We start from the raw sequence: 115,343 nt of genomic DNA on the forward strand, positions 1-115,343 counted from the left end.
GCGGAAGGGGCAACCTTAACCCGCGAACTGGGTGGCTGGCAGGCGATCAGCTGGTCGCTGACGCTATCGCTGCCGTTCATGCTGGTTGCTACCTTTATTTACTGGCCCACCACCTTTGCAGCCTACACCCTGCCCACCTGGCTGGCGCTGGGCTACGTGTCGCTATTCAGCATGTTGATAGGTTTTATTTTATGGTACAAGGGGCTGGCGGCCGGGGGCATCGCCGCCGTGGGGCAGCTACAGCTACTGCAACCCTTTTTTGGCCTCGCGCTTTCCGCCGGGCTGATTCATGAGACGGTCAATCCGCAAATGTTTTGGGTCACCCTCGGCGTCATTTTGTGCGTTGTGTGTTCACGGCGGTTTGCCCGATAAAACCATACCGGGCAACCCTCGGCTACAGCGCGGCGCGAATCTGATCCAGCACCTGCATATTGCGCACCGTTTCCGTCAGCGGAATCAACCGCGATGGCTGATTGAGCACTGCGCTGGAGAAATGGCGAATCTCTGCCTGATAGCGATCGGACTCGCTAACCGGCAGCTCGCGTACGCCTTCGGCGGTATGCAGATGCAGCGCGCCGGCGTCATCAAGGAACGGTTTATCGATGATCAGCATCCCTTTACTGCCGATGATTTCCGCATAATTGCGACCAAAAGCGTTGAATCCGCAATGAATATTGGCAATCAGGCCGTCATCATACTGCAAAAGCGCCGAAAGATTGGTGTCCACCCCCTGCTCGGTTTCGCACAGCGCTCGCACCTGCGTCGGCAAGCGCCCGGTCACCATGCCGACAAAGTTCACCGGGTAGCAGCCCACATCGTACAGCGCGCCGCCGCCGAGCGTTGGCTGCATCTTAATGGTGTTAGGGCGATCGAGCAGGAAACGGAACGACACGTTAATATGGCGAAGCTCGCCCAGTACCCCGCTCTCCAGCACCTGTTTGATCACCCGCACGCGGTCGGTGTACTGATACATAAAGGCTTCCATCAGCAAACGATTATGCTGTATCGCCGCCTGCTGCATCTCCTGCGCTTCCGCCGCATTCAGCCCAATCGGTTTTTCGCACAGCACGTGCTTACCCGCCGCCAGCGCGCGAATAACCCACTCCTTATGCAGCGAATTGGGCAGAGGAATATAGACGGCCTGAATGGCCGGGTCCGCCAACAGCGCGGCATAGTCGCCGTAGTTCTGCGCCCACTCACCGGTCGGAAGTTCCGCCTGGTTACGCGAGGCGACGCCATACAGCCGCGCGTTCTCCGCGCGGGTAATCGCCGGAATAATCGAATTTTTGGCAATACGGGCGTAGCCCAGTACCCCCCAGTTCACCACGTCACTCATTCCACTCTCCTTTTATAAATCTGCAACACCAGCTCGGTTGCCCGACGCGCGTCGCGGCCGCTGCACAGCGGAGCCGCGCCGCTGACCACCGCGTTGGCGAAATCGCGCAGGATAGCTTGGTGACCGAAGGTATCGGTGACCACGGCGCTGTGCGCCCCTTCGCTACGGGTTTCCGGCAAGCCCTCACTCGGGTTATCAATGCCGTCAATATACCATTGGGTGATGCGGTCATCTGTAACGGTGAAGGAACCCTTTTCACAGGAAAACTCCAGGCGCGCAGAAAAGCCGGGACGTGCACAGGTGGAGGCGACGAATGTCCCGATCATGCCATCGGCGTGGCGAAATATCGCCGCGCCGTGATCCTCGGCTTCCATCTGATGCGCGAAGGTCGCCAGTTCGCTGGTGACGCTTACAGGCATGCCGAAGAGCCAGAGATAGTTATCGATATGGTGTGCGCCCTGCTGAATAAACACGCCCCCGCCATCGATCGCGTATCCCCCGCGATAGTCAGCGCTGTCGTAATAGGCCTGATCGCGCCAGAAGCGGCACGAGACATCCACCGAATAACGTTTTCCCAACGCCCCGCTTTCCAGTAGCGCCTTGAGGGCCATGTTATCGGGCCGCGTCCGCCGTTGATACGCAACGGCCAGCACCACGCCCGCTGCTTCGGCGCTGGCAATCATACGATCGGCGGCGGACAAGGTTATCTCGAGAGGCTTCTCCACCAGCACGTGTTTTCCCGCCTCAGCCGCCTGGATTGCGCTCTGATGATGCAGGCCATTAGGCGTCGCCACGATGACCGCGTCATAGTCACGATCAACGGCGGACAGATCGGGCCAACACGGTAGATCGCCCGCGGCCTGCGGCGTTCTGCCGCGGCGAGAGATACAGCCGACAATGGTGGAGCCCTCAATATGCTCCACGGCACGCAGGTAGGTATTGCTGATATTTCCGCTACCAACGATGACGTATTTCATGGCGTTCCTCATAATAAAAAAACCCGCAGTGCAGCAATGCGGGTCAGTGAAGGGCTTTGGCGAGCAACAGGCGGGCTTTTTCGTTTCATCAAAACGGGTTACAGCGTGGCGTGCGAAGCGCTGATATTCACCGGCATCCCGGAGCGTCGATCCAGAACCGCCTGTGCCCGGCTCACGTCCACGCCTGCCTGTTGGGTAAAACTACGCAATGCAGGCGTCATCGGCAACGGAACTTTGTTATCGGATTCAAATTCTGTGCGGTTGCGCGACAATGGCTCGTGCGCCTCCACCCAGCGGCTACCGTCCGGCTCGGTGGTATATTTCACCGGCTGATCGATAATTTGCACCCGCGTCCCCACCGGCACATTGTCAAACAGGTATTTAATATCGTCGTTGCGCAGGCGAATACAGCCCTGGCTGACGCGCAGTCCGATCCCGAAATTCGCGTTAGTGCCATGAATGGCATAAAGCCGCCCAATATAAATCGCGTACAGCCCCATCGGGTTATCGGGCCCGGCGGGAACGAACGCGGGCAGACTTTCACCGCGTTTAGCATATTCACGGCGGGTGTTGGCGGTCGGAGTCCAGCTTGGGGCTTCCTGCTTACGCTCAACGGCGGTTACCCAGTTACGCGGCGTCTCTCGCCCGGCCTGGCCAATCCCAATCGGTAGCACCTCCACGGTATGACTACCCGGCGGGTAGTAATAGAGACGCATTTCAGCAACGTTAACCACGATCCCCTGGCGCACGGTATCAGGCAAAATGAGCTGCTGTGGGATCGTCAGCGTCGAGCCTGATTTCGGCAGGAATACGTCCACGCCGGGATTGGCCTCCAGCATATTACTCAGACCCTGCCCATACTGCGCGGCAAAGGACTCCAGCGGCAGGCGGTTATCCGCCGGTACCGTGATGTGCAGCGTGCTGCCCACTAAGCGACTCCCTTCCGGAGGCAATGGATAAGTCACAGCCAGTACGCTTTGGCTAGCCATCAGCAGCATCAGCGCGCATAAACGTTTTCTACGAGGTCCCATGTCCCTTTCCTCATTCACGGCAGATATCGGTTAATTATAGCTTTTTTCCCCCGCCGCGCCGCAAAAGCCTTCTCACGGCAGGAATATGGTTAAAGGTTAATCAGTTGTTATAAGTGAGCGGCCTGGCGCTTTTGTTTCATCAGCCGCTGACATACTATCGGGAAAAGCCGCAGACCTGACACAAGGAGCGAACGATGAGTAACACGGGCGTAAGTCTGACCCCAGAGCAGGCGCTGGAAAAACTCCAGTCGCTGTACGATCAATCGGTAAGTGCATTACGTGACGCGATTCGTCTGTTTATTGACCATCGCTCGCTGCCCAGCGCCGAGGCGCGGGCCAACGGACTCTTTGTCTATCCTCAGCTTTCCGTCTCCTGGAGCGGCTGCGCGCACAAGGCGCAGAAAACGCGCGCCTTCGGCCGATTTACCCACTCAGGCTGCTACACCACAACCATCACTCATCCAGCGCTGTTCCGCGGCTATCTGCTGGAGCAATTATCATTACTGTATGAAGACTACGACGCGCACATCGAAGTAGGCCTGTCGCAGCATGAGATCCCCTACCCTTACGTTATTGACGGCCTGAATCTCGATCGCTCCATGAGCGCCGATCTGACCCGCGTTTTCCCGACGACTGAACTCTCGCAGATTGGCGATGAAACGGCGGACGGCTTAACCCACGCCACCGAGTTTTACCCGCTGTCGCACTTCGATGCCCGCCGCGTAGACTTCTCGCTGGCGCGTCTGCGCCACTACACCGGGACGCCGGTCGAGCACTTCCAGCCGTTTGTGCTGTTTACCAACTATACCCGCTACGTCGATGAATTTGTGCGCTGGGGCTGTAGCCAGATCCTCGACCCGGACAGCCCATATGTCTCCCTTTCCTGCGCTGGGGGGATCTGGATCACCGCCGATACCGAAGCGCCAGAAGAGGCGATCTCCGACCTGGCGTGGAAGAAACATCAGATGCCGGCCTGGCACCTGATGACCAAAGAGGGTCAGGGGATTACGCTTATCAATATTGGCGTAGGCCCTTCTAATGCCAAAAACATCTGCGATCACCTGGCAGTGCTGCGCCCGGATGTCTGGCTGATGATTGGTCACTGTGGCGGTCTGCGTGAAAGCCAGTCTATCGGCGATTATGTGCTGGCGCACGCCTATCTGCGTGATGACCATGTCCTTAATGCCGTGCTGCCGCCGGATATCCCGATCCCCAGCATTGCAGAAGTACAGCGCGCGCTGTACGACGCCACCAAGCAGGTCAGCGGGATGCCGGGAGAAGAAGTCAAACAGCGTCTGCGTACCGGTACGGTCGTGACGACCGACGACCGCAACTGGGAGCTGCGCTACTCGGCTTCCGCGCTGCGCTTCAACCTCAGCCGCGCGGTGGCTATTGATATGGAGAGTGCAACCATTGCCGCACAGGGTTATCGCTTCCGCGTACCCTACGGCACGCTGCTGTGCGTGTCAGATAAGCCGCTGCACGGCGAGATCAAGCTGCCCGGTCAGGCCAACCGTTTCTATGAGGGTGCAATTTCCGAACACCTGCAAATTGGCATTCGCGCCATTGATCTGCTGCGCGCAGAGGGCGACCGCCTGCATTCACGTAAGCTGCGGACCTTTAACGAACCGCCTTTCCGCTAAATACTGCCCCCGGCCACGCGACGCCGGGGATTTTCCTGAACGCAGAAAAGCAAAAAGCCTGCTCGAAAGCAGGCTTTTTAAATTTGGCTCCTCTGACTGGACTCGAACCAGTGACATACGGATTAACAGTCCGCCGTTCTACCGACTGAACTACAGAGGAATCGTGTGAACGAGGCGCATATTATCGGGGTGCCCCGTGGTTGTCAAAGCCTGATTTGCAGAAAATTACGCGTTTGCTGATTTAATCTGCAATCAGGTTGAAAACTGACTTTTTTTGCCGATTTTCACCGCAATCAGGCGGTTATGCGGCATCCTCTTTCTTCGCTGGCGCATATTTCCACGCCCAGCGCCCGGTAATCAGACGGCGATAGAACAGCGCGGCGCGGGTGGCCCAGTCGAGGAACATCCCCATCCAGACGCCGACGACACCCCATCCCAGCACGATACCCAACACGTAGCCCACCACCACGCGACAGCCCCACATGCTCAGCATAGACACCCACATCGCAAAGCGTACGTCCCGAGCACCTTTAAAACCGGCTGGCAGCACCCACGAAGCAGCCCAGATAGGCATAAAAGCAGCGTTCATCCACAGCAGGATTTTCACCACGTCTTTAACATCCTGCTCATGGGTATAGAACGAGGCAAACAGTCCGGCAAACGGTGCGGTTCCCCATGCAATCACCGTGAGCACAATCGTCGACATCCAGAATACATGGCGCAGCTGCCGCTCCGCTTGCGCCAGTTGGCCGGTACCAAGACGTTTACCGGTAATAATGGTCGACGCTGAGCCCAGCGCGTTACCCGGCAGGTTAATCAATGCCGCCACCGAGAAAGCGATAAAGTTACCGGCGATAACGTCAGTCCCCATCCCGGCGACGAACATTTGCGTCAGCAGCTTGCCGCTGTTAAACAGCACCGACTCTACGCTCGCCGGAATGCCAATGCCCATGACCTCCCAGATGATGGCGAAGTTCAGGGGTTTGAAGTAGCTTTTAAGCGGAATGCGCAACGCCGGATTAAAGCCGACCATCAGCACGTAGATAGTCACCACCGCGCCGATATAGCGCGAAATCGTCAGCCCCAGCCCGGCTCCGGCGAACCCCAGGCCATCCCAGCCAAAGGCCCCGTAAATCAGCACGCTGCTGATCATAATGTTCAGGATATTCATGCCGCCGTTTATCATCAGCGGGATCTTGGTGTTTCCCGCACCACGCAGCGCACCGCTGCCAATCAAGGCAATCGCCGCCGCCGGGTAGCTCAACACGGTCAGTTCAAGGTAGGTTAACGCCAGCGCTTTCACTTCCGGCGTGGCGTCTCCGGCCACAATATTGATAATTTCCGCGCCGAAATAGTGAATCACCGCCGCCAGCACGATGGCGAACAAGGTCATGATGACCAGCGACTGACGCGCCGCCGCCCGCGCCTTGCGCCGGTCGCGTCGGCCCAGGCTGAAGGCCACCACCACCGTGGTCCCAAGGTCAATCGCGGCGAAGAACGCCATGATCACCATATTGAAGCTGTCGGCCAGGCCCACGCCGGCCATCGCTTCTTTGCCTAACCAACTGACGAGGAATGTACTCAGTACACCCATCAGTAAAACGCAGGTATTTTCCAGAAAGATGGGCACAGCAAGGGGGGTGATTTCACGCCAGAAGAGAACTCGATAACTTTTGCGTTTTTTATACCAGGGCGTGCGTGAGACGGCCTGGCGAAGCACGGCGGTGACGTTCAAAATGGGCCTTAGTTCTGAAAGTTGAAACTCCATTTCAAATGATGAGGGAGAAACCGCGTTCCTGCAAAACATTTTTCCTTAATTTTTGTCTGCAATGGCGACAAATTGTTGATGGAATAGGCAACTGCACCACAAAGCGTGAATTGGGGTTTGACAAAAGTTTTTTCGCCGCTAAGATACGACTCCACAACGATTCCTCTGTAGTTCAGTCGGTAGAACGGCGGACTGTTAATCCGTATGTCACTGGTTCGAGTCCAGTCAGAGGAGCCAAATCTGAAGATCCCGCTTAAGGAAACTTAAGCGGGATTTTTGTTTTTGTGGTTCAGACGCCCGAAAATGAGCAACGGCCAGAATAGCTGCGCCGACAGGCGTCGGCGCAATGACGTTCTTAAACCGGCAGGACGATATTACTGCCCGCCAGCGTGCCCATGCGGTTATACATCGTGCAGGCTGACTCAACAATATGCATCGCCATCGCCGCGCCGCTGCCTTCCCCCAAGCGCATATCCATATGTAAATACGGCTCCAGCGCCAGATGCGTCAGCGCAATGCGCGCCCCTTTCTCGGCGGAGAAGTGCGAAGGAATCAAATACGGCTTCACGCCCGGCGCAATCCGGCAGGCTGCCAGCGCCGATGCGTAAGAAAGGAAACCGTCCAGCACGACCGGTAGGCCACAGGAGGCCGCGCCGAGCATCACGCCGGTCATACCCAGCAGATCGTAGCCGCCCACTTTCGCCAGCACGTCGAGACCGTCATCGGCATCCGGTTGGTTTACAGCGATAGCGCGGCGCACCACGTCAACTTTATTCGCCAACTGCGCCTGCGGCAGGTTCGCGCCGACGCCAACCACCGCCTCTGGTTCACTGCCGGTCAGTACGCTGACCACGGCCGCCGCTGGCGTTGTATTTGCCATCCCCAGTTCACCCACGCCGAACAAAGTAACGCCCTGCTCCGCCAGAGTGCGGGTATAGTCAATCGCAGCCATCAGGACGGTCTGTGCCTGTTCTGCGCTCATGGCTGGCCCGCGGGCAATATTGCCGCTGCTGCGCGCCACCTTCATCTCCACCAGGCCTGGGATAGGGTCAGCATCAATGCCCACGTCAATCACGTGCACCTCAGCCCCCGCCTGAGCGGCCAGCACGCAGACGCCGGTATTGTGTCGGGTCATATTAACCGCCTGAATCGCCGTAACCACCTGAGGCGAAACGGCAACCCCCTCATGCCAGACGCCGTGATCGGCACACATAACAAGCATGGCTTTCCTGGCGACATGTGGCGTGCCGCGCAGACCCGGCATCCCCGCCAGCTGTACCGCCAGCGCTTCCAGCCGCCCCAGACTGCCCGTTGGTTTTAAGAGCCCATCAATATGCTGCTGCGCATGCGCCATGGCGGCGCTGTCGACGTCAGGAATAGCCGCCAGTCGTGAAGTCAGTGTTTGCATTATCTCTTTCCGGTTAATCGCTGGCTTACAGGAGCGCCAGCAAGAAAATCACTTCGCCCAGTTCAATTGCCGCGCCCAGGGTGTCTCCGGTCTGCCCTCCCAGCGTGCGCTTGAGCAGCAGCCCCAGGATAAAGACGCCGATAAACGCCACCAGCAACGCAAGCAGACCGTGCATGCCTAACAGGGCAGCTACCAGCGCAGCGCCGATAACCAGGGTAACCCAGGTCTGACGGAAGGTGATTTTACCGATGAACAGGTTACCCAGCCCCTCTTCACGCGCGTAGCGATGACGGTACATCATCAACACCGAAGCAGAACGGCCGGCAATACAGGCACCGGCCATCGCCGCCAGCATCGGCGTGTCGCGCAGGGCCAGTTCGCTCACCGCCAGCACTTTCGCCAGCAGCACAAAAATCAGCGCCAGGCCACCGTGGGTGCCCAGGCGGCTGTCGCGCATGATTTCTAACATCTTTTCGCGGCGACGGGCGGAGAAAACACCGTCACAGGTATCGGCCAGACCATCGAGATGAAAGCCTCCGGTCAGCAGGGCCAGCGTCAACACGGCAAAGAAAGCCGCCAGCGGAATCCCGCACCAGGCCTGTACAATCACAAAGACCAGGCCGCTCAGCGCGCCGAGCAGCAACCCGATAACGGGAAAGGTCAGCACGCCACTGACATAGCGATCCAGATCCAGCCCCTGCGACCAGCGCTGTGGCACCGGCAGACGGCTCATAAAAGAGAGTGTGGCGAAAAACAGTCGGCTCATTTTATTTTGACTCCAATCCCTGATACCACCAGCCAGACGTCGTCCGCCGCCTGTGCCAGCTTTTGATTCACGCGCCCAGCAATATCGCGAAAATGCCGGGCAAGACGATTCTCGGGCACAATGCCCATCCCCACTTCATTAGTGACCAGCACCACCGGCGACGGACAGCGTTCGCAGGCAGCAATCAGCGCGTCAATTTCAGCGCTGACCTCAGCCTCAAGGGCGGCAAAATCCCAACGTTCGATAGCTTGTGCATCACCAGAGGCAAATAAAATATTGGTGATAAGCGTCGTGATGCATTCCAGCAAAATGGCTTCGTTGGGATCGTTGTGCGGGGTAATGATGTCGGCAAGGTGCTGCCAGCGTTCTTCCGTACGCCAGTGCGCGGGGCGACTGTCCCGGTGGTGCTGAATACGCTCGGCCATCTCGGCGTCAAAAATTTGCGAGGTGGCGATATAACAAACCTGAGGATACTGGCTGAGTAACGATTCAGCGTGACGGCTCTTGCCGCTGCGCGCGCCGCCGGTCACCAGCATCATGATTGCGCTTCCTGATGTTGCTGCATTGTTCGCGAGTTCCTTTGATATCAATACGTTCCCACATAACTGTGGCTTATATATCAAACAGAGAGCTTTATACTCCGCATTGCTCGCAATGTCACTGAGGTTGTATCGGCGGGAAGAGGAAGGACGGTATTCAGGGGGCCAGGTGACGGCAGCGCCGCCACCTGAGAACGACGGTTACTCGCTTTTCTGCTCGCCCATCACTTTCAGTTTTTTAGAGATGTCGCGGCGTTCTTTGGACAGCTCGGCATTTTTGATGATGTAGTCATCAACGCGATCTTCGTAGTCGCCCTTCATGCTGGCAATGATGCCCTGAATAGCTTCAACGCTCATGCCCGGTTTGATGTAGTCGCTGAGGTTGTCCAGCAGCAGGACGCGCTTCTGGTTGTCACGGATCTTTTTCTCTACGTCCTGGATTTCGCGCTGCAGCTTGTTCTTACGACGGAACAAACGCACAAACTCCAGTACGTCCTGAAACGAAGGTTTCGTGGTTTCCATTTTTATACCCCTGATAGTTGAGAGTCGGATTCGTTAAAACAACGGCTACACGATAAGGTACACATTACTGATATGCCCTTCAACCGGTAAGATTTATGCGCCGCCGTTGTCGCAAACATTCTTTTTTGCTTTGGCTTCATCATAACCCTAAAGCGTGCTGAATCGAAACAACCAGACGCAAAACCGCGCGCATCTGTCTTTTATTTACGCAAAGCGCGGCACATCAGACTCGACAGCAGCTCCAGCTGGCGGGCAAGCTCCATGCTCAGCCAGACGTAGCCGTGAATCGGCGTTTCCGCCAGATTCTCGCCCGGGTGCTCCTTCACCAGCTGGCGCAGCTCCGCCACAATGTCGTTCAGCTTTTCGCTATTGGCTTTGATTGGCCGCGGGTTACCCTCATACAGCGCATGGGCAATCGCCAGCAGCGTTTGCTGGGTCATCATCTGCGTTTCCCGCAGCGTATGAGCGTTCAGCATCAGCAAATGGCTTGGGCGGGTCGCCCAGTGGGCGTTGATTTGCAGCTCCAGCATGCAGACAAGGTTACGGCTGACGGTCTGGATGGCTTCGAAGATACCTTTATGAATATGCGTTTCTTTGCTGGCAGGCGTAATCAGCCCGCGCATTTTCACCACATCGTTAAGCACCGTTTGCAGATGTTTTTCCAGCCGCGGCCGCTCTATCAGGTTCGGCGACAAACCCGCCTGGTAGATCCGATTAAACTGCGTCACAAACGTCGCCATCTGGATGCGCCAGTGAATAAACGCCCGCTGCGGATAAATACCGGTAAACAGCATAGCCAGCAGACAGCCGAAAATGACGTCGCCGCTTCGCCAAAGCGCGGTAGTAATGTCGCCAGGCGGAGCCCCAACCACCACGCCCAGGGTGATACCAATCAGCAGAGCCTGATAGGGCTTTTTGCCTAGCGCCAGCCAGCCGCACAGGAACATCGCGGCCGCACACCAGATAATCATCAGCGGCAGCGAGATAAGCTCCAGCTTGAGCGCCACCAGCCCCAGCGCCGAGCCAAGAATGGTGCCGCCAATACGCTGAAACGCGCGCGGTACCACGTTGCCCCAGAAGGAGATAGGCCCCATCACGACGACCAGGGTAATCAGCGGCCAGGAGCCTTCGGGGATCCCCGCCAGGCGGACGATGATAAACGCCAGCGCGAATGCCAGCGCAATGCGCGCGCCGTGCACGGTACGATAGTGGCGATAGAGACGAATTTCAAAAGGGCTGAGTGACTTATCCGGGCGCACACCCATTCTCCAACAAAATGAAAGGCTGAATTGTAACGATTCTGCCCTAAGGCGACTACAGCGAGATAAAAACGCCCCACTTTGTGGGGCGAGCGTCATTACACTTTATGGTGCAGATAGTCACTCAGACGGGAGAAGATTCCGCCTTTATCGACGCTTTCCAGCGTCACCAGCGGCCACTGCGCGACCACTTTATCGCGGTCGAGCAGTTGAATTTCCCCCACCCGCTGATGCGCAGCAATAGGCGCTTCGAGCTCTTTTTTATCCAGCACGTATTTGGCTTTGATATTGGGTACTTCGGCCTTAGGCAGCGCGAGCCAGAAGTCCTGATCCGTACCCAAATCGATCTTCTCTTTGTCGCCGTACCAGATACGCTCGGTACCGACTTTTTTACCGCTGTGCAGAATCTGCACGGTGTCAAAATTCTGTTGTCCCCAGCGCAACAGCGTGCGCGCCTGGTCTTCGCGGCCTTTTGGGCTATCGGCGCCCATCACTACGGCAATCAGGCGACGTTGGCCATCGACCGCAGAAGCGATCAGATTGAACCCGGCGCCGGAGGTGTGGCCGGTTTTCAGGCCGTCGATATGCATGGTTTTTTCCCACAGCAGGCCGTTACGGTTCTGCTGGGTAATGCCGTTCCACGTCAGGCTCTTTTCGCTGTACATGTGGTAGAACTCGGGCTCGCCGTGAATGATGGCGCGTGAGAGAACGGCCAGATCGTAAGCCGAACTGTGCTGGCCCGGCGCATCCAGGCCGTGAACAGTTTCAAAATGAGTGTCGCGCAGGTTTAGCTTTTGCACATAATCATTCATCATTTTGACAAACTGCGGCTGGCCTCCGGCCACGTAGTCCGCCAGCGCCACGCAGGCGTCGTTGCCGGAATCGACGATCAGGCCGCGGCTCAGATCGCGCACCGACACGCGATCGCCGGCTTTCAGAAACATCAGCGAGGAGCCATCAAACACCGGGTTTCCGGCCGCCCACGCATCGCGACCGACGGTGACGATATCATCAGGCGTAATACGATGGCTATCGATCGCGCGATCGACCACGTAGCCGGTCATCAGCTTGGTCAGGCTGGCGGGATTGCGCTGCTGATGCTCATTACCTGCGGTTAAAATTTGCCCGGTTGTGTAATCCATAAGAACCCAAGCGCCGGCTTTAATGGCTGGTGGGGTGACGGAAGGCATTGCGACATTGTCGGCAAACGCACAAGAAACGCTCGAAGCGAGCAAAGATACGGCAACAAGAAAACGGGCTTTCAACGGTACATCCTCAACTTATACAAATTCGTCGTCCTTTTTACGGAACTTCGCGCTTCCTGGCTGGTATAAATTGCAAGAAAATATGACATAACGCTATTTACGCATTAAAAAATACGCTGCGCGGCCGGTTCCAGAATTCGCCGCCGCCCTTCTGATGCTCGGCGAAATCGTTTACCATGAGCATTCAATGCCACACACGGACACAGTAAACGCTATGCAAGAGACCTCCAGCGCGCCGGGATTCCTGTTTCACGACTACGAAACCTTTGGAACCAGCCCTTCCCTCGACAGACCCGCGCAGTTCGCCGCTATCCGTACCGATAAAGACTTTACTATCATCGGTGAGCCAGAGGTCTTTTACTGTAAACCTGCGGACGATTATCTGCCGCAGCCAGAAGCGGTGCTGATTACCGGCATTACGCCGCAGGAGGCGCGTGCGAAAGGGGAAAATGAGGCCGCATTTGCCAAACGCATCCACGACATTTTCACCGTGCCGGATACCTGCGTGGTGGGCTACAACAACGTCCGCTTCGATGATGAAGTGACGCGCAATATCTTCTATCGTAACTTTTACGACCCCTATGCCTGGAGCTGGCAGAATCGCAACTCGCGCTGGGACCTTCTTGATGTGATGCGCGCCTGCTACGCCCTCCGCCCGGACGGCATCAACTGGCCGGAAAACGAGGACGGCCTCCCGAGTTTTCGTCTGGAGCACCTGACCAAAGCCAACGGTATTGAGCACAGTAACGCCCACGATGCGATGGCGGATGTTTATGCCACTATCGCCATGGCAAAGCTGGTAAAAACGCAGCAGCCGAAGCTGTTCGACTACCTGTATGCCTACCGCGGCAAGAACAAGCTGATCACGCTGATTGACGTGCCGCAAATGAAGCCGCTGGTTCATGTTTCTGGCATGTTCGGCGCATGGCGTGGCAATACCAGTTGGGTCGCGCCGCTGGCCTGGCATCCGGATAACCGTAATGCGGTGATTATGGTCGATCTGGCAGGCGACATAAGCCCGCTGCTGACGCTGGACGCCGATGCGCTACGCGAACGGTTATATACCGCCAAAGCCGATCTCGGCGACAATGTGCCGGTGCCGATTAAACTGGTGCACCTGAACAAATGTCCGATACTGGCGCAGGCGAATACTCTGCGACCGGAAGACGCCGATCGCCTGGGCATCAACCGCCAGCACTGCCTGGATAACCTCAAGCTGCTGCGCGACAACCCGCTGGTACGTGAGAAAGTGGTCGCCATTTTTGCCGAGGCAGAGCCATTTGTTCCGTCGGACAACGTCGATGCGCAGCTCTACAACGGTTTCTTTAGCGATGCCGACCGCGCAGCGATGAAAATTGTACTGGAAACCGAGCCGCGTAACCTGCCGGCGCTGGATATCACTTTCGCCGACAAACGAATTGAAAAACTGCTCTTTAACTTCCGGGCGCGCAACTTCCCCGGCACGCTTGATGAGACCGAGCAGCAGCGTTGGTTGGAGCACCGCCGACAGATTTTTACGCCGGCATTTTTACACGCCTATGCTCAGGAGCTGGAGACGCTGTACGGTCAGTATGAAGGAAATAACGAGAAGCTGACTTTGTTGAAGGCGCTGTATCAATACGCGCAGGAGATAGTGTAAGCACTGACTGGTAGGCGTAGCGCCATCAGGCGCTACAGCGCCGCTTGCCGGATAAGAGCGTTGGCATATTCGACAAGCGGCATCACGTTATGCTGATAGCATTATTTCTGTACGGTAATCGTCCACGCCGCATCGCCGGACTGCTGATAGTCGGTCACCGTAAACCCCTCTTCTGCCGCCCACTGTGGGATGGCCTCCGTCGCCTGAGTACAGTCAAATTCAATGACCAGTTGGTCGCCGCGGGACAGCTTCGCCATCGCCGCTTTCGCTTCAATTAACGGGAACGGGCAAACCTGCGTGACAACATCCAGTTTCTTAATAACCATTTTCTACTCCTTAAGCCGCTGCGGTTTTCAGCTTAGCTTTCCGCTGCGGGCGAACATACAACATCCACGACGCAGACCACACGCCGAGGATCATAAATACCAGGCCAATCCAGCCCTGCCAGGTCATCATCGCGGTCATCACCAGACCATTACCGATGGAACAACCGCCAGCAATGCTTGCGCCAAAGCCCATCAGGACACCGCCACCGGCGCTACGCAGCGTGGTGCTGGCGTCCGCGGCGCGAACGCGAAACTCACGGCTGGCTTTTGCGGCAATAAACGAACCGATAAAGATACCCAGCACCAGGAAGACGCCCCAGTTGAGGAACTTCGCATTGCCGCCGACCAGAAACTGCAGAATATTGGCCGTCGGTGAGGTTATCCCCAGGCCAAACATACGGCCGGTAGCTTCGCTCAACGGCCAGGCCAGCAGCGCAATCAGGCCAATCAGCACGGCCGTTACGAACGGATGCCAGCGTTTTTCAAACAGAATATGCGCCAGCCCGCGGCGGCGCGGCGGCAGCGAGGCCACCTTTAGCTTCGGCTTACGCAGTTCTTTACGTACCAGCCACAGCGTCACCACCACCAGCAGCGCAATCATCGGCCACACGGAAATATTGAGGGTTTCGGCAATACCGTTGTGGGCCGTCGTGTGCTGGCCAAGAAAGGCGTTCAGCCCCGCCGCATGTGGAGAACGCATGACCGCACTCATAACCATATAGGTCACCAGAGCAATCCAACTGCCGATCAGCCCTTCCCCGGCGCGATACCAGGTGCCGGTAGCGCAGCCGCCCGCATAGACGATACCCATACCGAAAACAAAGCCGCCAACTACCGTGCCCAGCCACGGGAATGCTCCGGCATCGTACTGCACCAGCCCAAGCTGAATGAGCGAGAAAACGCCGATACTCTGGATACAGATAGCAATCAGCAGCGCATAAAACATACGGTTATTTTTGGCGATATACATGTCGCGAAAGCCGCCCGTCAGACAGAAACGACCGCGCTGCATAACGAATCCCAGTAAGGCCCCGCAAATTATTCCGCTTATTATCATGTGCAACATAAGAATCAATTAACTCAATATAATCAGGTCTGAAATTATTCCTGACCGAGCCTGACCGCACCAATAACCAAAAGCTCTATATTATTACCGGTGGTTATTAATGAAGTTTTTTTTAGTCGCTCATGACATGAAAGCAAAAAAAACCGGAGGCCCAGGCCTCCGGTTTTGCAACCATCGTTTTAATTCAGTTATGCAACATCTTCGTACTGCGGAACCGGGTTACGGAAGCTTTTGGTCACACAGGCCAGGTAAATCAGGCCGATACCGGCCCAGATCAGGCCCAGAACCATTGAGCTCTCTTCCAGGTTCACCCACAGTGCGCCAACGGTCAGCGCGCCGCAGATCGGCAGGAACAGGTACTGGAAGTGATCTTTCAGCGTCTTGTTACGCTTCTCACGGATCCAGAACTGAGAAATCACGGACAGGTTGACGAAGGTGAACGCCACCAGCGCACCGAAGTTAATCAGCGCGGTTGCCATCACCAGGTCGAAGTTAATCGCCAGCAGCGCAATCGCCCCCACCAGGATGATGTTCATCGCCGGCGTACGCCAGGTCGGATGCACGTAACCGAAGAAGCTTTTCGGGAACACGCCGTCACGGCCCATCACGTACATCAGGCGCGCCACGCCAGCGTGCGCCGCCATACCGGAAGCCAGCACGGTGATGGTCGAGAAGATCAGCGCGCCAACCTGGAAGGCTTTACCCGCCACGTACAGCATGATTTCTGGCTGTGAGGCGTCCGGATCTTTAAAACGAGAGATATCCGGGAAGTACAGCTGCAGGAAATAGGTGGAGAAGATGAAGATCATGCCACCAATCAGCGCCGTCAGGAAGATAGCACGCGGAATCACACGCTCAGCGTCTTTGGTTTCTTCAGACAGGTTGCTGATACCGTCAAAGCCGGTAAACGAGAAGCACAGAATCGTTGCCCCGGTAATCATCGGGATCACGTGTGCGTCACCCGACCAGAATGGACGGTTGCTTGCCAGCGTACCGGCACCTTCGCCGTGCGCCACGCCATAGATAACCATGCCCAGAATGACGGCAATCAGCACCACCTGGAACAACACGATAACGGTGTTGAAGTTGGCGACAGATTTAATGCTGCGCAGGTTAAACGCGGTCATAAAGGCCACCAGTGCAATGACGAATACCCATGACGGAATCGACGGCACCAGTGCTTCAAAATAGATTTTTGCCAGCAGGATGTTGATCATCGGCGCGAACAGATAGTCGAGCAGAGAAGACCAACCCACCATAAAGCCAACGGTCGGGCTAATGGATTTCTGGGCATAAGTGTAGGCAGAGCCCGCCGACGGATAGCGGCGTACCAGCTTACCATAGCTCAGGGCAGTGAACAGAATCGCCACCAGAGCGAAAGCATAAGCTGTTGGCACATGACCATCGGTCATGCCAGATACGATACCGAACGTATCAAACAGCGTCATCGGCTGCATATAGGCAAGGCCCATCATAACAACCGGAATAAGCGTAAGCGTTTTACGTAATTCCACGCGAGAGGTGTTTGGAGTAATGTTATGCGACACGGTTAGTCCCCTTGACGGCGATAGCCGGTGCAAAATTGAAAAATTGCCCCATTTTTTTTCTGTTTCCTCAGCGACAACGACTGTCGTTTTTTAAGTAAGTATCTATCCGGTACGAAGCCCGGCCTCTTTTATTTGATGGTTGTTTTGATGTAAAAAAAATAACCGACGCGGCAAGCACGTCGGTTAATCTCAATTTTTTACATTCGGCATATTTTGCCCCAATCGGTAGCAAAAATACAAGCCGCTGAAAGCAAGATCGCAGCGCTAACTCATCTAAACGTCTGATAATTCAGCAACTGCTGAATTATAAATCTCATCTATAGCACTATTTGCTAAAACAACGGCGATTATTCCATCGGCATACGCAGCGGGTCCGGATACTGATACTCAAACCCCAGCTCACGGCAGATAAGATTACCGTCGATAATTTTGCCTTTTCCTTTGCCGCTATCGCTAAAGACCGGTACCGCCAGCCCCAGTTCACGCGCCATTTGCGGATAGAAAATACCGCGCGCCGGATGTAAAGGAGCACAAATGTTATAAATGTGTCCCCCCTTCGGCGCCTGTAATAAAAGCGTAATAGCAGAGATCACATCTTCCAGATGCACCAGATTGACGCCCTGTAGGCCGTCCGGCGCCGACTTCCCGGCAAAGAACCGTCCCGGATGTCGACCCGGTCCCACCAGCCCAGCCAGACGCAGAATATCAACGGACGTCCCTGGAAGTTGAGGCAGCCAGTCTTCCAGCTCTTTCAGCACGCTGCCGCTGGCGGTGACCGGTTCACGCGGCGTGCTCTCTTTCACCATGCCTTCTTCTTTACCGTACACGGACGTCGAACTGGTAAAGATGATACGCGGAATATGATACGCCAGCGCGGAATCCACAATCTCCTGCACCGCCTGATGATAGAAATCTTCACCCGGCCCGCTACGGCGCGCCGGTAGCGTAATCACCAGCGCATCCACGTTCATTAACGCGTCGAGATCGTCCGCCTCGCACACCAGCTGCGGATCAAGCCGCAGCGGATAGCTATCAATGCCGCACATACGGGCCGCCTCAACGCCATCGGCGGTTGTTTTGCTACCGGTTACCTGCCAGCCGCGCGCCATCAACGACAGCGCCAGCGGCATACCCAGCCACCCTAAACCGACAATTGCCACCTTCTTCATTGCGCTATCTCCTGATTCCTACTGCACTCCTCTATTAAGGCTACGCCACCGGGCGAAAACTGACAATTTATAGTGGCAACATGAATTGATTTAATGAATGAAAAAAGCGCTTGCACTCAACGACAAAAGTGGTTTAGGTTAAAAGACATCAAGTGAATAGTCATTCAACGAGAAATTTATGAGCCGCGTTCAATTTAAACACCACCATCATCACCATCACCCTGACTAGTCTTTCAGGCGATGTGTGCTGGGAGACATTCAGATCTTCCAGTGGTGCATGAACGCAAGAGAGCCCCCGGAAGATCATCTTCCGGGGGCTTTTTTTTGAACCAAATTCAGCAGGGTAATGAGGAATACAGAATGTTAGATAACAGCCGTTTACGCATAGCTATTCAGAAATCAGGCCGTCTTAGCGACGATTCACGCGAATTACTGGCCCGTTGTGGCATTAAAATTAATCTCCACACCCAGCGCCTGATTGCGATGGCGGAAAATATGCCTATCGATATTCTGCGCGTCCGTGACGACGATATCCCGGGTCTGATTATGGATGGCGTGGTCGACCTCGGCATCATCGGCGAAAACGTGCTGGAAGAAGAACTGCTGAGCCGCCGCGCGCAGGGCGAAGACCCGCGCTACTTTACCCTGCGTCGTCTTGACTTCGGCGGCTGCCGTCTGTCGCTGGCTACCCCAGCAGATGAAGCATGGGACGGCCCGGCAGCGCTCGACGGCAAACGTATCGCCACCTCTTACCCACACCTGCTCAAGCGTTACCTCGATCAGAAAGGCATTAGTTTTAAATCCTGTCTGCTGAATGGTTCTGTCGAAGTGGCTCCGCGCGCGGGCCTGGCCGACGCCATTTGTGACCTGGTCTCAACCGGTGCGACGCTGGAAGCCAACGGCCTGCGTGAAGTGGAAGTGATGTTCCGCTCCAAGGCCTGCCTGATTCAGCGCGACGGCGAAATGAGCGAGGCGAAACAGCAGCTGATTGACCGCCTGCTGACCCGTATTCAGGGCGTCATTCAGGCCCGTGAATCAAAATACATCATGATGCATGCACCGACCGAACGTCTGGACGAAGTGATTGCACTGCTGCCGGGCGCTGAACGCCCAACGATTCTGCCGCTGGCGGGCGATCAGCAGCGCGTCGCCATGCACATGGTGAGCAGCGAAACCCTGTTCTGGGAAACCATGGAAAAACTCAAATCCCTGGGGGCCAGCTCAATTCTGGTGCTGCCGATTGAGAAAATGATGGAGTGATCGGCTGCCTGATGGCGCTGCGCTTATCAGGCCTACAAGTATTGTCACACGCATTAATACTACGGCCCCTGTAGGCCGGATAAGGCACCGCCGCCATCCGGCATGGCCCCATGATGGAGTAACGACTTTGAGCTTCAATACCCTGATTGACTGGAATAGCTATAGCCCCGAAGAACAGCAGACGCTGCTAATGCGCCCGGCCATCTCCGCCTCTGACAGCATCACGCGTACGGTGGCCGAGATCCTTGAGAACGTCAAAAGCAACGGCGACAAGGCCCTGCGTGAATACAGCGCAAAATTTGACAAAACGGAAGTCGCCGCACTGCGCGTCTCCGAGGATGAAATTCAGCAGGCAGGCGCGCGTCTGAGCGACGAGCTGAAGCAAGCCATGCAGGCGGCGGTGCGCAATATTGATACCTTCCACAACGCGCAGATTCTGCCGCCGGTGGATATCGAAACCCAGCCGGGCGTGCGCTGCCAGCAGGTTACCCGCCCAATCGCGTCCGTGGGTCTCTATATTCCTGGCGGTTCAGCCCCGCTGTTTTCAACGGTGTTAATGCTGGCTACCCCGGCACGTATTGCCGGCTGTAAAAAGGTGGTGCTCTGCTCACCGCCGCCAATTGCCGATGAAATTCTCTATGCGGCGCAGCTGTGCGGCGTTAAAGAGGTGTTCAACGTCGGCGGCGCACAGGCGATTGCCGCGCTGGCGCTGGGCACCGAGTCCATCGCTAAAGTGGACAAAATCTTCGGTCCAGGCAACGCCTACGTCACCGAAGCAAAACGCCAGGTGAGTCAGCGTCTCGACGGCGCGGCGATTGATATGCCCGCGGGCCCGTCGGAAGTGCTGGTTATCGCCGACAGCGGCGCGACCCCGGACTTTGTCGCCTCGGACCTGCTTTCACAGGCCGAACACGGCCCGGATTCACAGGTTATTCTGTTAACCCCGGATGCAAAACTTGCCGCCGACGTGGCCGACGCGGTAGAACGCCAGCTCGCCGAGCTGTCCCGCGCCGATACCGCGCGCCAGGCGCTCTCCGCCAGCCGTTTGATCGTCGCCCGCGATCTGGCGCAGTGTGTGGAAATTTCGAATGCCTACGGCCCGGAGCACCTGATTATTCAGACCCGCAACGCCCGCGACCTGGTTGATGAAATCACCAGCGCCGGTTCGGTGTTCCTCGGCGACTGGTCGCCAGAATCCGCCGGTGACTACGCCTCGGGGACCAACCACGTTCTGCCGACCTATGGCTACACCGCAACCTGCTCCAGCCTGGGGCTGGCCGATTTCCAGAAACGGATGACCGTGCAGGAACTGTCGCGCGAAGGTTTTAGCGCCCTCGCCTCCACCATTGAAACGTTGGCCGCCGCCGAACGGCTGACCGCCCACAAAAACGCCGTCACCCTACGCGTCAACGCCCTGAAGGAGCAAGCATGAGCATCGAACAGTTAGCCCGCGACAACGTTCGCGCCCTGACCCCCTATCAGTCGGCCCGCCGTCTGGGCGGTAAAGGCGACGTGTGGCTGAATGCCAACGAATTCCCGACAGCAGTACCGTTTGAGCTCAGCCAGCAGACGCTGAACCGCTACCCGGAATGCCAGCCCAAAGCGGTGATTGAGAACTACGCCGCCTACGCAGGCGTGAAGCCGCAGCAGGTGCTGGTTAGCCGCGGTGCCGATGAAGGCATCGAGCTGCTGGTGCGCGCTTTTTGCGAACCGGGCCGCGACGCGGTGCTGTTTTGCCCCCCCACCTACGGCATGTACAGCGTCAGCGCGGAAACCATCGGCGTTGAGTGCCGCACCGTACCGGCGAAAGCCGATTGGCAGTTGGATCTTCCGGCCATTGCCGACAGCCTGAACAACGTCAAAGTGGTCTATGTGTGCAGCCCGAACAACCCAACCGGGCAGATTATCAACCCGCAGGACTTTCGTACGCTGCTGGAGATGACCCGCGATAAAGCGCTGGTCGTTGCCGACGAGGCCTATATTGAGTTTTGCCCGCAGGCGACGCTCTCCGGCTGGCTGGCGGAGTATCCAAATCTGGTTATTCTGCGCACGCTGTCGAAAGCCTTTGCGCTGGCAGGGCTGCGCTGCGGCTTCACGTTGGCGAATGAAGACGTCATTGCGCTGCTGCTGAAAGTGATTGCCCCCTACCCGCTTTCTACCCCGGTTGCCGATATCGCGGCCCAGGCGCTTAGCTCGCAGGGCATCGCCGCGATGCGCCAGCGAGTGGCGCAGATCCTTGAGGAGCGCGAATATCTGGTCACCGCCCTGCGCACCATTGATTGCGTCGAGCAGGTATTCGATTCCGAGACCAATTACGTACTGGTACGGATGAAAGCCTCAACCAGCGTATTTAAATCTTTATGGGATCAAGGCATTATCTTACGTGACCAGAATAAACAACCTTCTTTAAGCGGCTGTTTGCGCATCACTATCGGCACTCGAGCAGAGAGCCTGCGCGTGATTGACGCTTTGAAAGCGGAGACCGTATGACCCAGAAGTTTCTCTTTATCGATCGCGATGGCACCCTGATTTCCGAGCCGCCGAGCGACTATCAGGTAGACCGTTTTGATAAACTGGCCTTCGAGCCGGACGTGATTCCCGAGCTGTTGAAGCTGCAAAAGGCGGGCTACAAGCTGGTGATGATTACCAATCAGGACGGGCTGGGCACCGCCAGTTTCCCGCAGGACGATTTTGACGGCCCGCATAACCTGATGATGCAGATATTTACGTCACAGGGCGTCGCGTTCGACGATGTCCTGATCTGCCCGCATCTGCCGGCCGATAACTGCGCGTGCCGTAAGCCGAAAACGCAGTTGGTCACCGCCTGGCTGGCCGATGGCGTGATGGACACCGCCAACAGCTATGTTATCGGCGACCGCGCCACCGACGTCGAGCTGGCCAATAACATGGGTATCACCGGCCTGCGCTACCACCGTGACACCCTGAACTGGACGGCCATTGGCGAGCAGTTGACCCGCCGCGATCGCTACGCGCGCATCGAACGTAATACCCGCGAGACCCAGATTGACGTGGAAGTCTGGCTGGACCGCGAAGGCGGCAGCAAGATCAACACCGGCGTTGGTTTCTTCGATCATATGCTCGATCAGATTGCCACCCACGGCGGCTTCCGCATGAACATTACCGTGAAAGGCGATCTGTATATCGACGATCACCACACGGTTGAAGATACCGGCCTGGCGCTGGGCGAAGCGCTGAAGGCGGCGCTGGGCGACAAGCGAGGCATCAACCGTTTCGGTTTTGTGCTGCCGATGGACGAATGCCTGGCGCGCTGCGCGCTGGATATCTCCGGTCGGCCACACCTTGAATATAAAGCCGAATTTACCTATCAGCGCGTAGGCGATCTGAGCACCGAAATGATCGAGCACTTCTTCCGCTCGCTCTCCTATGCGATGGGCATCACCCTGCACCTGAAAACCAAAGGCAAAAACGATCACCACCGCGTGGAAAGCCTGTTTAAAGTCTTTGGCCGCACGCTGCGCCAGGCCATTCGCGTGGACGGCAATACCCTTCCCTCCTCGAAAGGAGTGCTGTGATGAACGTGGTTGTGCTTGATACCGGCTGTGCCAACCTTCACTCGGTGAAGGCGGCAATTGCCCGCCACGGCTACGAGCCGGTGGTAAGCCGCGATCCGGACGTCGTCCTGCGCGCGGACAAACTGTTCCTGCCGGGCGTTGGCACCGCGCAGGCCGCCATGGATCAGATTCGTGAACGCGACCTGGCGGATTTGATCAAAGCCTGCACTCAGCCGGTGCTCGGCATTTGCCTTGGAATGCAGCTACTGGGCCGCCGCAGCGAAGAAACCCACGGCGTCGACATGCTGGGGATTATTGACCAGGACGTGCCGAAAATGACCGATTTCGGCCTGCCGCTGCCGCACATGGGCTGGAACCGCGTTTATCCGAAGGCGGGCGATCGCCTGTTCCGCGGCATTGAGGACGGCGCGTATTTCTACTTCGTGCACAGCTACGCGATGCCGGTCAATGAAAATACCATCGCCCAGTGCCATTACGGTGAACCGTTCACCGCGGCGGTACAAAAAGATAACTTTTACGGCGTCCAGTTCCACCCGGAACGTTCAGGCGCCGCAGGCGCACAGCTGCTGAAAAATTTCCTGGAGATGTGATGATCATTCCGGCTTTAGATTTGATTAACGGCACCGTAGTACGCCTGCACCAGGGCGATTACGGTCAGCAGCGCGACTACGGTACCGATCCGCTGCCGCGTCTTCAGGACTATGCGGCCCAGGGCGCAGAAGTGCTGCATCTGGTCGATTTAACCGGCGCCAAAGACCCGGCGCAGCGGCAGATTCCGCTGCTGAAAACGCTGGTTGCTGGCGTGAACGTGCCGGTGCAGGTAGGCGGCGGCGTACGTACAGAAGAAGACGTCGCCGCGCTGCTTGATGCCGGCGTCGAGCGCGTGGTGGTAGGTTCGACGGCGGTGAAATCGCCGGAGATCGTGAAGGGCTGGTTTAAGCGCTTTGGCGCGGAACATCTGGTGCTGGCGCTGGACGTGCGAATTGATGAAAACGGCGCAAAACAGGTGGCGGTAAGCGGCTGGCAGGAAAATTCCGGTGTGACGCTGGAGGAGCTGGTGGAAACCTATCTGCCGGTAGGTTTACAGCACGTGCTGTGCACCGATATTTCGCGCGACGGTACGCTGGCGGGCTCTAACGTCTCGCTGTATGAAGAAGTCTGCGCTCGCTACCCGCAGGTAGCGTTTCAGTCCTCCGGCGGCATTGGCGATCTCAACGATATCGCCGCCCTGCGCGGTACCGGCGTGCGCGGCGTGATCGTCGGTCGCGCGCTGTTGGAAGGTAAATTCAACGTAACGGAGGCCATCCAATGCTGGCAAAACGGATAATTCCTTGTCTCGACGTACGTGATGGCCAGGTGGTTAAAGGCGTGCAGTTCCGCAATCACGAAATCATTGGCGATATCGTGCCGCTGGCCAAACGCTACGCCGATGAAGGCGCGGATGAGCTGGTGTTTTACGATATTACCGCTTCCAGCGACGGCCGCGTGGTGGATAAAAGCTGGGTTTCTCGCGTCGCCGAAGTCATTGATATTCCGTTCTGCGTCGCTGGCGGCATTAAGTCCATCGACGATGCGGCGCGCATTCTCTCCTTTGGTGCGGATAAAATTTCCATCAACTCCCCGGCGCTGGCCGACCCGGAGTTGATCACGCGCCTGGCAGACCGCTTTGGCGTGCAGTGCATCGTGGTGGGTATTGATACCTGGTATGACGCCGACAGCGGAAAATATCACGTCAATCAGTACACCGGCGATGAGAGCCGCACGCGCGTCACCCAGTGGGAAACGCTGGACTGGGTACAGGAAGTGCAGAAACGCGGCGCAGGTGAAATCGTCCTCAATATGATGAACCAGGACGGCGTGCGCAACGGCTACGATCTGGAACAGTTGAAAAAAGTGCGCGAGGTTTGTCGCGTGCCGCTTATCGCCTCCGGCGGCGCGGGCACCATGGAGCACTTCCTGGAAGCCTTCCGTGATGCCGATGTTGATGGTGCGTTGGCGGCTTCGGTATTCCACAAACAGATTATTAATATTGGTGAACTAAAAGCGTACCTGGCAGCTCAGGGCGTGGAGATTCGGGTATGTTAACTGAGCAATTAGACTGGCAAAAAACCGACGGACTGATGCCCGCCATTATCCAACACGCGGTATCCGGCGAAGTGCTGATGCTGGGCTATATGAATCAAGAAGCGCTGGCTAAAACGCAGGAAACGGGCAAAGTCACCTTTTTCTCGCGCACCAAGCAGCGCCTGTGGACCAAAGGTGAAACGTCCGGCCACTTCCTGAACGTGGTCAGCATGGCGCCAGACTGTGACAACGATACCCTGTTGATTCTGGTCAACCCAATTGGCCCGACCTGCCATAAAGGCACGTCCAGCTGCTTCGGCGACACCAGCCACCAATGGCTGTTCCTGTACCAGCTGGAACAGCTGCTGGCCGAGCGGAAAACCGCTGACCCGGCAAGTTCCTATACGGCAAAACTGTATGCCAGCGGAACAAAACGTATCGCGCAGAAAGTCGGTGAAGAAGGCGTCGAGACCGCGCTCGCTGCGACGGTACACGATAAGTTTGAGCTGAAAAATGAAGCGTCGGATTTAATGTATCACCTGCTGGTGCTGCTGCAGGATCAGGAACTGGATTTGACGACGGTGATTGAGAATTTGCGCGAGCGTCATCAGTAACCCCTCCCCCGAACCCGGCTATCGCGCCGGGTTTTATCTTTAGTCTTCCTTCCGATAACCTTAATGACAGATAACGATTATATTTTTCAGCGCGCAGACGGTATGATCGCGCCAGAAAAAGACGTTCGCACTGAATGAGTTTTAAGGAATGCTATGAAATATTTGGTCACCGGTGCCGCTGGGTTCATCGGTTTTCACGTCTCCAGACGCCTGCTTGCCGCGGGCCATCAGGTTGTTGGTATTGATAACCTGAACGATTACTACGACGTTAGCCTGAAGCAGGCGCGTCTGGATCTGCTGCAATCCGCAGGTTTTCGTTTTGTGAAGCTGGATCTCGATGATAACGCCGGCATGGCCGCGCTGTTTGCCGATGCCCGATTCGATCGTGTGATTCATCTGGCCGCTCAGGCGGGCGTTCGCTATTCGCTGGAAAACCCACACGCCTATGCACAGGCTAACCTCATAGGCCACCTCAACGTACTGGAAGGTTGTCGGCACAACAAGGTGCAGCATCTGCTGTACGCCTCCTCCAGCTCGGTGTATGGGCTGAACCGCAAAATGCCGTTCTCTACCGATGACAGCGTCGATCACCCGGTTTCCCTGTATGCCGCCACCAAAAAGGCCAACGAGCTGATGGCGCACACATACTCCCATCTCTACGGTTTGCCGACCACCGGGCTGCGTTTCTTCACCGTGTATGGCCCGTGGGGGCGCCCGGATATGGCGCTATTCAAATTTACCAAAGCGATGCTCGAAGGGAAAAGCATCGACGTCTACAACTACGGCAAGATGAAGCGTGACTTTACCTACATTGACGACATCGCCGAAGCGATTATCCGTCTGCAGGATGTGATCCCAGAAGCTAACGATCAATGGAGTGTGGAAACCGGCTCTCCGGCGACCAGCTCAGCGCCGTATCGCATCTATAACATTGGCAACAGCTCGCCGGTGGAACTGATGGACTACATCACGGCACTGGAAGACGCGCTGGGAATTGAAGCACAGAAAAACATGATGCCGATGCAGGCGGGAGACGTGCTGGAAACCAGTGCAGAGACGCAGCCGCTGTACGATCTGGTGGGCTTCCGCCCGCAGACGTCGGTGAAAGACGGCGTGAAGCAATTCGTGGATTGGTATCGTCAATTTTATAACGTATAAAGAAAAGCCCTCACAATGAGGGCTTTTTCTCTTATCGCCCGGCAGGTAAAGCGCCACCGGGAACCGCACGGTAACTCACGTTTAATCGTTACCAAACAAATCGCGGGTATACACCTTCTCTTCCACGTCCGCCAGCTCTTGCGCCATACGGTTGGAAATAATCACATCGGCTTCCTGCTTAAAGGCATCAAGGTCGCGCACCACACGGGAGTTAAAGAACTCGTCTTCTTTCATCACCGGTTCATAAATGATTACCGGGATCCCTTTCGCCTTAATACGCTTCATGATCCCCTGAATCGAGGACGCGCGGAAGTTGTCTGAACCGGACTTCATGATCAGACGATACACGCCCACCACCTTCGGCTTACGCGCGAGGATGGAATCGGCGATAAAGTCTTTACGCGTGCGGTTGGCATCAACGATGGCACCAATGATGTTATTCGGCACCGATTCATAGTTAGCCAGCAGCTGCTTGGTATCCTTCGGCAAGCAATAGCCGCCGTAGCCAAATGACGGGTTGTTGTAGTGGTTGCCGATGCGTGGATCCAGGCATACCCCTTCAATTATCTGCCGTGAGTTAAGCCCCAGGCTTTCGGCATAGCTGTCGAGTTCGTTAAAGTAAGCGACGCGCAGTGCCAGGTAAGTATTGGCGAACAGCTTGATGGCTTCCGCTTCGGTAGAGTCAGTAAACAGCGTTGGGATATCTTTCTTCACCGCCCCTTCCTGCAGCAGTGCAGCAAACCGCTCCGCGCGTTCGGAACGCTCGCCAATTACGATGCGCGACGGATGCAGGTTGTCGTACAGCGCGCGGCCTTCTCGCAGGAACTCCGGCGAAAAGAAGATATTGTCGATCCCCAGCTGTTCTTTAATCGTATTTGTAAATCCCACCGGAATGGTGGATTTAATGACCATCACCGCATTCGGGTTGATTGCAACCACGTCGCGGATAACAGACTCAACGCTTGAGGTGTTGAAATAGTTGGTCTTCGGATCGTAATCGGTAGGCGTGGCGATGATAACAAAGTCGGCATCGCGGTAGGCGTCATGCTTATCAGTCGTTGCGCGGAAATTCAGCGGTCGGGTCGCCAGATATTCTTCGATCTCTTTATCGACAATCGGCGATTTCTTTTGATTCAGCATGTCGACCTTTTCCTGAACGATATCCAGGGCTACCACTTCATGGTGCTGGGCGATCAGAATGCCGTTCGACAGGCCTACGTAACCTGTTCCTGAGATAGTTATCTTCATTCTTTCTGTAACTTCTTCCGGTTAAACATTTGAAGGTGAACGCATCACCACCGTAAGACCCAACGTTTTCGTTTCGGATCGGCGTGAGCTCAGTATATCGTGAATTACTGCAACAACGCCTATCAGACCTGACTGAATGCTGTTTTCAGACAATAAAAAAGCCCGGAGGTGCGCTCCGGGCCTGAGTTTAGCGGTTGGCTATTTCAGATTAATCCAGCCATTCGGTGTGGAACACACCTTCTTTATCAGTACGTTTATAGGTATGCGCACCGAAGTAATCACGCTGAGCCTGAATCAGGTTGGCTGGCAGTACCGCAGAGCGGTAGCTGTCATAGTAGGCCACGGCCGCAGAGAACGTTGGTACCGGAATACCGTTCTGAACCGCGTAAGCCACGACATCACGCAGCGCCTGCTGGTATTCGTCGGCGATATTCTTGAAGTAAGGCGCCAGCAGCAGGTTAGCGATGCCTTTGTTTTCTGCATAGGCGTCGGTGATTTTCTGCAGGAACTGTGCACGAATAATGCAGCCCGCGCGGAAGATCTTCGCGATTTCGCCGTAGTTCAGATCCCAGTTGTATTCGTCAGACGCTGCGCGCAGCTGTGAGAAGCCCTGCGCATAGGAGACGATTTTGCCAAGGTACAGCGCGCGACGCACTTTCTCAACGAACTCAGCTTTATCGCCAGCCAGTTTTGCCTGCGGGCCGGACAGCACTTTAGATGCTGCAACGCGCTGGTCTTTCAGGGAGGAGATATAGCGCGCGAAGACGGATTCGGTGATCAGGGACAGCGGTTCGCCCAGGTCCAGAGAGCTCTGGCTGGTCCATTTACCGGTACCTTTGTTTGCGGCTTCGTCCAGGATCACATCGACAAGGTATTTACCCTCTTCATCTTTTTTGGTGAAGATGTCTTTGGTGATGTCGATCAGGTAGCTGCTCAGCTCACCTTCGTTCCATTCGGTGAAGGTGGTTGCCAGCTCTTCGTTAGACAGGTTCAGACCGCCTTTCAGCAGAGAATAGGCTTCAGCAATCAGCTGCATATCGCCATACTCAATACCGTTGTGAACCATTTTCACGTAATGACCCGCGCCGTCAGCGCCGATGTAAGTCACGCACGGTTCGCCATCTTCCGCTACCGCAGCGATTTTGGTCAGAATCGGCGCAACCAGTTCGTACGCTTCTTTCTGACCGCCAGGCATGATAGACGGGCCCTTCAGCGCGCCCTCTTCACCGCCGGACACGCCGGTACCGATGAAGTTAAAGCCTTCAGCAGACAGCTCACGGTTACGGCGAATGGTGTCCTGGAAGAAGGTGTTACCGCCATCAATAATGATGTCGCCTTTATCCAGATACGGCTTCAGGGAATCGATGGCCGCATCAGTGCCAGCGCCCGCTTTCACCATCAACAGGATACGACGCGGGGTTTCAAGAGATTCTACGAACTCTTTGACCGTGTAGTAAGGAACCAGTTTCTTGCCCGGGTTCTCGGCAACGACTTCTTCGGTTTTTTCACGGGAACGGTTGAAAATGGAGACGGTATAACCACGGCTCTCGATGTTGAGCGCCAGGTTGCGCCCCATCACTGCCATACCGACAACGCCGATCTGTTGCTTGGACATTACATACTCCTGTCAGGGGATGGTCACCGCGAACTGTACGCGGTTTAAGTGTGGTCTAGATGTTAACTCAAATTGCGACGAAGTGGATGTCGGAAGATGCGAAATATTGCGGTTTCCGAGCAAAAAAACACACGCTAAGGATTTTAGCGCTCGCGGTAATGTCACGTCAGTTATCAGATGTTTATACTTTTTTTTTAGAGATCTGCGCGTATCAATTGGGGAAGTATGTCTTCGGGTACAGGGAAGAATTATCATCATAAGATACGCTATCTTTATGATCGCAAGTCGTCAAACGCAAAAACAGCTAAATCAATGACTTATAAAGATCGAGGTATTGTGCAGACATCTTCTCAGATGTAAATACTTCATCAAATCGTTTTCTGGCATTACTCCCGTAGAGGGAAGCCAGTTGCTCATCATCCCATATCACCTGCATTGCTCGACTTAAATCAGCAACATTAGCCGGTTCAACGACTAATCCCGTATGGTTATTGATGTTGATATAGCTAGTGCCGGTTCCGATCTCACATGACAAAAGAGGTTTCCCATACATAGCCCCTTCAAGCAAGGTAATGCCGAAGGCTTCAGAGCGAACATTCGATGGGAAAACCACGGAGTAACATAGCTGCAGCAATGCACTTTTGTCTTCATCAGGAAGAGACCCGACAAAATGGACATTTGCCAGATTAAGTTCCTTAGACTTCACAAGCAACTCAGATTCGATACCTCCACCACCGACAATGACAACAGGTAATGAAGTCACGGCAGCCGCATCGAGCAGAGTGTGTAGCCCTTTGTAGTACCGAAAAGCACCAACAAACAGGAAAAATTTATCACCGACTTTATTGCGCCAATAATTCAGCTTCTCTTCACTCGCTTTGGGATAGGATTTTTCATCCAAACCATAGGGAATGACTTTTACCTTTTCTCTGTATTTTTGAAGTACTGGGCTGGTTTGTGCATAATTAGGAGATGCAGCCACAATACAATCGACAGAAGATAAAAAACGATTCATTAAAGGTGTGTAAAGTCGTAAAAAAGTTTTTTGCTTAACAATATCGGAGTGATAACTAATTACGGTTGGTTTTTTTACATTACACAGGAAATGCAAAAGATCCATGAAAGGATAGGGAAAATGATAATGGATAACATCAGCCTGCTCCACCAATTGTTTAAACTTGCTCAAACAAGAAATCGAGAACGGGGTGGATGCTATTTCAAAATTAGTTTTAGAGTAAAAGACATGTTGAGAATCGATGCGTTCATCTTCTATATTCCCACGCCGACTTAAAGTCAACACCGTCGATTCAACGCCATGGGCTGATGCAGACTCACTTAATTGATAAATAACTTGTTCAATGCCACCAAATGTATCAGGATAATATGTTTTATAAAAATGCAATACTTTGAGCATGAGCCTTATTTTACCTGTTTATATGCCGTTATTGTGTCAGCAGCGCAACGTTCCCAAGAGAATTTTTTTGCATGAACTAAACCGTTACTGGATGCCTGTTGCTGCCATATTGTATCTTCAAGGCTCTTGTGTATTAAGCGAGTTAAGGTCTCAACATCCATAGCATCACACATTAATGCATTTTCGCCAGCAACTTCAGGAAGCGAGGAACTGTTAGAACATACCACCGGGGTTCCGGATGCCATAGCTTCAAGCACAGGAAGACCAAACCCTTCATACAATGATGGGAAAAGGAAACTAATAGCGCCAGAAAAAAGCGCAGGTAATTCAGACGATGGAGTAAATCCTAAATATCGTAACCACCCTTCCCGCTCCCCCCTGTCAAATCGCTGATGCAGGTCCTCACTATTCCACCCTTTAAATCCGCTAATTACGAGAGGGACTTTCTGGCGAACAGGCAATGGCAAACGCTCATACGCATCAAGTAATGTTCTAATGTTTTTTCTCGGCTCTATAGAGCCAGTAAATAATGTATAGCCCTTATATGACAGACGATGCTTTAACAGTACGGAAGATATCTCAGCTGCAGAATAAGGTCTGAACTCATCACCACAAGCTAATTTAGCGGTAACGACGCTCTGTTCTGAAAGGTTGAAATAATCGATCAGTTCTCGCCTGGTATAATCAGAATCGGTAATAAAAACAGACGCACGCTTGACTGTTTGCAACAGCTCTTTTCGCATAAATCTGACGCGCTCAGGCGGATGACACTGAGGCAGCGTAAAGACAGAAAGGTCGTGAAATGTCACAGCACATCGTGCAACTTTCGGGGGCAGATAGAAATTCGGCCCATGATAGATAAAATCTTTATGTTTCCTTAATGCATTAGTTTTTAACCATGGAGCAGTAAGCCGATATGCCTCGGAAAAAAAATGACTTTTTTTAATATACTGTTTCAGCCCTTCTGTTGAAGGACTACTTTCCTTAGCAACCGGGATCCCTTCAGAAATAGAGCCACCACGTAAGAAAAGTAACTTTGATATCTCGCTGCTGTTAGACAAGCAATTTGCAAGTTCAAAAGCATAGCGTCCGATGCCAGTTAATGGATATTTAATAGCATCAGTTCCAAATATAACTTTCATAGCTAGTTTTCCAACATCCAGCGCAAAGTCTCTTCAAGCGGCGGCACATTCCAGTCAGGAATAAATGATTTAAGCTTTGTCGTATCGCCACTTAGTGTTTTAACTTCATTTGCACGAACAAAATTCGGATTGACTTGAACATTAATATGATGCCCAGTGATTTTCTCACACAGTTCAATTGTTTTCCGTAAAGAATAAGTCCGTCCCGAGCAAATATTTATTACTTCAGCGTGAGGTTTAATTTCCAACAATTTCACATATGCACTACTTAATGCTCGTACATCAGTGAAGTCACGCCAAACATCTATATTACCAAGTTCTATTGTTGCCGCTTTTTCTTTGAAATGCTTGACTATTTTTGGTAGCAAAAAATTCTCAGCCTGCCCAACCCCTGTATAATTAAAAGGTCGAGTAATGAAAATTGGAAGTTTATCAATCCATAACTTCGCCATATATTCCATAGCGAGTTTACTTACTGCATAATCGTTTGCTGGATTGGCAACAGTAGTTTCAGGTAATTGCCCAGTCGTGCTATTACCGTAAACATTTGCGCTACTCGCTAATAGAATAGAGTCAATAGTTGAGGTGCATTCGCTGAGGGCTTGCAGAAGATTTCGAGTGCCCAACAGATTTACATTGTAAAAAGCATCAGCGTCACCATGCCCAACATATGCAATTGCAGCCAGATGAACGACAACATTGGGTTGAATTTGATTTACAATTTTTTTTAGATTGGATGCATCCATAAGATCGACCTGATAACAGTCAGGTTGACTATCAGATGCTGTTCCAAGCCCAAAAACCCGATATCCGGCAGCGGATAATTCCGCTGCCACATAACGGCCGGTAAACCCGTTGATCCCTGTTACTAGAGCACGTTTGCCGGCATCAGACATTAGAAAGATGATCCCTGTTGGTTACGACGAAGATCGGCTTCCACCATCATTTGGCAGAGCTGTTCCAGGGAAGTTTTCGGTTCCCATCCCAGAACTTCCTTCGCACGTGCAGGATTACCAATTAATAAATCAACTTCAGCTGGGCGATAGAATTTTGGATTAACACGAACTAATGTTTTACCAGAATCAACATCAATACCGATTTCCTGCTCATCTTTCCCTTCGAAACGAAGAGTATAGCCAGCAGCTTTAAAAGCCATTGTCACGAAATCACGTACGGTTTCAGTGCGGTTTGTAGCAAGCACAAATGTATCAGGTTTATCGGCTTGCAGGATACGCCACATACCTTCTACGTACTCTTTTGCATAACCCCAGTCACGTTTTGCATCTAAATTACCGAGTTCAATAACATCTTGTTTGCCAAGTTTAATTTTCGCAACAGAATCAGTAATTTTGCGTGTAACAAACTCTTGCCCGCGCAGTGGCGATTCATGATTGAAAAGAATACCACTCGAGGCGAAGATACCATAACTTTCACGATAGTTAACGGTCATCCAGTGTGCGTAAAGCTTCGCGACACCATACGGGCTACGTGGATAAAATGGCGTATCTTCTTTCTGAGGTACTGCTTGCACCAGACCAAACATTTCAGAAGTAGATGCCTGGTAGTAACGTACTTTTGGATTTACGATACGGATAGCTTCCAGCAGATTTACAGGCCCAATACCCGTAATTTCAGCGGTCGTTACCGGCTGATCGAATGAGACCCCTACAAAACTTTGCGCAGCAAGGTTATAAACTTCTTCAGCACCCGTAGTTTGTAGTAATCGAATACTAGCAGATAAATCAGTCAGATCGTACTCGACCAGATGTAAGTTAGGATTATTTTTAATACCCAGTTCTTCAATACGCCAGAAGTTTACCGAACTAGTACGACGATATGTACCAAAAACTTTGTAACCTTTACCTAGCAACAACTCTGCTAAATAAGCACCATCTTGCCCAGTAATACCAGTAATAATTGCAGATTTCATAAGTCAATACACCTTCATTTACATAAGTGAATCATAAAGCTTGATAGATTGCTCAGCAGAATTATACGATGATAGTTCGCGAACTCGCTCAAATGCCCCAGTACTTAAAATTTTATATAATTCTTCATTATCACATAATTTTTCAATTTTCAGCGCCAAATCATCTGCGGATCCGTCTTTAAATATTAAACCGGATTTATTGTCTATAACAACCTCAGGAATCGCGCCTGCGTCACTTGCAATTACAGGTTTGCCGTGTACGAAGGCTTCTAAAGGAACGAGACCAAACGATTCGTACCGAGAAGGGAACACAACCACATCACTAACTGCATAAAGCTTCTCACGTTCAGTGTCATTTACTGCACCAATATACAAGACATTGTCTATCCCAGCGAATCGTTCAGCGAGGATTTTATTTATGTCTATGATAGCACTACCCGCGATAACAAAACAGCAGTCATTAAATGCATGAGTATTTTTGAGCTTCTCAATGGCATCTAATAAAACATCAATACCTTTACGCAGTTCAATGCGCCCCATAAAGAGGAAGATTTTTTTATCCTTAAGTATTTCGCTTGCTTTGGCTAATTTCGTGCCAAAATCTTTATAACCACTTGAAACATCGAAAGTTGGCCAATATGCCACACCTGCATTAATTTTTGAATATTTAACATTTTCAGATGGTGAATAATATTTAATGAAAGTTCTCTTTATAGAATCGCTGATAGGTACTACGGCATCAGCTCTTTCAACTACTTCACGTTCGAAAGATGAAAGATACTCAAGGTCAACAGGGTTCATTTCCCATTTATTCATATCATTAGCTACAAGGAGAGGTGTAACCAATCGAATAACAAGAGGTATATTTAGCTCTTTACTGATTAAACTGAAAGCATAAGCTTCCGAATCCCAAAGACATGAATCAACAACAGATACAGGATGTAATTCATTAAGAGCATCAATCTCAATAGCGACTCTGCTTGACCAGGTCAAAATAGCATTAGCCGCAGCGGAATCAGCAACATAATTCTCAGCGTTAACACTTTTGCATAAAGAGATTAGCTTAAATCGTCCTGCATCAAATACGGTATCTTCATCACCCTGGATTATAACGGAGACAAAATGTCCCGCCAGAATGAACTCACTGACCAAGTTATAATATAGTGTACCAATACCACCTGATTTGGTGAAAGGCGGAAACTCTTTACTCACCACCACAATATGTTTCTTTTGGTGATGTTTTTGTTCTGAATTGAATTGTTTAAATGATCCAGGCAATGCCGACTCGGTGTTAAGGAGTTGTGGATGACGCTCTATGGCTTTCACACCTGCATCAAAACCTTCCCAAATACTACCAACGAGTTGTTCATACTCTGATTGCGTTATTTCGTTTTTCGCTAAACCTTCAGCGACGTAACCTACTCGATCTTTCTCAATAATAGGTTTGAGTTTCGCTAAGATTTCCTGTTTATCACCTGTATTATAGGTAAGCGTAAAATAAACAGTATTTTTAACAATAGAGCGCCAGTTATAATTATACTTATTAACTCTATTTTCGCTTTGTGCAAATTCATGTCGTAAATAAGCATCTGGGCAGTGGTTTATTAGATAACCGTTATTAATTAATCTAAAGCAAACATCCGTTTCATCGAGGAAATAATCATACTCCTCATCAAAACCGCCACAGGAAACCAAATAGTCCCGTCTAAATACAGAGTTTGTTCCCAACAAACTCCTCTTGTACATTGCATTTTTCTTTATTTCATCGCTAGGATTAACAACGCCAGTACCATATTGATCGACAAAAATATCAATAGCTTGAAATTTCAATGTACCAGAATAATATGTCGGACCACCAACACCTGCAACAAAATTGTGCGAGCCGTTATAATACTCCAGAATACGGTCCACCCAATCAAGGAATGGGATAGCATCATCATCAATAAATGCGATTAAGTCCCCAGAAGCAGCTTCTATCCCAATATTTCTGGAGCGAGATAGATTACGTTCAGCATTTGTTCTTACTATTATTTTTTCTTTCCATTTATTTAATACAGCATCAGTATTATCTGTGGATGGTCCATTTACCACAATGACTTCAAATGCATTACTGTAGTTTTTTGTAAGATAATCGAGGCATCTCTCAAGATAATCCCCACGATTAAATGTACAAATAACAATCGAAACTGTATTAAAAGAGTTGGATTTAGGGATTAGCTTACCAAATAGGCGATCCGCGTATTTCGCCCATGAACTAAGGCTATTTTTATCAAGAACTTCTTTTTGATAATTTATTAATTCCTGAGAAAAAATGGAGTCAGTAAGGACTTTATGTAACTTATTATAAGCGTCAACTTCATTGTCGAAGACGCCGGGAGAGTCATCTAAAGTTTCGGATACTGCTGCGGCATTAAGTGCCAATACAGGAATATGATGTTGTGCAGCCTCTAATAAAGGAACGCCAAAACCTTCGTGTTCACTGAATGAAATAAAACACTTAGATTGGCTGTAGTATTGTTTCAGTTCATCATCTGATACTGAGCCTGTTAGGATAACATTGTCGGAAACATTCAGCTTCTTAATTAATTTGTTTATTTTTTTATAATAAGAAGACGACGTATCGTATTTACCAATTAAATACAGCTTGCCAATGTCATTATTTTGCGAATAATTATGATAGAATTCAATTAATTTATGCTGACATTTATTCTCACAAATACGACCAACAAAGATAATATCATTAGTTTTATTTTTTTCTGTTACATCTGTTACTTCTGAAGATAAACCATTTATTATGATGGGTAGTTTCTGAGTCTTATCTGCAGAAAAACCTAATGCTATTATTTCATCTAAATTATAATTACTATCAGCAGTTACATAATTAAATTCATGAACTATGCGGCCAAGCTGATCTCGCCCTTTTTTACATAAATCGTATAGAATAGAATCTTTATCAAAGAAAGTATGTGGCGTGATATTATGATAGTGTAATATTTTAAAGCCATTACTAACGATGATTTTTTTAGCACAATGCTCAGAGAAAGACGAGAAATGGAAAAATAAAATATCTTCGTCTTTGGCATCAAGATGCTCAATATCTTTAACCAAATGCATACGCTCAGGATGAACATGTTTAGCGTATATCTCTGTCTTGATACCATACACATTCCTGACATATTCATCGATATGTATGACGTGGTTAGAACATGCATCATACATATCTAATGCATCGATAACTTGAATAAATCGACCTTTAAAATGACTATACACCTCAGCCTCTCATTCGGTTATAAATTTTTCGAGCAAGATCGAGCAGAAACTTATTGTTCCGTAGCAATCTAAATACCATATATTTTGGAATACCTTTCACTTTAACTTTAGATGCTGGATGGAACGCTAATAGCAAGGTATAAACAGCTGGTTTTTTTATGTATTTACCTATTAATGCAATTCCCTTAATAGAGTCAGGCGCATTTTTAAAGATCAAAATAGATAAAATCTGCTTGTAGTTAGTTTCATTGTGCACACATAAACTAATCAACTGATTTATATCAAAGGAATTATACTTAAATAAAAACCGGTGTTCCTGTGGTAATTTACTTATTATATTTCTCTCGAATAATAACCTTGCTTTTCTTGCATTATAAATCGATGCAATGACCTTATTATTTATTTCACTCAGTTTATCTTCGTTCATATAATGTCCCTACTTCTTAGCGGTGACTTCCATTTCCCGACAAAGGCCATTTTTCCTATTGTCGACAATAAGAGTGACATCGTGGAAACCAGCCTTGATGAGGAGCTCAGTTAATGATGCAAAAGAATACATGTTGTAGTGGAAATCACCTTCATAATCTTGTGCACCAAAAGTAACTTTTCTCAAATCATCAAATGACATTTCACCATTATTAAAATCTTTGATCATACTTACCGCGTCAGGTAGTACGACACGAATAATGCCACCCTCCTGCAATTTAGACTTCCAGTGGGGTAAAATTTTTCGCAGTAATTCAAACTCTGTAAAATGTTCAACTAAATGAGACGAGAATATTTCCTCCAGACAATTATCATCAAAAGGCAACTCGCTCGCTTCGCATGTTACATCGACACCAGGCAAGGCCCTTGCATCCACATTGATGTAACCTTCAGGTTGAATATGACCACAGCCAATATTTATCTTACGCAACCCATGTTCTTTGTACTTTTCATCAGAAATGATCTTAGTTTCAATTTTACGCACATTTTTGTCTTTGAACGTGTCATTTTTAACTCTCATTTCGAATAAGAGCTCTTCACGCACAAATTCAATTCGATTGACAAGACCATCTGTTTTTAAGTCTTGAGCATCCAGTCCGGTCTTTAAATTAGCGACTTTCTCGTCAAGTCGAATAATCGAATCAGTGATATGATTTAATTTATTAGTGAAATCATTTAATCTATTTTTTGCTTTCTGAACAATATTAAACATTTTACTCTCACTTAGTATAAACCGAACATTCGTTATTTAGCCAAGCACTTCCAACAAACACTTTGCCAGGGGCTATTACATTAAAACTACCAATACCATCTAGCCAGTGATACGATTCTTCATAATGATCTCTCTCCTTATGAAGAGCTGCTGAAATGCTATATTCACCAATGCCAATATTCATGTTCAGCTTGAATTTAATAACTTTAGTCCCTATGCCAGCCAGATCTATACCATGTGCTAACGTATTTGTACCAAAGACTATATTGCCTAAACGGTCCCTAATGTGAAAACCTAATGTCAAACCTGAAGATACTTCATAATTTGTGACAGTAAAACATAAGGAACACAGATCCGCTACTTCGACAATATCTGTTTTAGTCCCATTCTCTTTTTCAAGATAAAAGCCGTCAATAATAGCTTTTTTATTACCTGACTCTGATTTTCCTTTCTCAAGTCTTATATTGTTATCATCAGCGGTCTTCGATAATTTTGCATTATACAAATTCATTATATCGGTTGGAGCGCCGTCAGCAACAATCGTGCCTTTATCTAACAAAATTGCTCTGGAACAAATATTAGCAATAGCAGCCTGGTCATGGGATACAATTAATAACGTAGTCCCTTTCTCTTTAAACTTACGGATTCTATTAAAACATTTCGACTGGAAATAAGCATCACCAACTGATAACGCTTCATCCACAATTAAAAGTTCAGGACGTACGGCTGTTGCAACTGCAAAAGCAAGTCTAATCTGCATACCAGATGAATAAGTTCGCACAGGTTGGTCAATATAATCACCGATCTCCGCAAACTCTTCTATCTGTGGCATTATTTCAGCAAGCTGGGAAGTATTAAGTCCCATTAGCTGGCCTGACATGAAAACATTATCCCTACCGGTAAAATCAGGATGAAATCCCATCCCAAGTTCCAGCAACGCGGCAACACGACCATTTACATTAACAACGCCAGTCGTAGCATTGGTCGTACCGGTAATGATTTTAAGTAGTGTGCTTTTCCCAGCACCATTCATGCCTAAAATACCAACTGACTCGCCAGCACAAACTTTAAACGATATGTTTGACAGGATATTAATATCTTTATGATATTTTTTTTTACCTAATGTAAGCCATTCAATTAGTCGATGCTTTTTATTGCTGTAACTTTTATATGTTTTGCTAACTTTTTCAACTGTAATAATAGTATTAGAGTTCATCGACTATTTCACCCGAATGCTTATGATAAAGATAATAGCCAATTACACTAAAGATAATAGCTAATATAGATACCAGTATTAAATTAGACCAATCTGGTGCCTTATGATAAACGAAAATATTCTGGTAACCTGTAATCAACCCTGTCATTGGATTTAAATATAACCATTTACGAGCCCACTCAGGTATAATCGTAATAAGATAAATTACAGGAGTGAACCAGAACCAGAACTGCAGCAGTATCCCCATTAATTGACCAACATCACGGAAAAATACATTCAATACGCCTAATGTCATTCCCAATCCTAGTGCAAATACAATTTGTATCACGAGAAGTGGGATGATATACAGGAATGCAATTCCAGGAAAGTTTCCGGTAACAATCAAAAAGATGATATACAGTGAAAAGATTATTAAAAAATTCAAGAACGCGACACCAATGCTTATTATTGGCAAACATATTCTTGGAAAGTTAATCTTTTTTAAATAATTCCCATTATCTACAAATACATTTATAAGACGACTTAATAGCTCTGAGAAAAATCCCCAAGTCAGAAGGCCTGCACATAGATATATGCTATATGCAAATGAGCCAGAACTATTAGGCATCCTGGCTTTCATGACTTCTGAAAAAATCACTGTATAAACAATAATCATGGAAAGTGGCTGTAAAACTAGCCACACAGCACCCAGCATACTCGTTTGATACCGGCTTTTAAAATCCCTTTTGATGCTGTTAAATATAAAATCTTTATACTTCAGTGCCGCAAGTACGGAGTTCAACATTAGTCAAACCCTCTAATAATGCTTACTACCTCAGCGGTCTTGTCTTTCATCAAGCCATGATCACCACAACTTTCAACATTAATGCGCAGAACCGGTTCAGTGTTTGATGTTCGAACGTTAAGTCTCCAACCATCAAATTCAAGCGTTAAGCCATCGATACGATTTTCGTTCTTAATAATAGAAGAATATGTATCTTTAATTTTTTTGATGATTTCATTTGAATTTTTAACTTTAAAATTCAATTCACCACTACAAGGATAGGCTGCAATTCTGTCATTAACCAATGATGCCAGGCTAGCATTTGAAATAGAGAGCATTTCAATAACTAATAACCACGGGATCATTCCGCTATCACAGTAAGCAAAATCGCGAAAATAGTGATGAGCACTCATTTCACCACCATAAACCGCATCTTCCTGGCGCATACGTTCTTTAATAAATGCATGGCCAGTTTTCGACATAATCGGAACACCACCAGACTTGGTTATAATATCAATAGTATTCCATGTCAGTCGTGGATCATGAATTATTTTGGCACCCGTTTCTTTTTTGAGGAATGCCTCACCAAGAAGACCTACTATGTAATATCCTTCGATGAACTGACCGTCACCATCAAATAAGAAACAGCGATCAAAATCGCCATCAAACGCAATACCTAAATCAGCATTGTGTTTTATTACAGCATCAGAGGTATCTTGTCGACATTCCGGTAGTAATGGATTAGGAATGCCATTTGGGAATGTACCATCAGGTTGATGGTGAACTTTTATAAAAGTAACAGGAACATTTGACTCATTGAAACGCTTTTCAATAGCATCAATTACATGCCCAGCAGCGCCATTACCGGAGTTGACAACCAATTTCATTGGGCGTTTGAAATTAGCAAAATCGATATATCCCATTAAATGATTGATATAATCTTCAAGTATATCAATTTTTTTATAATTGCCTCGATTCAATGGTTCAACAGGGGGAAATTCATTCGCCTCAGCGAGAAGCTGGATGTCTCTTAAACCCGTGTCACCACTTATTGGTTTTGCATCCTCGCGAACCAACTTCATGCCATTGTAATCCATAGGATTATGACTTGCTGTAACCTCAATCCCACCATCAACTTTGAGATGGAATGTTGCAAAGTATATTTCTTCGGTTCCGCTTAAGCCAATATCATAAACATTTGTACCCGCATCCATCAGACCATTTGCTAACGCGAGTTTGAGGCTTTCACTTGTTAATCTAACATCACCACCAACTACAATAGTTTTTGGTTTTAGCATTTCACCATATGCACGACCAATACGGTATGCTATATCTTCGTTTAATTCTTCGCCTAACTTCCCACGAATATCATAGGCTTTAAAGCATGTCAGTTTGGACATATGTCACATTCACCTTTGCAAATATTAGCAACGACCATATTGGTCTTTAATACGAATAATGTCATCATCGCCCAAATAAGAACCAGACTGAATTTCGAGTAATTCTAATGGTATTTTGCCTGGATTCTCGAGACGATGGTGTGCCCCAATAGGAATAAAGGTGGACTGGTTTTCAGTTAACAAGAATTTTTGGTCTTTAATTGTAACTTCACCGGTCCCGGATAATACGACCCAGTGTTCGGTACGATGGTGGTGCATTTGCATCGAAAAAGCCGCACCGGGTTTGACCGTAATTCGGTTTACATTAAAACGCTCGGTCTGAACAACGACATCGCACCGTCCCCATGGGCGATAAATTTCACGGTGGCGTTTATATTCACTACGGCAATTCGCTTTTAAATACTCAACAACTTTTTTAACATCCTGAACCTGATTTTTATCTACAACTAACACTGCATCTTTTGTATTTATGATAACCAGATTATCTACACCTACAGCTGCAACGAGTTTTTCATCAGTATTGATGTAGCAGTTATTCGCATTATGAAGATATGTGTCACCTGTAAGTACATTTCCCTTACTATCCTTAGGACTCACTTCCCAAAGTGCGGACCAGGAACCAACATCACTCCATTCAGCATCCAAACCGACAACAACTGCATCGGTCGTTTTTTCCATTACGGCGTAATCGATCGAATCATCAGGGCACGCAATAAAAAGCTCTTTATCAATTTTGATAAACTCATCGCCATCCTTTCCTTTCTTAATTGCCGCTTTGCAAGCATTAAGAATGTCAGGGCGGAACTTCTCTAGTTCTTCGAGATAGCGTTTGGCGCGGAACATAAACATACCACTGTTCCAATAATATTCCCCTGAGGCAACGTATTCTTCAGCGGTTTCTTTATTGGGTTTTTCAACAAAACGACTAACCTGGTACGCTACATCATTATTAATGACTTCTTGCTGGCCACGCTGGATGTATCCATAACCGGTTTCAGCGCCAGTCGGTACAATGCCAAACGTCACTAGTTGTCCACGATTAGCGAATGTTAATGCTGATTCAACCGCCTGATGAAACGCTGCTTTATTATTAATGATGTGATCGGCAGCTAAAACCAGGAGTATTGGATCCTCATTTGTCGTAATTGCATTCAACGCGGCTAATGCGATTGCCGGTGCTGTATTTCTACCCACAGGTTCTAAGATGATATTCTGCGATAACTTATTGAGTTGTCGTAACTGCTCTGCCACCAGAAAACGGTGTTCTTCGTTACAGATAACCACAGGTTCCAGGGCATCAACATCGTCCAGGCGGAGTACCGTTTCCTGAAGCATTGATTGTTTTCCGTACAAGCGCAGAAACTGCTTCGGGTACAGCTCTCGTGACATCGGCCACAAACGACTACCGGTACCACCGGCCATAATCACTGGAAGTAACATTTTAATTCCTTAATATTTCACAGCTATCTGAACTGCAGCTCACGAGAAATGGGCACGCTACCGCCCCTGGCTCAACAGCTACCAGAACACTAGAATTTTTGAAATGTATTGTAACTCTGACGATTTTATCACTAAGCTAAAATACGTCGTTGATTGTCATCTGATTTTGTATGAAATGTCGTCAACTTACGTCATTAAATGACAAACTAACATGATTTGCTTGTTACTAATTAAAAACGGCAGTTACATCCCTTGCTAATTAGAATCTGGCTAAGAATGTCCACCACCGTTATTTTTATTCGCAGCTAATTTTACCTTCGAGGCATCTTATTTCACGAGTAAAGCCTCAATCGACTTCCTGAACTTCGCCCCTTCCTTCAAATTCCGCAGCCCATACTGCACAAACGCCTGCATATACCCCATCTTCTTGCCGCAGTCGTAGCTCTCGCCCGTCATCAGCATGGCATCAACAGACTGTTTCTTCGCCAGCTCGGCGATAGCGTCCGTCAGTTGAATACGGCCCCACGCCCCCGGAACGGTCTTCGCCAGCTCCGGCCAGATATCGGCAGACAGCACATAGCGGCCCACGGCCATCAGATCGGAGTCCAGCTCCTGAGGCTGATCGGGTTTTTCAATAAAATCAACGATACGGCTAACTTTACCCTCTGACTCCAGCGGATCTTTCGTTTTAATCACAGAATACTCAGAGAGATCGCCCGGCATGCGTTTTGCCAGCACCTGGCTACGCCCGGTCTCGTTAAAACGCGCGACCATCGCGGCGAGGTTATAGCGAAGCGGATCCGCGCTCGCGCTATCCAGCACGATATCCGGCAGCACAACCACAAACGGATTGTCCCCGACAATCGGGTGCGCACAAAGGATAGAGTGGCCCAGGCCCAGCGGCTGCGCCTGACGAACGTTCATAATAGTCACGCCAGGAGGACAGATAGACTGAACTTCAGCCAGCAGCTGGCGCTTAACGCGCTGCTCGAGCAGGGCTTCCAGTTCATACGAGGTGTCGAAGTGGTTTTCCACCGAGTTTTTCGATGCATGTGTGACCAGAACGATTTCTTTGATCCCTGCAGCAACCACTTCGTCGACGATGTACTGTATCATCGGTTTATCGACAATCGGCAGCATCTCTTTAGGGATGGCCTTCGTGGCGGGTAGCATATTCATACCCAATCCCGCTACCGGAATGACTGCTTTCAAATTAACCATTATCTTGTCCACCTATATTCGGTTGATGAATTATAGCGATTAAACATGTTTAATCCACTCTGTTTTGTCATAGTACTGATTTGGGTAGGGAAGATCCCTGGATGTAATCTGAGAATTCAGTGGATTAAGGCGTTCAACGGCGCGGCAGTGCGAAATTCAGCCGCTCGGTGTTGACAACATGCTGGTCGATAAGGTCTATATCCGCCGACGGCTGCCCCTTCTCGTTAACGGCATTGATGTGGGCCAGTGACAGCAGCGTATCCTGCTTCGCCATAAATTTCCCTCGCACATCCTGACGTAAGTCAAAGTTGAGCCTCAGCGCCGGCCCGCGCTTTGAGTCCTGCATCACATTGATATTACGCAGGAAAATATGCTGAGGTTTGTTGTGAATCTCCAGCGACGCGCGTTTCATGGTCAGATTGGTGAGAGAGACGAACGAGGGGTTATTGCCTGAAGAGATTTGTATGCCCCGCAGGTTGTTAGCCAGCAGACTGTTGTCCAGCTGTATATTATTCAAGCGGAAGTTTTGTGGTATCGACAAATAGTTACCTTTGATAACACCATAGCCAATTAGCATTCCCGCGCTATTAACCATATCAACACCATCAATAACGAAATTATCACATCCATAGATCGCCACCGTGGCGTTATCTATTCCCGCCTGCTTACTGAAGTCTGGCGTAATATTGCTGGCCTTCACGTTGCGAATAATAAAATGCTTACCGTTTTCGACGTGTATCAGCTGGCGACAGTGGCTGCCGGTGATGTTGGCGACGACAAAGTTCTTCACCGCCTGCTCTTCCGGATAGCCGTTGTCGTAGGTGCTGCCAGCAAGACCAATGCCAATACCCCAGTTCACCTTGCCGTTGGTACAGTCGATATGGTCAATCACGTGATCGGAAATGAGGATATTGCGGTCGTTGATCGCCACATTCCACTCAATGGCATCGCCCTGTAAGTAGCTAAAGCGGCAATGGGTGATGTTCACATCCAGCCACTGGTTATGGTAGCCCTGGCGCAGGATGCCGTAATTAGCCCGCGTGATGGTCAGGCGGGTGAGCGTCAGGTTGCGCAGCGTGTTTTTCTCTTTGCCGCCAATAAAAATCTGCGCTACCGGCCCATAGCCGCTCATCGTAAGCCCGGCAACGGTGCAATCGCCGCCGCGGATATCCAGCGTGATGTTATAAAGACTCGCCTCGCCGCTGCCGATCACCTGGCAGCCTTTTTGCAGGATAAAGCGCCCTCGCCCATTGCCCTTCAGCGCGCCGGCAATGGCCAGCGTCTTCCCCGGCGGCAAAGTTATCGCCGTATTAATGTTATCGCAGACAACCTCTGAAGGAACGCTGACGATATCGGCGGCGCTGAAAGCCGCGTTAAACGCGCGGATCCAGTCACCGTCATGCACAAAGTCGCGAATATCCGCCGTAGTGCGCTTCTCAGCCGCCCGGGCGCTCTTCCCCGAGAGCACCGGCAGCGCTGCGGCAAGCGTTGCGCCTGCGGTCAAAAAATAACGTCGGGTTAAGGTATGCATCGCCCCTCCTCAACAAAGCGTATGCAGCAGGCTGGCAAGCTGCCGGTTGATAACCTGCTGGTTAAATTCAGTTTCCACTTTAGCCCGCGCGCGCGTCAGCACCGGCTGAAGGCTATGGGTATCCATATGCCCTAACGCCTGCAGTTTATCGGCCAGCGCCTGCGCATCATTCTCCGCCACCAGCCAGCCGGAATTGCCGGAATCAATCAGCTCCGGGATACCGCTGTGTTCAGTCGACAACACCGGGATGCCCACCGCCATTGCCTCCATCAGCGCCACCGGAATACCCTCCATGTCGCCGTCAGCACCGGTCACCGAAGGCAGCAGAAAGACATCCGCGGCATCCAGCATCGCTTTAACCTCATGGCTTGGCTTGAACCCGGGCATCTCAACCCGGTCTTCCAGCTGGTACTGCTCGATTAAAGTGCGCAGACGCCGCTCCCACGGCCCGATGCCCAGAATGCAGTAGCGAAAATTCACGCCGCGCGCTTTAAGCTGGCGGCAGGCTTCAATCGCCACGTGCAGCCCCTTTTTCTCGGTTAAGCGGGCGACAGAGATAATCTGCAGGCGCTCATCCGGTGCTTTCAGCGGCCTTAGCGAAAAGCGATCCATATTGACGCCCATCCGCGAAACGCTGATTTTCTCCTCCGGGCAGCCCATCGCCCGCAGGCGCTCCGCCCACAGCTGGCTGATGGGCAGCATCATGTCGCCGCGGCGAAACAGCTGCTGATACTCGCCGGCGTAATGGTTTAAAACCTCACGGCTCGAAATATCAATGCCGTGAAACACGGTAGCGATCTTGCCGCGAATGACGCCCAGTTCACGCAGCTTCGCCGCCGTGACGCCCGCAGGACCAAAATGTGCGATAAACACATCGGCGATATACGGCTGCGGCGTGCGGCTACATATAGAAGAAAGAATCAGATTGCGCGCTTCCTGCCCATACCGACGCACATTTAACGCCCGCCATACGGCAGGGCGATGCAGCCCTCGCAGAGTGCTGCACGCCCGGTAACACAGTTTCTCGCGCGCCGTCGGCGGCTCATCCTGTAGCCAGCGGACTTTGTCCGCCAGCCGATACTGGGTGTAGGCAGCATGCGTATTATTCAGGTCGCCTTTTTGCAAGGCGACGATCTCCACCTCATAGCCCATCTCAATAAAAGCCACGATCTGGTTTAAGACAAACGTCTCTGACGAGAGGGGGAATTTCAGCAGGAAGAAGCTGACTTTCATCGGCCCTCCCGAATACGGTTGAGCACGGACTCAATCATCGCAAAGCCTTTCTGCCGCTCGCCTTCCACCGCCGCAGTAACTTTCTCGCCCAGCGCCGGAAGCTGGTTCAGCATGTCAGCCACCACGCCCTGCATGGATCCATCCAGCAGATGACGAATATCAATAGCCATCTCCGGCATGCCTAGCTGCTGCATAATCCCGGCGGATTTGTGCTCGTAGTTAATCGCAATCGCCGGCGTGCCAAAGTTCATCGAAATAATCGCCGAATGCAGACGGGTACCGATGGTCAGTTCGCAGGAAGCCAGGATCTTGCCGATTTCCACATCGTTCAGTTCATCCATCGCAATATGGAAGTGCTCACGGTTGTTCACGTACTGCGCCATACGCAATGCAACCATGCGATCATCGCGGTTGTAGCGGTCGATACTGGTACAGGTCGAGAGCGCCAGCACCTGATAGCCATCGGCGATTATCCGGTTTACCACCTCGGCGAACGCTTTCTCATAGGCCTGCTGGGTGGTGCCCAGACGCTTATCAAATGGCTCAAGTTCGCGCAGGGTAATCGCCACGGTTTTACGCTGAGCGGTCAGGTTCAGCCAGTGCTGCACCGCATAGTCTGGCGTAAAGCTGTCATTGCGATGTTCCACCAGCCAGGCGGTGTCTACGCCCTGCTCCACTTTGCGGGTATCAATCTGTGCTTTAGCCATCAGCTCCCGGCTTACCGTCTCACGCAGGATCAGCGCATTGGTGCGGCCAAAGACATAGTTCGCCAGTTGGTTAAAGTCCGGATTCTGGAAAGGGCCGACGCTGTGGCCAATCATATAGATGGGTTTGTTTGCCATAAACGCGCACAGCGGGTACTCAAAGTGGGTCAGCCCGTAGAGGTCGACATAGTTCGACCCGCCCACCTGGATAATGGCGTCATAGTTGTCGAGGAAACGCACAAACTCATGGAACTCCGGGGCAATCTCAAAATTGCGCAGCTTACCTTCACCTGTCACCTTCGCCAGCAGGATCTTGTGCTGGAAACGACGGCGCAGCACCTTCTTCACCCGTCCGCTCATGCCCCCCACCGCCTGCTGCTTCTGGCTCAGCTGATACAGCGGATCAGCGATAATCTCACGCCCTTGCAGCCAGGAGGAACTGATCGGGAAACGGCTCATCACGTCCATCTCCACGTCCGGTTGCTGGCGAAGTATGGCGTCAAGCAGGCCACGCATAATGGCGCTATCGCCACGGTTGCCGCAGGTGTGGTTTCCCAAAATAAGTAATTTCATCATGGCCTCATCAAAAGGGGTTCAAGCAAATCAATCAGGAACGCGTAATAACGTTTTCAGTTTTCCGCTCCGACAGAGCGGTCTTTTAAGTTCAAGCAACAGGCTGTCACGCGACAGCATGATGACCAGCACGAAGCTCGCCACGCCCGCCAGCACCTGTAAGGCCAGCAGCGCCGAAAGCGAAACGCTGCCCTCAAGCCCCCGGCCCACCGCATAGCTGGTTATCAGCGTTGGCAAAGAGAGGCGGAACGGTAGCCACAGGCTCAGCAGGTAATCCCGGTATCCCGGCCCCAGCACCGGTTTAATCATCACGAAGTAGCTGAGGATGGTGTTGATGATTTGTACCAGCAGGAAGCCGAGCGTCACCCCCATGGCGCCGCCGAGCTGGCCGCCGATAATCACCGCGGGAATAAACAGGAAGGTTTTGAAGATGTTGAACTTAAAGCTGATGTCTACCCGCGCTTTTGCCATCAACAGCGAACCAATAGGATTCCCCACCGAGCGCAGCAGCCCCACTATGCACAGCAACTGAAGGATGGGCACGATGTGCGCCCATTTCTCACCAAACACCAGCGGCACAAAGTTGTTGCTGACCACCATCAGCCCCAGCAGCGCCGGGAAGTTGATAATCCCCACCACCGACAGCAGCTTGTAGAAGTTCACCCGCAGCTTATCGGTATCGTCCTGAATCTTGGCAAATGCCGGGAACAGCACGCGGGTGATGATCGGATTGAGCTTCATCGGCGGCACCACCGCCACGTTGTACGCCAGGTTATAGCCCCCCGCGACGCTGGCGCCGAGAATACGCGCCAGGGTCAACGTCGAAAGGTTAGTGTTGACGTAGTTGATGATGCTGTCAGCCGTCAGCCACGCGCCAAAACGCAGGTTCGGCATCACCGAGGCCAGCGAAAAATGCAGGCCCGGGCGGTAGATTTTGCGGCCAAAATAGCCAAACAGCAGTGTACGTACGGCGCTGTTCACCAGGTAACCCAGGATCGCCGTCATCGCCAGCGGCCAGAAACAGGCGCTAACGACCGTAAAGGTAAAGCCAGACAGCACCGCCGCCGTCTCAATGGAGCCAATTTTGTTGAACTCCAGCTCTTTTTGCATCAACGCGCGGAACTGCTGCCCGTGGGGGATCACCACAAACGCCAGCGACAGCGCCTTAATCAACGGTGCCAGGTCCGGGTTATGCAGCAGGCGGGCGATGGTATCGCTTAACAGAAATACCGCCACAAACACAACAATCCCCAGCCCCACGTTCAGCCAGTAGAGCGTCGTCAACTCAAGCTGACTGATTTCCTTGCGCTGAATAATCGAGTTGGCAATGCCAAAATCCGACAGCGTGTCCGCCAGCGCGATAATCACCAGCGACACGGTCAGCAGGCCAAACTGGTGGCCATCGAACAAGCGTGCCAGCACGGTCATCTGCGCCAGCCCCAGGCCAATAATCACCACCGTCGCCATCGCCGACCACTTCGCGCCGTTGAGGGTTTTCTGTCTCAGGCTCATGTCACGTCCTCAATAGGCAGCTTTGTTGACAAAGCCTTTAAACACCGTCAGGAAAACAATCCTGATATCGAGCCACAGGCTCCACTCGCGGATGTATTCAAGGTCGAACTCCACCCGTTTTTCCATTTTTTCCAGGGTATCGGTTTCCCCGCGCCAGCCGTTGATCTGCGCCCAACCGGTAATGCCGGGCTTCACTTTGTGGCGCAGCATGTAGCCTTCAATCAGCTGACGGTACTGCTCGTTATGCGCCACCGCGTGTGGGCGTGGGCCAACGATGGACATACCGCCGGTGAGTACGTTGATAAACTGCGGCAGTTCATCCAGCGAAGTACGGCGCAGGAAGTTGCCTACGCGGGTCACGCGCGGGTCGTTTTGCGTCGCCTGCTTAACCACCTTGTCGTTCTCCATCACCCGCATGGAGCGAAACTTCCACACTTTGATGGGCTTACCGTCCATGCCGTAGCGAGTCTGGCGGAAGATAATCGGCCCCGGCGAGCTCAGCTTCACCGCCAGCGCAATGCAGGCCAGCGCGGGCGAAATCAGCAGCAGAATGCACAGCGCCAGGACAATATCCTCCAGCCGCTTGATGAGGCGGTTCACGCCGGACAGCGGCGTGTCGTACAGCGGTACCAGCGGAATACCGTTCACCACCTCAACCCGTGAATGCAGAATGTTGAAGGTGAAGACGTCGGGGATCAGCAGCACTGAGCAGGTGGTATCGGCCAGATCGCGCACCAGATGCTTAATCTGGCACTCTTCCTGCATCGCCATCGAGATATAAACGTTGTGGATTTTGCCGCTACGCGCGTCGTCGCGCAGCTGCGCCAGGTTGCCCATCCAGTCGGCATTCACGCCGCCCGGCTTCGCATCGTAATAGCTGCCAATCACCTCGTAGCCCAGCCACGGCTGATTGCGGAAGCTCTCCAGCAGCGCCTGCCCTTCCGGCAGATCGCCCGCCACCGCGACATAGCGGGTGTTATAGCCACGGTGGCGCAGCACCCCCGCGCCGTAGCGAATAAACACCCGGCTGGCCAGCATGCCGATGGTGCTCAGCAGGTACCACGCCAGCCACATGCCGAAGTTGGTATTAAAATCATCGTTAAAGGCCAGCAGCCCGGCGGCAAACACCAGACTCAGCGTCCAGTTTTGCAGCAGCAGCAGCAGTTCGGTCGTCATGCGCACGCCGCGCCACGAACGGTAGAAATCGGTAATGCCGCCAATCACCTGGAAAACGACCAGCGTCACCAGCGCCATCAGCAGATGCAGGTACAAAAACGGCAGCGCGACGGCTTTGCACACCAGCCACAGGCCACCCAGCATGATGGTGATGTCAGAAAAACGCTGCACCATGGAGATTAACGATGCATTCGTTTTAGCTCGTTCGCGCTTTTTTAGAGTCGTCATCGTTGGTCCTATTCGTCATTTTCCCCTCACCCTGCTCCTCTCCCCAAAAGGGAGAAGGAATAGTCGGCTTTCTCCTTCGCCCCTTTGGGGAGAGGGCCGGCGTGAGGGGCAATAATTACTGATTAAGCAGCGCCAGAATGTCCTGCGTTCGCGCCTGCATCAGCGGCGTATTCCCGCGGGACTCCACGTTCAGGCGCACCACCGGCTCGGTGTTGGAGGAGCGCAGGTTGAAGCGCCAGTCGGCAAACGCCAGGCTGATACCGTCGGTGCGGTCAATTTCCAGCGCGCTGCCGGCAAAATGCGCTTCGACGCGGGCGATGGCTTCCGACGGTGCCACCAGTTGGCTGTTGATTTCACCGCTGGCCGGAAACGCCGCCATGCGATCGCGTACCAGCTCGCCGAGGGTTTTGCCCTTCAGGCACAGCAGCTCGCTCACCAGCAGCCATGGGATCATGCCGCTGTCGCAGTAGGCAAAGTCGCGGAAGTAGTGATGGGCGCTCATCTCGCCGCCGTACACTGCGTCGTCCTGTCGCATGCGTTCTTTAATAAAGGCGTGGCCGGTCTTCGACATGACCGGCGTACCGCCCGCCGCCGTGACCACATCCACGGTGTTCCACGACAGTCGCGGGTCGTGAATAATCCGTGCGCCGGGGTGCTTCTCCAGAAACGCTTCCGCCAGCAGGCCAACAATGTAATAGCCCTCAATAAACTGCCCTTTTTCGTCAAACAGGAAGCAGCGGTCGAAATCACCGTCAAAAGCGATGCCCATATCGGCGCCGTACTTAATCACCGCCTCGCGGGTATCGGCGCGGCATTCCGGCAGCAGTGGATTAGGAATGCCGTGCGGGAAGGTGCCATCCGGCGCGTTGTGTACTTTTATCAGGCTTACCGGCACGTTGAGTGCAGCGAAGCGCGCCTCCAGCGCATCAATCACCGGGCCCGCCGCACCGTTGCCGGAATTCACCACCAGCTTGAGCGGGGTGAGATTCTTAACGTCGATATAGCCCAGCAGGTGATCAATGTAGGCATCCCGCAGATCGATTTTGCGATAGCTGCCACGCGCGGCAGGGTTCACTGGCGGAAAGTCGTTGGCCTCCGCCAGGCGCTGCACGTCGCGCAGGCCGGTATCTCCGCTGATCGGGCGCGCGCCCTCGCGCACCAGCTTCATCCCGTTGTAATCCATAGGGTTATGGCTGGCGGTGACTTCAATGCCGCCGTCAATGCCAAGGTGGAAGGTGGCAAAGTAAATCTCTTCGGTGCCGGACAGGCCAATATCCAGCACGTCGACGCCCGCATCACGCAGGCCGTTAGCCAGCGCCAGCTTCAGCGCTTCGCTGGTCAGGCGCACGTCACCGCCCAGCACGATCGTTTGCGGTTTCAGGTATTCACCGCAGGCGCGGCCAATACGCCAGGCGATGTCTTCATTCAGCTCTTCGCCAAGCTTGCCGCGAATGTCGTAGGCTTTAAAACAGGTTAATTTTTTCATGTTGTACCTTTTGTAGGTAATAGAGCACCTGTCCAACCGTATGAATGGACATAAACTTAATTAACTATTCTGGAGAAGATGAAAAACTATTTAATCAAATTTAATTACAGATAATCACTCGTGGAAAATCTTACAATATCATCTTCTTCAAGATATGTTCCTGAACGAACTTCAATCATTTCAAGGGGTACTTTACCCGGATTAAGAAGACAATGAGCCGTTCCCTGTGGGATATAAATAGATTGGTTCTCACATAATAAATGGGTACTACTATTAATAGTTACCTCTGCTGTACCCGCCACAATAATCCAATGCTCTGCACGATGATGATGCATCCGCATTTCAAAGCCACTTCCAGGTTTAACTGTGATTCGTTTAACCTGGTAGCGATTTCCATCATCTATCGAGTCATATTTGCCCCAAGGGCGGTAAACCTCACGGTGAATATGATGCTCATTTCTGCCTTCAGCTTTGATTCTTTCAACGATCTTTTTTACATCCTGAACTTCGCTTTTGTTGGCAATCAATACGGCATCTTTCGTTTGTACAACAATGAGATCTTTCACCCCTACGGTCGTTACCAAACCAGACTCAGCATATACATAGCTATTTTCGGTGTTATGGCTGATCACATCGCCGTGCTGGACATTGCCCTCAGAGTCATGATGGCTAATTGCCCAAAGGGACGACCATGAGCCGACATCGCTCCATCCCACGTTCATAGGCAACACCACAGCATCACTCGTTTTTTCCATAACGGCATAATCGATTGATTCATCAGGGCACATCTCAAAAGCCATTTTATCCACGCGGATAAAGTCATTATCAATTTCGGCGTTAGCCACGGCCTCCTGGCATGCCTGTAAAATATCCGGTCGATATTTTTCCAACTCCTCCAGATAACGCCTGGCCTGGAATAAAAACATACCGCTATTCCAATAGTAATTCCCACTTGATAGGTATCTTTCTGCCGTTTTCTGATCGGGTTTTTCAACAAAAGCCGCAACATCAAACGCTACAGAATCCACGTTTATTTCTGTACTATTAACATCGCCACGAAGAATATATCCATATCCTGTTTCTGGGGCATCGGGAACTATGCCAAAGGTAACTAATTTACCATTTTCAGCCAATGGAATTGCAGAGTTCACTGCGTCCTGAAATGCTTTTCGTTCCTCCACAACATGGTCTGCTGCAAGAACAAGCAGCAATGGGTTATGGTCAGGTTCGTTTTTACACGCTATCAATGCGGCTAAAGCAATAGCTGGAGCAGTATTACGAGCTGCTGGCTCAAGAATCACATTTCCGGTTAATTGGCCTACATTCTGTAATTGCTCCGCAGCAATAAAACGGTGTTTTTCATTACAAATAACAAACGGTGGTACGCAGTCTAATCCATGCAGTCGACCGATCGTCGATTGAAGCATAGACCCCTCGCCATTAATGCTTAAAAATTGCTTGGGATATAGCGTTCTGGATAATGGCCATAATCGACTCCCGGAACCACCAGCAATGATAATTGGATAAAGTTTATTCTGATTCATAATCATTCCTGCATATCCGAAATAAATTTATTAAGAATGCTTTCCTTATCGAAGGCATTCTCTGCATAGGCTTGAGCGACAGTATTATTTACAGGGTATTTCAATGCCAATTCGATACCGTGGATCAACGCGTCAACGGATTCTGGTTCTACGCACACCGCAATACCGGGATGTTTTTGACAAAGGAGTCCAAGTTCAGTGTCTGATTCTGCAGTAATCACAGAATTACCGCCAACAGCTAAAATATTAGTCAATTTCGAAGGCAACACAGCATCAGCAGCACCTCGCCGCTGAATAATCAAATGGCAATCCGCCATTTTAAGTAATGCGGGTAAAAATTCATAAGGTTGTAGCGGATAGAATTTAACATTTGTCAATTCACGATCAGCAACCATTTTTTCAATTTTATTTTTACCGCCTCCTTCACCAACAATAACAAATACCCACGGTGTATCCAGCTTACGCGCAGCAGCCTCAACGATAATTTCCATACCCTGTTTTTCGCCGATATTTCCAGAATAAAGAATTATCTTTTTATTTTTTGGAAGATTAAGCTGTTGCCTCATTGATTCAATATCGGTTGAACAAACCTGACGGAAGCGCGAAACCTCAGTCCAATTAGGAAAGAAAATGATTTTGTCTTGCGGCACACCTTTATCTTGTGCCTTTCTCATCATGGCATGAGAGATAGTTGAAATATAATCGACGCCAAGTAAACCAGTACGTTCAAACGCGCTGGCAAGACGTGCCATATTTCCTGTCTTTCTCTTTCCTGAAAATCGCAGTCCGATCATCGCGTCAACCTCATAATCCTGAATATGTAATAAGGTTTTCGCGCCCGTTAGCTTAGCCAGAAGACGCATCCCCGGAGTACAAAACAACGTTGGTATGACGCCGATAATCAAGTCAGGTTTCCAGCCTCGTTGTGCCAGTAATGGGAAGATGCTGCTTACTGCAAAACTGCTGAGATGTAACATCCGCTTCAGCATTGTTAGCTTTTTCGGGACATAAATCGGGCATCTCCAGACAATAGAATCGCCTTCCTCGCGACGATACTGCCATGAAGAATACGCCTGATGTACACGCCACTCTGGATAATAAGGCGGGGCTGTAATAACACGTACATCATGCCCTTTATTTACCATCCATTCGACCATCTCCCCGGTATACTTGCCGATCCCAGTAAGTTCCGGTGAATAATTGATGCCATACACAAGAATCTTCATAGTCCAAATACCTGATGCTGAAGATTTTTATCAAAATAGGCCCGCGTATTCTCATGAACGTTCTCATCGGTAAGCAACTCTGCGGCAGTCATCCACCGCCATGAATCATGCTGACCCGACGGAAAGTACCTCTGTCCGGTATTAATTTTAAGACGAAAGCCAAGCACAATATAATGAGTAGTAAACTCAGAAGAAGAAAAATTATCATTATAAAAATGCTGCCATACCCCAAAAAAATTTCCATCTAAAATAGAAAATCTTTGATTTAATTCCTCTTCGGCAAGACGAGTGAAGGCAAAACTTAGATCTTCATCTTTTAACACTCTACCGCCAGGAACAAACCAATACCCTTGAGCAGGTCTATTTTTTCTTCGGCCAACAAGAAATTCTCCTTGTTCATTTTCAAGAATAAAATCAATTGAAATAAGAGGGGTTTTTCTGACAACCTGTGAAAACTCTTCTGGATTAAGAAACATTACTCCCCCCTGAATTGATGCTGATTATCAAGGAACCATCGGTAGGTTAAGATGAGCCCCTGTTCAAGAGCAATCTCATGATGCCAACCCAATTTTCTAAGACGGCTAACATCAAGTAGTTTACGTGGCGTGCCATCAGGCTTAGAAGGATCAAATTTAATTTCACCTTGAAATCCTACTACTTTCGCAATGGTGTCCGCGAGTTCGCGGATCGTACAATCTTCGCCAGTGCCAACATTTACATGTGACAACATCGGATTTGTTTGTTCCTGCCAAACTTCATCATCAAGTTCCATAACGTGAATACTTGCTGCCGCCATATCGTCAACATGCAAAAATTCACGCATTGGTTTTCCACTTCCCCAAACCACCACGGTCTTATCGTTACGGTACACCGCGTCATGAAAACGACGTAATAGTGCAGGAATCACATGAGAATTATGTAAGTGGAAGTTATCATTTTGCCCATACAGATTTGTTGGCATCACCGAGCGATAATCTCGACCATATTGGCGATTGTATGATTCACATAATTTTATCCCGGCAATTTTAGCAATTGCATAAGGCTCATTTGTGGGTTCTAACGTTCCTTGTAGAAGTTCGCTCTCCTTGATCGGCTGCTCCGCAAATTTAGGATAAATACATGAAGAACCAAGAAAAAGAAGTTTCTGAACATTAAAACTATGCGCCGCATGGATAATATTATTTTCCATCATCATATTTTCATAGATGAAATCTGACGGATAAGTATTATTAGCCATAATCCCACCCACCTTTGCCGCTGCAAGGTATATTTCATCCAACTGTTCGCTCGCGAAAAACTCATTCACAGCGCGGGTGTCCAATAGATTAAGTTGCTCACGACTGCGTACAACAAGCTCTATATCTTCACGTTCAGAAAGTTGTCGATAAATAGCAGATCCCACCATGCCGCGATGACCAGCGATATAAACACGTTTCTTATTCATAATCAGCTCCCTACCGCAATCGCAACGTCATAACCATGTGACTTTAAGAGTGAGTATTTCTTCGCCGCCTCAAGATCCTTAGCCACCATTTCAGACACCATTTCCTGCACGGTCGTTTCCGGCTTCCAGCCCAGCTTCTCATGCGCTTTGGTTGGGTCGCCGAGCAGGGTTTCCACTTCCGCCGGACGGAAGTAGCGTGGATCGACCGCCACCATCACATCACCCGTCTTCACGCCCGGCGCATCATGGCCAGTCACGGAAACCACGATGCCTTTCTCTTCAACGCCCTTCCCTTCGAAGCGCAGTTTGATGCCCAGCTGAGCCGCCGCCATTTCGACAAACTGACGTACCGAATACTGCACGCCGGTGGCAATCACGAAATCTTCCGGATGGTCCTGCTGCAGCATCATCCACTGCATTTTGACGTAGTCTTTCGCGTGGCCCCAGTCACGCAGGGAATCCATGTTGCCGAGGTACAGGCACTTCTCCAGCCCCTGAGCAATGTTGGCAATCGCGCGGGTGATTTTGCGGGTGACGAAGGTTTCGCCGCGGCGCGAAGATTCATGGTTAAACAGAATGCCGTTACAGGCGTACATGCCGTAGGATTCACGGTAGTTGACGGTGATCCAGTAGGCATACAGTTTGGCCACCGCATACGGCGAGCGCGGATAAAACGGCGTGGTCTCTTTCTGCGGAATTTCCTGCACCAGGCCATACAGCTCAGAGGTTGATGCCTGATAGAAACGGGTTTTCTTCTCCAGCCCCAGGAAGCGAATCGCCTCCAGCAGGCGCAGCGTTCCCATGGCATCCACATCGGCAGTATATTCCGGAGACTCGAACGACACGGCGACGTGGCTCATCGCCCCAAGGTTATAGACTTCATCCGGCTGGACTTCTTGCAAAATACGCGTCAGGTTGGAGCTGTCGGTTAAATCGCCGTAGTGCAGATGGAACTTCGGATTGCTGCTGTGCGGATCCTGATAGATGTGATCGACACGTTCGGTATTAAAGGAGGAAGCACGGCGCTTGATCCCGTGAACTTCATAGCCTTTCTCCAGCAGCAGTTCCGCCAGATAAGAACCGTCTTGCCCCGTTACGCCGGTAATAAGTGCAACTTTTGACATGCTATTTTCCTCAATTTGTCCCGTTTAGGGATTCACTTTCTCTACGCGCTCACGCGTAACCACTGCGGGATTGCCACGGCAAATCGTATTTGCCGGTAGCGATTTAAATACACTGCTGCGGGCACCGACGATCGTGCCATGGCCAATCGTTATACCGGGTGCGACAAAAACATCCGTTGCCAGCCAGCATTTTTCACCGACCACAATTGGCGCAGCGTTAATATCAAAATGCGCGCTTTGATAATCATGACTGCCGGTGCATAAATAACATTTTTGCGATACGACCGAATTCGCCCCAAGGGTAATGTTCCCAAGGGTATATAACACCGCGTCATCCCCCACCCAGGCGTAATCACCAATGGTTAATTTCCACGGATAGGTAATTTTCACCGACGGGCGAATCACTACGTTTTTTCCTATTTTCGCGCCAAACAGGCGTAATAAAAATGCACGCCAGCGATACAGAATCTGTGGCGACCACGCAAATAATGTTGCCTGTACCGCCCACCAGATTTGAACTTTAATGCCCCCGGCACCGCGAAAACCTTTCGGTACTGAAAATCCTGATAATTCCTGCATCCTGACCCCTTATGCTTTGTGATATAAGGCTTTGGTTTTACCGGTCGTGCGCAGGCGTAATAAATATGATAATTCCGTCAACAGCGTCGGCATTCGCAATATATCGCGCTGTACCTTTTTGGCATCCTGGCACAGTTGCATATTATTCGTGGTGGAAACACCGCCCATGGAAAATTCGGACACCAGCCCTTTAATACGCTTAAAGGTATAGCCTGATTTATACATCCGGGCAGCCAGCGCATAGTCAGAAGAAACGCGGTACTGCACATCGTACGGATAATGTTGTAAGCCACGCAGCGGGAAGAAAATCGCCTGATGGCTCGCCGGTAGGCTGTGATAAATGTACCAGCCGCGCTTTGCGCTGCGCCGGATACGATGACCGTCGCCGAAGTCCAGCATCGCGTCGCCGAGGTACATCGCATCATCGTTTTTAGCGCGCAGCTGGCGGACAAACTGCGAAACGTCAGGATGGAAACTGTCGCCGGAGTTCAGGAACAGAACAAACTTGCCCTGCGCCATGCGGATGCCTTTATTCATCGCATCGTACAGCCCTTTATCCGGCTCGCTGACGTAGCGTAATCGGTACTGGCCATTGCGTTTCTCAAGAAATTCCGCCGTCCCGTCCTGTGAGCCGCCGTCGACGACAATCCACTCAAAGGTGAGGCTCGGATCGTTCGCCAGATGCGCCAGCGAACGCCAGGTTTTGACCACTCCGTCTACGTTACGAAACGCCACGGTTACCACGCTCAACAACATGTTTCACCTCATCGACTGTCGGCAATATTCAGCGCTTTACGCAGAATAAAAGGACAAACAATTAAAAATGCATATTCCGGGCTAAATATCGAACCGGTAAAAAACAACGATATCGGCGTAAAAAGATACAGCTGCACAGAAAAATTACGATTATTCCCAAATGCGTTAATGAACATTTTAAAGACGTAATATAGATAACCGGCAGTTAATACCACAGCAAACCAGGAAAAATAAATCATTAACAGATACAAACCATTGTCTATGGTTTTACCGACATCCGCACCGTTAAATATTCCGAATGATGCCACATATTCGTAAAGTGAACCAAAACGCACAACCCCATCAACGCTGGTTAATGAATAGCCGACCATCACCAGCGGACCTATAATACGATAATATGACGATGAGCCTTCCGTACCCAAATCGCCAATACGTTCCGCAATATACGGGAACGCAAATACCAGGCCGATAAAAAACGCCCCTAATGAGATAATCGCCAGCGGTAACTTTTTCTTAATCGCCTCTTTGTTCAGATACTGAAAAGCCCACTCAAGCAGGTAAAACAGAATAAATGTCATTACCCCTGAAAAGGACCCGGAAAGAATTATCCCTGCCAGAATCATAGCATCAGACTTTGGCGTTTTGATACCAAACTGTTTGATGCAGAGCCAAATTGAGATTAATGCCAGAGCGAAGAATGCGGGTTCAAAATATAGCGCAGTGGTTCGCTTTCCGCCGAATTTGATAAAATTCAGAACATAGCTATTGCTGTAAATAAGATATTTGGAAATTGTCGCAATCAGGCTGCTGCCGCCGGTTAAAATAATCTGCGCCATCTCCAGCGCCGCCAGCATCACCACCAGGGTAATCACCACGTAAAAGAAGCGCAGAATTTTGCGGTGGTTATGCGGTGAAATGGTTTTAAAGCGAATGCTCCAGACCATACCGATGATAATCACGATATAGACAAACAGCATCGTCGACGTGACGTACTTACCGGGATCCAGCGATTGGCCAAAGGCGTAGTTGAACAGCGTGAGCGCGACGCCGATACCAAGGGCAATCATCAGCTTTTTGAGATTGATGCGCTCAACAAACAGCAGCAGCAGCGCCGGCAGAAAGGTCACGATGGTAATCGGGAAACTTTCCCCGAGCTGCGCCAGCTTGACGTTGACCAGCAAGTAAATAAGCGGCAGCAGCAGATAGCTACAGACTCTGATAGAACGAGACATATTCCTCCAGCATCTGTTGTCCGCTATAGGCCTTGCGGCTGCGCGCGCTAAAGTTTTCCAGTGACGTGCCAAAGATGGATTCGGCGATCTCCGCTTTCGGCTGCTGCACCAGCGTCAGTACGTCGGTCTCATCCACCGTTCGGCCACCGGATTTCGCCAGCACCTCTTTTGCCGCCTCGCTGTGGGTGGCAATCACCGGCACGCCGATGGACAGTGCTTCGCACAGAATCAGCGGGTAGTTATCCACCCGCGAACTGAACAGCAGTGCGTCCAGTGGATTCAGTTCACTCATTAGCTGACGCTTATCGGTCAGAAAGCCGTGGTTCACCACGTTACTGCCGGAAAACGGCGAGAATTTGCCGAAGGTATGCACCTCGACCTTGTCGCCAAGGGCGATGATGTCACGCACCAGCTGCTGGTTCGTTTTACCGTCATAACGCAGATCGTGGGCCACCACGGCGATTTTAGGACGCGATGAATGGCGTTTTACCGGCGTCAGCTCGGCCAGAATGGCCTCAGTGGCAACATCGATACCGTTATTAATAATCTGGCAGCGCCCGATACCGTAGAGGCCGTTAAATGCATCGGCAACGTGCTGGCTGGGTGAAATAAAGCGGCAGCCGAGCGCCAGCATCTGGCGGAATAGCCGGCGTTTTTCCTCTACCTGCTGATGCGCACGGTCGACCTTCACCGGCGGATAGTTGCCGAGCGTCGGGCACTTCTGACAGCCGGTTTTCCAGCCATCACAACCATCGGTAAACGCGCAGCGCCCCGTAACGCTCCAGTGATCGTGCAACGTCCAGATAAGCGTGACATCGCGTTTATGCGCCCTCAACCGGGTGCAGAAGTTCACCACCTCCGCCAGATTCAGCCAGTAGCTGTGCATCACGTGAAAATGCAGCACCACCGGCCCTTCGATTTCGCTCACCTGGCGATACAGATTGTTCAGGTTGCCGAACAGATCGCGGTTAAACAAACGGAACAGCGCCAGGTTCGCCATCGACGTTAGTCGCCCGGTCTGCTTGACCACCTGCGGATAACAATCGTGGCTCACGCTCTTTTTGCCGCCCTTGCCGTAACCGTAGATAAATTTCGACGCCAGCCCCTGGCGCAGCGCGCGCTGATGCAAATCCAGCGCTACGCCCGCCGCACCGCCTTCGGCCAGGCGGACGTTAAATTGCATAATTTTCATTTGATGACCTTGACTCGCGCTTTTTCGCCGGTAACCAGCGCGTGGTCGGGAATGTCGTCCAGCACGACGCTCCCCGCGCCAATAGTGACGTGATTGCCAACGGTGATGCCACCAATGATGACCACGTTGGCCCCCAGCTCGACGCCGTTGCCGAGCGTCGGACAGGCCAGGCTTCCCGGACCTCGATTGCCGAGGGTGACGCCATGGCGGATGGTGAAATCGTCGCCGGCCACGACGTTTTTATTGATAACCACCGCGTAGCCATGGTGGATGGTGAAACGTCGGCCGATGGTCGCTGCCGCCTGAATTTCGTAACCAAACACACATTCGGTTATCAGCCGATACAGCACCAGCACCGGCGCGGCCCACAGGTTGTTGAGGATGTTTTTTTTGCGCCACACCGAGCAAAAGTGGGCGATGCGATAGGCGATAACCATGCCGCACGGGCGCAGGCTCCAGCCGTTTGCGCGTAAATCTTCCAGTAGCATTATTTACTCCGCAGTCCGTCAACCCAGCGCTTTCCGTTACGTACCGACAGCAGCGTCAAAAACGTTTTCCATGTCATGCGTTTATTACGAATCTGATACAGCGTAAACAGCTGATATTTCTTGCTGGCGCGGTCAAACCTGGCTTTGTGTTTGCGGTAGAAACGGAAGTAGCCCGAGAACTTCTTCGGCGAAGAGGTAATCTGCATTTCGCCGTGATTAATGTGCAAAATCTGCGTTGCCGCTTCAATTTTCCACGGCTCGCCGTAGGCCATGACCATGCGCAGAAAGATGTCATAGTCCTGCGCCGCCTTGAGTTCAGTATCAAAAAGGCTCTCTTTAAAACGCCAGGCCCAGCTAAACACCTGATTACCTACGATGTTGCGCTTATAGAACAGCTGACGGGAGAACGGCGACTTGGGGTACAGCGGCAGGCTGGCCGGCTGCGAGTAAACTTCGCCTTCGCAGACGTAGTCATTGGCATATAAAAACGCGTGATTCATCAGCTGATGCTTATGCTCAAGGAACAGCGACAGTCGGTTCGGCGTCCATTCATCATCGTCGTCGATGCCGGTAATAAACTGCCCTTTGGCCTGCAGAATTGCCTGATTGCGCACCGCGCAGGCGCCGCTGTTAATGGCGTTACGCGTATACTGCACGCGGCTATCGTTTAGCCCGTCAACGTATTGCTGGAGCTGCTCATACTGGCTGGAACAATCATCGACGATAATCATTTCCCAATGGGGGTAGTCCTGGCGGAGAACCGATTTGATGGCGCGAATCGCCAGCTGCTGTCGGTTCCAGGTCGGCATATAGATAGAGATCAACGGGTTGTCTATTGTCATGGTATATCCCTGAATAGGCAGTTGAGCGGTTATTCCCCTCACCCTGGCCCTCCCTCCACAGGGGTAAGGGTCGGGATGAGAGGGAAAAGACTATTTCGAATCCGACTGATACTCATACTCGTAGTAGCCGTAATCCTGATAACCGGTGGCACGGCGGAAGATCGAGTTAAGAATCACCCCTTTTACGACAATGCCGTTTTGCTCAAAGCGGCTCAGGCTGGTCTCCACCTCTTTCAGCGTGTTTACCGCGTAGCGCGTCACCATCAGCGTGGTGCCCGCATGGCGGCCCACGATAGCGGCATCGGTTACGGCAAGAATCGGTGGGGTATCAATCAGCACCAGATCGTAGTTCGCACTCGCCCATTTCAGCAGTTCGCTAAAACGCTCGGCCATCAGCAGTTCAGACGGATTCGGCGGGATCTGTCCACGCGGCACGAGGTCAAGATTTGTGACCGCGGTTTTCTTCACGCAGTGCTCAATCGCCGTTTTGCCCACCAGCACCTCTGAAAGGCCGTTATCATTAGCGGTGCCAAGCAGCTCGTGGGCGTACCCTTTACGCATATCGCAGTCGATCATCAGTACCCGTTTATGGGTCTGGCTAATGACCGCCGCCAGGTTGGCGCAGACGAAGGTTTTACCGATAGACGGGCTGACCCCGGTCATCATCAGCACGTTGTTAGACGCCTGCATCATGGCGAAATGCAGACTGGTACGCAGGCTGCGGATGGCCTCAATCGCCAGATCGGTCGGGTTGCCCACCGCCAGCAGTTGGCTTTGTTTGTAGCGCTTCACGCCGTTCACGCTTTTGACGCTATCGCGCGATTTCTGCCATTCCGACAGCGGGATGCTCGCATAGACGTTGATACCGCGCTCTTCCAGCGCCTGCGGGCTTTCAATCCCTCGGTTAAACAACGAGCGCAGCAGTACGCCGACAATCGACAGCATCAGGCCGAGAATAATACTGCCCAGAACGATCAGCGCTTTCTTCGGCTTCACAACCCCCGGCTGAGCGATCGCCGGATCGACGATGCGCACATCGCCGACGGTGCTGGCGCGGGTAATTTTCAACTCCTGCTGTTTATTCAGCAGCTGCATATAAACCTGTTGACCAGACTCGACGTCGCGGGTCAGGCGTACGATTTCCTGCTGGGTTTTCGGCATTGCCGTCACCCGTTTGCTCAGCTTCGCCTTTTCTTCTTCCAGCGCACGGCGCTTTTCCAGCAAAGTACGGTAGGCCGGGTGAATACGGGTATAAAGCTTGGAGATTTCCGCTTCGCGGAAGGTCAGTTCGTTCAGTTGGGCATCGATGTTAACCATCGAGTCCAGCACCGACTTCGCCTCCAGCGGCAGGTCAACGGAGTCTTTCTGCTGACGGTAGGCGTTGAGCTTGTTCTCCGCGACATCCAGCTGACTGCGCACCTGCGGCAGCTGGACTTCAAGGAACTCGAGACTTTTGGCCGCTTCTTCCGATTTACGTGCCACGTTTTGCGCGACATAGTTATGGGCGATGGTGTTGAGGATGTCGCGGATCCGATCCTTATCCTCCCCCACCATCGTCAGCGTCAACACGCCGGAATCTTTGCCATCTTCCGTCACGCTCAGGCTGTTTTGCAGCGTGTTAATCATCCCCAGCGTGGAGTACTTAGTGACGGTAAAACGCGCGCCCTCACGGGCGGTAATCCCGGCGACTACCAGCGATACACCATCTTTATTTAACGCTTCCCCCACTTTGCCCTCTGCGCTAAAGCCGTCATCATTGCTCAAGCGGTAGGCGGTGGGGCTCAGGACTTCCAGCGTAAACGTGCTGTCGGCCATCGCGACCGGACGATTGAAGGTCGTGACTTTCACCGTCTCATTCTGGCGTCCCATCAACCGCTCCCACCCGGCCCCGATGACAGGCAAGGTGTTCTTGCTGACCGCGATGTCCAGATCCAGATCGTCAACGGTTTTGCCCAGCACCAGGCGGGAGGTAATCATCTGGATTTCCGCCTCAGAGGCCGGGGGTTTGCTGGTCAGCGCGTTGCTGATATCCTGCACCAGCGCGCTGCCCTGATTTTGTTCAATACGCACCAGCGCATCGGCGCTGTAAATCGGCGTCGCGAACAGGGTGTAGATAATCGCCGCCACGGCAAACGCCGCGGTAACGCCAATAACCCACCACTTTCCCTCAACAACGGTGCCCACCAGGCGGCCAATATCAATTTCATCACCGCCCGAAGCCGGCGGACTTATCTGTTTTACTTTATCTGTCATGGTTATCCCTGCTGAGCTTTCAGTGCCTGCGCCCACTGGCTGGCAGACCTGTCGAGTAACTGGTACACCGCTTCAAACGCCTCCAGGCTTTTGCGATACGGATCGGGAATTTCGCGTTCGTTATCCCAATGCCCAAACAGCATCACTTTGCCGCGCATCTCGGGCGCCATTTCATGCAGGGTGGCAACGTGACGTTTCTCCATCGCCAGAATCAGATCGTAATCCCGACACATGCGCCCGGAGAGCTGCCGCGCACGGTGCCCCTCAAGTGAAACCGCATGTCCGGCCGCAACGCTGGCGGCACGCTCATCCGCCGCTTTGCCCACCAGCGCCCCCAGCCCCGCCGACTCGATGGTCATCGTCGGCAGATGACGGCGCAACAAGCGTTCCGCCGTCGGGGAACGGCAGATGTTCCCCACGCACACCACAAGAATTTTGTTAAACATGATGGTTACCAGGTATGAATGTCTTTCGCCGTGTCGGTCATGTAGCGAACGCCACTGATGGTCGGCAACAGTTGGTTGATCAGACGGTTCCAGCGGGCAACCGGTGCGGTCGTGACGTAAACCACGTCGTAAGGCTGCAGCACAAAGTTAGTCGCCATCACCAGCGAGGTCGCATCGGACATATCAAGCTGATAAATATTGGCCATTTTGCCGCCGTTACCCGCTTTGGTTGGACGAATCACGAAGATGCCGCTGGCGTCGGAGGTGGTCAGGTCGATCCCCTCGGCCTGGCCAAGCGCTTCGGTCAGCGTCATGCCGCTGAAGTCCATTTTGAGCGTGCTCTGTTTTTTCACTTCGCCCATCACGAAGACTTTCAGATCATCGTTGCGCGGGACGAACAGAATATCGCCCGGGTAAAGCAGCCGGTTCTGGCTCAGATCGCCGTTTTGCATCAGCGCCTGTACCGAGATGCGCTGCTCTTTGCCGTCATGCGTCAACACCACGTTGCGCCAGTCCGCCAGCTCGCTCAGTCCGCCCGCGGCGTTAAGCGCATCCAGTACGGTCAGCGGTACGTTGGTGATCGCCTGCTGTCCGGACTTGTTCACCTGCCCGGAGACATACACCTTTTGCGAGCGGAAGGCGGCAACGTTCACATCCACCTGAGGATCGGTAATGTAGGCGGCGAGACGTTGGGTGATGGTCTGACGAATTTCCGCTAGCGTGCGGCCTTTAACCTGCACCTTGCCAATGTAGGGATAGAAAATAGTGCCATCCGGCTGTACCCAGTTGCCGGTGTCGCTGGAACTACGATACTGCCCCGCCGGCGTCGTCAGCTCGGGGTGATCCCAGACGGTGACGTTCAGCACGTCGCCGGAGCCTACGCGGTACTGGTAATTGCTTAACTCCTGATCCAGCGACATGTTCGGCTGCGCGACGTTGGGACGCGGGCGTAATTGTTCAATCAGGCGCGGGGTCAGCGGATAAACATTCACCATCCGGCCAATGTCATAATCAGCATCCTGCTGCTTAATCACATCTTTTCCGTAGGTAGACATATTGCTGCCGGGAAGGATGGTGCAGCCACTCATCAAGGTTACCGACACCAATAATGGCATCAATTTTAGTTTGGATTTCATCATTGATTATTTATCACTTTGGCAGAAAATTATCCTGTGCGAATTAAATTAATCCGTACTCTTTGATTACCTTTAAATCCACGACGCCGATATTCCCCATGAAATATAATTGGCATATATCCTAAAAAGACAGGGATTCATCCGCAGGCTATTGACAGAATAATTCAGGCTTTGCGTCACGCCTTCAGGCACGCTACCGCCCTTGGCTTCCAGCTACCAATTCACATAAAATTCATATTGTTATAGAAAGCACGGTCATTGCGAAATGAACAGGAAATATTCCTGGATATATAATTACAGGAATTATCTCATCCGCATGACTATTTTATACCGTACGTAAATGGTTATTCCATTCAGCGTCGAAAGAATTGTTGCAGCTAAGTGAATAGCAGGCAAGGTTACCGCTGCTTAAAAAATATTTTTAAGAATAATATTAAGACCTAATAACGTTGAAGTTTTAGGATTTTCTTTATATTGACAATATAGGCTATTTATCTTTTTCGTTATTTATTTTAATTCAATTCAGCCGATTATTTTCGTCATATCCATAAGGTTTATCGTGATAAATCACCGGCAGACGTTGCATTTTGCCGCGGCTTTATCCATGATCAAATCGTCTTGTAACATAAGGTTTTAGCCAACGTATGGAATGGATTGCCGATCCCTCTATTTGGGCGGGACTCGTGACGCTGGTCGTCATTGAGCTGGTTCTCGGAATTGATAATCTGGTGTTTATCGCCATCCTGGCGGAAAAACTGCCGCCTGCCCAGCGCGACCGGGCGCGCGTCACCGGGCTGATGCTGGCGATGGTCATGCGCCTTCTGCTTCTGGCCTCTATTTCGTGGCTGGTCACCCTCACCAAGCCGCTGTTTAGCCTCCGCGACTTCACCTTCAGCGCTCGCGATCTGATTATGCTGGTCGGCGGCTTCTTCCTGCTGTTTAAGGCTACGGTGGAGCTCAACGAGCGTCTGGAAGGCAAAGACAGCGATAGTCCAACGCAGCGGCGCGGAGCACGTTTCTGGCCGGTCGTTTTGCAAATTGTGGTGCTGGATGCGGTCTTCTCGCTCGATTCGGTGATCACCGCCGTCGGGATGGTTGACCATCTGGCGGTCATGATGGCTGCGGTCATTATCGCCATCAGCCTGATGCTGCTGGCCAGCAAGGCGCTGACCCGCTTTGTGAACAGCCACCCCACTATCGTTATTTTGTGCCTGAGCTTCCTCCTGATGATCGGCTTTAGCCTGGTCGCGGAAGGCTTCGGCGTCATCATTCCGAAAGGCTACCTGTACGCTGCGATTGGTTTCTCGGTGATGATCGAGTTTCTCAACCAGTTGGCAATCTTCAACCGACGCCGCTTCCTGAGCGCCAATCAGTCGCTGCGTAGCCGCACCACCGATGCGGTGCTGCGTTTATTAAGCGGCAAAAAAGAGGATGCTGAACTGGATGCTGGCACCGCATCGCTGCTGGTCGATCAGGATGACCAGCAGGTCTTTGACCCGCAGGAACGACGGATGATTGAGCGCGTGCTCAATCTCAATCAGCGCACCGTCAGCAGTATTATGACCTCGCGCCATGATATTGAGCATATCGACCTTAGCGCCCCGGAAAGCGACATTCGCGCCCTGCTGGAAAAAAACCAGCATACGCGTCTGGTGGTCACCGGCGGCGAAGATGAAGAAGACCTGCTCGGCGTGGTGCACGTTATCGATCTGCTGCAGCAGTCGCTGCGCGGCGAACCGCTGGATCTGCGCGTATTAATCCGCCAGCCGCTGGTCTTCCCGGAAGCGCTGCCGCTGCTGTCGGCGCTGGAGCAGTTCCGCAACGCGCGGACCCACTTCGCCTTTGTGGTGGATGAGTTCGGTTCCGTTGAAGGGGTGGTCACCTTAAGCGACGTGACGGAAACCATTGCTGGCAATCTGCCTAACGAGGCGGAGGAGATTGACGCCCGCCACGATATTCAGAAAAATGCCGACGGCAGCTGGACGGCCAACGGCCACATGCCGCTGGAAGACCTGGTGCAGTATGTGCCGTTGCCGCTGGATGAAAAGCGCGAGTATCACACCATTGCCGGGCTGCTCATGGAGCATCTGCAGCGCATTCCTAAAGCCGGCGAAGAGGTACAGATTGGCCGGTGGACGCTGAAAACCTTACAGGTTGAGAGCCACAGGGTGCAAAAAGTCCAGATTATCCCGCAGCCGCAGGAAGAGTGGGATTACGAAGTGTAAAGTGCGTTTCCGGCGTCGCGCGGTTGAACGCTGCGACGCCGGGTTAACGGCAGCGGGTTAAGGCTGATTTAACAGCTGTTTGACGTCCTTACCGGACTGCGTATTTTTATTACGCTCCGCCCAATCATTTAAGCGGCGTTTCGCTTCGTTTTGCAGCTGGCGACGCAGAATTTGATCAACCTGCAGGCTGTAATTTAGCGCCTCCCACTTACCGTAAACGCGCAGTGGGATGGCCGTCGATTTCAGAATATCGATGAGTCGGCCCTGACCCTGCCAGCCGTCAACAACCTGAATACCGAACTGCATGTCACCTTCTTCTTTCACCAGGTTGAGCGTCCCTTTACCGGTTAACTGAATCAGCGACGATTTGCCCTGCAGGTTATTGAGCGTCAGCACGCCGTTATCGAGATCGATGTCGGTGCTCATTTCATCCAGACGCGTAGCGTTGTCATCGTTCTCCTGCGCGCGCACGTCGGTGCTGCGCTCAACGGCCTGCTGCACCAGCTGCTGGAAGTTCAGCCCCTCGGTGCGGGTATTTTTCATCTCAAGGTTCGCCTGCCCCTGCCAGTCGCGGCGGAAGTGGTTGGCATCAATCACCGAACCGGAGAAGTCCCCTGCCAGCGACATTTTACCGGTCATGTTAATGGCGTAATTAAAGGCCTTTAACAGGCTGCCGATTTCAATATTATCGAGCTTCGGCTGGAACGTCGCCTGCGGCGTACCGTCGCGGGCGTCCAGCGTGCCCGGCAGCGAAATCTGCCCGCCGGCCAGCGAACCTTCAAGCTGGGAAACACGCAGCAGACCGCGCTGGTTATCCGCCTGGATAGCCACATCGCTGAACGGCAGACCGCGCCAGATAACCTGTTTGGCCACCATGGACAGCGTACCGCTGAACCCGGTTAAACCGCTGTAAGGCGGTACATTGACGCCGTTGGCAATCACCGGACGCGGCAGCTTCGGCGCCGACTGCGCCTGCTGCGCGCCGCCGCCACCGCCGCTGAAGATATCGGCCCGCACCAGCAGATTATCGAGATTAAGCTTGTCAGACTGCAGTTTCAGCGACCAAACCGGCGCGTCGCCGAGCACCACGCTGCCCTCGCCTGCCAGCGAGCTGTCGTTGGCCGTCATATTCAGCGCGCTGAAGCTCAGCATCTTGCTGGCTTCCTGCCAGCTGGCATTAACGCTGCCGCTGCCGCTGATACCCTGCGACGGGAGATCGGCGCCCTGCAGCTGCCAGCTGATTTGCGACAGTTGGGCCTCAAGACTTTGCGGATAGTTGCCGGCCTGAACCTGAGCGGAGAAATTAAGGGATAAATCACGCTGGTCGCGATTAATGCGACCGGAGAAATCGACGCTCGCCTGGTGATGGGCATCTTGCTCCATTTGCAGGCGGATATCGCGCACGGTGATCTGCTCGTCATCCTCATGCTGGAACACCAGCACGCTATCAACAACCTGCAGCCCGGCAACATCAAACGACCAGCCGCGCTCGCCCGGCTCCTGCGGCAGCGTGGTGCCTTGCGGTGCCACCGGTGCGTTTTGGTCGCGAATAGCTTCGGTTTGCGGCGTTAGCTGCACCACCGCACCTTTCAACATCACCTGCTTCACCTGCAGCTGATGTGAAAGCAACGGCAGCAGCGCCACGTCAAGACGCATGTTATCAGCGCGCACCAGCGGCGCGCTGGCGCCGGGCGCGGTAAGGGCCATCCGGCCGGCCAGAATGCTCAGCCGCGGCCAGACGTGCCAGCGCAGGCCGCCCTCAAGCTGCAGCTGGTATCCGCTGCGCTCGGCCACCTGCTTCACCATATAGCTGCGGAAGTCGTTAGGATTGACCAGCAGCACCAGCGATGACAGGCCGGCAACCAGTACCACCAGCAGAATCATCAGCGTCGTTAATATTCTTCTCATGGCACCCTCACCCGCGTTGCGCTGGTTCAGTCTTTATCAATACGACTGGCAACCGCACCCTGCTGATCGCGATATTTAGCGTCTTCACGACGGTTATACGGGCGATCCGCCGGACCCGACAGCGGTTCGAAGCTCAGCGCGCCAATCAGCATTCCCGGACGCAGCGCCAGCGGCAGCTTGCCGGAGTTGTAGAATTCAAGCACGATGCAGCCCGACCAGCCGGGATCGATGCGGTGCGCGGTGACGTGCACCATCAGCCCCAGACGCGCCAGCGAGGAACGGCCGTCAAGCCAGCCCACCAGATCCGCCGGCAGCGTCACCGACTCCAGCGTGACCGCCAGCGCCAGTTCACCCGGATGCAGGTAGAAGGCATCGCCTTCGGCCAGCACAATCTCTTCGCTCATTACGCGATCCAGCGCCGCGCTAACTTCCGCCTTCGGCCCGCTTAAATCAATATAGGCGGCGGTATGGCCGCTGAAGGTGCGAAACTTGTTGCCTAACCGCACGTCAACGGTGGCACCATTGATACGCTCAATCGGCGGACGCGGGTTAATCGCCAGTCGGCCTTCATCCAGCCAGGCTTCTATATCTCGGTCACACAGACGCATATCACTCTCCTTTTGTACGACTGCCCTCTTCCATCACGGTTAAGGGCCCTTATTGCACGTTACACAATTCGTGTGAGTTATTCAAAAAACTGGCTAATTTTCGCTTTCAGAATGTCGATAGCAATACGGTTTTTGCCGCCGCGCGGAACGATGATATCGGCATACTGCTTCGACGGTTCGATAAACTGCAGGAACATCGGGCGTACCGTTTTCTGATATTGCGCCATCACCGAGTCCATCGAGCGACCACGCTCGTTAACATCGCGCTTGATGCGGCGCATCAGGCAGATATCCAGCGGCGTATCAACGAAAATGGAGAAGTTCATCTCTTCGCGCAGACGCGCGTCGGTCAGCAGCAGGATCCCCTCAAGGATGATCACTTTTTTCGGTTCGATGTGGATCGTTTCCTGCGTGCGGGTGTGGTCAACGTAGCTGTAAACCGGCAGTTCAATAGGGTTGCCGCGTTTCAACGTTTGCAGATGCTGAAACAGCAGGCTGTGGTCCATCGCGTTCGGGTGGTCGTAGTTGGTTTTAACCCGCTCTTCCATGGACAGATGACTTTGGTCTTTGTAATAGCTGTCTTCAGGAATGACACCAATGTGCTCATCGCCCACCTGCTCGCGCAGTTCGCGATACAGCGTACTAGCAATAAGACTTTTACCTGAAGCCGATGCGCCGGCAATGCCTACAATGACGCACTGATGAGACTTATCAGTCATAAATTTTGCGACCCGATTAACCTGGATGATAGGAAGGACGGCACGAATAGACAATATTATTCAAGAGGAAACGATCTGAATAGACACGTGTATCAGCGCCAAACGCGGCAATTATAGGGATTTCGTCGCAACGATACCAGTCGAATGCATCGATCGGTGATGACAAAAGATGAAACGTCCGCGCGTCGGTTTCTGCTGCGCAAGACATTGATGAAATTAATATTACGGATGTAACTAATTGACGATTATTGTCAATTAGTGTCACAGATCTGATAAATAGCGCTAAAGTTGTTGCATAATCGGCACTCATCTCGGCATGGCCGGAGAGCGGTTGCCTCCGGAAAACAGTGGTAATGAAGAAAGAAACCAGCTTTATCCCTCTCCTCCCCGCCTCGCGGCAACGCACGTTGCAGATACTGTTTGGTCTGACTGTCGTGACGTTTTTATTCACCCTGTTTTCACTGTCGTTAATGCGCGTACCCAACGAGCTCTCGCCGGTCTGGTTCCCGACGGCCATCATGACGGCGGCGTTCTACCGTTTTAACAGCACGCTGTGGCCCTGTATTGGCATCGCTGGCGTACTGGGGATCATCGCCGCTACCGCCGTTGATGGCCCTGCACAGGTCGGGCTGTTTTATCCGCTGGCAAATCTGATGGAGGCGCTGGTGGGTGCGCTACTGCTGCGCCGCTGGCTGGTGGATGATAATCCGCTGAAAAATTTAGCCGACTGGACGCAAATGGCGATTGCCGCGGCGCTGATTCCCCCGTTCCTGGGCGGCATCCTGGTCGCCAGTTGGACGCCCGGCGACAACGCTTTCCAGACCCTGGTAGTGTGGATGCTGTCGGACGCCGCCGGTGCGCTGGCGCTGGTGCCGCTGGGGCTACTGATCCGCCCGGATTATTTCCAGCGCTATCGCAACCGCACGCTGCTGGCATCAACCCTACTGACCGCCATCCTCACGCTGGCACTAAGCGTGATTGCCATGCTGTACATGCCCTGGCCGTTCACCTTCATTATGGTGCTGATGATGTGGAGCGCAGTGCGGCTACCGCGCATTGAAGCCTTCCTGATTTTTCTGCTGACCATTATGACGGTATTGACGCTCTCTGCGCAGCACCCGCTGGTGCAGGAGATCATCGTAAACACCCTTAACAGCTACCGGTTAAGCAATATGCTGGGGCTGCCGTTCCTGATGGTGCTGCTGCCTACCGGCGTGATGAGTATCGCCATGTACGCGGTGTACAGCGAGCGACGCCGTATTACGGAAAGCGAAACCCGTTTTCGCAACGCGATGGAATACTCGGCGGTCGGTATGGCGGTGGTCGACGCCTATGGTCAGTGGCTACAGGTGAATAAAGCGCTGGGCGTCTTTCTGGGTTACACCCCGGATGAGCTGCATCACATGACCTTCCAGCAGGTCACCTGGCCGGAAGATTTACCGCAGGACCTGGTACAGTTAGACCGTCTGGTGCGCGGTGAAATTGAGAGCTATTCGCTGGAAAAACGCTACCGCACGCGTCAGGGTGAAGCGGTCTGGGCGCTGCTGGCGGTCTCGCTGGTACGCAACAACGACGGTACGCCGCTGTACTTTATCCAGCAGATTGAAGACATCAACGACTTGAAAAAAAGCCGCGAGGCCAACAAGCGCCTGATGGCAGAGATTACCCACACCAACGAAGCGCTGTTCCAGGAAAAAGAGCGACTGCACATTACGCTGGATTCCATTCGTGAAGCAGTGATCAGTACCGACAGCCAGCAGAACATCACCTTTATGAACCCGGTCGCCGAGAAAATCAGCGGCTGGTCGCAGGCGGAAGCCCAGGGAAAATCGCTGCGCGAGGTGCTGAATATTACCTTTGGCGATAAGGGGCCGTCGCTGGAAAATCTGTACAGCGACGAAAACCTCGATAGCGATATCGAACTGAATAAAGTGCTGCATAACCGCTACGGAGGCAGCTTCGATATTCACCACAGCATGACGCCGCTCAGCACCCAGGAAGGCGAGCATATTGGTTTTGTGCTGGTTATCCAGGACGTAACCGAGTCACGCCGCCTGCTGCGTCAGCTGAGCTATAACGCCAGTCACGATGCGCTGACCGGCCTGCCCAACCGTTCAAGCTTCGAAAGCCAGCTTAAAGCGCTGCTGACGGCGCTACCGGGCGGCCACCAATCGCACGCGTTGATCATGCTGGATCTCGACTTCTTCAAGGCGGTCAACGACAGCGCTGGCCACGCCGCCGGTGATGCCCTGCTGCATGAAATCGCCGGGCTGATGCGCTCACAGCTGCGGCCGAGCGATATTCTGGCACGCCTCGGCGGCGATGAGTTCGGCTTTATTTTGCGCCACTGCTCTACCGAGCAGGCGCTGAATGCAACCGAGCGCATTGTTGAAGCCATCAAACATTACGAGTTTACCTGGGCCGGCCGTCGGCACCGCATCGGCGCCAGTGCCGGACTGACGTTGATCCATGAGCACAACGCTCAGTTGGCCGACGTGCTTGTGCAGGCCGATTCCGCCTGCTATGCCTCGAAGCATAACGGCCGCGGCATCGTGACGGTGTACAGCCCGCCGCGTCAGGTCGGCGACCAGCCGTCTGCATACCAGATATGCAATAACGCGTAGGAGCGCCACGGCTGCCAGCGCTCGGCGTAGCGGCGAATCTGCGCGGGCGTCATACCGGGAAAGCGTTGTTTAATCAGATAATCGTCCGGCAGGAAAATATCCTGCGCCTGCCAACCGCGCAGCGCAAAGTAGTTTGCAGTCCAGCGGCCGATTCCCGGGTACTGCTGGAGCGCACGAAGCGCCTGCTCGACATCATCCGGCAGGGTCAGCGGCAGTTCGCCGCTGGCCGCCGCGCGGGCAAAATGGATTAGCGCTTCAGCGCGCTTGAGCGGCATTCCCAGCGCCTTCAGCGCCAGTGGGTCACCCGCCGCCAGCCGCTCCGGTGTAGGAAATAAAGCAAAGCCGTCCGTCTGCGCCAGCGGTTCGCCGTACAGCGCCACCACTTTTGCCGCCAGCCGCGCGGCCATTTTCACGCTCACCAGTTGGCCAAGAATCGCCCTCACGCCCTGCTCGAAGGCATCAAATGCGCCGGGCAAGCGCAGCCCCGGCCTCCCTGCCGCCAGCGCCCCCAGCGCGCGCTGCACCTGCTGCGGATCGCAGTGCAAATCCAGCAGCCTCGTGACGCCTGCTAAGGCCTCGTCCGCCACCGGCAGCAGCCCGGCGGACAGCGTCACCCGAAGCCGTTGCTGCACGTCGTCCGGCGTCATGGTGATAAGCCCACAATGTGGCCCGCAGCGCCAGCTACGGGTATAGCTGTGCGCATGAAAATGCTCGATTCCCGCAACGGCACGCGCCTGTAAAAAACCAAACATCCAGCGCCAGTCGTACGGCGCTCGCCAGGGCAGTTCAAACATCGAGTCTCCTTATCTTAAGACAACGGGCGTAGCGTGACAGCATAGCCGCTAATCAACGCGAAAACCTTGCTTTCATATTCCAGTTGCCGCCATCCCCACATTCCGCTAAAGTCGCCCCCCTTTCTTCACTGGCATGGGGATGATTGACGTGTTTATTGGTTTTGACTACGGGACGGCGAACTGCTCTATCGCCGTGATGCAGGACGGCGCGCCGCGCATGCTGATGATGGAGAACGGCAGCACCCTGCTGCCGTCGATGCTGTCAGCGCCGACCCGCGAAGCGGTCAGCGAATGGCTGTATCGCCATCATCAGGTACCGGCCACGGGCGATGAAACCCAGGCCCTGCTGCGCCGCGCGATGAACTACAACCGCGATGAAGATATCGACGTCCTGAGCAACAGCGTGCAGTTTGGCCTGGCATCGCTCAAACAGTATATCGATGACCCGGAAGAGGTGTACTTCGTGAAGTCACCGAAATCCTTCCTCGGCGCCAGCGGCCTGAAGCCGCAGCAGGTTGCCGTTTTCGAAGATTTAGTGTGTTCGATGATGCTGCATATTCGCCAGCAGGCGCAGTCGCAGCTGCAGGATACCATCGAGCAGGCGGTGATTGGCCGCCCGATTAACTTCCAGGGGCTGGGCGGCGATGAAGCCAACGCGCAGGCGGTAGGTATTCTGCAGCGTGCGGCGAAACGCGCCGGTTTCCGCGACGTGGTTTTCCAGTATGAGCCAGTAGCTGCCGGGCTGGATTTTGAAGCCAGCCTCAGCGAGGAAAAACGGGTGCTGGTGGTGGATATCGGCGGCGGGACAACCGACTGCTCGGTGCTGCTGATGGGGCCGCAGTGGCGCGCCCGTCACGACCGCGAGCAGAGCCTGCTCGGCCACAGCGGCTGCCGCGTTGGCGGTAACGATCTGGATATCGCGCTGGCGTTCAAAAGCCTGATGCCGCTGCTCGGCATGGGCGGCGAAACGGAAAAAGGCATAGCCCTGCCGATCCTGCCGTGGTGGAACGCGGTCGCGATTAACGACGTGCCGGCGCAAACCGACTTCTACAGCGCCGCCAACGGCCGCCTGCTGCGCGATCTGGCGCGTGACGCCCGCGACGCCGATAAAGTCGCGCTGCTCTATAAAGTGTGGCAGCAGCGGTTAAGCTACCGTCTGGTGCGTAGCGCGGAAGAGAGCAAAATTGCATTGTCCGAAAGCGAACACATCGCAACCTCACTGCCGTTTATCAGCGATGAACTGGCGACCGCCATCAGCCAGGACGGTCTTGAAACGGCGCTGAACCAGCCGCTGACCCGCATTCTTGAGCAGGTACAGCTGGCGCTGGAAAACAGCAGCGAAAAACCGGACGTCATCTACTTAACCGGCGGCAGCGCCCGCTCGCCGCTGATTAAGAAAGCGCTGGCCCAACAGCTGCCCGGCATTCCGATTGCCGGCGGCGACGATTTTGGCTCGGTAACCGCCGGTCTGGCGCGCTGGGCGCAGGTGGTATTCGCCTGATGGTTCGCCGTTGACTTCGCTGTTTTTTCGACCTATGGTAAAGGAATGAGGGTAAGGGAGGATTTCTCCTCCCCCTGGTGTCTTAGTATGCTGGCAAGCTAATCACTAAGAGTATCACCAGTATGATGAGGTGTTTCATCATAACCCTTTCCTTATAAAAGGCCCCTTCTTCAGGAGGGGCTTTCCTGTTTTAGCGCCCTGCTAAACGCCGCCGACGGTAGCACGTGCGGCGGCGGCGCGGTTTTTCATCGTTGGGGATTGCGAGGCGGCTCGTAAAGCTGACGCGATTCAGACGATTCCTTCCGTCTTTCATATTTCCTCCATTTTTTCTGAGCGTTCCGTTACTAAACTAGTATCATTTCGTGGAATGATTCAGGACGAGACACGTATAACAATGAAAGGCAGTCATAAGATTCGCTGGCGAGTAGCGCTGGCCGTGCTGGTAGTGGCCGCTGGGGCGATAGGCATCTGGCATTTCAGCAGCAATTCCGACACTTCAGGCGCAGCGAAACCGGCAGGGGCCGCCCCGGCCGGCGGCGGACGTCACGGCGGGCGTTTTGGCGGCGCACTCGCGCCGGTACAGGCCGCAACCGCCACCAGCGAAGCCGTTCCGCGCTACCTCAGCGGGCTGGGTACCATTACGGCCGCCAACACCGTGACCGTGCGTAGCCGCGTCGACGGGCAGCTCAAAGCCATTCACTTCCAGGAAGGCCAGCAGGTCAAAGCCGGCGATCTGCTGGCAGAAATCGATCCTAGTCAGTTTAAAGTCGCGCTCGCTCAGGCGCAGGGTCAGTTGGCTAAAGACAAAGCAACGCTGGCCAACGCGCGCCGCGATCTGGCCCGCTATCAGCAGCTGGCAAAAACCAACCTGGTTTCGCGCCAGGAGCTGGATACCCAGCAGTCGCTGGTCAGCGAAACCGAAGGTACGATTAAGGCCGACGAAGCCGCCGTCGCCAGCGCGCAGCTGCAGCTTGACTGGAGCCGTATCACCGCACCGATCGACGGCCGCGTAGGTCTGAAACAGGTCGATATCGGCAACCAGATCTCCAGCGGCGACACCACCGGCATCGTGGTGCTGACGCAAACGCACCCTATCGATCTGGTCTTCACCCTGCCGGAAAATGATATCGCAACCGTCGTGGCGGCACAAAAAGCCGGGCAAACGCTGGCGGTGGAAGCGTGGGATCGCACCAACAAACGCAAACTCAGCGACGGCACGCTGCTGAGCCTCGACAACCAGATTGACGCCACCACCGGCACCATCAAGCTGAAAGCGCGTTTTAACAACCAGGACGATGCCCTGTTCCCGAACCAGTTTGTTAACGCCCGTATGCTGGTCGATACCCAGCAAAATGCGGTGGTGATCCCTGCCGCTGCGCTGCAAATGGGCAACGATGGCCACTTTGTCTGGGTGCTGAACAGCGACAACAAGGTCAGCAAACACACCGTGACGCCGGGGATTCAGGATAGCCAGAAAGTGGTCATCGACGCCGGGCTCTCCGCGGGCGATCGCGTGGTGACCGACGGTATTGACCGCTTAACCGAAGGTGCGAAAGTGGAAGTCGTTACCGCCCACGATGCCGCTACCGCCAATGCGGAGAAACCGGCCGCCGCCGAGGGCCGCTCTGCGGGCCATAAAGGAGCGCGTGGCTGATGCAAGTATTACCGCCGAGCAATACTGGCGGCCCATCCCGCCTGTTTATTATGCGCCCGGTCGCCACCACCCTGCTGATGGTGGCGATCCTGCTGGCCGGGATCATCGGCTACCGTTTCCTGCCCGTTTCCGCGCTGCCGGAAGTGGACTATCCGACCATTCAGGTCGTCACCCTGTATCCGGGCGCCAGCCCGGATGTGGTGACGTCGGCGATTACCGCGCCGCTTGAGCGTCAGTTTGGCCAGATGTCCGGCCTCAAGCAGATGTCGTCGCAGAGCTCCGGCGGCGCATCGGTCGTCACCCTTCAGTTCCAGCTGACGCTCCCGCTGGACGTCGCCGAGCAGGAAGTGCAGGCGGCGATTAACGCCGCCACCAACCTGTTGCCGAGCGATCTGCCTAATCCACCGGTTTACAGCAAGGTCAACCCGGCGGATCCGCCGATAATGACTCTCGCCGTCACCTCGTCCGCCACGCCGATGACGGAAGTGGAAGATATGGTGGAAACCCGCGTAGCGCAGAAAATCTCCCAGGTCTCCGGCGTCGGGCTGGTCACGCTGGCGGGCGGCCAACGTCCGGCGGTGCGCGTGAAGCTCAACGCTCAGGCTATTGCCGCGCTGGGGCTGACCAGCGAAGATATTCGCACCGCCATCACCAGCGCCAACGTCAACTCCGCAAAAGGCAGCCTCGACGGCCCGGCGCGCGCGGTAACGCTTTCGGCAAACGATCAGATGCAGTCCGCGCAGGAATACCGTCAGCTGATCGTCGCCTATAAAAACGGCGCGCCAATTCGCCTTGGCGACGTAGCGACCATTGAGCAAGGTGCAGAGAATACCTGGCTTGGCGCGTGGGCCAATAAAAAACAGGCCATCGTGATGAACGTGCAACGTCAGCCGGGCGCGAATATCATCTCGACCGCGGACAGCATTCGTCAGATGCTGCCGCAGCTGACCGAAAGTTTACCGAAATCAGTCAACGTTGAGGTGCTCTCTGACCGCACCACCAACATTCGCGCTTCAGTGTCCGACACGCAGTTCGAACTGATGCTGGCGATTGCGCTGGTGGTCATGATTATTTATCTGTTCCTGCGTAACGTCCCGGCGACGATCATTCCCGGGGTCGCCGTACCGCTGTCGCTGGTCGGCACGTTTGCGGTCATGGTGTTTCTCGACTTCTCTATCAACAACCTGACGTTAATGGCGCTGACTATCGCCACCGGCTTCGTGGTCGATGATGCGATTGTGGTTATCGAGAACATCTCACGCTATATCGAAAAGGGCGAGAAACCGATGGCCGCGGCGCTGAAAGGCGCGGGCGAGATTGGCTTTACCATCATCTCACTGACCTTCTCCCTGATCGCAGTGCTGATCCCGCTGCTGTTTATGGGCGATATTGTCGGTCGTCTGTTCCGTGAATTTGCCGTCACTCTCGCGGTGGCGATACTGATATCCGCAGTGGTGTCGTTAACCCTGACGCCGATGATGTGCGCAAGGATGCTGAGCCACGAATCACTGCGCAAACAGAATCGGTTCTCACGCGCCAGCGAGCGATTCTTTGACCGGGTGATTGCCGTCTACGGCCATCTGCTGGCGCGCGTACTCAACCATCCATGGCTGACGCTGAGCGTAGCGCTGGGCACGCTGGCGCTGTCGGTTATCCTGTGGATAACGATTCCCAAAGGCTTTTTCCCGATTCAGGATAACGGCATTATCCAGGGGACCCTACAAGCGCCGCAGTCGGTTTCATTCGCCAGCATGGCGCAACGTCAGCAAACGGTGGCTGACGCCATTTTGAAAGACCCGGCGGTAGAAAGTCTGACCTCCTTTGTGGGCGTCGACGGCACCAACCCGGCGCTAAACAGCGCACGTCTGCAAATTAACCTCAAACCGCTCAGCGAACGCGATGACCGCGTTCAGACGGTCATCGGCCGCCTGCAGCAATCGGTTGACCGCATTCCCGGGGTTGAGCTGTATTTACAGCCGACGCAGGATTTAACCATCGACACCACCGTCAGCCGCACCCAGTACCAGTTTACGCTGCAGGCCAATTCGCTGGACGCGCTGAGCGAGTGGGTTCCGCAGCTGATGGCCGAACTGCAGACGCTGCCGCAGCTTTCCGACGTCAGCAGCGACTGGCAGGACAAAGGGCTGGTCGCCTACGTTAACGTTGACCGCGACAGCGCCAGCCGTCTCGGCATTTCAATGGCCGACGTCGACAACGCGTTGTACAACGCCTTTGGCCAGCGGCTGATTTCAACCATTTACACCCAGGCCAACCAGTACCGCGTGGTGCTGGAGCATGACACCCGCGCAACGCCGGGGCTGGCGGCGCTGGATAACGTTCGCCTGACCAGCAGCGACGGCGGCATCGTACCGCTGACCGCCATTGCTAAGGTTGAGCAGCGCTTTGCGCCGCTGTCGATCAATCATCTCGATCAGTTCCCGGTGACCACCATCTCGTTCAACGTGCCGGATAACTATTCGCTGGGTGACGCGGTGCAGGCAATCATGGACTCGGAGAAAACGCTGAATTTCCCGGCCGATATCCGCACCGAGTTCCAGGGCAGCACCCTCGCCTTCCAGTCGGCGCTCAGCAGCACCGTCTGGCTGGTGGTTGCGGCGGTCGTCGCGATGTACATTGTGCTGGGCGTACTGTATGAAAGCTTTATTCACCCGATCACCATTCTCTCGACCCTGCCGACGGCAGGCGTCGGCGCCCTGCTGGCGCTGATGATTGCGGGCAACGAGCTGGACGTGATCGCCATCATCGGGATAATTCTGTTGATCGGCATCGTGAAGAAAAACGCGATCATGATGATCGACTTTGCGCTCGCCGCCGAACGCGAACAAGGGATGGCGCCGCGAGAAGCTATCTATCAGGCCTGCCTGCTGCGTTTTCGCCCGATTCTGATGACCACGCTGGCCGCCCTGCTCGGCGCACTGCCGCTCATGCTGAGTACCGGCGTCGGCGCCGAACTGCGTCGCCCGTTGGGGATCGGTATGGTCGGCGGGCTGCTGGTTAGCCAGGTGCTGACGCTGTTCACCACGCCGGTTATCTACCTGCTGTTCGATCGTCTGTCGCTGTACCTGAAAAGCCGATTCCCGCACCGTGAAGAGGAAGCGTAAGTGAAATTTTTTGCGCTCTTCATTTACCGCCCGGTAGCGACGATTTTGATTTCCGTCGCCATCACGCTGTGCGGCGTGCTGGGCTTTCGTCTACTGCCGGTCGCGCCGCTGCCGCAGGTCGATTTCCCGGTGATTATGGTCAGCGCCTCGCTGCCGGGGGCCTCGCCGGAAACCATGGCCTCGTCCGTCGCCACGCCGCTGGAGCGGTCGTTGGGGCGTATTGCGGGCGTGAACGAAATGACCTCCAGCAGTTCGCTGGGCAGCACGCGAATCATTCTGGAATTTAATTTCGACCGCGACATCAACGGCGCTGCGCGTGACGTGCAGGCGGCGATCAACGCCGCGCAAAACCTGCTGCCGAGCGGCATGCCGAGCCGTCCGACCTACCGCAAGGCCAATCCGTCAGATTCGCCGATTATGATCCTGACGCTGACCTCGGACACCTACTCGCAGGGCGAACTGTACGATTTCGCTTCCACCCAATTGGCGCAAAGCATCGCGCAGATTGACGGCGTCGGCGATGTAGACGTTGGCGGTAGCTCGCTGCCCGCCGTTCGCGTCGACCTCAATCCGCAGGCGCTGTTTAACCAGGGCGTGTCGCTGGATGCGGTACGCACCGCCATCAGCAACGCTAACGTGCGCAAGCCGCAGGGGGCCATTGACGACAGTACCCAGCGTTGGCAGGTGCAAACCAACGATGAGCTGAAAAAAGCGGCCGAATATCAGCCGCTGATTGTGCACTATAACAACGGCGCAGCGGTGCGTCTGGGCGACGTGGCAACGGTCAGCGACTCGGTACAGGACGTGCGCAACGCCGGGATGACCAACGCCAAACCGGCCATTCTGCTGATGATCCGCAAGCTGCCGGAAGCCAATATTATCGACACCGTTGACCGGATCCGCGCCGAGCTGCCGGAACTCCAGCAGACCATTCCGGCGGCCATTGACCTGCAAATCGCTCAGGACCGTTCACCCACGATCCGCGCCTCGCTCGAAGAAGTGGAACAGACGCTGGTGATTTCGGTGGCGCTGGTGATTCTGGTGGTGTTCCTGTTCCTGCGATCCGGCCGCGCGACGCTGATTCCGGCGGTCGCGGTACCGGTGTCGCTTATCGGCACCTTCGCCGCCATGTACCTTTGCGGCTTTAGCCTCAACAACCTGTCCCTGATGGCGCTGACCATCGCCACCGGCTTTGTGGTGGATGATGCCATCGTGGTGCTGGAGAACATTTCCCGCCACCTGGAAGCGGGCATGAAACCGCTACAGGCAGCGCTGCAGGGTAGCCGTGAAGTCGGCTTTACCGTGCTGTCGATGAGCGTGTCGCTGGTGGCGGTGTTCCTGCCGCTGCTGCTGATGGGCGGCCTGCCCGGCAGGCTGCTGCGTGAGTTTGCCGTGACGCTGTCGGTCGCGATCGGGATTTCGCTCGCCGTCTCGCTGACCCTCACGCCGATGATGTGCGGCTGGATGCTGAAATCCAGCCGAGCGCATACCCCTAACCGTAACAAAGGCATCGGCCGCCTGCTGATTGCCATGCAGCGCGGCTATGCCAAATCGCTGCACTGGGTGCTGGCGCACGCCCGGCTGGTGGGCGTCGTGTTCCTTGCCACCATCGCGCTGAACATATGGCTGTACATCTCAATCCCCAAAACCTTTTTACCGGAGCAGGATACCGGCGTACTGATGGGCGGCATTCAGGCCGACCAGAGCATCTCTTTCCAGGCGATGCGCGGTAAGCTTCAGGATTTTATGAAAATTATCCGTGAGGATCCGGCGGTAGATAACGTCACCGGCTTTACCGGCGGCTCGCGCGTGAACAGCGGCATGATGTTTATCACCCTCAAACCGCGCGACGTACGTCAGGCATCGGCGCAGCAGATTATCGATCGGCTGCGTAAAAAGCTCGCCAAAGAGCCGGGCGCGAACCTGTTCTTAATGGCGGTACAGGATATCCGCGTCGGCGGCCGTCAGGCCAACGCCAGCTACCAGTACACGCTGCTGTCGGACGATCTTAGCGCCCTGCGCGAATGGGAGCCTAAGATCCGCAAAGCGCTGGCCGCGCTGCCGGAACTGGCGGACGTCAACTCGGATCAGCAGGACAACGGCGCGGAAATGGACCTGGTCTACGATCGGGAAACGATGTCGCGGCTGGGCATCAGCGTGGAAGCCGCCAACAGCCTGCTGAACAACGCCTTCGGTCAGCGACAGATATCCACTATCTATCAGCCGTTGAACCAGTACAAAGTGGTGATGGAGGTCGACCCGGTCTATACCCAGGACGTCAGCGCGCTGGATAAAATGTTTGTCATCAACGGCGAAGGCAAAGCGATCCCGCTGTCCTACTTTGCTAAATGGCAGCCGGCAAACGCCCCGCTGTCGGTTAACCACCAGGGGCTGTCAGCAGCCTCAACCGTTTCCTTCAACCTGCCGACCGGGAAATCGCTGTCAGAAGCCAGCGATGCGATTAACCGTACCATGACGCAGCTTGGCGTCCCCTCAACGGTTCGCGGTTCGTTTGCCGGGACGGCGCAGGTGTTCCAGGATACGATGAACTCGCAGGTGATCCTGATTATCGCCGCCATTGCCACGGTCTATATCGTGCTGGGTATTCTGTACGAAAGCTACGTCCACCCGCTGACCATTCTCTCTACCCTGCCCTCGGCTGGCGTCGGGGCGCTGCTGGCGCTGGAGCTGTTCAATGCCCCGTTCAGCCTAATTGCCTTAATCGGGATCATGCTATTAATTGGCATTGTGAAGAAAAACGCCATCATGATGGTCGACTTCGCCCTTGAGGCGCAGCGAAACGGCAATCTGCCGCCGGAGCAGGCGATATTCCAGGCCTGCCTGCTGCGTTTCCGCCCGATTATGATGACCACGCTGGCGGCGCTGTTTGGCGCACTGCCGCTGGTGCTCTCGGGGGGCGATGGTTCAGAACTGCGCCAGCCGCTGGGGATTACGATCGTCGGTGGGCTGGCGATGAGCCAGCTGTTAACGCTCTATACCACGCCGGTGGTATATCTGTTCTTCGATCGTCTGCGTCTGCGTTTTTCACGTCAACCCCGACAATCGGCAACGGAATAACCATGACTGAGCTCCCGGCTAACGTACGCTGGCAACTGTGGATCGTGGCGTTTGGCTTTTTTATGCAATCGCTGGACACCACCATCGTGAACACCGCCCTCCCCTCAATGGCCCTGAGCCTGGGGGAGAGCCCGCTGCACATGCACATGGTGGTGGTTGCCTACGTGCTGACCGTCGCCGTTATGCTGCCAGCCAGCGGCTGGTTGGCTGACCGGGTTGGCGTGCGCAATATTTTCTTCACCGCCATCATCCTCTTTACCCTGGGGTCACTGTTCTGCTCGCTCGCCGGGACGCTCAACGAGCTGGTGATGGCTCGCGTGCTGCAGGGGATCGGCGGGGCAATGATGGTCCCCGTCGGCAGGCTGACGGTGATGAAAATCGTCCCGCGCGAGCAGTACATGGCGGCGATGACCTTCGTCACCCTTCCCGGGCAGATTGGCCCGCTGCTGGGGCCAGCGCTGGGCGGGATACTGGTCGAGTATGCCTCATGGCACTGGATTTTCCTGATCAACATCCCGGTCGGCATCGTCGGCTGTATCGCAACCCTGATGCTGATGCCCAACTACACCGTGCAGACGCGGCGCTTCGATCTGTCCGGTTTTATCGTGCTGGCGCTGGGCATGGCCACCTTAACCCTCGCGCTCGACGGCCAAAAGGGGTTGGGCATTTCACCGTGGATGATGGCCGCGCTGGTCGGCGTTGGTCTGGCATCCATCCTGATCTATCTGTGGCACGCACGGGGCAACGACAGCGCGCTGTTTAGCCTCAAGCTGTTTCATACCCCCACCTTCTCTTTAGGGCTGGCGGGCAGCTTCGTCGGCCGTATCGGCAGCGGCATGCTGCCGTTTATGACGCCGGTATTTCTGCAAATTGGCCTCGGTTTCACCCCGTTCCACGCCGGCTTGATGATGATCCCAATGGTGCTAGGCAGCATGGGGATGAAACGTATCGTCGTGCAGGTGGTTAACCGCTTCGGCTATCGCCACGTGCTGGTTGTTGCCACCCTCGGGCTGTCGCTAATCAGCCTGCTGTTTATGTTTACCGCTCTGGCAGGCTGGTACTACGCCCTACCGGTCGTGCTGTTTATTCAGGGAATGGTGAACTCCAGCCGTTTCTCGTCAATGAACACCCTGACGCTGAAAGACCTGCCGGACGACCATGCCAGCAGCGGCAACAGCCTGCTGTCGATGATAATGCAACTGTCGATGAGTATCGGCGTAACCCTCGCCGGGCTCCTGCTGGGAATGTTTGGCCAGCAGCACATCGCCATCGGCAGCGCGGCGACGCATCACGTCTTTATGTACACCTATCTTTGTATGGCCATCATTATTGCGCTTCCCGCTCTCGTCTTTGCGCGCGTGCCGGACGACACCAGCAAAAACGTGGTTATTGCCCGACGCAAACTGAAGGAGTAGACCGTGAAATTATGGCGCCCGGGTATCTCCGGCAAACTGTTTCTCGTCATTTTAACCACCTGTATCGTGCTGCTTATCAGCATGCACTGGGCCGTGCGTGTTAGCTTCGAGCGCGGCTTTATTGACTACATTAAGCGCGGCAACGAGCAGCGGCTGCAGCTGCTGAGCGACGCGCTGGCGGAACAGTACGCGCTGCACGGAAACTGGCGTTTTTTACGCAATAACGACCGCTTCGTGTTCCAGATCCTGCGCTCCTTCGAGCACGATAACGGTGAAGATCGTATGCCGCCAGGCCCTCCCGGCCCCGACGGCGGGCCTGACCGTGCGCCCGATCGCGGCGGCCCGGATCGCGGGGGTATGCCGCCCCACGGCTGGCGAACACAGTTTTGGGTTGTCGATCAAAAAGCCCGCGTACTGGTCGGCCCGCGTGAAGCGGTGCCGATTGACGGCACCCGGCGCGGTATTATTGTCAACGGCGCTGAAGTCGGTGCGGTGATCGCTTCGCCGGTAGAACGCCTGACCCGCAACACGGATATTAACTTCGATCGCCAGCAGCGGCGTACCAGCTGGCTTATCGTCGGCCTGGCCACGCTGCTGGCGGCGCTGGCCACCTTCCCGCTGGCGCGCGGTCTGCTCGCGCCGGTGCGGCGGCTGGTTGAAGGCACCCACAGGCTGGCTGCGGGCGATTTTTCTACCCGCGTTCCGGTCAGCAGCGGTGATGAACTGGGCAAGCTGGCGCAGGATTTTAACCGCCTCGCCAGCACGCTGGAAAAAAACCAGCAGATGCGTCGGGACCTGATGGCCGACATATCCCACGAGCTGCGCACGCCGCTGGCGGTACTGCGCGGCGAACTGGAGGCAATTCAGGACGGCGTGCGCAAATTCACCCCGGAATCGGTCACCTCGCTACAGGCTGAAGTCGCGACGCTGACCAAGCTGGTGGACGATCTCCACCAGCTTTCGATGTCCGACGAAGGTGCGCTGGCCTACCAGAAAGCGCCTGTCGATATCATTGCGCTGGTTGAAATTGCCGCTGACGCCTTCCGCGAGCGGCTGGCCAGTCGTGGGCTCACGCTCAATCTGGCGCTGGCAGAAAACGCCACCGTCTTTGGCGATCCGGATCGCCTGATGCAGCTGTTTAATAACCTGCTGGAAAACAGTCTGCGCTACACCGACAGCGGTGGGCAGGTACAGATTCGCAGCGAGCTGCTGGCGCAAAGCATCGTGCTGGAGTTTGCCGACAGCAGCCCCGGCGTCAGCGATGAACAGCTAAGCCGACTTTGTGAACGCTTTTACCGCACCGAAGGCTCGCGCAACCGCGCCAGCGGCGGATCCGGCCTGGGGCTGGCTATCTGCGCGAATATTGTTGCCGCCCACGGCGGCCAGCTCCACGTCGGACATTCGCCTTTTGGCGGGGTTAGCATTAAAGTAGAATTACCGCTGGAACGCGTAATACCGAGAGAAATATGACCGAGTTACCGATTGATGAAAACGCCCCACGCATTCTGATCGTTGAAGATGAACCCAAGCTGGGGCAGTTGCTCATCGACTATTTACTGGCAGCCAATTATGCGCCAACGCTGATTAACCACGGTGATAAAGTGCTGCCGTACGTGCGCCAGACGCCGCCGGACCTGATCCTGCTGGATTTAATGCTGCCAGGCACCGACGGCCTGACGCTGTGCCGCGAGATCCGTCGCTTCTCCGAGGTCCCGATTGTCATGGTGACCGCCAAAATTGAAGAGATCGACCGCCTGCTGGGTTTAGAAATCGGCGCCGACGATTACATCTGCAAACCGTACAGCCCGCGCGAAGTGGTGGCACGCGTGAAGACCATTCTGCGCCGCTGCCGGCCGCGTCAGGAGCTGCAGGCGCTGGACGAACAGAGCCCGCTGGTGGTGGACGAAACACGCTTCCAGGCCTCATGGCGCGAGCGACTGCTGGATCTTACTCCCGCCGAATTCCGTCTGCTGAAAACGCTGTCGCAGGAGCCGGGCAAAGTGTTCTCGCGCGAACAGCTGCTCAATCACCTGTACGATGACTACCGCGTCGTGACCGACCGAACCATCGACAGCCATATCAAAAACCTCAGGCGCAAGCTGGAGTCGCTGGACGCCGAACAGTCGTTTATTCGCGCTGTCTATGGCGTAGGCTACCGCTGGGAAGCCGACGCCTGCCGTATGGCCTAACAGCTAAGAGCGGCACGTCTGCGCCGCTCTCGTTTTTCCCCGCTCGCATCTTCGCCAATATCTCCCATACTCATACTGTCAGTCGATACGTTTAACGAATGCAATCTAATCAAGGAGTCACCATGGCTGGTTGGTTTGAATTAAGCAAAAGCAGCAACGATCAGTTCCGATTTGTTCTGAAAGCGGGAAACGGGGAGATTATCCTGACTAGCGAGCTCTATACCACCCGAGCCGCGGCGGAAAAAGGCATCGCCTCCGTGCGCGTGAATAGCCCGCTGGACGCACATTACGAGAAGAAAACGGCCACTAACGGTAAATTTCACTTCAACCTCAAGGCGGGCAACCACCAGGTCATTGGCACCAGCCAGCTGTATGCCACCGAGCAGTCGCGCGATAAGGGCATCGCGTCGGTAAAAACCAACGGTGCCAGCGAAACCGTGAAAGATAATACCTGACGGCTCCACCACCGCCGGGCGGTCTGCGAGGGCCACCCGGCGCTTTACCTCGCCCCGCCACAGCGCTACAATGCCCGCCCTTAAAGTGGGGACACTCCCCAGCTCGTCGCATCAGGTGCGGCGAATCTGACCTGTCATCAGAACGAGAAAATCATGTTTAAACCGGAACTCCTTTCCCCGGCGGGAACGCTGAAAAATATGCGTTACGCTTTCGCTTACGGCGCCGATGCAGTCTACGCGGGTCAACCGCGCTACTCGCTGCGCGTACGTAACAACGAATTCAATCACGAAAATTTACAGCTCGGCATCAACGAAGCCCACGCGCTGGGTAAAAAATTCTACGTCGTGGTGAACATCGCGCCGCACAACGCCAAGCTGAAAACCTTTATTCGTGACCTGAAGCCGGTAGTGGATATGGGGCCGGATGCGCTGATTATGTCCGATCCGGGGCTTATCATGCTGGTGCGTGAGCACTTCCCGAAGATGGACATTCACCTGTCGGTACAGGCGAACGCCGTCAACTGGGCCACGGTGAAGTTCTGGAAACAAATGGGGTTAACCCGCGTGATCCTCTCGCGCGAACTGTCGCTGGAAGAAATTGAAGAAATTCGCAGCCAGGTTCCGGACATGGAGATTGAAATCTTCGTTCACGGCGCGCTGTGCATGGCCTATTCCGGCCGCTGCCTGCTGTCTGGTTACATCAACAAACGCGATCCTAACCAGGGCACCTGCACCAACGCCTGCCGCTGGGAATACAACGTGCAGGAAGGCAAAGAAGACGACGTGGGCAACATCGTCCACAAATACGAACCGATTCCGGTGCAAAACGTCGAACCGACCCTCGGCCTCGGCGCGCCAACCGATCAGGTCTTTATGATTGAGGAAGCTAAACGTCCCGGCGAGTACATGACCGCTTTCGAAGACGAACACGGCACCTACATCATGAACTCCAAAGATCTGCGCGCCATCGCCCACGTTGAGCGTTTGACCCAGATGGGCGTCCATTCGCTGAAAATCGAAGGCCGCACCAAATCCTTCTACTACTGCGCGCGCACCGCCCAGGTGTACCGCAAAGCCATCGACGACGCGGCCGCTGGCAAACCGTTCGACACCAGCCTGCTGGAAACGCTGGAAGGCCTTGCCCACCGTGGTTACACCGAAGGGTTCCTGCGTCGCCACACCCATGACGACTATCAGAACTATGAGTACGGCTACTCCGTTTCCGAGCGTCAGCAGTTCGTCGGCGAATTTACCGGCGAGCGTAAAGGCAACCTGGCCGCCGTGGCGGTGAAAAACAAATTCCTGATCGGTGACAGTCTGGAGCTGATGACCCCACAGGGCAACGTCAACTTCACGCTTGAGCATATGGAAAACGCCAAAGGTGAGACGATGCCGGTCGCGCCGGGCGATGGTCACACCGTATGGTTACCCGTGCCGGAAGATATGGCGCTGGAGTATGGCCTGCTGATGCGTAATTTCTCAGGACAATCCACTCGTAATCCGCATAGCAGCTAGTACATTTATATTGTTTTTCAATAGCAAGGATTCTTAGAAATGGATCACAGACGGAATTATCGATTATCGATACTATTCTCTCGCTGAAAAACATAACCCATAAATGCTAGCTGTACCTAGGAACCACCTCCTTAGCCTGTGTAATCTCCCTTACACGGGCTTATTTTTTGCCCTTCCCTCCTAAAGCACACTGCCGTTTCCTTTGTTACACTCTTTGCATACCCCCTAAAGAGGTACCAAGGATGTCAGATTTTCCAGCAAGTTTACTGATACTTAACGGTAAAAGTGCCGATAACCCCGAGCTGCGCAAAGCGGTGACTCTGCTGCGCGACGAGGGCATTGTGATTCACGTGCGCGTCACCTGGGAGAAAGGCGACGCCGTACGCTATGTCGACGAAGCGGTGGCGCTTGAGGTGGCTACGGTGATTGCCGGCGGCGGCGATGGCACCATCAATGAAGTCGCAACGGCGTTGATCCACTGCAAGAGCAACGCGGCTCCCGCGCTGGGGATATTACCGCTTGGCACCGCCAATGATTTTGCCACCAGCGTGAATATTCCTGATGATTTAGCCAACGCCCTCAAGCTGGCAATTGCCGGGCGCGACGTCCCGGTGGATATTGCCCAGGTCAACCATAAAACCTGCTTTATCAATATGGCGACCGGCGGCTTCGGTACGCGTATCACCACGGAAACCCCGGAGAAACTGAAGGCAGCGCTGGGCGGCGTATCGTATCTGATTCACGGACTGATGCGCATGGATACCCTGAAGCCGGACCGCTGTGAAATTCGCGGCGAGAACTTTAGCTGGCAAGGTGATGCGCTGGTTATTGGCATCGGTAACGGACGCCAGGCGGGAGGCGGCCAGCAGCTGTGCCCGGAGGCATTAATCGACGATGGGCTGCTGCATCTGCGTATTTTTACCGGTGAAGAGCTGCTGCCGGCGCTGTTTAACACGCTGGCCAGCAGCGATGGCAAAGAGAATCTGGTGGACAGCGTCTCGCCGTGGTTCGAAGTCACCGCACCGCATGAAATGACCTTTAACCTCGACGGCGAGCCGCTGAGCGGGACCGCCTTCCGGATGGAAATTTTGCCGGCGGCGCTGCGCTGCCGCCTGCCGCCGGACTGCCCGCTGCTGCGTTAACGCATTGCGCGTTTTAAGATTCGCTCAGACTGACGCTTGAAATCCGCCGCCGCTTCGGCGACGGATTTCTTGCCGTAGTCAATAGATTGCAGCGCGCTATCAAATTCCTGCACCAGCTGCGGATCTTCCAGATACGGCGATACGCCGACCTTCGCCGGTAGCGACAGCGCGAGCTTGATGCCAGCAACCGAAGGGTCTTTGTCGTTGATCACGCCAGATGCGGCCAGGGTCTCCGCGCCGCTTTTGCTCAGCGGCACGCCGCGCTCCAGCCCCAGCAGCGTCACGCCCTCTTTGCTGTTGAGCAGGAAGTTAATCAGCTTCGCCGCCGCCTGCGGGTGTTGCGTGGTTTTGCCAATCGACAGCATCATCGACGGTTTCATAAACAGCCCCGCGTCGGTGGCCCCTGGCAGCATGGGATAGCTCCCCAGCTCGAGCTTCGCGGGCGGTTTCAGGTTATCAGAATATTTGGTCACGGCGGTGTTCCACATATACACCCCGCCCCATTCGCCCTCGATCCACGGCTTCATCTCGTACATGTTGCCCTTGCCAAATGAGGCGTAATACTTCATGTCCGGAATAACATGATTATCGATAAGCGTTTTATACAGCTGGAAAAACTCCACCCACTGCGCGTCGCTGTAGGTAAACTTTTTGCTCTGTTCATCGATGGCCGGGATGTTGTACTTCTGCACCATATACGAATTGAGCAGCGCCAGCACGCCGAGGCTCTCCGGGGCAACCGGGTAGTACTGTTTGCCCAGCTTGCTCGCAAAGGTTTTCCCGGCGTGCATCAGCTCATCCCAGTTTTGCGGATAGCCTAAACCGGCTTTTTTCCAGGTCTGGTCGTTGTAATAGAAAATACGAGCGGTCATGGCGACGGGAATCCCGTTCAGTTTGCCCTTCACCGTCACCGGCTGAAGGTCTTTGGCGGTGAACTGGTCGAGACCAATTTCCGCTTTTACCTTGTTGAGATCGTAAAAGCCGTTACCGTCTTTCGAGAACAGCGTCAGCCAGTTCCAGTTGGTCTGCATGACGTCCGGCTCGGTGCCGCCCGCCAGCTGCGTGGTCAGGCGCGAGGTGTGGCCGTCCCAGCCGGTGTATTCCGCTTTCACGTTAATATCCGGATGCTGCTGATGAAAAGCTTCCAGCGCTTTTAAGGTCACCTGATGGCGGCTGTTACCGCCCCACCACGACATGCGCAGGTCGACGGTTTCCGCTGCTACTGCGGAAGCGGTACAGGCACAAAGCACGAGCGGTAGAGCAATACGGAAAGAATTATTATGCATATTATTGATTTCCCAGAGGCAAATTGATCGGGTAGACCGGATAAGGCGTCCACGCCGCCATCCGGCACCTGCATCGGGCTGCCCGATGGCGCTACGCTTATCGGGCCTACAACATCCGGTTAATACGCCGCGACTTCGCGCGCCATTTCGCGCGTGTACTGGCGGCTGGCGTTCACCAGCATCTGCGTGTATGGCGTTTTCGCCTCGCCGTTCACCAACGCGTCAACGGTCAGCGTTTCGAGAATTTTGCCGTACTGCATCACCGCAACCTTCTGGCACAAATGGGCGATCACGCCCAGATCGTGAGTAACCATCAGGTAGGTCAGATTCGACTCTTTTTGCAGCTCCGCCAGCAGATTGAGGATTTCCGCCTGCACCGACACATCCAGCGCCGACGTGGGTTCATCCAACAGCAGCACCTGCGGCTCAAGGATCAACGCGCGGGCAATCGCCACGCGCTGTCGCTGGCCGCCCGAGAGCTGGTGCGGATAGCGGTCGCGAAACGCCCGGTTCAGCCCGACTCTATCCAGCAACGTGTTAATCCGCCGATCGCGCTCGCCGATGCCGTGAATCTGTAGCGGCTCTTCGAGAATATCGCCGATGGTATGACGCGGATGCAGCGAACCGTACGGGTCCTGAAACACCATCTGGACCTTACGGCAGCGTTGGCGGCTGATGGCGTGTTCCAACGGCTGACCATGAATGGTCAGTTCACCCTGCCAGTGGTTAAACAGCCCGGCCAGGCACTTCAGCACCGTGGTTTTCCCGGAGCCTGACTCCCCCACCAGCCCGTAAATCTCACCGGGCCTGACGTGAAAATTGACGTCGTACAGCACCTGGTTGCGCTTCTCGCCTTCGCCAAACGCCAGGTTCAGATTCTTCACTTCAATCATGATGCGCTCCTTAGTCCGTCAGCCAGCAGGCCTGACGCTGCAAAACCGGTAAGACCGGGCGACGACTGTGCATATCCGGCAGCGCGCTGATCAGGCCCTGCGTGTATGGGTGCTGCGCGCGGTCGAGATCGCAGGCGGCGATGGACTCCACCACCCGTCCGGCGTACATCACCAGCACGCGGTCGCAAAAGCTGCGTACCAGGTTGATATCGTGGCTGATAAAAATCAGCCCCAGCCCGCGCGATTTAACCAGATCATCCAGCAGGCCCAGCACCTGCAAACGCACCGAGACGTCCAGCGCGGAGGTCGGTTCATCGGCGATCACCAGCTCAGGGTCGGTAATCAGCATCATGGCAATCATAATGCGCTGCCCCTGACCGCCAGAAATCTCGTGCGGATAGAGCCCGTAAACGCGCTCGGGATCGCGAATGCGCACCACGTCCAGCATCTCCAGCGCTTTGGCCTTCGCCTCCGTTTTATGCCCCGGGTGGTGCGTCAGCCAGGCTTCCGCTATCTGGTCGCCTACCCGCACTACCGGGTTCAGCGAATATTTCGGGTCCTGCATAATCATCGAAATACGCTTACCGCGGATGGTGCGCATCTGCGCTTCGCTGGCGTTGAGCAGGTCAATATCGCCAAACTGCATCTGGCTAGCGTCAATGCGCGCCTTTTTCGGGTGCAGGTGCAGCAGCGCGCGCCCGACGGTGGATTTGCCGGAGCCGGATTCGCCGACAATCGCCAGCTTCTCTCGTCCCAACTGGAAGGAGACGCCGCGTACCGCATGGGTAACCGCGCTGCCGTTAACGAATTTGACGTTTAAATCGCGCACGTCGAGCAGCGGTGCAGCGTTATTCGCTGCGAGGATCGAGGATGTCACGTAGGCCATCTCCTAAGAAGTTGAACGCAAGACTGTTGATCAGAATCGCCAGCCCCGGAATCGTCACCACCCACCAGCACTCCATCATGTAGGTGCGGCCGCTGGAGATCATCGCCCCCCATTCAGGCTCCGGCGGCTGCGCGCCCAGGCCAAGGAAGCCGAGACCGGCGGCGGTCAGGATGATCCCCGCCATGTTCATGGTGATACGGATAATCACCGATGGCAGGCACAGCGGCACAATGTGACGCCACAGCACCCGCGCCGGAGACGCGCCCTGTAAACGCACGGCGGAGATAAAATCCGCCTGACGCAGCGACAGCGTTTCGGCACGCGCCAGTCGCGCAATCGGCGGCCAGGCGGTGAGCGTAATGGCAATCACCACGTGCTCCAGCCCTGGGCCTAAGGCGGCGACAAACGCCAGCGCCAGCACCAGGCTTGGGAAAGAGATGAAAATGTCGGTGACGCGCATCAGCACCATATCGACCTTACCGCCGAAGTAGCCCGCGCAGACGCCGAGCAGCAGCCCCAGCGGGCCGACGGTGACCGACACCAGCAGCACGATGTACAGCGTGATGCGCGAGCCGTAGACCAGGCGGCTGAAAATATCGCGGCCAAACTCATCGGTACCAAACCAGTGCTGGGCGTTTGGCGCGGTGAGCGCATTGTTTAAGTCCTGCACCAGCGGGTTATAGGGGGCGATCAGCGGCGCGAAAATCGCCACCACCAGCAGCAGGAAAATAATCCCGCCACCAATCGCCGTCAGCGGATTGCGCGCCATCTTGCCGATAAACCCGCCGGCCCGCGCCAGCGCACGCAGCAGCCGCTGGCGGCCTTCACCGGACGCGCCTGAAAGAGAAGTATCCAGAGAAACCGTCATGATTTTGTCCTCGGATCGAAGAATTGATACAGCATGTCGGAGAGCAGGTTGAGCATCACGAAGATCACCCCTACCAGCAGTACGCAGCCCATCACCGCGTTCATATCACCCAGCAGCAGGCTGCCGGTGAGATAGGAGCCAAATCCGGGCCAGGAGAAGACGGTTTCAATCAATACCGCCCCTTCCAGCAGCGAGCCGTAGGCCAGCGCCACCACCGTCAGCAGTTGCACGAGAATGTTGCGAAACGCATGATTCCAGATCACCTGCCGCTCGGTTAAACCCTTCACTCGTGCGGTGATGATGAACTCCTGCGACAGCTGCGCCAGCATAAAGCTGCGGGTCATACGGCTGATGTAGGCCAGCGAATGGAAGCCGAGCAGCGCGGCAGGCAGAACCAGGTGGTTAATCGCGTTCCAGAACACCTCGCTGTTACCCGCCAGCAGCGCATCGACGGTCATGAGTCCGGTACGACGCGGCACAATGCCGTCCAGCCCCAGATCCACGCGCCCGGCGCCGCCGACCCAGCCCAGCCAGGCGTAGAACACCAGCAGCCCCATCATCCCCACCCAGAAGATGGGGGTAGAGTAGCCGGCGAGGCTGATAATACGCACCACGTAGTCGGAAAGGCTGTTGCGACGCGCCGCCGCCAGTACGCCCAGCGGAATACCAAGACCCGCGCCGACGATAATCGCCATCGTTGCCAGCTCCATGGTCGCGGGGAAGACGCGAATAATATCGTCGATAACCGGTTTACCGGTCAGCAGCGCATTGCCCAGATCGCCGTGCAGCAGGTTGACAAAGTAAATGCCAAACTGGGTCATGAGCGACTGGTCGAATCCCAGCTGGTGATAGACCTGCTGGTAAGTACTTTGGTCAGCGTCCGGGCCGACAATCGCCAGCACCGGGTCAATCGGCATCACGCGGCCAATAAAGAACGTCAGCAGCAGCAGGCCAAACAGCGTCACCGCCACCTGCATCAACCGTTTTGAGAAGCGCCGGGTCCGGGAGCCGGGCGCAAGAATAGCCGTACTCATCCTTTATCTCCTTCGCTAACTTTGTAGACATCTCGCAGGAACGTGGTGGCCGACGGGTGCGGCTGGTAGTCTTTCACTTCGTTGCGCACCACCACCGAATCCACCATCTGCGACACCGGGATCATCGCCGGGATCAGCGAATCAAAACGGGTTTGAATCGCCTGATAATCGGCAATCTGTTTTTGTGGGTCACGCTCCAGCAGCGCGCCGTCGATCATCTCGTTGAGCGGTTTGTCGTAGAAACCGGTGCGCCAGCCCTGGAAGTTGGTGAGCTTCGCCGCATCGCTGTTGTCCGGGTTGTACACCAGCGCGCGCAGGCTGGAGTGCGGGTGCGGCTCCATGCCGCTGCCGCCGCGCCCCACCAGCATGTCGAACTTGCGTTCACGCATCGCACCGTAAATCTGGTTACCGGTGCCGGTGATGATTTTGGCCTTAATACCCGCCTGCATCAGCGTCGACTGCACGGCAATGGCAATGTTGAGGAACGGCTGATCGGCCAGCACCCGCAGGGTGGTATCAAAACCGTCCGGGTATCCTGCCTCCGCCAGCAGCTTTTTGGCTTTTGCCAGATCGAAGGTGTAGCCAGGATCCGGCAGCGTTGACGGCATCCCGGCTTTAATCGGCCGCTGGTGCAATACGCCGTAGCCCGGCATCAGCGCTTTGTTAATACCCTGATAATCAATCAGGTAGCGCACGGCTTCACGTACTTTGGGATTGGCGAAGTGCGCCTCTTTCATGCTCATCGACACGTAATACATGGTGCCGCGTTGTACCGCATCGACGGTGAGCTGTGGGTCTTTACGCAGAGCGTTGATATCCGACACCGCCATATTGTTAGCGATGTCGAGATCGCCTTTTTCAATCATCAGACGCAGGGTCTGCGACTCCTGGAAGTGGCGCAGCACCACGCGGCTCATCTTCGGCTCGCCGCGCCAGTAGTCCGGGTTACGCTTCATGCGCAGCACGTCTTTCGCCTGCCAGGTTTCCAGCGTAAACGGCCCCGATCCGGCTTCGTGCGTGGTCAGCCATTTGTTGCCCCAGTCGTTATCCTGTTCGTGACTCTGTACGGTTTTACTGTCGAGCACGCCCAGGTTGCCGAGCGCGCCCAGCGAGTAAATCACCAGCTGCGGATCGTTATCCTTCGGCAGGACAATCTGCACCGTATAGTCGTCCGGCGCGGTCACCTGCTTGTCGACGTTCTTTTTGCTAAAGCCGTAGGATTTCCACACCGATGCCTGCGCGAGGTTGAGGTGCAAAATACGCCGCATCGACCACACCACGTCGGCGGCGGTCAGCGGGTTTCCGGAGTGGAACTTGACGTTGTTATGCAGATGAAAAGTCAGCGTTTTGCCGTCCGGACTGATATCCCAGGATTTGGCGAGTGCCGGTTTAACGTTGGTCAACTGCTGAGGATCCAGTTCCACCAGCGAGTCATAGAGATTCACCACAATACCGACCACCTCGTTACCGGTCATCGCGGCCGGGTCGAGGGTCAGCAGGTTATTCATGTTCATGCCAATGATGAGCTGGTCCGGAGGCGTTTTAGCCAACGCCGCCCCGCTCCCCATCGTCATGGAGAGCGCGAGCAAACACGCTCCCAGTAAGGAGGATTTTTTCATATCTCTATTTGCCTGTACTGTAGGGTACATGTTGCCGGATGGCGGCGTTTACGCCTTATCCGGCCTACCGGGCCGTAGGCCCGATAAGCGCAGCGCCATCGGGCATTTATTGTTTTATTCAGTCGTGGCTGACGGTATTGGCTTCGATATAGTCAAAATTGATGTCTTCGCCCAGTCCGGGGCGTTGTGACAAATGCACAAATCCATCGGCATCCATCGGGTCGATGATGCTGTTCAGGTAAGCAGCGGGCTGGTCGTAGTCGAGGAACGGGTGCAGCAGGCCGCGCTCGTACCAGCGGCAGTTCCGAATCGCCCCCACCGCCGCCAGGCTTGCCGCGCCGTTGCCGTGGACTTCGCAGTCCATGCCAAACGACTCTGCCAGCGCCGCCACCTTCATGGTTGGCGTGATGCCACCCACGCCATTGGCGCCCGCACGCAGAATGTCGCACGCGCCCGCTTTCACCCAGTCGGCGCGGCTGTGATGTTTACCGCCGAAGCTTTCCGGGCCGATAATCGGAATCGACAGGTTTTCCGCCAGCCACGCATAGGACGACATGCTGTCTTCTTCCATCGGCTCTTCAAACCACGCGAAGTTGAGTTTCTCCAGCTCTTTACCGATCCATAGCGCCTCGGTACGGCTGTACCAGTGATAACCGTCGATCATCAGGTCAATATCCGGGCCAACCGCTTCACGCACTGCCGCACAGGCTTTGATATCCATTTTCGGGTTCGGCGCAAAGGAGACCGGCGGCATCCAGGTGTGCAGCTTAATGGCCTTATAGCCGCGAGCGACCAGGGTTTCAGCAAATGCCGCATACTCTTCCGGGGTAGAGAGACCGCCTTCTAAGTCATCGCCGCACATGGTGCTGCCGTAGGCCGGCACCTTATCGCGATAGCCGCCGAGCAGTTTATACACCGGCACGTTGAGCTTGCGCCCAATCAGGTCCCACAGCGCCTGTTCAACAAACGACAGCGCGCGTTCGGTCAACTGATGGGCGCTGCCGCGCTGCCAGTGCACCAGGTCCTGCCAGATACGTTCGCGGTTAAACGGATCCTGCCCAACCAGCACTTTACGGAAGAAGGTATTCACCACAAACGGGCGCACAATTTCCGGCGGCGCGAACGAGTAGCCTTGGCTGCCATCATCGGCGGTAATGGTCAGCATCGCCATTTTTGCCATGCTTTCCGGCCCCGGATGGGAGTGCCCGGCGCTGTCGGAGACGCGGCGGGTAGGATGCTGGAAAACGGTGACATTTACAGATTCAATTTTCATTATGTGTCCTTAGTACAACATTCGAAATGGCGCTTTTTGCACCACAATCCTGTGTCCAACACTTATCCGATAAATCGGTTTCAGGGAATTGAAAAGGCGTTTCATGACTAATCTAAGCACAAAATATCAGCCCTTCCACGGACAAATTCCGCTAACACCGGGCTGTTTTTTGGGCATGCGCACAATGAGGCGTGACGTTTTTCACAAAAGGAGAGAGAAGTGTGAAGGGGATCGTCCTCCGTTCCCGGACGGGAACGGAGGACAAATATTACGCGAAGGTAATTTTGCTATCGAGGTAAACATCCTGCACGGCGTTAATCAGCTGTACGCCGTCGGCCATCGACTTTTTAAACGCTTTACGGCCCAGGATTAAGCCCATGCCGCCTGCGCGTTTATTGATCACCGCCGTACGCACCGCGTCAGACAGATCGGTTTCGCCACCAGCAGCGCCGCCAGAGTTAATCAGCCCCGCGCGCCCCATATAGCAGTTCGCCAGTTGGTAGCGCACCAGGTCAATCGGGTTCTCGCTGGTCAGCTTGCTGTACACGCGATCGTCGGTATAACCGAAGTTCACCGCTTTATAGCCGCCGTTATTCTCGGCCATCTTCTGCTTCACGATATCCGCGCCAATCGTGGCCGCCAGATGGTTGGCCTGACCGGTCAGGTCGGCAGAGACGTGATAGTCGACGCCATCTTTCTTAAACGCCGGATTACGCAGATAGGCCCACAGCACCGTCACCAGTCCCAGCTCGTGCGCACGCTCAAAGGCGGCAGAAATCTCTTCAATCTGGCGGCGCGACTCTTCCGAGCCAAAATAGATGGTTGCCCCAACGGCCACCGCCCCCATATTGAACGCCTGCTCAACGCTGGCGTACAGCGTTTGATCGAAGGTGTTCGGGTAGCTCAGGGTTTCGTTGTGGTTAAGTTTGACCAGGAACGGAATACGGTGTGCGTAGCGGCGAGACACCGACGCCAGCACGCCGTAGGTGGAGGCCACGCAGTTACAGCCGGCTTCAATCGCCAGCTCAACGATATTTTTCGGGTCAAAATAGAGCGGGTTGGCGGCAAATGAGGCCCCGGCCGAGTGTTCGACGCCCTGATCTACCGGCAGAATCGACAGATAGCCCGTTCCGGCTAAACGGCCGGTGTTGTAGAGCGTCTGCATGTTTCGCAATACGGCTGGCGGGCGGTTATTGTCTATCATCACCCGATCAACGTAGTCGTGGCCGGGCAGATAGAGCTGGTCGGCTGGAATGGTCATACAACGATGCTGTAAAAGGCTGTCGGCATCTTTGCCAAGCAACTGCGCAATATCAGTCATAGCTATGCTCCCGTAAGCGCCGACATCATGTCGGCTGGATGTCCTGCTCAACTTTTTTGAGCAGGATAAGCCTGGTACCGGGGGCGTAGAATGTCCAACTTTTGTCGGTTTTAGCACGCGCGCGGCTGGCACGCGGACGGGACAGCTACCACCATTCGTGGAAGTGGTGAACCGGACCAATCCCCTCGCCGACCTCCAGCGTATCGGCCTGCGCCAGCGCTTTCGACAGCCAGCCCTTCGCCACCGGCACCGTCTCCTGCCAGCTGGCGTAACGCGGTCTTAACGCTGCCAGCGCCGCCGATAGCGTACAGCCGGTGCCGTGGGTATTTTTGGTGTCCACGCGCGGCGCGGTAAAGCGCATTTCGCCGTCAGCGGTGAACAACCAGTCCGGGCTTTCGGCATCGTCCAGGTGGCCGCCTTTCATCAGCACCGCTTCACAGCCCAGCGCCCGCAGCGCGCGCCCCTGTTCCAGCATCTCCAGTTCATTGCGCGCGTGCGGCGCGCCGAGCAGCGCCGCCGCCTCCGGCAGGTTTGGCGTAATCAGCGCAACCTGCGGCAGCAGGCGCTGGCGCAGAGTCGCGACCGCCGACGCCGACAGCAGCGGATCGCCGCTTTTCGCCAGCATCACCGTGTCCAGCACCACGTTCTGGATACGATAGCGCTGTAAACGCTCGGCCACCGCTTCAACGATGTCGGTCTCGGCCAGCATGCCGATTTTGGTGGTGTCGATACGCACATCGCTGAATACGGAATCCAGCTGCGCGGCGACAAAGTCAGGTTCTATCCGGTAGACTGACTGCACGCCGCGGGTATTTTGCGCCACCAGCGCGGTCATCACCGAGCAGCCGTAGGCCCCCAGCGCCGAGAAGGTTTTCAGATCGGCCTGAACGCCCGCGCCGCCGCTTGGGTCCGTGCCCGCAATCGTCAATGCGTTGATACGTTTCATGCCGCCACCTCCCCGTGCATCGCGTACAGCGCGTCAAGGAAAGCCGGGGTAAAACTCCCCGGACCGCGGCCCTCTGCCGCGCGTTGCCCGGCGTGTTTCATCAGCAGGCAGGCGCCCGCCACGTTGAGCAGGCGATCGCCCGGCAGCGCGCAGCTGGCCGCAACAACCGCCGACAGTGCGCAGCCGGTGCCGACGATACGCGTCATCAGCGCCGCCCCGCCGTTCGCCGCCAGCGTGCGCTCGCCGTCGGTGATGTAATCCACCTCGTCGGTCACCGCCACAATCGCCCCGCTTTCTCGCGCCAGCTTCTGTGCCGCAGGCAGCGCGGCGGCAGCGGTATCGGTGGTATCGACCCCGCGCCCGCCCAGGCTCTCGCCGGCCAGCGCCCGGATTTCGGAGGCGTTCCCACGAATAGCCGACGGCGTCAGGCGCAGCAGTTCGCGGCAGAAATCGCTGCGTAACGTCAGCGCCCCCACCGCCACCGGATCCAGCGTCCACGGCGTTTCTGCGCGATTGGCACTGTCAACCGCTGCGCGCATCGCCAGCGCACGCGAGTGGGTTAAGGTGCCCACGTTAACCAACAGCGCGCCGGCAAGCGCGGCAAACTGCGCGGCCTCTCCGGCATCAATAACCATCGCGGGAGATGCCCCCACGGCCAGGAGGACATTCGCCGTGAAGGTTTGCACGACGTCATTCGTCATACAGTGAACAAGGGGGGCATGCTGGTGAAGAAGAGAAGCGGTGTGCGCAGATTGCGCGGAATTAAGCAGGTCAACGTGCATGGTTTGCTCCTGCCATAACGCGAAGAAGCAATGGCCGGTCGGCCTCTGACTTCCCTACGCTGGCATTATCCAGATCAGGTGGTACGGGTATTTCTCAGCCTTCGCAAGGAAGGGCACCCCGAGTCATTCAAATCAATTGATTACGATTAACAGACTGTTAATCGCCGTGCAGAATAATGCCAGCAGGCAGCCCGACAAACAAGCCCGATAACCCGCTGGCAGTCAGACAAAGCGCATCGCGACGAGTGATGCTCGCCGCGCCAAACCAATACAACCCATTGATTTATTGATAAAGTAAAAATCATTTTCCATCAGGACGCTTTGCTTTTTTCGCCAGATACATCGCTTTATCGGCATAATCGAGCAGCTGACGTTCGTTGGCACCCTGTTCAGGATAGTGCGCAATGCCAATACTCGGGGCAATCGCCAAACGGTGCTCTCCCAGCACAAAAGGAGAAGCGAAAGCCTCAACAATTTTTTCTGCCACCGCGAAAGCGTCGTCCGGCAACGCGCTGTTCTCAATCAAAATCACAAACTCATCGCCGCCAATACGCGCAACGGTATCGGATTTCACGACGCAGCGCGTCAGGCGGTCCGCGGCGGCTTGCAGCAGTAAATCCCCTATCCCGTGGCCCAGGGTGTCGTTAACCTGCTTAAATTTATCGAGATCGATATACAGCAGCGACAAATGCCCCCCTTCACGGCGCGCGGTAGCAAGCGCAGCCCTAAGGCGATCGAACAAAAGGCTACGGTTTGGCAGGTCGGTCAGCTGATCGTACTGTGCCATATGCTGTAACCGGGCCTGCATCTGCTGACGCTCAATAACCGTCGCAATCTGCGTCGACACAAACTGCAATAACTCCTGATCCTGTTCGTTATAGCGTACGCCGTCCGGGTAGCTTTTGACGACCAGAACACCGATGGTGCCTTTCTGTGACTTAAGCGGAACCCCAAGCCAGCAGGATGGATTCAGGCCAAACGAAATGCGCAGTTCTTCATGGCGGCCCGCCATTCTCTCGGGCGTCAGCAGTAGCGGTTGACCCGTTTGAATCACCTCCGCGTAAAATGTCCCGGGAATAAGCGTAAACGGCGCGGGTATTTCCTGAAACGCATCCACGTGATACGGGAAGGTCAGTTGGCCCGTTTGCGGGTCGTAAAGCGTGACCGAAAAATTATCGACGGGAAGCAGCGTACCGACGATCTCATGGATACGCTGAAATAGCTTGAGTAAATCTTCAGCCGTGTGTGCAGCTTCAGAAATAGCGTACAGTGCGGATTGTAATGATTCAGAGCGTTTGCGTTCGGTAATATCCCGCGCAACGCCAATGCGTAATTGATTAGCCGGGGACCAGCGTGCCGACCACATAATATTGACGATCTGGCCATTTTTATGCACATAGCGGTTTTCAAAATGGAACTGCGGGCGGCCAGCCATGATTTCTACTACTGAATTTCGTGTTAATTCTCGATCTTCCGGTAGCATCATATCGAACATGTTTTTGCCGATGAGTTCTTGCGGTGTATAGCCAAAAATACGTTCACATGACGCGCTTGCATAAACAATGTTAGCGTGGGCATCTACTGCAAAAACAGCATCCAGCATGAGATCGATAAAACTGCTCAACGGCGCGTGAGGATTCGATTCCATAGAGAAAGTCAGGCCTGAATATAAGAGTGAGTGCGACTACATTCGAGTTCCGTCGCCCATTAGCACTACACTAAAGGTTAAAGATAGTACAACTTCAGGCTGATTTACAATCAAAAAGAGGCGTGTGGCGCGTGTTAAAAGAAGGGGCATATCGGCATTCGCAATAACAAGGAGATTGCCGATCGCTAAAAAAGAATCAGCGGCGAACTAACCCCCTGCTGCCGGGCGGCCCAGGAATAATCTTCCGTCATTATTCTCTTTATTTCACCGCCCGCTCTCCCCTCGTTTCTGATGATGATACGGCGAATTAACGGCCGTGTTATTCAAGAGATAATTTGCTTTCCCGCCGCCCCGGGTAATTCCCCGCTGCTTTCGCGAAGCTGTTTCAGCAACAGGGCAAAGCAGGACTCAATCAGCGGCGGCAGCGCCTGCGACCCGCGCATCAGCGCCACCGTACGGGTTAAGGCCGGCTGCTGAAGCTGCGCAACTTTGAGCACAGGATCCTGCAAATGGGTGGTGTAAAGCTGTGGCAGAATCGCCACCGCCAGCCGCGAGCGCACCAGGCCATACAGCGTTTCAATATAGTCCACCTGATAGCGCGTATTCAGCGTCAGGCGCTGGCTTTCCACCAGCGCGCCGACCAGCCGCTGCACGTTTCCTTTTGAGAACACCGCGATATCGTTTCCAGCCAGCAGCTTCCACGGCAGGTGTGGCTGACCGGCCAGCGGATCGTCGGCATGGACGACCGCCACCAGCGGGTCTTCGCGCAGCGGGAACACCTGTAAATCTTTCGGCAACGAGCTATCGATGGCCCCGACGCCAAAGTCAATCTGGCCGCTGAGCAAATCGCTGACCATGGCATCGTTGGTGCGGTCGTGAAACTCAACGCGCAGGCGCGGGAAGGCCTGCGCCAGGAGGCTGGGCAGCATCGGAAACAGCAGCGAGCTCACCGAGGGCACCAGGCCAATACGCACCGTGCCATCACCGCCAGCCGCAACAATTTGCTGCATATCCTGAAACGCGGCCTGCGCAACGCTCAACACCCGCTGGGCGTGGGGTAATATGGCCGCGCCCAGCTCGGTCAGCGTCACCGACGACGCGGTGCGGTTTACCAGCTTGCCGCCCAGCACCGCTTCCGTCTGCCGCAGCGCGCTGCTGAGCGCGGGCTGGCTTATCGCCAGGCGGTTGGCGGTATCGGTAAAATGGCGCAGCTGCGCCAGCGTCACAAAATACTGGAGTTGTTTGAGCGAAAGCGCGGGTAGCCGCTGCCAGGGTTCGGTCATGTTGTTGTGCTCACCGGTGACGATCACGCAGAATAAGCCAAAGTTATCAGGTGATAAATTTAATCATCTGGGCAAACGTTTGCACTGCCCCTAAAGTAGCGCCCATTATCCCTGTGCCGGAGTTGTTATGTCCAGCAATGCTGAAAACCGCCGCCGCGCCGTCCAGGCCGCGCGCGGGGAAGTCCCCTTCGATCTGCTGCTGACCGACGCCAGCGTCGTCGATATGGCGACCGGCGAGATTCGCGAAGCCGACGTGGGTATCGTCGGCGAGATGATTGCCAGCGTCCACCCGCGCGGCAGCCGTCGCGACGCGCTCGAACGCCACGCTCTGCCCGGCGTATTTCTCTCACCCGGTCTGATGGACACGCATGTCCACCTGGAAAGCTCCCACCTGCCGCCGGAACGCTATGCCGAAATCGTATTGGCGCAGGGCACCACTGCCGTCTTCTGGGACCCGCATGAACTGGCCAACGTGCTGGGCGTGGCGGGCGTGCGCTATGCCGTAGAGGCTAGCCGCCATCTGCCGCTGCAGGTGATGGTGGCCGCGCCGTCCAGCGTGCCGTCGACGCCGGGGCTGGAAATGTCGGGTGCCGAGTTTGCCGGGGCCGAGATGGACACCATGCTCGGTTGGCCGGAAGTGCGCGGCGTGGCGGAGGTGATGGATATGCACGGCGTCCTGCACGGCAGCTGTCGTATGCAGGAAATTGTGCAAGCGGGGCTAAACAGCGGCAAGCTGATTGAAGGCCACGCCCGCGGGCTGAGCGGCGCCGATCTGCAGGCCTATCTGGCCGCTGGCGTCACCTCAGACCATGAATTGACTTCCGCCGATGACGCGCTGGAAAAGCTGCGTGCCGGTCTGACGCTGGAAATTCGCGGCTCGCACCCGTACCTGCTGCCCGATATCGTTAATGCGCTGAAAACGCTGCCGCATCTTTCCTCGCAGATCACCGTGTGCACCGACGACGTGCCGCCGGACATGCTGCTGGAAAAAGGCGGTATCATCGCCCTGCTGAATCTGCTGATTGAACACGGTCTTCCGGCAACCGACGCCCTGCGTTTTGCTACGCTGAACGCCGCCATTCGCCTCCAGCGCAACGATCTGGGGCTGATTGCCGCCGGTCGCCGTGCGGACCTGGTGGTCTTTGATTCGCTGGATACGCTCTGTGCGCGCGCCGTTTATGTCGCCGGGAAACAGATCGCCCGCGACGGCAAGCTGCTGGCGCCGATCGACGCCGCGCCGGGCGTCACGCCGCCGCGTGATACCCTGCGCCTTACCCCACTCAGCGCCGATGATTTTGCGCTACGGGTCGGCAATATTCGCCACGGCGTTGCCCGGCTGCGCCATATTCGCGGCGCGCGTTTTACCCAATGGGGTGAAGTGGACGTTGAAATCCGTGACGGCCAGGTACAGCTGCCGAGTGGGTTTAGTCTGATTTGGGTAAAACACCGCCATGGCCGTCATGAGGCGACGCCGCAGATTGCGTTGCTCGAAGGCTGGGGTGAACTGCGCGGCGCGATTGCCACCAGCTATTCACACGACTCACATAACCTGGTGGTGCTGGGGCGTCATCCTGACGATATGGCGCTGGCGGCCAATCAGCTGATTGCCTCCGGCGGCGGCATGGCGCTGGCGCAAAACGGCGGCATTCTGGCCCACGTGGCGATGCCGATAGCCGGGATGCTGTCAGACAAACCCGCCGACGTGCTGGCCGCTGAGTTTCGCCAACTGCGCGACCTCAGCGCGCAGGTCGCCGACTGGGAGCCGCCGTATCGCGTGTTTAAAGCGATTGAGGGCACCTGTCTGGCCTGCAACGCCGGACCGCATTTGACCGATTTAGGGCTGACCGACGGCACCACACGACAGATTGTCGATCCGGTTATTTCGTCACAACACACAACACAACAATAGACATGGGAGCGCCACACAATGGCCGATAATACCCTTCAATCGCCAACCGCAAGCAGTTGGCTGGAGCGACGCTTTGCGTTGCATTCCCGCGGCAGTTCGCTGCGTACTGAGTGCCTGGCGGGCATCACCGGTTTTCTCGCCGACGCCTATCTTCTGGTCGTGATTCCTGGCCTGCTGGCCGTGGGCGGTATGGATAAAGGCGCCGCGACTACCGGCACCATTCTGGTCTTCGTTGGCGGTACGCTGCTGATGGCATTTTACGCCAACCTGCCGTTTATCGTTGGGCCGGGCATCGGGGGATCGGTGCTGGTCGGCGTCACGCTGGCAGGCAGCGAAGGCATTGGCTGGCAGATTGGCCTCGGCATTGCCTGCTGGTCGGGTATTCTATTCTTTCTGCTCACCAAATTCGGCCTGCGTGAAGTGGTCACCCGTTCGGTGCCGCAGTCAATAAAACTGGGGCTCACCGCGTCTATCGGTCTGTTTGTGGCGGTGCTCGGCTTCCGTAACGCCGGGCTGGTGCTGGCAAATGCCAAAACTAACTCGCTGATGCTGGGCGATTTTATGGCACCGGGTGCCCTGGTGGCGCTGTGCGGCCTGTTTCTGGCTATTGCACTCCAGGCGCGACGCATTCCTGGCGCAATTTTATGGGCAATTCTGTTCGCCACCCTGGTGGGTATCCCGGTAGGCGTCACGCGCCTGCCGACCCACTTTATCGACATGCCGCACTCGCTGGCACCGGTGCTCGGTCACGTCGATATGCTGGGCGCGCTGAATATTGCGTTCCTGCCGTTCCTGTTCGTTTTCTTCGCCTCGGAATTCTTCTCCACCATGGGCACCACCCTTGCGGTAGGCGGCGAAGCCGGGCTGCTGGATGAAGAAGGCAATATGCCGCATATTAACCGCCCGTTTATGGTTGACTCTATTGCGGCCGCCATCGGCCCGTGGCTTGGCATTCCGGCGGCTACCGCGCTGATTGAATCCTCCGCTGCCGCCGAAGCGGGCGGAAAAACCGGGCTGACGGCGCTGTCGGCTGCAGTGATGTTCCTGCTGATGCTGCTGTTCACTCCGGTGGCGTTGATGATCCCGAAAGAAGCCACCGCGCCAGCGTTGATTCTGATTGGCCTGAACATGTTCAGCGGCCTGCGTAAGGTTGATCTGGCGAACTTCACCGACGGACTGCCGGTGCTGATGATGGTGATGATCACGCTGATTGCCAACAGCTTTGGTACCGGCATCGCCGGTGGGCTGCTGTTCTATATCGTGATTAAAGCGATTGCCGGTAAATGGCGTGAAATCCCGGTGGGCCTGTGGATTCTGGCAATACCGCTGGTGTACTACTTTGCGACGCTGGTGAAGCACTAGTCTATTGCCCCCATCAGGCGAGCGTGACACGCACGCCTGATGGGGAGCACAGATATCACGAAAATAAGGCCACGCCTCCGCTGATTTGGGTCACTGAATTGATTGTAATTTTTTTCAAATCTTGATGACGCCCACCGCAAGCAGATAATATATTTTCAGTTTACAAAGAGGCTGAAAATATTATGCCAGAACAATCAGACATTAAACTAAGACCCCTTGAACGCGAAGATTTGCGCTTTGTCCACCAACTTGATAATAACGCCAGCGTAATGCGCTACTGGTTCGAAGAACCCTATGAAGCCTTTGTTGAGCTAAGCGATCTTTACGATAAACACATCCACGATCAGAGCGAGCGTCGTTTTGTTATTTCGTTTAATGGTAATAATGCGGGCCTGGTAGAGCTGGTTGAAATAAACCATATTCATCGACGCGCCGAGTTTCAAATTATTATTTCACCGGAATATCAGGGCAAAGGCCTGGCAACCCGCGCCGCTAAGCTGGCAATGGACTACGGCTTTACCGTCCTGAACCTCTATAAGCTCTACCTGATTGTGGATAAAGAGAATGCTAAAGCCATTCATATTTATCGTAAGCTTGGTTTTATCCAGGAAGGCGAGTTAATACATGAATTTTTCGTTAACGGTGAGTACCGCAACACGATACGTATGTGTATTTTCCAGCATCAATATTTAGAAAAGAATAAATCAACGGGCGGATTGCTGAAACCAACGGCGCAATGATAGCGAGTATCCTGGCACCGTATCGTTGATCTCAACGACCCGCACCGTCGCGGCTGGCGGCGCGGGCTCATCGGACGATGATTACCGTAGCGCAACGGCGGGTAACCCCGCCGCCCTTACACCGCGTTCAGCGTATCAACGCAGCGCGCTTTCACCTCTTCATAAAGCAACCTCACCGCAGCTGAGAGCTGTTTGCGATGCGGGCAGATCATATTCAGCGGTACCCGATCGCCCAGATATTCCGGCAGCAGCACCTGCAAACGCCCGGCCTGCAGATCGTCTTTTACGTCCAGCGCCGATTTAAACGCAACGCCCTCGCCGGCCACCGCCAGACGGCGGATCACTTCGGCGTCATCGCTGGTAATATTGCCGCACACCTGCACGCTGTGCTCTACGCCGTCGCGGTAGAGCGGCCATCGGTCGAACGGTCGCCCGCGCAGCACGTAGGTTAACGCATTGCATTTTTCGAGATCGGCCAGCGTTTTTGGCTCGCCGTGACGGGCAATCCACGCGGGAGAGGCCACCAGCACGCGACGGTTATCGGGCGCAACCGGCAGTGAAACAAACGACGCATCATCGTTGTCGCCGTAGCGGAACGCAATATCCACCGGGTCTTTAAAAACGTCGGTCAGGTGATCGGAAAACAGAATGCGCAGCCGCAGCGCCGGATGACGGGTGCGGAACTGGCGAAAGACCTCCAGCAGCAGATTACGTCCAAGATCGGACGGCACGGCAATTTGCAGCGTGCCGCTGACTTCATCGTTTGGCGTCGTGAGCTGCTGAAGCCCGTTTTGCAGCGCATCGAGCATTTGCAGCGCGTACGGCAGCCAGGTTTCGCCTTCCACCGTCAGGCGCAGGCTACGGGTGGAGCGGGCAAACAGGCGCGTGTTGAGCGCCGTTTCCAGACGCTTAATCGCCGAACTCACCTGCGCCGGTGGGATACCGGCTTCGCGCGCGGCGTCGCTAAAGCTGCTCAGCGCCGCCGCGCGAACGAATAATGATAAATCTTCCAGCCTGAACATGGCGGTTCCTCAAAAATTGGGCGGCCAGGATAAACCTCAAAACGAACATCACCGCGGTTTGCTTACATTTTTTAAGAAAGCAGCGCTTGCCATTCGGCCCACGCATCAGGAATCATACGGAGCTGCAATTTTATATCCAGGATAATGTGGGGATAGTATGCGTAAAACAAAAATGATGCTTCTGGGCGTGCTGCTGGCAACGGCGAGCGCGGCATGGGCGGCACCGGCCACCGGCATCAAACAGTATGAATTAAAAGAGTTCACCGCAGATTTCACGCAATTTAAAATTGGCGACAACGCCCCTGCGATGTATCTCACGCCAGAGTACAACATCAAGCAGTGGCAGTTGCGTAATCTGCCCGCGCCGGATGCCGGCACGCGCTGGACGTACATGGGCGGCAACTATGTTCAGATCGGCGAAACGGACGGCAAAATCAGCAAAATTTTCGACGGCGAGATTTTCTATCACCGCTAAGCAAAAGCCAGCGGGTATTTCACCGCTGGCCCTTCCCTTACGCTAGCAATAATGTACGCCGTGCGGTGCCATATTATTCATCGTGTTTTCCACTGCCAGCTTTTCATATAACAGCAATATTCCCAGCATTAAATCGCCGCCGCTGCGTAACAGATCGTCCGGCGCAATAGAACGGTTTTCACTGGCAAGCTCTTCCAGGTGATCGACCATGTCACGGTATTCAGCGTAAATATTGATAGGCAGCGCGCCATCGGCAATGTGTTCGCGGCAGTAGCGGAGCGCATCGGCAGATTTTTCAGGCAGCGTGCGGTTTTGCATCAGCAACACCAGCAGCTCACGAAGCGTTATCATCAGCATATTATTATCCATATCGCTCTCCATTATTGAATCAATAATTATCACGAATAGTCGCCAGCTCTATTTATTTATACCTCTCGTTGGGTAATAAAAGATAACCTCCCATAGCTCATGCGAAAAAACAATGTTATTAAATTGTTTACTTGATTAACATCAAGATAACGCAACGAGCTGAATCCACGGGAAAAATAACATATAAAAAGTGAATTAAATGAAGGGGGATAATAAATAAGGCTGTGCTGAAAAGAGGCTTCATAATATCGTGCGGCAGCGGACCGCCGCACGGGAATATCAGTGCTTACACTGCGCGGAAGGCAATTTCGCTCGGGATCACTTCACCCTGCCAGTAAAGCTGCGCCGCAACGCGCCCCGCCAGCTGACGATAGATTTCGGTGAACTCGCTGTCCGGACGCGCGACGACCGTTGGCGTGCCGTTATCGAGGTCTTCACGCAGGTTGATGTGCAGCGGCATCTGGCCAAGCAGCTGAGTATGGTATTTCTCTGCCAGCTTCTCGGCGCCGCCGGTACCAAAGATAGGCTCGTGGTGACCACAGTTGCTGCAAATATGCATGCTCATGTTTTCCACGATGCCCAGCACCGGCACTTCCACCTTCTCAAACATGACGATGCCTTTTTTAGCATCGATCAGCGCGATGTCCTGCGGCGTGGTGACCACAACGGCCCCGGTCACCGGAATGTTCTGCGCCAGCGTCAGTTGGATGTCGCCGGTGCCCGGCGGCATATCGAGCACAAGATAGTCGAGATCCGGCCACATGGTCTCTTGCAGCATCTGCATCAGCGCCTTGCTGGCCATCGGGCCGCGCCACACCATGGCGTTGTCGTCAGTGACCAGATAACCAATGGAGTTGGTGGCCAGGCCATGGGCCATAATCGGCGCCATGTGGGTGCCGTCCGGCGAAGTCGGACGCTGGTTTTCCGCGCCCAGCATGTTCGGGATAGATGGGCCGTAGATGTCGGCATCGAGGATGCCCACTTTCGCCCCTTCCGCGGCCAGCGCCAGCGCCAGGTTCACGGCAGTGGACGATTTTCCCACCCCGCCTTTGCCCGAGCTGACGGCAATAATATTTTTCACGCCGTTAACGCCCGGCTGATTTTTCACGCGCTTCAGCGTGGCGATGCTGTGCGACAGCTTCCAGTCGATGGCTTTCGCCCCGGTCACCCGCAGCAGTTCAGCGCTGGTCTGCTCTTTTAATTCTTCAAAAGCGCTGTGCCAGACAAACGGCATCTGCAGTTCAATGTGCACGGTGTCGTCAAGCCAGGCGACGTGGTGCAGCGCTTTCAGCGTCGTTAAGTTGTGCTTCAGGGTGGGGTGCTGGAAGTTTGCCAGCGTGCCGGCCACCATGGCACGTAGACGTTCAGGTGATTTGGCCTGGGATTCTGAGTTCATCCCGACTCCTTTGTTGTTTTAACATGCTTTCAGTACGCCTAAGTCTACCACAGGTACGGTCAAGCATGTATGGCGCCTCCCCTACCCTTTTGGTAATATCAAAACCCCTTTTTACAACTGAAGAAGTAAAATCCACTATGACTCAAGTCGCGAAGAAAATTCTGGTAACGTGCGCGCTGCCGTACGCCAACGGCTCAATCCACCTCGGCCATATGCTGGAGCACATCCAGGCTGATGTCTGGGTCCGTTACCAGCGAATGCGCGGCCACGAGGTTAACTTCATCTGCGCGGACGACGCCCACGGCACGCCAATCATGCTGAAAGCACAGCAGTTGGGTATTACCCCAGAGCAGATGATTGCCGATATGAGTCAGGAGCATCAGACTGATTTTGCGGGCTTTAACATCAGCTACGACAACTACCACTCGACGCACAGCGACGAGAACCGCGAGCTGTCCGAGCTGATTTACGGCCGCCTGAAAGAGAACGGTTTTATTAAAAACCGCACCATCTCTCAGCTGTACGATCCGGAAAAAGGCATGTTCCTGCCGGACCGTTTCGTCAAAGGCACCTGCCCGAAATGTAAATCACCGGATCAATACGGCGATAACTGCGAAGTATGCGGCGCGACCTACAGCCCGACCGAGCTTATCGAGCCGAAATCAGTCGTCTCTGGCGCGACCCCGGTGATGCGCGAGTCTGAGCACTTCTTCTTTGACCTGCCGTCCTTCAGCGAAATGCTGCAGGCATGGACCCGCAGCGGCGCGCTGCAGGAGCAGGTGGCGAACAAAATGCAGGAATGGTTTGAATCCGGCCTGCAGCAGTGGGATATCTCCCGCGATGCGCCGTACTTCGGTTTTGAAATCCCGAACGCGCCGGGCAAATATTTCTACGTCTGGCTGGACGCGCCGATTGGCTACATGGGCTCCTTCAAGAACCTGTGCGACAAACGCGGCGACACCACCAGCTTCGATGAATACTGGAAGAAAGACTCTACCGCCGAGCTGTATCACTTTATCGGCAAAGATATCGTCTACTTCCACAGCCTGTTCTGGCCTGCCATGCTGGAAGGCAGCAACTTCCGTAAGCCGACCAACCTGTTTGTGCACGGCTACGTGACGGTGAACGGCGCGAAGATGTCCAAGTCTCGCGGCACCTTTATTAAAGCCAGCACCTGGCTCAAACACTTCGATGCCGACAGCCTGCGCTACTACTACACCGCGAAGCTCTCTTCCCGCATCGACGACATCGACCTGAACCTGGAAGATTTCATCCAGCGCGTCAACGCCGATATCGTGAACAAAGTGGTGAACCTGGCTTCCCGTAACGCTGGCTTTATCGCTAAGCGTTTCGACGGTGTGCTGTCCGCTGAACTGGCTGACCCAGAGCTGTACAAAACCTTCACCGACGCGGCAACCAGCATTGGCGAAGCGTGGGACAGCCGTGAATTCGGTAAAGCGATTCGTGAAATCATGGCGCTGGCCGACGTCGCTAACCGCTACGTTGACGAGCAGGCACCGTGGGTTGTCGCTAAACAGGAAGGCCGCGATGCCGACCTGCAGGCTATCTGTACCATGGGCCTGAATATGTTCCGCGTGCTGATGACCTGGCTGAAGCCGGTGCTGCCGGAGCTGGCCGCGCGTACCGAAGCGTTCCTCAACACCGAGCTGAGCTGGGATGCGATCAACGCGCCGCTGGTGGGTCATAAGATCAACACCTTCAAAGCGCTGTATAACCGTATTGAAATGAAACAGGTGGAAGCGCTGGTGGAAGCGTCGAAAGAAGAAGTGAAAGCAGCCCCGGCTACCG

General features: G+C 54.1%; 99 protein-coding genes, 2 tRNA genes, 1 riboswitch and 1 other annotated feature (2 of these 103 running past the window's edge). Of the genes, 31 read left to right on the forward strand and 70 right to left on the reverse strand.

The genetic code is table 11. From position 1 onward, the window contains the following. On the forward strand, window positions 1-372 hold the end of the coding sequence (locus tag H7R58_RS14375) for a DMT family transporter (RefSeq protein ID WP_182930372.1). It extends 510 nt beyond the left edge of the window; 372 of the gene's 882 nt are visible here — the last part of the coding sequence; the start codon falls outside the window, past its left edge; its stop codon occupies window positions 370-372. Window positions 373-394: 22 nt separating this feature from the next. Here the strand turns inward: H7R58_RS14375 and H7R58_RS14380 are convergent, their stop codons facing one another. From H7R58_RS14380 to ldtA, 3 genes are all read right to left on the reverse strand, one after another. Continuing rightward, on the reverse strand, window positions 395-1,336 hold the full coding sequence (locus H7R58_RS14380; protein ID WP_106930014.1) for a Gfo/Idh/MocA family protein: 942 nt from the start codon (window positions 1,334-1,336) through the stop codon (window positions 395-397). Next, window positions 1,333-2,313 (reverse strand): Gfo/Idh/MocA family protein, encoded by a 981-nt coding sequence (locus tag H7R58_RS14385; protein WP_181358040.1) that lies wholly within the window; start codon window positions 2,311-2,313, stop codon window positions 1,333-1,335. The genes H7R58_RS14380 and H7R58_RS14385 overlap by 4 nt, the downstream gene beginning before the upstream one ends. 98 nt (window positions 2,314-2,411) lie before the next feature. Continuing rightward, window positions 2,412-3,344, reverse strand: coding sequence for a L,D-transpeptidase (gene ldtA, locus H7R58_RS14390; protein ID WP_106930010.1), 933 nt, complete (start codon window positions 3,342-3,344; stop codon window positions 2,412-2,414). Window positions 3,345-3,538: 194 nt separating this feature from the next. Between ldtA and H7R58_RS14395 the strand changes: the two genes are divergently transcribed. After that, window positions 3,539-4,987, forward strand: a complete 1,449-nt coding sequence (locus H7R58_RS14395; protein ID WP_106930009.1) for an AMP nucleosidase — start codon at window positions 3,539-3,541, stop codon at window positions 4,985-4,987. A gap of 84 nt (window positions 4,988-5,071) precedes the next feature. On the opposite strand, the gene H7R58_RS14400 is transcribed toward H7R58_RS14395, so the two are convergent. From H7R58_RS14400 to H7R58_RS25625, 3 genes are all read right to left on the reverse strand, one after another. Next, window positions 5,072-5,147: transfer RNA gene (locus H7R58_RS14400), tRNA-Asn, on the reverse strand. 141 nt (window positions 5,148-5,288) lie between these two features. Continuing rightward, a complete protein-coding gene (locus H7R58_RS14405; protein WP_106930020.1) occupies window positions 5,289-6,755 on the reverse strand; it encodes an EmmdR/YeeO family multidrug/toxin efflux MATE transporter in 1,467 nt (488 codons plus the stop codon). Further along, on the reverse strand, window positions 6,731-6,910 hold the full coding sequence (locus tag H7R58_RS25625; protein WP_219906275.1) for a DUF5951 family protein: 180 nt from the start codon (window positions 6,908-6,910) through the stop codon (window positions 6,731-6,733). The genes H7R58_RS14405 and H7R58_RS25625 overlap by 25 nt, the downstream gene beginning before the upstream one ends. Before the next feature lie 6 nt (window positions 6,911-6,916). On the opposite strand from H7R58_RS25625, the gene H7R58_RS14410 reads away from it, so the two are divergent. Further along, window positions 6,917-6,992, forward strand: a tRNA-Asn gene (locus H7R58_RS14410). Window positions 6,993-7,110: 118 nt separating this feature from the next. Here the strand turns inward: H7R58_RS14410 and cobT are convergent. The 6 genes from cobT to dacD form a co-directional block, all read right to left on the reverse strand. Continuing rightward, the gene (gene cobT, locus H7R58_RS14415) at window positions 7,111-8,163 is read right to left on the reverse strand and encodes a nicotinate-nucleotide--dimethylbenzimidazole phosphoribosyltransferase (RefSeq protein WP_182934409.1); all 1,053 of its coding nucleotides are present in this window, start codon (window positions 8,161-8,163) and stop codon (window positions 7,111-7,113) included. Between the two features lie 25 nt (window positions 8,164-8,188). Then, complete coding sequence (gene cobS, locus H7R58_RS14420) at window positions 8,189-8,929, reverse strand: adenosylcobinamide-GDP ribazoletransferase (RefSeq protein WP_106930024.1); 741 nt, start codon at window positions 8,927-8,929, stop codon at window positions 8,189-8,191. Next, entirely contained in the window at window positions 8,926-9,471 is a 546-nt protein-coding gene (gene cobU, locus H7R58_RS14425; RefSeq protein ID WP_106930067.1) for a bifunctional adenosylcobinamide kinase/adenosylcobinamide-phosphate guanylyltransferase, read from the reverse strand. Before cobU ends, cobS begins: the two co-directional genes overlap by 4 nt. 198 nt (window positions 9,472-9,669) lie before the next feature. Beyond that, window positions 9,670-9,990, reverse strand: a complete 321-nt coding sequence (locus H7R58_RS14430) for a DUF496 family protein (protein WP_106930025.1) — start codon at window positions 9,988-9,990, stop codon at window positions 9,670-9,672. A 200-nt stretch (window positions 9,991-10,190) separates the two neighbouring features. Further along, complete coding sequence (locus H7R58_RS14435) at window positions 10,191-11,249, reverse strand: FUSC family protein (protein ID WP_106930069.1); 1,059 nt, start codon at window positions 11,247-11,249, stop codon at window positions 10,191-10,193. A 98-nt stretch (window positions 11,250-11,347) separates the two neighbouring features. Continuing rightward, entirely contained in the window at window positions 11,348-12,514 is a 1,167-nt protein-coding gene (gene dacD, locus H7R58_RS14440) for a serine-type D-Ala-D-Ala carboxypeptidase DacD (protein WP_106930027.1), read from the reverse strand. A gap of 214 nt (window positions 12,515-12,728) precedes the next feature. On the opposite strand from dacD, the gene sbcB reads away from it, so the two are divergent. After that, window positions 12,729-14,153: an exodeoxyribonuclease I gene (gene sbcB, locus H7R58_RS14445; protein ID WP_182930370.1), complete on the forward strand. Its 1,425-nt coding sequence runs from the start codon at window positions 12,729-12,731 to the stop codon at window positions 14,151-14,153. Between the two features lie 101 nt (window positions 14,154-14,254). On the opposite strand, the gene tsuB is transcribed toward sbcB, so the two are convergent. The 4 genes from tsuB to H7R58_RS14465 all read right to left on the reverse strand — a co-directional run bounded on the left by tsuB (window position 14,255) and on the right by H7R58_RS14465 (window position 18,261). Next, window positions 14,255-14,479, reverse strand: coding sequence for a thiosulfate utilization sulfurtransferase TsuB/YeeD (tsuB, locus tag H7R58_RS14450; RefSeq protein ID WP_182930369.1), 225 nt, complete (start codon window positions 14,477-14,479; stop codon window positions 14,255-14,257). 10 nt (window positions 14,480-14,489) lie between these two features. Continuing rightward, window positions 14,490-15,545 (reverse strand): thiosulfate utilization transporter TsuA/YeeE, encoded by a 1,056-nt coding sequence (tsuA, locus tag H7R58_RS14455; RefSeq protein WP_106930071.1) that lies wholly within the window; start codon window positions 15,543-15,545, stop codon window positions 14,490-14,492. 188 nt (window positions 15,546-15,733) lie between these two features. Next, entirely contained in the window at window positions 15,734-17,092 is a 1,359-nt protein-coding gene (gene plaP / locus H7R58_RS14460) for a putrescine/proton symporter PlaP (protein WP_106930033.1), read from the reverse strand. Window positions 17,093-17,439: 347 nt separating this feature from the next. Then, a complete protein-coding gene (locus tag H7R58_RS14465; protein ID WP_182934410.1) occupies window positions 17,440-18,261 on the reverse strand; it encodes an SDR family oxidoreductase in 822 nt (273 codons plus the stop codon). Window positions 18,262-18,439: 178 nt separating this feature from the next. On the opposite strand from H7R58_RS14465, the gene hisL reads away from it, so the two are divergent. From hisL to H7R58_RS14515, 10 genes are all read left to right on the forward strand, one after another. Continuing rightward, complete coding sequence (hisL, locus tag H7R58_RS14470) at window positions 18,440-18,490, forward strand: his operon leader peptide (RefSeq protein WP_071594744.1); 51 nt, start codon at window positions 18,440-18,442, stop codon at window positions 18,488-18,490. Then, window positions 18,466-18,587: a sequence feature (His leader region), on the forward strand. It overlaps the preceding gene by 25 nt. Window positions 18,588-18,621: 34 nt before the next feature. Next, window positions 18,622-19,521 carry an ATP phosphoribosyltransferase gene (hisG, locus tag H7R58_RS14475; protein WP_106930037.1) on the forward strand — a complete coding sequence of 300 codons (900 nt, stop codon included), beginning with the start codon at window positions 18,622-18,624 and terminating at the stop codon, window positions 19,519-19,521. 127 nt (window positions 19,522-19,648) lie between these two features. Continuing rightward, window positions 19,649-20,953, forward strand: coding sequence for a histidinol dehydrogenase (gene hisD, locus H7R58_RS14480; protein ID WP_182930367.1), 1,305 nt, complete (start codon window positions 19,649-19,651; stop codon window positions 20,951-20,953). Further along, on the forward strand, window positions 20,950-22,011 hold the full coding sequence (gene hisC / locus H7R58_RS14485) for a histidinol-phosphate transaminase (RefSeq protein WP_182930366.1): 1,062 nt from the start codon (window positions 20,950-20,952) through the stop codon (window positions 22,009-22,011). The genes hisD and hisC overlap by 4 nt, the downstream gene beginning before the upstream one ends. Beyond that, on the forward strand, window positions 22,008-23,075 hold the full coding sequence (hisB, locus tag H7R58_RS14490) for a bifunctional histidinol-phosphatase/imidazoleglycerol-phosphate dehydratase HisB (protein ID WP_182930365.1): 1,068 nt from the start codon (window positions 22,008-22,010) through the stop codon (window positions 23,073-23,075). The genes hisC and hisB overlap by 4 nt, the downstream gene beginning before the upstream one ends. Further along, the gene (hisH, locus tag H7R58_RS14495; protein WP_182930364.1) at window positions 23,075-23,665 is read left to right on the forward strand and encodes an imidazole glycerol phosphate synthase subunit HisH; all 591 of its coding nucleotides are present in this window, start codon (window positions 23,075-23,077) and stop codon (window positions 23,663-23,665) included. The genes hisB and hisH overlap by 1 nt, the downstream gene beginning before the upstream one ends. Continuing rightward, on the forward strand, window positions 23,665-24,402 hold the full coding sequence (gene hisA, locus H7R58_RS14500; protein ID WP_182934411.1) for a 1-(5-phosphoribosyl)-5-[(5-phosphoribosylamino)methylideneamino]imidazole-4-carboxamide isomerase: 738 nt from the start codon (window positions 23,665-23,667) through the stop codon (window positions 24,400-24,402). Before hisH ends, hisA begins: the two co-directional genes overlap by 1 nt. Beyond that, entirely contained in the window at window positions 24,384-25,160 is a 777-nt protein-coding gene (gene hisF / locus H7R58_RS14505) for an imidazole glycerol phosphate synthase subunit HisF (RefSeq protein ID WP_106930049.1), read from the forward strand. The genes hisA and hisF overlap by 19 nt, the downstream gene beginning before the upstream one ends. Continuing rightward, entirely contained in the window at window positions 25,154-25,753 is a 600-nt protein-coding gene (gene hisIE / locus H7R58_RS14510; RefSeq protein WP_106930051.1) for a bifunctional phosphoribosyl-AMP cyclohydrolase/phosphoribosyl-ATP diphosphatase HisIE, read from the forward strand. The genes hisF and hisIE overlap by 7 nt, the downstream gene beginning before the upstream one ends. A 153-nt stretch (window positions 25,754-25,906) precedes the next feature. After that, the gene (locus H7R58_RS14515) at window positions 25,907-26,911 is read left to right on the forward strand and encodes an NAD-dependent epimerase (protein ID WP_182930362.1); all 1,005 of its coding nucleotides are present in this window, start codon (window positions 25,907-25,909) and stop codon (window positions 26,909-26,911) included. Between the two features lie 81 nt (window positions 26,912-26,992). Here the strand turns inward: H7R58_RS14515 and ugd are convergent, their stop codons facing one another. The 34 genes from ugd to H7R58_RS14685 all read right to left on the reverse strand — a co-directional run bounded on the left by ugd (window position 26,993) and on the right by H7R58_RS14685 (window position 67,476). Continuing rightward, complete coding sequence (gene ugd, locus H7R58_RS14520; RefSeq protein WP_182930361.1) at window positions 26,993-28,159, reverse strand: UDP-glucose 6-dehydrogenase; 1,167 nt, start codon at window positions 28,157-28,159, stop codon at window positions 26,993-26,995. Between the two features lie 208 nt (window positions 28,160-28,367). Next, the gene (gndA, locus tag H7R58_RS14525) at window positions 28,368-29,774 is read right to left on the reverse strand and encodes an NADP-dependent phosphogluconate dehydrogenase (RefSeq protein WP_003844291.1); all 1,407 of its coding nucleotides are present in this window, start codon (window positions 29,772-29,774) and stop codon (window positions 28,368-28,370) included. A gap of 304 nt (window positions 29,775-30,078) precedes the next feature. Continuing rightward, window positions 30,079-31,188 carry a glycosyltransferase family 4 protein gene (locus H7R58_RS14530; protein ID WP_182930360.1) on the reverse strand — a complete coding sequence of 370 codons (1,110 nt, stop codon included), beginning with the start codon at window positions 31,186-31,188 and terminating at the stop codon, window positions 30,079-30,081. A 5-nt stretch (window positions 31,189-31,193) separates the two neighbouring features. Then, on the reverse strand, window positions 31,194-32,330 hold the full coding sequence (locus tag H7R58_RS14535; RefSeq protein ID WP_182930359.1) for a glycosyltransferase family 4 protein: 1,137 nt from the start codon (window positions 32,328-32,330) through the stop codon (window positions 31,194-31,196). 2 nt (window positions 32,331-32,332) lie between these two features. Beyond that, window positions 32,333-33,226, reverse strand: coding sequence for a GDP-mannose 4,6-dehydratase (locus H7R58_RS14540; protein ID WP_182930358.1), 894 nt, complete (start codon window positions 33,224-33,226; stop codon window positions 32,333-32,335). Continuing rightward, window positions 33,226-34,260: a GDP-mannose 4,6-dehydratase gene (gene gmd, locus H7R58_RS14545; RefSeq protein ID WP_182930357.1), complete on the reverse strand. Its 1,035-nt coding sequence runs from the start codon at window positions 34,258-34,260 to the stop codon at window positions 33,226-33,228. Before gmd (H7R58_RS14545) ends, H7R58_RS14540 begins: the two co-directional genes overlap by 1 nt. 18 nt (window positions 34,261-34,278) lie before the next feature. Next, window positions 34,279-37,530, reverse strand: a complete 3,252-nt coding sequence (locus tag H7R58_RS14550; protein WP_182934412.1) for a glycosyltransferase — start codon at window positions 37,528-37,530, stop codon at window positions 34,279-34,281. Between the two features lies 1 nt (window position 37,531). Next, window positions 37,532-37,957, reverse strand: coding sequence for a hypothetical protein (locus H7R58_RS14555; RefSeq protein ID WP_182930355.1), 426 nt, complete (start codon window positions 37,955-37,957; stop codon window positions 37,532-37,534). Window positions 37,958-37,966: 9 nt separating this feature from the next. After that, window positions 37,967-38,728, reverse strand: coding sequence for a class I SAM-dependent methyltransferase (locus tag H7R58_RS14560; protein WP_182930354.1), 762 nt, complete (start codon window positions 38,726-38,728; stop codon window positions 37,967-37,969). 7 nt (window positions 38,729-38,735) lie between these two features. Beyond that, entirely contained in the window at window positions 38,736-39,944 is a 1,209-nt protein-coding gene (locus H7R58_RS14565) for an ABC transporter ATP-binding protein (protein ID WP_182930353.1), read from the reverse strand. Further along, window positions 39,934-40,728, reverse strand: coding sequence for an ABC transporter permease (locus tag H7R58_RS14570; protein WP_182930352.1), 795 nt, complete (start codon window positions 40,726-40,728; stop codon window positions 39,934-39,936). The genes H7R58_RS14565 and H7R58_RS14570 overlap by 11 nt, the downstream gene beginning before the upstream one ends. Beyond that, the gene (cpsG, locus tag H7R58_RS14575; protein ID WP_182930351.1) at window positions 40,728-42,107 is read right to left on the reverse strand and encodes a phosphomannomutase CpsG; all 1,380 of its coding nucleotides are present in this window, start codon (window positions 42,105-42,107) and stop codon (window positions 40,728-40,730) included. Before cpsG (H7R58_RS14575) ends, H7R58_RS14570 begins: the two co-directional genes overlap by 1 nt. Before the next feature lie 24 nt (window positions 42,108-42,131). Next, the gene (locus H7R58_RS14580) at window positions 42,132-43,547 is read right to left on the reverse strand and encodes a mannose-1-phosphate guanylyltransferase/mannose-6-phosphate isomerase (RefSeq protein WP_106929552.1); all 1,416 of its coding nucleotides are present in this window, start codon (window positions 43,545-43,547) and stop codon (window positions 42,132-42,134) included. A gap of 327 nt (window positions 43,548-43,874) precedes the next feature. Continuing rightward, the gene (gene galF / locus H7R58_RS14585) at window positions 43,875-44,768 is read right to left on the reverse strand and encodes a UTP--glucose-1-phosphate uridylyltransferase GalF (RefSeq protein WP_106929550.1); all 894 of its coding nucleotides are present in this window, start codon (window positions 44,766-44,768) and stop codon (window positions 43,875-43,877) included. Between the two features lie 133 nt (window positions 44,769-44,901). Further along, a complete protein-coding gene (gene wcaM, locus H7R58_RS14590) occupies window positions 44,902-46,299 on the reverse strand; it encodes a colanic acid biosynthesis protein WcaM (protein WP_182930350.1) in 1,398 nt (465 codons plus the stop codon). Window positions 46,300-46,308: 9 nt separating this feature from the next. Next, a complete protein-coding gene (gene wcaL, locus H7R58_RS14595; protein ID WP_182930349.1) occupies window positions 46,309-47,532 on the reverse strand; it encodes a colanic acid biosynthesis glycosyltransferase WcaL in 1,224 nt (407 codons plus the stop codon). Beyond that, window positions 47,529-48,809 carry a colanic acid biosynthesis pyruvyl transferase WcaK gene (wcaK, locus tag H7R58_RS14600; RefSeq protein ID WP_106929544.1) on the reverse strand — a complete coding sequence of 427 codons (1,281 nt, stop codon included), beginning with the start codon at window positions 48,807-48,809 and terminating at the stop codon, window positions 47,529-47,531. Before wcaK ends, wcaL begins: the two co-directional genes overlap by 4 nt. Before the next feature lie 30 nt (window positions 48,810-48,839). After that, on the reverse strand, window positions 48,840-50,321 hold the full coding sequence (locus H7R58_RS14605; RefSeq protein ID WP_182934413.1) for an MOP flippase family protein: 1,482 nt from the start codon (window positions 50,319-50,321) through the stop codon (window positions 48,840-48,842). Window positions 50,322-50,330: 9 nt separating this feature from the next. Continuing rightward, on the reverse strand, window positions 50,331-51,725 hold the full coding sequence (wcaJ, locus tag H7R58_RS14610) for an undecaprenyl-phosphate glucose phosphotransferase (protein WP_182934414.1): 1,395 nt from the start codon (window positions 51,723-51,725) through the stop codon (window positions 50,331-50,333). Between the two features lie 115 nt (window positions 51,726-51,840). After that, window positions 51,841-53,211, reverse strand: coding sequence for a colanic acid biosynthesis phosphomannomutase CpsG (cpsG, locus tag H7R58_RS14615; RefSeq protein WP_182930346.1), 1,371 nt, complete (start codon window positions 53,209-53,211; stop codon window positions 51,841-51,843). A 104-nt stretch (window positions 53,212-53,315) separates the two neighbouring features. Beyond that, window positions 53,316-54,755 (reverse strand): mannose-1-phosphate guanylyltransferase/mannose-6-phosphate isomerase, encoded by a 1,440-nt coding sequence (locus tag H7R58_RS14620; protein ID WP_106929536.1) that lies wholly within the window; start codon window positions 54,753-54,755, stop codon window positions 53,316-53,318. A gap of 2 nt (window positions 54,756-54,757) precedes the next feature. Further along, a complete protein-coding gene (locus H7R58_RS14625) occupies window positions 54,758-55,981 on the reverse strand; it encodes a WcaI family glycosyltransferase (protein WP_106929534.1) in 1,224 nt (407 codons plus the stop codon). Further along, on the reverse strand, window positions 55,978-56,457 hold the full coding sequence (locus H7R58_RS14630) for a GDP-mannose mannosyl hydrolase (protein ID WP_182930345.1): 480 nt from the start codon (window positions 56,455-56,457) through the stop codon (window positions 55,978-55,980). Before H7R58_RS14630 ends, H7R58_RS14625 begins: the two co-directional genes overlap by 4 nt. Continuing rightward, on the reverse strand, window positions 56,457-57,425 hold the full coding sequence (gene fcl, locus H7R58_RS14635; protein ID WP_106929530.1) for a GDP-L-fucose synthase: 969 nt from the start codon (window positions 57,423-57,425) through the stop codon (window positions 56,457-56,459). Before fcl ends, H7R58_RS14630 begins: the two co-directional genes overlap by 1 nt. Window positions 57,426-57,427: 2 nt before the next feature. Continuing rightward, the gene (gene gmd, locus H7R58_RS14640; protein ID WP_182930344.1) at window positions 57,428-58,549 is read right to left on the reverse strand and encodes a GDP-mannose 4,6-dehydratase; all 1,122 of its coding nucleotides are present in this window, start codon (window positions 58,547-58,549) and stop codon (window positions 57,428-57,430) included. Window positions 58,550-58,573: 24 nt separating this feature from the next. Further along, on the reverse strand, window positions 58,574-59,128 hold the full coding sequence (wcaF, locus tag H7R58_RS14645; RefSeq protein WP_106929527.1) for a colanic acid biosynthesis acetyltransferase WcaF: 555 nt from the start codon (window positions 59,126-59,128) through the stop codon (window positions 58,574-58,576). Between the two features lie 9 nt (window positions 59,129-59,137). Next, entirely contained in the window at window positions 59,138-59,884 is a 747-nt protein-coding gene (gene wcaE, locus H7R58_RS14650) for a colanic acid biosynthesis glycosyltransferase WcaE (RefSeq protein WP_182930342.1), read from the reverse strand. Window positions 59,885-59,892: 8 nt separating this feature from the next. After that, the gene (gene wcaD / locus H7R58_RS14655) at window positions 59,893-61,116 is read right to left on the reverse strand and encodes a colanic acid polymerase WcaD (protein WP_182930341.1); all 1,224 of its coding nucleotides are present in this window, start codon (window positions 61,114-61,116) and stop codon (window positions 59,893-59,895) included. Continuing rightward, window positions 61,091-62,308, reverse strand: a complete 1,218-nt coding sequence (wcaC, locus tag H7R58_RS14660) for a colanic acid biosynthesis glycosyltransferase WcaC (RefSeq protein ID WP_106929521.1) — start codon at window positions 62,306-62,308, stop codon at window positions 61,091-61,093. Before wcaC ends, wcaD begins: the two co-directional genes overlap by 26 nt. Then, a complete protein-coding gene (gene wcaB / locus H7R58_RS14665; protein ID WP_106929519.1) occupies window positions 62,305-62,796 on the reverse strand; it encodes a colanic acid biosynthesis acetyltransferase WcaB in 492 nt (163 codons plus the stop codon). The genes wcaC and wcaB overlap by 4 nt, the downstream gene beginning before the upstream one ends. Then, window positions 62,796-63,638 (reverse strand): colanic acid biosynthesis glycosyltransferase WcaA, encoded by an 843-nt coding sequence (gene wcaA, locus H7R58_RS14670; protein ID WP_106929517.1) that lies wholly within the window; start codon window positions 63,636-63,638, stop codon window positions 62,796-62,798. The genes wcaB and wcaA overlap by 1 nt, the downstream gene beginning before the upstream one ends. A gap of 90 nt (window positions 63,639-63,728) precedes the next feature. Beyond that, window positions 63,729-65,891, reverse strand: coding sequence for a tyrosine-protein kinase Wzc (wzc, locus tag H7R58_RS14675; protein WP_182930339.1), 2,163 nt, complete (start codon window positions 65,889-65,891; stop codon window positions 63,729-63,731). A gap of 2 nt (window positions 65,892-65,893) precedes the next feature. After that, window positions 65,894-66,337, reverse strand: coding sequence for a low molecular weight protein-tyrosine-phosphatase Wzb (wzb, locus tag H7R58_RS14680; protein ID WP_106929513.1), 444 nt, complete (start codon window positions 66,335-66,337; stop codon window positions 65,894-65,896). Between the two features lie 5 nt (window positions 66,338-66,342). Then, entirely contained in the window at window positions 66,343-67,476 is a 1,134-nt protein-coding gene (locus tag H7R58_RS14685; protein ID WP_106929511.1) for a polysaccharide export protein, read from the reverse strand. 641 nt (window positions 67,477-68,117) lie between these two features. Here H7R58_RS14685 and H7R58_RS14690 point away from each other — a divergent pair. After that, a complete protein-coding gene (locus H7R58_RS14690; protein ID WP_106929509.1) occupies window positions 68,118-69,698 on the forward strand; it encodes a TerC family protein in 1,581 nt (526 codons plus the stop codon). 57 nt (window positions 69,699-69,755) lie between these two features. Here H7R58_RS14690 and asmA read toward each other — a convergent pair whose 3' ends face one another. From asmA to udk, 3 genes are all read right to left on the reverse strand, one after another. Continuing rightward, window positions 69,756-71,606, reverse strand: a complete 1,851-nt coding sequence (asmA, locus tag H7R58_RS14695; RefSeq protein ID WP_182934415.1) for an outer membrane assembly protein AsmA — start codon at window positions 71,604-71,606, stop codon at window positions 69,756-69,758. Between the two features lie 26 nt (window positions 71,607-71,632). Next, window positions 71,633-72,214, reverse strand: a complete 582-nt coding sequence (gene dcd, locus H7R58_RS14700; protein WP_106929505.1) for a dCTP deaminase — start codon at window positions 72,212-72,214, stop codon at window positions 71,633-71,635. A 77-nt stretch (window positions 72,215-72,291) separates the two neighbouring features. After that, window positions 72,292-72,933 (reverse strand): uridine kinase, encoded by a 642-nt coding sequence (udk, locus tag H7R58_RS14705; RefSeq protein ID WP_106929504.1) that lies wholly within the window; start codon window positions 72,931-72,933, stop codon window positions 72,292-72,294. Window positions 72,934-73,286: 353 nt separating this feature from the next. On the opposite strand from udk, the gene H7R58_RS14710 reads away from it, so the two are divergent. Continuing rightward, window positions 73,287-75,557 (forward strand): PAS domain S-box protein, encoded by a 2,271-nt coding sequence (locus H7R58_RS14710; RefSeq protein ID WP_106929502.1) that lies wholly within the window; start codon window positions 73,287-73,289, stop codon window positions 75,555-75,557. Here the strand turns inward: H7R58_RS14710 and alkA are convergent. Further along, complete coding sequence (alkA, locus tag H7R58_RS14715; protein ID WP_106929500.1) at window positions 75,509-76,351, reverse strand: DNA-3-methyladenine glycosylase 2; 843 nt, start codon at window positions 76,349-76,351, stop codon at window positions 75,509-75,511. The genes H7R58_RS14710 and alkA overlap by 49 nt on opposite strands. Window positions 76,352-76,499: 148 nt before the next feature. On the opposite strand from alkA, the gene yegD reads away from it, so the two are divergent. Continuing rightward, window positions 76,500-77,852, forward strand: a complete 1,353-nt coding sequence (gene yegD, locus H7R58_RS14720; RefSeq protein WP_182930612.1) for a molecular chaperone — start codon at window positions 76,500-76,502, stop codon at window positions 77,850-77,852. Window positions 77,853-77,934: 82 nt separating this feature from the next. On the opposite strand, the gene H7R58_RS14725 is transcribed toward yegD, so the two are convergent. Beyond that, complete coding sequence (locus H7R58_RS14725; RefSeq protein ID WP_182930611.1) at window positions 77,935-77,994, reverse strand: type I toxin-antitoxin system Ibs family toxin; 60 nt, start codon at window positions 77,992-77,994, stop codon at window positions 77,935-77,937. Between the two features lie 252 nt (window positions 77,995-78,246). Here H7R58_RS14725 and H7R58_RS14730 point away from each other — a divergent pair, with 252 nt between their 5' ends. The 9 genes from H7R58_RS14730 (at window position 78,247) to yegS (ending at window position 92,422) form a co-directional block, all read left to right on the forward strand. Next, entirely contained in the window at window positions 78,247-79,506 is a 1,260-nt protein-coding gene (locus H7R58_RS14730; protein WP_106929499.1) for an MdtA/MuxA family multidrug efflux RND transporter periplasmic adaptor subunit, read from the forward strand. Further along, window positions 79,506-82,628, forward strand: coding sequence for an MdtB/MuxB family multidrug efflux RND transporter permease subunit (locus tag H7R58_RS14735; protein ID WP_106929497.1), 3,123 nt, complete (start codon window positions 79,506-79,508; stop codon window positions 82,626-82,628). The genes H7R58_RS14730 and H7R58_RS14735 overlap by 1 nt, the downstream gene beginning before the upstream one ends. Then, complete coding sequence (gene mdtC, locus H7R58_RS14740; protein WP_182930336.1) at window positions 82,629-85,706, forward strand: multidrug efflux RND transporter permease subunit MdtC; 3,078 nt, start codon at window positions 82,629-82,631, stop codon at window positions 85,704-85,706. Between the two features lie 2 nt (window positions 85,707-85,708). Then, window positions 85,709-87,121, forward strand: coding sequence for an MFS transporter (locus H7R58_RS14745; protein WP_182930335.1), 1,413 nt, complete (start codon window positions 85,709-85,711; stop codon window positions 87,119-87,121). A 3-nt stretch (window positions 87,122-87,124) separates the two neighbouring features. Next, window positions 87,125-88,591 carry an envelope stress sensor histidine kinase BaeS gene (gene baeS / locus H7R58_RS14750; RefSeq protein WP_182930334.1) on the forward strand — a complete coding sequence of 489 codons (1,467 nt, stop codon included), beginning with the start codon at window positions 87,125-87,127 and terminating at the stop codon, window positions 88,589-88,591. Next, a complete protein-coding gene (gene baeR, locus H7R58_RS14755; protein WP_106929489.1) occupies window positions 88,588-89,310 on the forward strand; it encodes an envelope stress response regulator BaeR in 723 nt (240 codons plus the stop codon). The genes baeS and baeR overlap by 4 nt, the downstream gene beginning before the upstream one ends. A gap of 122 nt (window positions 89,311-89,432) precedes the next feature. After that, window positions 89,433-89,765 (forward strand): YegP family protein, encoded by a 333-nt coding sequence (locus H7R58_RS14760; protein ID WP_106929487.1) that lies wholly within the window; start codon window positions 89,433-89,435, stop codon window positions 89,763-89,765. 153 nt (window positions 89,766-89,918) lie between these two features. Next, the gene (yegQ, locus tag H7R58_RS14765; protein ID WP_182930333.1) at window positions 89,919-91,280 is read left to right on the forward strand and encodes a prephenate-dependent tRNA uridine(34) hydroxylase TrhP; all 1,362 of its coding nucleotides are present in this window, start codon (window positions 89,919-89,921) and stop codon (window positions 91,278-91,280) included. Between the two features lie 242 nt (window positions 91,281-91,522). Next, window positions 91,523-92,422, forward strand: coding sequence for a lipid kinase YegS (yegS, locus tag H7R58_RS14770; protein WP_182930332.1), 900 nt, complete (start codon window positions 91,523-91,525; stop codon window positions 92,420-92,422). Here yegS and H7R58_RS14775 read toward each other — a convergent pair. From H7R58_RS14775 to H7R58_RS14830, 12 genes are all read right to left on the reverse strand, one after another. Further along, window positions 92,419-93,708: an ABC transporter substrate-binding protein gene (locus H7R58_RS14775; protein WP_227674192.1), complete on the reverse strand. Its 1,290-nt coding sequence runs from the start codon at window positions 93,706-93,708 to the stop codon at window positions 92,419-92,421. The genes yegS and H7R58_RS14775 overlap by 4 nt on opposite strands. Before the next feature lie 119 nt (window positions 93,709-93,827). After that, entirely contained in the window at window positions 93,828-94,601 is a 774-nt protein-coding gene (locus H7R58_RS14780) for an ABC transporter ATP-binding protein (RefSeq protein ID WP_106929481.1), read from the reverse strand. Window positions 94,602-94,611: 10 nt separating this feature from the next. Further along, window positions 94,612-95,478, reverse strand: a complete 867-nt coding sequence (locus H7R58_RS14785; RefSeq protein WP_106929479.1) for an ABC transporter ATP-binding protein — start codon at window positions 95,476-95,478, stop codon at window positions 94,612-94,614. Then, the gene (locus H7R58_RS14790; protein ID WP_106929477.1) at window positions 95,450-96,355 is read right to left on the reverse strand and encodes an ABC transporter permease; all 906 of its coding nucleotides are present in this window, start codon (window positions 96,353-96,355) and stop codon (window positions 95,450-95,452) included. The genes H7R58_RS14785 and H7R58_RS14790 overlap by 29 nt, the downstream gene beginning before the upstream one ends. Further along, window positions 96,352-97,389 (reverse strand): ABC transporter permease, encoded by a 1,038-nt coding sequence (locus H7R58_RS14795; protein WP_106929475.1) that lies wholly within the window; start codon window positions 97,387-97,389, stop codon window positions 96,352-96,354. The genes H7R58_RS14790 and H7R58_RS14795 overlap by 4 nt, the downstream gene beginning before the upstream one ends. After that, on the reverse strand, window positions 97,386-99,008 hold the full coding sequence (locus H7R58_RS14800) for an ABC transporter substrate-binding protein (protein ID WP_106929473.1): 1,623 nt from the start codon (window positions 99,006-99,008) through the stop codon (window positions 97,386-97,388). The genes H7R58_RS14795 and H7R58_RS14800 overlap by 4 nt, the downstream gene beginning before the upstream one ends. Before the next feature lie 118 nt (window positions 99,009-99,126). Continuing rightward, entirely contained in the window at window positions 99,127-100,281 is a 1,155-nt protein-coding gene (locus H7R58_RS14805) for a mandelate racemase family protein (protein ID WP_106929471.1), read from the reverse strand. A 268-nt stretch (window positions 100,282-100,549) separates the two neighbouring features. Next, a complete protein-coding gene (gene fbaB, locus H7R58_RS14810; RefSeq protein ID WP_106929469.1) occupies window positions 100,550-101,602 on the reverse strand; it encodes a class I fructose-bisphosphate aldolase in 1,053 nt (350 codons plus the stop codon). Between the two features lie 145 nt (window positions 101,603-101,747). Then, complete coding sequence (thiD, locus tag H7R58_RS14815; RefSeq protein WP_106929467.1) at window positions 101,748-102,548, reverse strand: bifunctional hydroxymethylpyrimidine kinase/phosphomethylpyrimidine kinase; 801 nt, start codon at window positions 102,546-102,548, stop codon at window positions 101,748-101,750. Then, on the reverse strand, window positions 102,545-103,330 hold the full coding sequence (thiM, locus tag H7R58_RS14820; protein ID WP_182930328.1) for a hydroxyethylthiazole kinase: 786 nt from the start codon (window positions 103,328-103,330) through the stop codon (window positions 102,545-102,547). The genes thiD and thiM overlap by 4 nt, the downstream gene beginning before the upstream one ends. A gap of 34 nt (window positions 103,331-103,364) precedes the next feature. Further along, a riboswitch (TPP riboswitch) is annotated at window positions 103,365-103,461 on the reverse strand. A gap of 170 nt (window positions 103,462-103,631) precedes the next feature. Beyond that, window positions 103,632-104,978, reverse strand: a complete 1,347-nt coding sequence (locus tag H7R58_RS14825; protein WP_182930327.1) for a sensor domain-containing protein — start codon at window positions 104,976-104,978, stop codon at window positions 103,632-103,634. 323 nt (window positions 104,979-105,301) lie between these two features. Beyond that, on the reverse strand, window positions 105,302-106,261 hold the full coding sequence (locus H7R58_RS14830; RefSeq protein WP_106929461.1) for a LysR family transcriptional regulator: 960 nt from the start codon (window positions 106,259-106,261) through the stop codon (window positions 105,302-105,304). A gap of 127 nt (window positions 106,262-106,388) precedes the next feature. On the opposite strand from H7R58_RS14830, the gene H7R58_RS14835 reads away from it, so the two are divergent. From H7R58_RS14835 to speG, 3 genes are all read left to right on the forward strand, one after another. Then, window positions 106,389-108,170, forward strand: a complete 1,782-nt coding sequence (locus H7R58_RS14835; RefSeq protein WP_106929459.1) for an adenine deaminase — start codon at window positions 106,389-106,391, stop codon at window positions 108,168-108,170. A gap of 18 nt (window positions 108,171-108,188) precedes the next feature. Next, window positions 108,189-109,532 carry an NCS2 family permease gene (locus tag H7R58_RS14840; protein ID WP_182934416.1) on the forward strand — a complete coding sequence of 448 codons (1,344 nt, stop codon included), beginning with the start codon at window positions 108,189-108,191 and terminating at the stop codon, window positions 109,530-109,532. 182 nt (window positions 109,533-109,714) lie between these two features. Further along, on the forward strand, window positions 109,715-110,272 hold the full coding sequence (gene speG / locus H7R58_RS14845) for a spermidine N1-acetyltransferase (protein WP_106929455.1): 558 nt from the start codon (window positions 109,715-109,717) through the stop codon (window positions 110,270-110,272). Between the two features lie 116 nt (window positions 110,273-110,388). Here speG and H7R58_RS14850 read toward each other — a convergent pair whose 3' ends face one another. Then, on the reverse strand, window positions 110,389-111,294 hold the full coding sequence (locus H7R58_RS14850) for a LysR family transcriptional regulator (RefSeq protein ID WP_182930325.1): 906 nt from the start codon (window positions 111,292-111,294) through the stop codon (window positions 110,389-110,391). Between the two features lie 157 nt (window positions 111,295-111,451). On the opposite strand from H7R58_RS14850, the gene H7R58_RS14855 reads away from it, so the two are divergent. Further along, the gene (locus H7R58_RS14855) at window positions 111,452-111,769 is read left to right on the forward strand and encodes an RcnB family protein (protein WP_106929451.1); all 318 of its coding nucleotides are present in this window, start codon (window positions 111,452-111,454) and stop codon (window positions 111,767-111,769) included. A gap of 42 nt (window positions 111,770-111,811) precedes the next feature. Here the strand turns inward: H7R58_RS14855 and H7R58_RS14860 are convergent, their stop codons facing one another. Together H7R58_RS14860 and apbC are read right to left on the reverse strand one after the other, a co-directional pair. Next, the gene (locus H7R58_RS14860; RefSeq protein ID WP_106929449.1) at window positions 111,812-112,138 is read right to left on the reverse strand and encodes a hypothetical protein; all 327 of its coding nucleotides are present in this window, start codon (window positions 112,136-112,138) and stop codon (window positions 111,812-111,814) included. 286 nt (window positions 112,139-112,424) lie between these two features. Beyond that, on the reverse strand, window positions 112,425-113,534 hold the full coding sequence (gene apbC, locus H7R58_RS14865) for an iron-sulfur cluster carrier protein ApbC (protein WP_106929447.1): 1,110 nt from the start codon (window positions 113,532-113,534) through the stop codon (window positions 112,425-112,427). A 137-nt stretch (window positions 113,535-113,671) separates the two neighbouring features. Between apbC and metG the strand changes: the two genes are divergently transcribed. Further along, on the forward strand, window positions 113,672-115,343 hold the 5' portion of the coding sequence (metG, locus tag H7R58_RS14870) for a methionine--tRNA ligase (protein ID WP_182930324.1). The gene runs 356 nt beyond the window's last position; 1,672 of the gene's 2,028 nt are visible here — the first part of the coding sequence; its start codon is at window positions 113,672-113,674; the stop codon falls past the right edge of the window.

The organism is Klebsiella sp. WP4-W18-ESBL-05 (assembly GCF_014169075.1).
Taxonomy (GTDB): Bacteria; Pseudomonadota; Gammaproteobacteria; order Enterobacterales; family Enterobacteriaceae; genus Kluyvera; species Kluyvera ascorbata_B.

What these genes read in the sequence shown, in the direction of transcription:
- H7R58_RS14760 (WP_106929487.1), top strand. Translation starts at nt 89,433, where the DNA reads ATGGCTGGTTGGTTTGAATTAAGCAAAAGCAGCAACGATCAGTTCCGA.
- H7R58_RS14780 (WP_106929481.1), bottom strand. Translation starts at nt 94,601, where the DNA reads ATGATTGAAGTGAAGAATCTGAACCTGGCGTTTGGCGAAGGCGAGAAG.
- hisG (WP_106930037.1), top strand. Translation starts at nt 18,622, where the DNA reads ATGTTAGATAACAGCCGTTTACGCATAGCTATTCAGAAATCAGGCCGT.
- baeR (WP_106929489.1), top strand. Translation starts at nt 88,588, where the DNA reads ATGACCGAGTTACCGATTGATGAAAACGCCCCACGCATTCTGATCGTT.
- wcaC (WP_106929521.1), bottom strand. Translation starts at nt 62,308, where the DNA reads ATGAAAATTATGCAATTTAACGTCCGCCTGGCCGAAGGCGGTGCGGCG.
- tsuA (WP_106930071.1), bottom strand. Translation starts at nt 15,545, where the DNA reads ATGTTGCACATGATAATAAGCGGAATAATTTGCGGGGCCTTACTGGGA.
- wcaM (WP_182930350.1), bottom strand. Translation starts at nt 46,299, where the DNA reads ATGCATACCTTAACCCGACGTTATTTTTTGACCGCAGGCGCAACGCTT.
- H7R58_RS14850 (WP_182930325.1), bottom strand. Translation starts at nt 111,294, where the DNA reads ATGTTCAGGCTGGAAGATTTATCATTATTCGTTCGCGCGGCGGCGCTG.
- H7R58_RS14855 (WP_106929451.1), top strand. Translation starts at nt 111,452, where the DNA reads ATGCGTAAAACAAAAATGATGCTTCTGGGCGTGCTGCTGGCAACGGCG.
- H7R58_RS14690 (WP_106929509.1), top strand. Translation starts at nt 68,118, where the DNA reads ATGGAATGGATTGCCGATCCCTCTATTTGGGCGGGACTCGTGACGCTG.
- wcaA (WP_106929517.1), bottom strand. Translation starts at nt 63,638, where the DNA reads ATGACAATAGACAACCCGTTGATCTCTATCTATATGCCGACCTGGAAC.
- H7R58_RS14465 (WP_182934410.1), bottom strand. Translation starts at nt 18,261, where the DNA reads ATGAAGAAGGTGGCAATTGTCGGTTTAGGGTGGCTGGGTATGCCGCTG.
- H7R58_RS14745 (WP_182930335.1), top strand. Translation starts at nt 85,709, where the DNA reads ATGACTGAGCTCCCGGCTAACGTACGCTGGCAACTGTGGATCGTGGCG.
- galF (WP_106929550.1), bottom strand. Translation starts at nt 44,768, where the DNA reads ATGGTTAATTTGAAAGCAGTCATTCCGGTAGCGGGATTGGGTATGAAT.
- H7R58_RS14555 (WP_182930355.1), bottom strand. Translation starts at nt 37,957, where the DNA reads ATGAACGAAGATAAACTGAGTGAAATAAATAATAAGGTCATTGCATCG.
- hisC (WP_182930366.1), top strand. Translation starts at nt 20,950, where the DNA reads ATGAGCATCGAACAGTTAGCCCGCGACAACGTTCGCGCCCTGACCCCC.
- wzb (WP_106929513.1), bottom strand. Translation starts at nt 66,337, where the DNA reads ATGTTTAACAAAATTCTTGTGGTGTGCGTGGGGAACATCTGCCGTTCC.
- H7R58_RS14515 (WP_182930362.1), top strand. Translation starts at nt 25,907, where the DNA reads ATGAAATATTTGGTCACCGGTGCCGCTGGGTTCATCGGTTTTCACGTC.
- H7R58_RS14630 (WP_182930345.1), bottom strand. Translation starts at nt 56,457, where the DNA reads ATGTTTCTTAATCCAGAAGAGTTTTCACAGGTTGTCAGAAAAACCCCT.
- H7R58_RS14800 (WP_106929473.1), bottom strand. Translation starts at nt 99,008, where the DNA reads ATGAAAAAATCCTCCTTACTGGGAGCGTGTTTGCTCGCGCTCTCCATG.
- H7R58_RS14625 (WP_106929534.1), bottom strand. Translation starts at nt 55,981, where the DNA reads ATGAAGATTCTTGTGTATGGCATCAATTATTCACCGGAACTTACTGGG.
- ldtA (WP_106930010.1), bottom strand. Translation starts at nt 3,344, where the DNA reads ATGGGACCTCGTAGAAAACGTTTATGCGCGCTGATGCTGCTGATGGCT.
- tsuB (WP_182930369.1), bottom strand. Translation starts at nt 14,479, where the DNA reads ATGGTTATTAAGAAACTGGATGTTGTCACGCAGGTTTGCCCGTTCCCG.
- H7R58_RS14540 (WP_182930358.1), bottom strand. Translation starts at nt 33,226, where the DNA reads ATGTCTGATGCCGGCAAACGTGCTCTAGTAACAGGGATCAACGGGTTT.
- cpsG (WP_182930351.1), bottom strand. Translation starts at nt 42,107, where the DNA reads ATGTCCAAACTGACATGCTTTAAAGCCTATGATATTCGTGGGAAGTTA.
- wcaE (WP_182930342.1), bottom strand. Translation starts at nt 59,884, where the DNA reads ATGTTGTTGAGCGTGGTAACCGTGGCGTTTCGTAACGTAGACGGAGTG.
- thiD (WP_106929467.1), bottom strand. Translation starts at nt 102,548, where the DNA reads ATGAAACGTATCAACGCATTGACGATTGCGGGCACGGACCCAAGCGGC.
- H7R58_RS14825 (WP_182930327.1), bottom strand. Translation starts at nt 104,978, where the DNA reads ATGGAATCGAATCCTCACGCGCCGTTGAGCAGTTTTATCGATCTCATG.
- H7R58_RS14380 (WP_106930014.1), bottom strand. Translation starts at nt 1,336, where the DNA reads ATGAGTGACGTGGTGAACTGGGGGGTACTGGGCTACGCCCGTATTGCC.
- wcaF (WP_106929527.1), bottom strand. Translation starts at nt 59,128, where the DNA reads ATGCAGGAATTATCAGGATTTTCAGTACCGAAAGGTTTTCGCGGTGCC.
- H7R58_RS14560 (WP_182930354.1), bottom strand. Translation starts at nt 38,728, where the DNA reads ATGTTTAATATTGTTCAGAAAGCAAAAAATAGATTAAATGATTTCACT.
- udk (WP_106929504.1), bottom strand. Translation starts at nt 72,933, where the DNA reads ATGACTGATAAGTCTCATCAGTGCGTCATTGTAGGCATTGCCGGCGCA.
- hisH (WP_182930364.1), top strand. Translation starts at nt 23,075, where the DNA reads ATGAACGTGGTTGTGCTTGATACCGGCTGTGCCAACCTTCACTCGGTG.
- H7R58_RS14860 (WP_106929449.1), bottom strand. Translation starts at nt 112,138, where the DNA reads ATGGATAATAATATGCTGATGATAACGCTTCGTGAGCTGCTGGTGTTG.
- H7R58_RS14580 (WP_106929552.1), bottom strand. Translation starts at nt 43,547, where the DNA reads ATGTTACTTCCAGTGATTATGGCCGGTGGTACCGGTAGTCGTTTGTGG.
- H7R58_RS14775 (WP_227674192.1), bottom strand. Translation starts at nt 93,708, where the DNA reads ATGCATAATAATTCTTTCCGTATTGCTCTACCGCTCGTGCTTTGTGCC.
- hisA (WP_182934411.1), top strand. Translation starts at nt 23,665, where the DNA reads ATGATCATTCCGGCTTTAGATTTGATTAACGGCACCGTAGTACGCCTG.
- apbC (WP_106929447.1), bottom strand. Translation starts at nt 113,534, where the DNA reads ATGAACTCAGAATCCCAGGCCAAATCACCTGAACGTCTACGTGCCATG.
- hisB (WP_182930365.1), top strand. Translation starts at nt 22,008, where the DNA reads ATGACCCAGAAGTTTCTCTTTATCGATCGCGATGGCACCCTGATTTCC.
- wcaL (WP_182930349.1), bottom strand. Translation starts at nt 47,532, where the DNA reads ATGAAAGTCAGCTTCTTCCTGCTGAAATTCCCCCTCTCGTCAGAGACG.
- H7R58_RS14385 (WP_181358040.1), bottom strand. Translation starts at nt 2,313, where the DNA reads ATGAAATACGTCATCGTTGGTAGCGGAAATATCAGCAATACCTACCTG.
- H7R58_RS14795 (WP_106929475.1), bottom strand. Translation starts at nt 97,389, where the DNA reads ATGAGTACGGCTATTCTTGCGCCCGGCTCCCGGACCCGGCGCTTCTCA.
- cpsG (WP_182930346.1), bottom strand. Translation starts at nt 53,211, where the DNA reads ATGAAAAAATTAACCTGTTTTAAAGCCTACGACATTCGCGGCAAGCTT.
- gndA (WP_003844291.1), bottom strand. Translation starts at nt 29,774, where the DNA reads ATGTCCAAGCAACAGATCGGCGTTGTCGGTATGGCAGTGATGGGGCGC.
- dcd (WP_106929505.1), bottom strand. Translation starts at nt 72,214, where the DNA reads ATGCGTCTGTGTGACCGAGATATAGAAGCCTGGCTGGATGAAGGCCGA.
- speG (WP_106929455.1), top strand. Translation starts at nt 109,715, where the DNA reads ATGCCAGAACAATCAGACATTAAACTAAGACCCCTTGAACGCGAAGAT.
- thiM (WP_182930328.1), bottom strand. Translation starts at nt 103,330, where the DNA reads ATGCACGTTGACCTGCTTAATTCCGCGCAATCTGCGCACACCGCTTCT.
- cobS (WP_106930024.1), bottom strand. Translation starts at nt 8,929, where the DNA reads ATGAGCCGACTGTTTTTCGCCACACTCTCTTTTATGAGCCGTCTGCCG.
- yegS (WP_182930332.1), top strand. Translation starts at nt 91,523, where the DNA reads ATGTCAGATTTTCCAGCAAGTTTACTGATACTTAACGGTAAAAGTGCC.
- H7R58_RS14835 (WP_106929459.1), top strand. Translation starts at nt 106,389, where the DNA reads ATGTCCAGCAATGCTGAAAACCGCCGCCGCGCCGTCCAGGCCGCGCGC.
- gmd (WP_182930357.1), bottom strand. Translation starts at nt 34,260, where the DNA reads ATGAAATCTGCAATTATTACTGGTATTACTGGGCAAGATGGTGCTTAT.
- H7R58_RS14805 (WP_106929471.1), bottom strand. Translation starts at nt 100,281, where the DNA reads ATGAAAATTGAATCTGTAAATGTCACCGTTTTCCAGCATCCTACCCGC.
- H7R58_RS14570 (WP_182930352.1), bottom strand. Translation starts at nt 40,728, where the DNA reads ATGTTGAACTCCGTACTTGCGGCACTGAAGTATAAAGATTTTATATTT.
- H7R58_RS14535 (WP_182930359.1), bottom strand. Translation starts at nt 32,330, where the DNA reads ATGAAAGTTATATTTGGAACTGATGCTATTAAATATCCATTAACTGGC.
- H7R58_RS14735 (WP_106929497.1), top strand. Translation starts at nt 79,506, where the DNA reads ATGCAAGTATTACCGCCGAGCAATACTGGCGGCCCATCCCGCCTGTTT.
- H7R58_RS14730 (WP_106929499.1), top strand. Translation starts at nt 78,247, where the DNA reads ATGAAAGGCAGTCATAAGATTCGCTGGCGAGTAGCGCTGGCCGTGCTG.
- hisIE (WP_106930051.1), top strand. Translation starts at nt 25,154, where the DNA reads ATGTTAACTGAGCAATTAGACTGGCAAAAAACCGACGGACTGATGCCC.
- cobT (WP_182934409.1), bottom strand. Translation starts at nt 8,163, where the DNA reads ATGCAAACACTGACTTCACGACTGGCGGCTATTCCTGACGTCGACAGC.
- H7R58_RS14790 (WP_106929477.1), bottom strand. Translation starts at nt 96,355, where the DNA reads ATGACGGTTTCTCTGGATACTTCTCTTTCAGGCGCGTCCGGTGAAGGC.
- wcaJ (WP_182934414.1), bottom strand. Translation starts at nt 51,725, where the DNA reads ATGACGACTCTAAAAAAGCGCGAACGAGCTAAAACGAATGCATCGTTA.
- H7R58_RS14605 (WP_182934413.1), bottom strand. Translation starts at nt 50,321, where the DNA reads ATGAGCCTGAGACAGAAAACCCTCAACGGCGCGAAGTGGTCGGCGATG.
- wzc (WP_182930339.1), bottom strand. Translation starts at nt 65,891, where the DNA reads ATGACAGATAAAGTAAAACAGATAAGTCCGCCGGCTTCGGGCGGTGAT.
- fbaB (WP_106929469.1), bottom strand. Translation starts at nt 101,602, where the DNA reads ATGACTGATATTGCGCAGTTGCTTGGCAAAGATGCCGACAGCCTTTTA.
- H7R58_RS14430 (WP_106930025.1), bottom strand. Translation starts at nt 9,990, where the DNA reads ATGGAAACCACGAAACCTTCGTTTCAGGACGTACTGGAGTTTGTGCGT.
- H7R58_RS14840 (WP_182934416.1), top strand. Translation starts at nt 108,189, where the DNA reads ATGGCCGATAATACCCTTCAATCGCCAACCGCAAGCAGTTGGCTGGAG.
- H7R58_RS14710 (WP_106929502.1), top strand. Translation starts at nt 73,287, where the DNA reads ATGAAGAAAGAAACCAGCTTTATCCCTCTCCTCCCCGCCTCGCGGCAA.
- H7R58_RS14565 (WP_182930353.1), bottom strand. Translation starts at nt 39,944, where the DNA reads ATGAACTCTAATACTATTATTACAGTTGAAAAAGTTAGCAAAACATAT.
- yegQ (WP_182930333.1), top strand. Translation starts at nt 89,919, where the DNA reads ATGTTTAAACCGGAACTCCTTTCCCCGGCGGGAACGCTGAAAAATATG.
- wcaD (WP_182930341.1), bottom strand. Translation starts at nt 61,116, where the DNA reads ATGTCTCGTTCTATCAGAGTCTGTAGCTATCTGCTGCTGCCGCTTATT.
- H7R58_RS14685 (WP_106929511.1), bottom strand. Translation starts at nt 67,476, where the DNA reads ATGATGAAATCCAAACTAAAATTGATGCCATTATTGGTGTCGGTAACC.
- ugd (WP_182930361.1), bottom strand. Translation starts at nt 28,159, where the DNA reads ATGAAGATAACTATCTCAGGAACAGGTTACGTAGGCCTGTCGAACGGC.
- alkA (WP_106929500.1), bottom strand. Translation starts at nt 76,351, where the DNA reads ATGTTTGAACTGCCCTGGCGAGCGCCGTACGACTGGCGCTGGATGTTT.
- H7R58_RS14530 (WP_182930360.1), bottom strand. Translation starts at nt 31,188, where the DNA reads ATGCTCAAAGTATTGCATTTTTATAAAACATATTATCCTGATACATTT.
- gmd (WP_182930344.1), bottom strand. Translation starts at nt 58,549, where the DNA reads ATGTCAAAAGTTGCACTTATTACCGGCGTAACGGGGCAAGACGGTTCT.
- wcaB (WP_106929519.1), bottom strand. Translation starts at nt 62,796, where the DNA reads ATGCTACTGGAAGATTTACGCGCAAACGGCTGGAGCCTGCGCCCGTGC.
- asmA (WP_182934415.1), bottom strand. Translation starts at nt 71,606, where the DNA reads ATGAGAAGAATATTAACGACGCTGATGATTCTGCTGGTGGTACTGGTT.
- fcl (WP_106929530.1), bottom strand. Translation starts at nt 57,425, where the DNA reads ATGAATAAGAAACGTGTTTATATCGCTGGTCATCGCGGCATGGTGGGA.
- H7R58_RS14620 (WP_106929536.1), bottom strand. Translation starts at nt 54,755, where the DNA reads ATGAATCAGAATAAACTTTATCCAATTATCATTGCTGGTGGTTCCGGG.
- H7R58_RS14830 (WP_106929461.1), bottom strand. Translation starts at nt 106,261, where the DNA reads ATGACCGAACCCTGGCAGCGGCTACCCGCGCTTTCGCTCAAACAACTC.
- wcaK (WP_106929544.1), bottom strand. Translation starts at nt 48,809, where the DNA reads ATGAAATTACTTATTTTGGGAAACCACACCTGCGGCAACCGTGGCGAT.
- H7R58_RS14405 (WP_106930020.1), bottom strand. Translation starts at nt 6,755, where the DNA reads ATGGAGTTTCAACTTTCAGAACTAAGGCCCATTTTGAACGTCACCGCC.
- hisF (WP_106930049.1), top strand. Translation starts at nt 24,384, where the DNA reads ATGCTGGCAAAACGGATAATTCCTTGTCTCGACGTACGTGATGGCCAG.
- H7R58_RS14395 (WP_106930009.1), top strand. Translation starts at nt 3,539, where the DNA reads ATGAGTAACACGGGCGTAAGTCTGACCCCAGAGCAGGCGCTGGAAAAA.
- sbcB (WP_182930370.1), top strand. Translation starts at nt 12,729, where the DNA reads ATGCAAGAGACCTCCAGCGCGCCGGGATTCCTGTTTCACGACTACGAA.